Source organism: Methanobrevibacter sp., assembly GCF_017539065.1.
Taxonomy (GTDB): Archaea; Methanobacteriota; Methanobacteria; order Methanobacteriales; family Methanobacteriaceae; genus Methanocatella.
The window spans coordinates 1-115,343 of the sequence record NZ_JAFYHP010000031.1 but is presented as its reverse complement, the minus strand read 5'-3'; the positions used below and the strand labels follow the sequence as shown (position 1 = coordinate 115,343).

108 protein-coding genes and 1 tRNA gene are annotated in these 115,343 nt (G+C 32.7%); 81 read left to right on the top strand and 28 right to left on the bottom strand.

Annotation, left to right across the window (positions count from 1 at the left end; all coding sequences use genetic code 11):
- Nucleotides 1-235 precede the first annotated feature (235 nt).
- The 8 genes from IKS50_RS08950 (at nucleotide 236) to IKS50_RS08915 (ending at nucleotide 10,406) form a co-directional block, all read left to right on the top strand.
- Nucleotides 236-757, top strand: coding sequence for a hypothetical protein (locus tag IKS50_RS08950; protein ID WP_292848684.1), 522 nt, complete (start codon nucleotides 236-238; stop codon nucleotides 755-757).
- A complete protein-coding gene (locus IKS50_RS08945) occupies nucleotides 754-909 on the top strand; it encodes a hypothetical protein (protein WP_292848681.1) in 156 nt (51 codons plus the stop codon). The genes IKS50_RS08950 and IKS50_RS08945 overlap by 4 nt, the downstream gene beginning before the upstream one ends.
- Nucleotides 910-918: 9 nt before the next feature.
- Complete coding sequence (locus IKS50_RS08940) at nucleotides 919-1,287, top strand: hypothetical protein (protein ID WP_292848678.1); 369 nt, start codon at nucleotides 919-921, stop codon at nucleotides 1,285-1,287.
- The gene (locus IKS50_RS08935) at nucleotides 1,284-1,580 is read left to right on the top strand and encodes a hypothetical protein (protein WP_292848675.1); all 297 of its coding nucleotides are present in this window, start codon (nucleotides 1,284-1,286) and stop codon (nucleotides 1,578-1,580) included. Before IKS50_RS08940 ends, IKS50_RS08935 begins: the two co-directional genes overlap by 4 nt.
- Nucleotides 1,581-1,740: 160 nt before the next feature.
- Nucleotides 1,741-2,589 (top strand): hypothetical protein, encoded by an 849-nt coding sequence (locus IKS50_RS08930; RefSeq protein WP_292848672.1) that lies wholly within the window; start codon nucleotides 1,741-1,743, stop codon nucleotides 2,587-2,589.
- Between the two features lie 55 nt (nucleotides 2,590-2,644).
- Entirely contained in the window at nucleotides 2,645-6,244 is a 3,600-nt protein-coding gene (locus tag IKS50_RS08925; RefSeq protein ID WP_292848669.1) for an ATP-dependent DNA helicase, read from the top strand.
- 197 nt (nucleotides 6,245-6,441) lie between these two features.
- Nucleotides 6,442-7,656, top strand: coding sequence for a DNA repair exonuclease (locus IKS50_RS08920; RefSeq protein WP_292848666.1), 1,215 nt, complete (start codon nucleotides 6,442-6,444; stop codon nucleotides 7,654-7,656).
- Between the two features lie 2 nt (nucleotides 7,657-7,658).
- Nucleotides 7,659-10,406 carry an SMC family ATPase gene (locus tag IKS50_RS08915; RefSeq protein WP_292848664.1) on the top strand — a complete coding sequence of 916 codons (2,748 nt, stop codon included), beginning with the start codon at nucleotides 7,659-7,661 and terminating at the stop codon, nucleotides 10,404-10,406.
- Nucleotides 10,407-10,426: 20 nt separating this feature from the next.
- Here IKS50_RS08915 and IKS50_RS08910 read toward each other — a convergent pair whose 3' ends face one another.
- Nucleotides 10,427-10,822: a nuclease gene (locus IKS50_RS08910; RefSeq protein WP_292848662.1), complete on the bottom strand. Its 396-nt coding sequence runs from the start codon at nucleotides 10,820-10,822 to the stop codon at nucleotides 10,427-10,429.
- Nucleotides 10,823-10,920: 98 nt separating this feature from the next.
- On the opposite strand from IKS50_RS08910, the gene IKS50_RS08905 reads away from it, so the two are divergent.
- From IKS50_RS08905 to IKS50_RS08895, 3 genes are all read left to right on the top strand, one after another.
- On the top strand, nucleotides 10,921-12,201 hold the full coding sequence (locus IKS50_RS08905) for a Mur ligase family protein (RefSeq protein ID WP_292848659.1): 1,281 nt from the start codon (nucleotides 10,921-10,923) through the stop codon (nucleotides 12,199-12,201).
- 66 nt (nucleotides 12,202-12,267) lie between these two features.
- Nucleotides 12,268-13,455, top strand: a complete 1,188-nt coding sequence (locus IKS50_RS08900) for a hypothetical protein (protein WP_292848656.1) — start codon at nucleotides 12,268-12,270, stop codon at nucleotides 13,453-13,455.
- Nucleotides 13,456-13,479: 24 nt separating this feature from the next.
- Nucleotides 13,480-14,133: an NTP transferase domain-containing protein gene (locus IKS50_RS08895; protein WP_292848653.1), complete on the top strand. Its 654-nt coding sequence runs from the start codon at nucleotides 13,480-13,482 to the stop codon at nucleotides 14,131-14,133.
- Here the strand turns inward: IKS50_RS08895 and IKS50_RS08890 are convergent.
- From IKS50_RS08890 to IKS50_RS08880, 3 genes are read right to left on the bottom strand one after another with little or no spacing between them, the layout of a single operon-like run.
- Nucleotides 14,125-14,802: a DUF169 domain-containing protein gene (locus IKS50_RS08890; protein ID WP_292848650.1), complete on the bottom strand. Its 678-nt coding sequence runs from the start codon at nucleotides 14,800-14,802 to the stop codon at nucleotides 14,125-14,127. The genes IKS50_RS08895 and IKS50_RS08890 overlap by 9 nt on opposite strands.
- Before the next feature lie 25 nt (nucleotides 14,803-14,827).
- Complete coding sequence (locus tag IKS50_RS08885; protein WP_292848647.1) at nucleotides 14,828-16,060, bottom strand: PD-(D/E)XK nuclease family protein; 1,233 nt, start codon at nucleotides 16,058-16,060, stop codon at nucleotides 14,828-14,830.
- 10 nt (nucleotides 16,061-16,070) lie between these two features.
- The gene (locus IKS50_RS08880; RefSeq protein ID WP_292848644.1) at nucleotides 16,071-18,509 is read right to left on the bottom strand and encodes a DEAD/DEAH box helicase; all 2,439 of its coding nucleotides are present in this window, start codon (nucleotides 18,507-18,509) and stop codon (nucleotides 16,071-16,073) included.
- Nucleotides 18,510-18,832: 323 nt separating this feature from the next.
- Between IKS50_RS08880 and IKS50_RS08875 the strand changes: the two genes are divergently transcribed.
- Nucleotides 18,833-21,688: a DEAD/DEAH box helicase gene (locus tag IKS50_RS08875; RefSeq protein WP_292848641.1), complete on the top strand. Its 2,856-nt coding sequence runs from the start codon at nucleotides 18,833-18,835 to the stop codon at nucleotides 21,686-21,688.
- Here the strand turns inward: IKS50_RS08875 and IKS50_RS08870 are convergent.
- A complete protein-coding gene (locus IKS50_RS08870; protein WP_292848638.1) occupies nucleotides 21,685-22,833 on the bottom strand; it encodes an aldo/keto reductase in 1,149 nt (382 codons plus the stop codon). The two genes, IKS50_RS08875 and IKS50_RS08870, sit on opposite strands and share 4 nt — an antisense overlap.
- A 157-nt stretch (nucleotides 22,834-22,990) precedes the next feature.
- Here IKS50_RS08870 and hypA point away from each other — a divergent pair, with 157 nt between their 5' ends.
- The 9 genes from hypA (at nucleotide 22,991) to IKS50_RS08825 (ending at nucleotide 28,620) form a co-directional block, all read left to right on the top strand.
- Nucleotides 22,991-23,368, top strand: a complete 378-nt coding sequence (gene hypA, locus IKS50_RS08865) for a hydrogenase maturation nickel metallochaperone HypA (RefSeq protein ID WP_292848635.1) — start codon at nucleotides 22,991-22,993, stop codon at nucleotides 23,366-23,368.
- 18 nt (nucleotides 23,369-23,386) lie between these two features.
- On the top strand, nucleotides 23,387-24,040 hold the full coding sequence (gene hypB, locus IKS50_RS08860; protein WP_292848632.1) for a hydrogenase nickel incorporation protein HypB: 654 nt from the start codon (nucleotides 23,387-23,389) through the stop codon (nucleotides 24,038-24,040).
- Nucleotides 24,041-24,060: 20 nt separating this feature from the next.
- Complete coding sequence (locus IKS50_RS08855; RefSeq protein ID WP_292848630.1) at nucleotides 24,061-25,092, top strand: DUF354 domain-containing protein; 1,032 nt, start codon at nucleotides 24,061-24,063, stop codon at nucleotides 25,090-25,092.
- Between the two features lie 44 nt (nucleotides 25,093-25,136).
- Nucleotides 25,137-25,209 (top strand) — tRNA-Ala (locus tag IKS50_RS08850).
- Nucleotides 25,210-25,247: 38 nt separating this feature from the next.
- Nucleotides 25,248-26,330, top strand: coding sequence for a hypothetical protein (locus tag IKS50_RS08845; RefSeq protein WP_292848627.1), 1,083 nt, complete (start codon nucleotides 25,248-25,250; stop codon nucleotides 26,328-26,330).
- A gap of 13 nt (nucleotides 26,331-26,343) precedes the next feature.
- Nucleotides 26,344-26,802 carry a DUF1890 domain-containing protein gene (locus IKS50_RS08840; protein WP_292848624.1) on the top strand — a complete coding sequence of 153 codons (459 nt, stop codon included), beginning with the start codon at nucleotides 26,344-26,346 and terminating at the stop codon, nucleotides 26,800-26,802.
- Nucleotide 26,803: 1 nt separating this feature from the next.
- The gene (locus tag IKS50_RS08835) at nucleotides 26,804-27,118 is read left to right on the top strand and encodes a DUF1894 domain-containing protein (RefSeq protein ID WP_292848621.1); all 315 of its coding nucleotides are present in this window, start codon (nucleotides 26,804-26,806) and stop codon (nucleotides 27,116-27,118) included.
- Complete coding sequence (locus IKS50_RS08830; RefSeq protein ID WP_292848618.1) at nucleotides 27,115-28,059, top strand: methionine synthase; 945 nt, start codon at nucleotides 27,115-27,117, stop codon at nucleotides 28,057-28,059. Before IKS50_RS08835 ends, IKS50_RS08830 begins: the two co-directional genes overlap by 4 nt.
- 18 nt (nucleotides 28,060-28,077) lie before the next feature.
- Complete coding sequence (locus IKS50_RS08825; protein ID WP_292848615.1) at nucleotides 28,078-28,620, top strand: zinc ribbon domain-containing protein; 543 nt, start codon at nucleotides 28,078-28,080, stop codon at nucleotides 28,618-28,620.
- A gap of 44 nt (nucleotides 28,621-28,664) precedes the next feature.
- Here IKS50_RS08825 and cobM read toward each other — a convergent pair whose 3' ends face one another.
- Nucleotides 28,665-29,417, bottom strand: a complete 753-nt coding sequence (gene cobM, locus IKS50_RS08820; RefSeq protein ID WP_292848612.1) for a precorrin-4 C(11)-methyltransferase — start codon at nucleotides 29,415-29,417, stop codon at nucleotides 28,665-28,667.
- 97 nt (nucleotides 29,418-29,514) lie between these two features.
- Here cobM and IKS50_RS08815 point away from each other — a divergent pair, with 97 nt between their 5' ends.
- Genes IKS50_RS08815 through IKS50_RS08800 form a run of 4 tightly spaced genes read left to right on the top strand, consistent with a single transcriptional unit; the run spans nucleotide 29,515 to nucleotide 31,054 of the window.
- Entirely contained in the window at nucleotides 29,515-29,907 is a 393-nt protein-coding gene (locus tag IKS50_RS08815; protein WP_292848609.1) for a hypothetical protein, read from the top strand.
- Nucleotides 29,904-30,407, top strand: coding sequence for a hypothetical protein (locus IKS50_RS08810; protein ID WP_292848606.1), 504 nt, complete (start codon nucleotides 29,904-29,906; stop codon nucleotides 30,405-30,407). The genes IKS50_RS08815 and IKS50_RS08810 overlap by 4 nt, the downstream gene beginning before the upstream one ends.
- Nucleotides 30,408-30,417: 10 nt before the next feature.
- Nucleotides 30,418-30,798, top strand: a complete 381-nt coding sequence (locus IKS50_RS08805; RefSeq protein WP_292848603.1) for a carboxymuconolactone decarboxylase family protein — start codon at nucleotides 30,418-30,420, stop codon at nucleotides 30,796-30,798.
- Nucleotides 30,799-30,802: 4 nt separating this feature from the next.
- Nucleotides 30,803-31,054 carry a hypothetical protein gene (locus tag IKS50_RS08800; protein ID WP_292848600.1) on the top strand — a complete coding sequence of 84 codons (252 nt, stop codon included), beginning with the start codon at nucleotides 30,803-30,805 and terminating at the stop codon, nucleotides 31,052-31,054.
- On the opposite strand, the gene IKS50_RS08795 is transcribed toward IKS50_RS08800, so the two are convergent.
- The 3 genes from IKS50_RS08795 to mtxX are packed head-to-tail and all read right to left on the bottom strand — an operon-like array spanning nucleotide 31,051 to nucleotide 33,302.
- Nucleotides 31,051-31,812 (bottom strand): TatD family hydrolase, encoded by a 762-nt coding sequence (locus IKS50_RS08795; protein WP_292848597.1) that lies wholly within the window; start codon nucleotides 31,810-31,812, stop codon nucleotides 31,051-31,053. The genes IKS50_RS08800 and IKS50_RS08795 overlap by 4 nt on opposite strands.
- Before the next feature lie 2 nt (nucleotides 31,813-31,814).
- Nucleotides 31,815-32,579 (bottom strand): polyprenyl diphosphate synthase, encoded by a 765-nt coding sequence (gene uppS / locus IKS50_RS08790; protein WP_292848594.1) that lies wholly within the window; start codon nucleotides 32,577-32,579, stop codon nucleotides 31,815-31,817.
- Between the two features lie 9 nt (nucleotides 32,580-32,588).
- Complete coding sequence (mtxX, locus tag IKS50_RS08785) at nucleotides 32,589-33,302, bottom strand: methanogenesis marker protein Mmp4/MtxX (protein WP_292848591.1); 714 nt, start codon at nucleotides 33,300-33,302, stop codon at nucleotides 32,589-32,591.
- A gap of 114 nt (nucleotides 33,303-33,416) precedes the next feature.
- On the opposite strand from mtxX, the gene IKS50_RS08780 reads away from it, so the two are divergent.
- The 3 genes from IKS50_RS08780 to IKS50_RS08770 are packed head-to-tail and all read left to right on the top strand — an operon-like array spanning nucleotide 33,417 to nucleotide 35,258.
- Nucleotides 33,417-34,643, top strand: coding sequence for a hypothetical protein (locus IKS50_RS08780; RefSeq protein ID WP_292848587.1), 1,227 nt, complete (start codon nucleotides 33,417-33,419; stop codon nucleotides 34,641-34,643).
- Nucleotides 34,644-34,665: 22 nt separating this feature from the next.
- Nucleotides 34,666-34,971, top strand: coding sequence for a hypothetical protein (locus IKS50_RS08775; protein WP_292848584.1), 306 nt, complete (start codon nucleotides 34,666-34,668; stop codon nucleotides 34,969-34,971).
- Nucleotides 34,968-35,258 carry a hypothetical protein gene (locus tag IKS50_RS08770; protein WP_292848581.1) on the top strand — a complete coding sequence of 97 codons (291 nt, stop codon included), beginning with the start codon at nucleotides 34,968-34,970 and terminating at the stop codon, nucleotides 35,256-35,258. Before IKS50_RS08775 ends, IKS50_RS08770 begins: the two co-directional genes overlap by 4 nt.
- 19 nt (nucleotides 35,259-35,277) lie before the next feature.
- Here IKS50_RS08770 and IKS50_RS08765 read toward each other — a convergent pair whose 3' ends face one another.
- Nucleotides 35,278-35,655 (bottom strand): hypothetical protein, encoded by a 378-nt coding sequence (locus IKS50_RS08765; protein ID WP_292848578.1) that lies wholly within the window; start codon nucleotides 35,653-35,655, stop codon nucleotides 35,278-35,280.
- 178 nt (nucleotides 35,656-35,833) lie between these two features.
- On the opposite strand from IKS50_RS08765, the gene IKS50_RS08760 reads away from it, so the two are divergent.
- Genes IKS50_RS08760 through IKS50_RS08750 form a run of 3 tightly spaced genes read left to right on the top strand, consistent with a single transcriptional unit; the run spans nucleotide 35,834 to nucleotide 39,053 of the window.
- On the top strand, nucleotides 35,834-36,259 hold the full coding sequence (locus tag IKS50_RS08760) for a universal stress protein (RefSeq protein WP_292848575.1): 426 nt from the start codon (nucleotides 35,834-35,836) through the stop codon (nucleotides 36,257-36,259).
- A 7-nt stretch (nucleotides 36,260-36,266) separates the two neighbouring features.
- Nucleotides 36,267-36,653 (top strand): hypothetical protein, encoded by a 387-nt coding sequence (locus IKS50_RS08755; protein WP_292848571.1) that lies wholly within the window; start codon nucleotides 36,267-36,269, stop codon nucleotides 36,651-36,653.
- A gap of 24 nt (nucleotides 36,654-36,677) precedes the next feature.
- Nucleotides 36,678-39,053, top strand: a complete 2,376-nt coding sequence (locus tag IKS50_RS08750) for a CDP-glycerol glycerophosphotransferase family protein (RefSeq protein WP_292848568.1) — start codon at nucleotides 36,678-36,680, stop codon at nucleotides 39,051-39,053.
- On the opposite strand, the gene IKS50_RS08745 is transcribed toward IKS50_RS08750, so the two are convergent.
- Nucleotides 39,043-39,855: a hypothetical protein gene (locus IKS50_RS08745; protein WP_292848565.1), complete on the bottom strand. Its 813-nt coding sequence runs from the start codon at nucleotides 39,853-39,855 to the stop codon at nucleotides 39,043-39,045. The genes IKS50_RS08750 and IKS50_RS08745 overlap by 11 nt on opposite strands.
- 132 nt (nucleotides 39,856-39,987) lie before the next feature.
- Here IKS50_RS08745 and IKS50_RS08740 point away from each other — a divergent pair, with 132 nt between their 5' ends.
- From IKS50_RS08740 to IKS50_RS08665, 16 genes are all read left to right on the top strand, one after another.
- Nucleotides 39,988-40,896 carry a LicD family protein gene (locus tag IKS50_RS08740; protein WP_292848562.1) on the top strand — a complete coding sequence of 303 codons (909 nt, stop codon included), beginning with the start codon at nucleotides 39,988-39,990 and terminating at the stop codon, nucleotides 40,894-40,896.
- On the top strand, nucleotides 40,883-41,650 hold the full coding sequence (locus IKS50_RS08735) for a LicD family protein (protein WP_292848559.1): 768 nt from the start codon (nucleotides 40,883-40,885) through the stop codon (nucleotides 41,648-41,650). Before IKS50_RS08740 ends, IKS50_RS08735 begins: the two co-directional genes overlap by 14 nt.
- Before the next feature lie 15 nt (nucleotides 41,651-41,665).
- On the top strand, nucleotides 41,666-42,601 hold the full coding sequence (locus IKS50_RS08730) for a phosphorylcholine transferase LicD (protein ID WP_292848556.1): 936 nt from the start codon (nucleotides 41,666-41,668) through the stop codon (nucleotides 42,599-42,601).
- 101 nt (nucleotides 42,602-42,702) lie between these two features.
- On the top strand, nucleotides 42,703-43,665 hold the full coding sequence (locus IKS50_RS08725; protein ID WP_292848553.1) for a phosphorylcholine transferase LicD: 963 nt from the start codon (nucleotides 42,703-42,705) through the stop codon (nucleotides 43,663-43,665).
- A gap of 9 nt (nucleotides 43,666-43,674) precedes the next feature.
- Complete coding sequence (locus tag IKS50_RS08720) at nucleotides 43,675-45,870, top strand: bifunctional glycosyltransferase family 2 protein/CDP-glycerol:glycerophosphate glycerophosphotransferase (RefSeq protein ID WP_292848550.1); 2,196 nt, start codon at nucleotides 43,675-43,677, stop codon at nucleotides 45,868-45,870.
- A 3-nt stretch (nucleotides 45,871-45,873) separates the two neighbouring features.
- The gene (locus IKS50_RS08715) at nucleotides 45,874-47,805 is read left to right on the top strand and encodes a glycosyltransferase (RefSeq protein WP_292848547.1); all 1,932 of its coding nucleotides are present in this window, start codon (nucleotides 45,874-45,876) and stop codon (nucleotides 47,803-47,805) included.
- Nucleotides 47,806-47,814: 9 nt separating this feature from the next.
- Nucleotides 47,815-48,921: a glycosyltransferase family 2 protein gene (locus tag IKS50_RS08710; RefSeq protein ID WP_292848544.1), complete on the top strand. Its 1,107-nt coding sequence runs from the start codon at nucleotides 47,815-47,817 to the stop codon at nucleotides 48,919-48,921.
- A gap of 150 nt (nucleotides 48,922-49,071) precedes the next feature.
- Complete coding sequence (locus IKS50_RS08705) at nucleotides 49,072-49,905, top strand: amino acid ABC transporter substrate-binding protein (protein ID WP_292848541.1); 834 nt, start codon at nucleotides 49,072-49,074, stop codon at nucleotides 49,903-49,905.
- Nucleotides 49,906-49,937: 32 nt separating this feature from the next.
- The gene (locus tag IKS50_RS08700) at nucleotides 49,938-50,588 is read left to right on the top strand and encodes an amino acid ABC transporter permease (protein WP_292848537.1); all 651 of its coding nucleotides are present in this window, start codon (nucleotides 49,938-49,940) and stop codon (nucleotides 50,586-50,588) included.
- A gap of 8 nt (nucleotides 50,589-50,596) precedes the next feature.
- Nucleotides 50,597-51,280: an amino acid ABC transporter ATP-binding protein gene (locus IKS50_RS08695; protein ID WP_292848534.1), complete on the top strand. Its 684-nt coding sequence runs from the start codon at nucleotides 50,597-50,599 to the stop codon at nucleotides 51,278-51,280.
- A gap of 248 nt (nucleotides 51,281-51,528) precedes the next feature.
- Entirely contained in the window at nucleotides 51,529-52,179 is a 651-nt protein-coding gene (locus IKS50_RS08690; protein WP_292848531.1) for a zinc ribbon domain-containing protein, read from the top strand.
- Nucleotides 52,180-52,268: 89 nt separating this feature from the next.
- A complete protein-coding gene (locus IKS50_RS08685; protein WP_292848528.1) occupies nucleotides 52,269-53,252 on the top strand; it encodes an acyltransferase family protein in 984 nt (327 codons plus the stop codon).
- A gap of 184 nt (nucleotides 53,253-53,436) precedes the next feature.
- Nucleotides 53,437-56,961 (top strand): bifunctional glycosyltransferase family 2 protein/CDP-glycerol:glycerophosphate glycerophosphotransferase, encoded by a 3,525-nt coding sequence (locus tag IKS50_RS08680; RefSeq protein ID WP_292848525.1) that lies wholly within the window; start codon nucleotides 53,437-53,439, stop codon nucleotides 56,959-56,961.
- A gap of 13 nt (nucleotides 56,962-56,974) precedes the next feature.
- Complete coding sequence (locus IKS50_RS08675; protein ID WP_292848488.1) at nucleotides 56,975-58,912, top strand: glycosyltransferase family 2 protein; 1,938 nt, start codon at nucleotides 56,975-56,977, stop codon at nucleotides 58,910-58,912.
- Between the two features lie 163 nt (nucleotides 58,913-59,075).
- Nucleotides 59,076-62,597 carry a bifunctional glycosyltransferase family 2 protein/CDP-glycerol:glycerophosphate glycerophosphotransferase gene (locus IKS50_RS08670; RefSeq protein WP_292848485.1) on the top strand — a complete coding sequence of 1,174 codons (3,522 nt, stop codon included), beginning with the start codon at nucleotides 59,076-59,078 and terminating at the stop codon, nucleotides 62,595-62,597.
- Nucleotides 62,598-62,679: 82 nt separating this feature from the next.
- Nucleotides 62,680-63,651: a glycosyltransferase family 2 protein gene (locus tag IKS50_RS08665; RefSeq protein ID WP_292848482.1), complete on the top strand. Its 972-nt coding sequence runs from the start codon at nucleotides 62,680-62,682 to the stop codon at nucleotides 63,649-63,651.
- Here the strand turns inward: IKS50_RS08665 and IKS50_RS08660 are convergent.
- Both IKS50_RS08660 and IKS50_RS08655 read right to left on the bottom strand, forming a co-directional pair.
- Nucleotides 63,632-64,075 (bottom strand): DUF2115 family protein, encoded by a 444-nt coding sequence (locus IKS50_RS08660; RefSeq protein WP_292848480.1) that lies wholly within the window; start codon nucleotides 64,073-64,075, stop codon nucleotides 63,632-63,634. The genes IKS50_RS08665 and IKS50_RS08660 overlap by 20 nt on opposite strands.
- A gap of 20 nt (nucleotides 64,076-64,095) precedes the next feature.
- The gene (locus tag IKS50_RS08655) at nucleotides 64,096-64,761 is read right to left on the bottom strand and encodes a histidinol phosphate phosphatase domain-containing protein (protein WP_292848477.1); all 666 of its coding nucleotides are present in this window, start codon (nucleotides 64,759-64,761) and stop codon (nucleotides 64,096-64,098) included.
- A gap of 64 nt (nucleotides 64,762-64,825) precedes the next feature.
- Between IKS50_RS08655 and IKS50_RS08650 the strand changes: the two genes are divergently transcribed.
- From IKS50_RS08650 to IKS50_RS08570, 17 genes are all read left to right on the top strand, one after another.
- Nucleotides 64,826-66,049, top strand: a complete 1,224-nt coding sequence (locus tag IKS50_RS08650) for an FprA family A-type flavoprotein (protein WP_292848474.1) — start codon at nucleotides 64,826-64,828, stop codon at nucleotides 66,047-66,049.
- Between the two features lie 102 nt (nucleotides 66,050-66,151).
- The gene (locus tag IKS50_RS08645; protein ID WP_292848472.1) at nucleotides 66,152-66,658 is read left to right on the top strand and encodes a flavodoxin; all 507 of its coding nucleotides are present in this window, start codon (nucleotides 66,152-66,154) and stop codon (nucleotides 66,656-66,658) included.
- A gap of 702 nt (nucleotides 66,659-67,360) precedes the next feature.
- A complete protein-coding gene (locus IKS50_RS08640; protein WP_292848469.1) occupies nucleotides 67,361-70,090 on the top strand; it encodes a hypothetical protein in 2,730 nt (909 codons plus the stop codon).
- Nucleotides 70,091-70,227: 137 nt separating this feature from the next.
- Nucleotides 70,228-80,784 carry an Ig-like domain-containing protein gene (locus IKS50_RS08635; RefSeq protein WP_292848466.1) on the top strand — a complete coding sequence of 3,519 codons (10,557 nt, stop codon included), beginning with the start codon at nucleotides 70,228-70,230 and terminating at the stop codon, nucleotides 80,782-80,784.
- An 82-nt stretch (nucleotides 80,785-80,866) separates the two neighbouring features.
- On the top strand, nucleotides 80,867-81,712 hold the full coding sequence (locus IKS50_RS08630; RefSeq protein ID WP_292848461.1) for a pantoate kinase: 846 nt from the start codon (nucleotides 80,867-80,869) through the stop codon (nucleotides 81,710-81,712).
- A complete protein-coding gene (locus tag IKS50_RS08625; protein ID WP_292848458.1) occupies nucleotides 81,705-82,223 on the top strand; it encodes an SAM-dependent methyltransferase in 519 nt (172 codons plus the stop codon). Before IKS50_RS08630 ends, IKS50_RS08625 begins: the two co-directional genes overlap by 8 nt.
- Nucleotides 82,224-82,497: 274 nt before the next feature.
- Nucleotides 82,498-83,292: a 2-amino-3,7-dideoxy-D-threo-hept-6-ulosonate synthase gene (locus IKS50_RS08620; protein WP_292848787.1), complete on the top strand. Its 795-nt coding sequence runs from the start codon at nucleotides 82,498-82,500 to the stop codon at nucleotides 83,290-83,292.
- Between the two features lie 9 nt (nucleotides 83,293-83,301).
- Entirely contained in the window at nucleotides 83,302-84,432 is a 1,131-nt protein-coding gene (locus IKS50_RS08615; RefSeq protein WP_292848455.1) for a 3-dehydroquinate synthase II, read from the top strand.
- Between the two features lie 8 nt (nucleotides 84,433-84,440).
- Entirely contained in the window at nucleotides 84,441-84,998 is a 558-nt protein-coding gene (gene thpR, locus IKS50_RS08610) for an RNA 2',3'-cyclic phosphodiesterase (RefSeq protein WP_292848452.1), read from the top strand.
- Nucleotides 84,999-85,002: 4 nt separating this feature from the next.
- Complete coding sequence (gene cca / locus IKS50_RS08605; RefSeq protein ID WP_292848449.1) at nucleotides 85,003-86,355, top strand: CCA tRNA nucleotidyltransferase; 1,353 nt, start codon at nucleotides 85,003-85,005, stop codon at nucleotides 86,353-86,355.
- Between the two features lie 4 nt (nucleotides 86,356-86,359).
- Nucleotides 86,360-87,727 carry an MATE family efflux transporter gene (locus IKS50_RS08600; protein WP_292848446.1) on the top strand — a complete coding sequence of 456 codons (1,368 nt, stop codon included), beginning with the start codon at nucleotides 86,360-86,362 and terminating at the stop codon, nucleotides 87,725-87,727.
- 1 nt (nucleotide 87,728) lies between these two features.
- Entirely contained in the window at nucleotides 87,729-88,073 is a 345-nt protein-coding gene (locus IKS50_RS08595; protein WP_292848443.1) for a hypothetical protein, read from the top strand.
- Between the two features lie 44 nt (nucleotides 88,074-88,117).
- On the top strand, nucleotides 88,118-88,669 hold the full coding sequence (locus IKS50_RS08590; protein WP_292848440.1) for a DUF2284 domain-containing protein: 552 nt from the start codon (nucleotides 88,118-88,120) through the stop codon (nucleotides 88,667-88,669).
- Nucleotides 88,670-88,678: 9 nt separating this feature from the next.
- Nucleotides 88,679-89,362 (top strand): NADPH-dependent F420 reductase, encoded by a 684-nt coding sequence (npdG, locus tag IKS50_RS08585; RefSeq protein WP_292848437.1) that lies wholly within the window; start codon nucleotides 88,679-88,681, stop codon nucleotides 89,360-89,362.
- A gap of 11 nt (nucleotides 89,363-89,373) precedes the next feature.
- Nucleotides 89,374-89,856, top strand: coding sequence for a hypothetical protein (locus tag IKS50_RS08580; RefSeq protein ID WP_292848434.1), 483 nt, complete (start codon nucleotides 89,374-89,376; stop codon nucleotides 89,854-89,856).
- Between the two features lie 92 nt (nucleotides 89,857-89,948).
- Nucleotides 89,949-91,280, top strand: coding sequence for an FAD-dependent oxidoreductase (locus tag IKS50_RS08575; protein WP_292848431.1), 1,332 nt, complete (start codon nucleotides 89,949-89,951; stop codon nucleotides 91,278-91,280).
- Between the two features lie 16 nt (nucleotides 91,281-91,296).
- Nucleotides 91,297-92,277, top strand: a complete 981-nt coding sequence (locus IKS50_RS08570) for an Mrp/NBP35 family ATP-binding protein (RefSeq protein WP_292848428.1) — start codon at nucleotides 91,297-91,299, stop codon at nucleotides 92,275-92,277.
- Here the strand turns inward: IKS50_RS08570 and IKS50_RS08565 are convergent.
- Together IKS50_RS08565 and msrA are read right to left on the bottom strand one after the other, a co-directional pair.
- Entirely contained in the window at nucleotides 92,269-92,664 is a 396-nt protein-coding gene (locus IKS50_RS08565; RefSeq protein WP_292848425.1) for a hypothetical protein, read from the bottom strand. The genes IKS50_RS08570 and IKS50_RS08565 overlap by 9 nt on opposite strands.
- Before the next feature lie 47 nt (nucleotides 92,665-92,711).
- Entirely contained in the window at nucleotides 92,712-93,578 is an 867-nt protein-coding gene (msrA, locus tag IKS50_RS08560; RefSeq protein WP_292848423.1) for a peptide-methionine (S)-S-oxide reductase MsrA, read from the bottom strand.
- Between the two features lie 76 nt (nucleotides 93,579-93,654).
- Between msrA and IKS50_RS08555 the strand changes: the two genes are divergently transcribed.
- Both IKS50_RS08555 and IKS50_RS08550 read left to right on the top strand, forming a co-directional pair.
- Nucleotides 93,655-93,849 carry a hypothetical protein gene (locus tag IKS50_RS08555; RefSeq protein WP_116591687.1) on the top strand — a complete coding sequence of 65 codons (195 nt, stop codon included), beginning with the start codon at nucleotides 93,655-93,657 and terminating at the stop codon, nucleotides 93,847-93,849.
- Between the two features lie 5 nt (nucleotides 93,850-93,854).
- Nucleotides 93,855-94,130, top strand: coding sequence for a hypothetical protein (locus IKS50_RS08550; protein ID WP_292848420.1), 276 nt, complete (start codon nucleotides 93,855-93,857; stop codon nucleotides 94,128-94,130).
- On the opposite strand, the gene IKS50_RS08545 is transcribed toward IKS50_RS08550, so the two are convergent.
- From IKS50_RS08545 to IKS50_RS08530, 4 genes are all read right to left on the bottom strand, one after another.
- Nucleotides 94,122-94,385 (bottom strand): hypothetical protein, encoded by a 264-nt coding sequence (locus tag IKS50_RS08545; RefSeq protein WP_292848417.1) that lies wholly within the window; start codon nucleotides 94,383-94,385, stop codon nucleotides 94,122-94,124. The two genes, IKS50_RS08550 and IKS50_RS08545, sit on opposite strands and share 9 nt — an antisense overlap.
- Entirely contained in the window at nucleotides 94,385-94,828 is a 444-nt protein-coding gene (locus tag IKS50_RS08540; protein WP_292848415.1) for a hypothetical protein, read from the bottom strand. The genes IKS50_RS08545 and IKS50_RS08540 overlap by 1 nt, the downstream gene beginning before the upstream one ends.
- 2 nt (nucleotides 94,829-94,830) lie before the next feature.
- Entirely contained in the window at nucleotides 94,831-95,319 is a 489-nt protein-coding gene (locus IKS50_RS08535) for a hypothetical protein (protein ID WP_292848412.1), read from the bottom strand.
- A gap of 175 nt (nucleotides 95,320-95,494) precedes the next feature.
- Nucleotides 95,495-96,439: a ketopantoate reductase family protein gene (locus tag IKS50_RS08530; RefSeq protein ID WP_292848409.1), complete on the bottom strand. Its 945-nt coding sequence runs from the start codon at nucleotides 96,437-96,439 to the stop codon at nucleotides 95,495-95,497.
- 248 nt (nucleotides 96,440-96,687) lie between these two features.
- Here IKS50_RS08530 and IKS50_RS08525 point away from each other — a divergent pair, with 248 nt between their 5' ends.
- Nucleotides 96,688-98,424 carry a Na+/H+ antiporter NhaC family protein gene (locus IKS50_RS08525; protein ID WP_292848406.1) on the top strand — a complete coding sequence of 579 codons (1,737 nt, stop codon included), beginning with the start codon at nucleotides 96,688-96,690 and terminating at the stop codon, nucleotides 98,422-98,424.
- Between the two features lie 106 nt (nucleotides 98,425-98,530).
- Here the strand turns inward: IKS50_RS08525 and IKS50_RS08520 are convergent, their stop codons facing one another.
- From IKS50_RS08520 to IKS50_RS08510, 3 genes are read right to left on the bottom strand one after another with little or no spacing between them, the layout of a single operon-like run.
- The gene (locus tag IKS50_RS08520; RefSeq protein ID WP_292848403.1) at nucleotides 98,531-99,247 is read right to left on the bottom strand and encodes a PD-(D/E)XK nuclease family protein; all 717 of its coding nucleotides are present in this window, start codon (nucleotides 99,245-99,247) and stop codon (nucleotides 98,531-98,533) included.
- Nucleotides 99,248-99,254: 7 nt separating this feature from the next.
- On the bottom strand, nucleotides 99,255-100,361 hold the full coding sequence (locus IKS50_RS08515) for a glycosyltransferase (protein ID WP_292848400.1): 1,107 nt from the start codon (nucleotides 100,359-100,361) through the stop codon (nucleotides 99,255-99,257).
- 3 nt (nucleotides 100,362-100,364) lie between these two features.
- Nucleotides 100,365-100,682, bottom strand: a complete 318-nt coding sequence (locus tag IKS50_RS08510; protein ID WP_292848397.1) for a hypothetical protein — start codon at nucleotides 100,680-100,682, stop codon at nucleotides 100,365-100,367.
- Nucleotides 100,683-100,820: 138 nt separating this feature from the next.
- Here IKS50_RS08510 and IKS50_RS08505 point away from each other — a divergent pair, with 138 nt between their 5' ends.
- The 5 genes from IKS50_RS08505 to IKS50_RS08485 all read left to right on the top strand — a co-directional run bounded on the left by IKS50_RS08505 (nucleotide 100,821) and on the right by IKS50_RS08485 (nucleotide 104,045).
- Entirely contained in the window at nucleotides 100,821-101,363 is a 543-nt protein-coding gene (locus tag IKS50_RS08505) for a flavodoxin family protein (RefSeq protein ID WP_292848394.1), read from the top strand.
- 67 nt (nucleotides 101,364-101,430) lie between these two features.
- A complete protein-coding gene (locus IKS50_RS08500) occupies nucleotides 101,431-101,670 on the top strand; it encodes an ATP-binding protein (RefSeq protein WP_292848391.1) in 240 nt (79 codons plus the stop codon).
- 222 nt (nucleotides 101,671-101,892) lie between these two features.
- Nucleotides 101,893-102,585, top strand: a complete 693-nt coding sequence (locus tag IKS50_RS08495) for an iron-sulfur cluster assembly scaffold protein (RefSeq protein ID WP_292848388.1) — start codon at nucleotides 101,893-101,895, stop codon at nucleotides 102,583-102,585.
- 2 nt (nucleotides 102,586-102,587) lie between these two features.
- The gene (locus tag IKS50_RS08490; protein WP_292848385.1) at nucleotides 102,588-103,589 is read left to right on the top strand and encodes a GGGtGRT protein; all 1,002 of its coding nucleotides are present in this window, start codon (nucleotides 102,588-102,590) and stop codon (nucleotides 103,587-103,589) included.
- 42 nt (nucleotides 103,590-103,631) lie between these two features.
- On the top strand, nucleotides 103,632-104,045 hold the full coding sequence (locus tag IKS50_RS08485) for an NUDIX domain-containing protein (RefSeq protein WP_292848382.1): 414 nt from the start codon (nucleotides 103,632-103,634) through the stop codon (nucleotides 104,043-104,045).
- A gap of 377 nt (nucleotides 104,046-104,422) precedes the next feature.
- On the opposite strand, the gene IKS50_RS08480 is transcribed toward IKS50_RS08485, so the two are convergent.
- The 3 genes from IKS50_RS08480 to IKS50_RS08470 form a co-directional block, all read right to left on the bottom strand.
- On the bottom strand, nucleotides 104,423-105,190 hold the full coding sequence (locus IKS50_RS08480; protein WP_292848379.1) for a V4R domain-containing protein: 768 nt from the start codon (nucleotides 105,188-105,190) through the stop codon (nucleotides 104,423-104,425).
- A 224-nt stretch (nucleotides 105,191-105,414) separates the two neighbouring features.
- On the bottom strand, nucleotides 105,415-106,212 hold the full coding sequence (locus IKS50_RS08475) for an amidohydrolase family protein (RefSeq protein ID WP_292848376.1): 798 nt from the start codon (nucleotides 106,210-106,212) through the stop codon (nucleotides 105,415-105,417).
- 37 nt (nucleotides 106,213-106,249) lie between these two features.
- Nucleotides 106,250-106,900 carry a hypothetical protein gene (locus IKS50_RS08470; protein WP_292848373.1) on the bottom strand — a complete coding sequence of 217 codons (651 nt, stop codon included), beginning with the start codon at nucleotides 106,898-106,900 and terminating at the stop codon, nucleotides 106,250-106,252.
- 117 nt (nucleotides 106,901-107,017) lie between these two features.
- On the opposite strand from IKS50_RS08470, the gene IKS50_RS08465 reads away from it, so the two are divergent.
- The 8 genes from IKS50_RS08465 (at nucleotide 107,018) to ung (ending at nucleotide 112,805) form a co-directional block, all read left to right on the top strand.
- The gene (locus tag IKS50_RS08465; protein ID WP_292848370.1) at nucleotides 107,018-107,968 is read left to right on the top strand and encodes a malate dehydrogenase; all 951 of its coding nucleotides are present in this window, start codon (nucleotides 107,018-107,020) and stop codon (nucleotides 107,966-107,968) included.
- A gap of 73 nt (nucleotides 107,969-108,041) precedes the next feature.
- A complete protein-coding gene (dtd, locus tag IKS50_RS08460; protein WP_292848366.1) occupies nucleotides 108,042-108,482 on the top strand; it encodes a D-aminoacyl-tRNA deacylase in 441 nt (146 codons plus the stop codon).
- Between the two features lie 78 nt (nucleotides 108,483-108,560).
- Nucleotides 108,561-109,463 carry a hypothetical protein gene (locus IKS50_RS08455; RefSeq protein ID WP_292848362.1) on the top strand — a complete coding sequence of 301 codons (903 nt, stop codon included), beginning with the start codon at nucleotides 108,561-108,563 and terminating at the stop codon, nucleotides 109,461-109,463.
- A gap of 8 nt (nucleotides 109,464-109,471) precedes the next feature.
- Nucleotides 109,472-110,047, top strand: coding sequence for a zinc ribbon domain-containing protein (locus tag IKS50_RS08450; protein ID WP_292848359.1), 576 nt, complete (start codon nucleotides 109,472-109,474; stop codon nucleotides 110,045-110,047).
- A 9-nt stretch (nucleotides 110,048-110,056) separates the two neighbouring features.
- A complete protein-coding gene (locus IKS50_RS08445) occupies nucleotides 110,057-111,202 on the top strand; it encodes a toxic anion resistance protein (protein ID WP_292848356.1) in 1,146 nt (381 codons plus the stop codon).
- 229 nt (nucleotides 111,203-111,431) lie between these two features.
- The gene (locus IKS50_RS08440) at nucleotides 111,432-111,644 is read left to right on the top strand and encodes a hypothetical protein (RefSeq protein WP_292848353.1); all 213 of its coding nucleotides are present in this window, start codon (nucleotides 111,432-111,434) and stop codon (nucleotides 111,642-111,644) included.
- 15 nt (nucleotides 111,645-111,659) lie between these two features.
- A complete protein-coding gene (locus IKS50_RS08435; protein WP_292848350.1) occupies nucleotides 111,660-112,130 on the top strand; it encodes a pyridoxamine 5'-phosphate oxidase family protein in 471 nt (156 codons plus the stop codon).
- Nucleotides 112,131-112,145: 15 nt separating this feature from the next.
- Nucleotides 112,146-112,805, top strand: coding sequence for a uracil-DNA glycosylase (ung, locus tag IKS50_RS08430; RefSeq protein WP_292848347.1), 660 nt, complete (start codon nucleotides 112,146-112,148; stop codon nucleotides 112,803-112,805).
- Nucleotide 112,806: 1 nt separating this feature from the next.
- Here ung and IKS50_RS08425 read toward each other — a convergent pair whose 3' ends face one another.
- From IKS50_RS08425 to IKS50_RS08415, 3 genes are all read right to left on the bottom strand, one after another.
- Nucleotides 112,807-113,349: a hypothetical protein gene (locus IKS50_RS08425; protein WP_292848344.1), complete on the bottom strand. Its 543-nt coding sequence runs from the start codon at nucleotides 113,347-113,349 to the stop codon at nucleotides 112,807-112,809.
- A 92-nt stretch (nucleotides 113,350-113,441) separates the two neighbouring features.
- Nucleotides 113,442-114,008 carry a hypothetical protein gene (locus tag IKS50_RS08420; protein WP_292848341.1) on the bottom strand — a complete coding sequence of 189 codons (567 nt, stop codon included), beginning with the start codon at nucleotides 114,006-114,008 and terminating at the stop codon, nucleotides 113,442-113,444.
- 9 nt (nucleotides 114,009-114,017) lie between these two features.
- Nucleotides 114,018-114,728 (bottom strand): alpha/beta hydrolase, encoded by a 711-nt coding sequence (locus IKS50_RS08415; RefSeq protein WP_292848338.1) that lies wholly within the window; start codon nucleotides 114,726-114,728, stop codon nucleotides 114,018-114,020.
- 95 nt (nucleotides 114,729-114,823) lie between these two features.
- Here IKS50_RS08415 and IKS50_RS08410 point away from each other — a divergent pair, with 95 nt between their 5' ends.
- On the top strand, nucleotides 114,824-115,141 hold the full coding sequence (locus IKS50_RS08410; protein WP_292848335.1) for a hypothetical protein: 318 nt from the start codon (nucleotides 114,824-114,826) through the stop codon (nucleotides 115,139-115,141).
- Nucleotides 115,142-115,343: the final 202 nt, after the last annotated feature.

The window sequence follows — 115,343 nt, the reverse complement described above, 5'->3', positions numbered from 1 at the left end:
GAATTTAGACTCTGTACGAACTTTTTAACATTGGAGGCTGATAAAAATGACACCACAACTAAAATCAACTACATATTGGAGTGTAGTGTTCTTTTAGACTTATAATGCTTAATCTAAATTTCACCAAGATTAAGCGAAAATTTACAGAATTGCTTATTGGACTATTCTAGCAACGGCTATCGTTGAGTTGGGTTATATCCTTAAACAAAAACTATCATCATTTGGAGAGAAATTAATGGAAATTAAGAGAAATATCAATTTAAATGTTAAAAAGACTGTTGAAAACTCTGTAGCGGGAAATGAGGAATTTCATTTCTATGTGGATGAAATTACATCCAATGATTACATGCCGACCTATGCTGGGAAGGCAGATGAAAAGTATACATTCGATGAAATGAATGACGAATTCTTTGAATTCTTGAATCGTAAGGCAAATGAGGATGGAATATATATCCGTCTTGTATTTGCAACAGCTAGTGAAATTGATGGTGAATCTGTATTCGAATTGGAATATGGTGACAATAAAGAAGAATTTAGAACAAAAGACATTGATGATGTCTTAATATTTGAATTTGCAGACTTCGGGATTAAAGTAAAAGGTTCCGAGGTTACTTTTGGAGCAACTATTGAAGGAGGTTGTGGACAGACCCCCTACTTTGCCGAGTTTGGATCAAGCAAAGCAAATGAGAAATTTATTTCACTTGAAAATCCTTTAAACAAAAAGGTTATTGAGATTATGGAGGGGATGATACTATGATTAACAGTCTTGTAACAGTTGTACAGTTGATTGTAATATTAATTTCATTAGCATTAGTGCTATACACATTATTGATTAGAGGGGATAATAATAGAAGTTCGTATATAATGTTTTTGCTTAATTTATGTTTGTTGTGGATGTTATTGATTTAAGAGGTTTCAATGGAGTTTAATTGGGATAAATATACGGTAGAGATTGGTGAATTTTTAAATGTTGAAACGTTAAGGGAAATTGATTATGGAATTTTAGACTTATCAGGAATTAAAGATTGTGAACTTAAAGAAGTTCTTCTGTTCTTTGAGGAACTTCTAACAATGGAGCTAAAGCTGAATTACTTGGAGAATGAAACTGGACTGTTTAGAGTTCAAGTTATTGAAAATAAATATTATTATAATGAATTTGGATATATCATTGAATCTGATTCAATTTATGAGTTAAAGGAATTGGTTCAATCTGAAAACAGAATATGGTATGTCTTTGATGAGATATTGGCAGGGAGATTATTAGTTCAATCAGGGGGTAGGAAATGAATACATGTCCGAATTGCTTAAAAAAATTAAATGAGAATTTCGCATATTGCTATGAGTGTGGAAGCGAAATTGATGGTGAAATCATAGGAGATTTTAAAACAAATCTCCTAAATGTTTTCCAGGTTAATAATGGATATATCTACATATTCTCAGTTCATGGAAGACAAATTGTCTTGAAAGCTGATTCACTTGAAGAGTTAGAGGAGTTAGTCAGGATACATAAATTTCCATGGATGGAACTTGAAAATAAACATTTAAGCTTTGAAGCATCTAAAATTAATGCTTCAACTTGAATTTCATGCTGACAGCTGTTTAACTGGGTTTTTTTACTTCATTCATATTTGTCTCACCTTTTTAACTCCTATAAATTCGTTTTTTCCCAGTTAAACAGTAAAATTATCTTTTAAAATTTACATAAGTTATTTATCTTATTCAAAACAAATAATGTTAACAATGATTAATGAAATTAATATAAAAAGATTAGATGAACTTATCGGAGATTTTGACACTCCATTTTTCAATTATCTACTTTATTCCTATGATTTGACTTTACAGGAATGTGAGGAAATAATCGAAAAACTAAAAAGTGACATTGCATCTAATAAAATAATTTCAAATAATATTGTATCAACATTAGATGATTATCTTAAATCAAAAGTCATTGACTTAGAAAAGCAGGAAAAAATAGAGTTCTTATCTTCATTGATTCAAGAAGACAACGATTTTTATATTAAATACTTAAAAAAATATGATCTTGATTCTGAGGACATTAATATGATTTATGAAAGGGTTGAATCTAAAATAATTAATGATAATATAAGTGATTTTGAAATCAAACGGTATTTGGAGTATTATTTTTTAAATTCCGTTAAGCAACTTTCATATATAAATGAATTGGATAATATTGTTGGTAGGAATTATGATACGTTAATAATAACCAACCTTAAAAAGAAATATCCTATCCTGCAGGATCGGGACATTGTAGAGATAATTTCCAATATGTATGGGGAAATCATCGAGGCAAAAGAATTTAAAAAGGGTATTAAAAATGAATTTAAACGTCAATGCATGGTTAAAAGTGAAAATAAAAAGGCTCAATGCCGTAAAAAATTAGATTATTTTGTTGAAGGCAGTGGGGATTCATTTTCCAAATTAATTAAATTTAAAAGACTTTCCAAAGATGATGGAAAAATCATTGTTTCCGAGATTAAAGAGGATATTTCAAAAGGTTTGATTCAACCTGAAAGTATTGATGGTGTTTTTATAACTAAACGTTTTAATGATTATAATGAGAGAGAGTAGTGTTTTTACTTTTCTTAAAAGTAAATTTAAGAATTTATATGACTTATGTGAAGTCATGGAAAAATTTATTGTATTGAAGAAATATGACCTAGCCATGGCTACCGCAAAAGTTATCTTGGATTTATTTTGCCACCAAACCAAAAAGGAATTGGTCTTCACAATCGATGTTTTTAATGACCCGACATTAATGTTAAAACAAAGAGACCTTGAAAGTGTTCATAAAACATTGTTCAAATATATCTATGAGGATTATTTTGTAGGATTTGAGGAGTTTTTACAAGTTGACTATGAATTTGATTTCTCATTTTTGGGACACAATCCGAAAATCACTAATGAGGACATATACCTGATTTTAGATAACCTTGAAGTTAACTCAATAAAGCCGTCATTAATTGATTTGGAAGGCGAAGATTTGATATCCATTGAAGAGCTAGATTCAGCTGATAAGATCAGGGCTTTAACTTTAATTGAAGAAAATTTAAATAAATTCATTAAAGAGCAAGTTCTGACCCTAGATTTATTTGATAGTGAAGGAAATCCATTGTCAAGGCCTTTAAACTTCCAAGCATTTAAAAAAGCTGATAGGTGCACGGTACGTGAAATTCCTCCTGACGTAAATCTGGATGAACATCAAAAACAAGCTGTCGAGTTTATAGGCAAACCCCTGGTTATAAACGCAGGTCCCGGCGCAGGTAAAACAAGGGTAATAATTGAAAGGGTATTATATCTGATAGAAAATGGAGCAAGCCCCGAATCAATACTTGTAATCACATTTACAAATAAAGCTGCCGATGAATTACGTGAAAGATTTAAAAAAGACACAAAATTAGATTTAAATATTATTAATCAAATGAGAATAAGTACAATTCACAGTTTTTGCAGGTCTATTCTTTCTGATTTTTGTGATATTCCATATAATTTACTTAAAAGAGAATCTGAAAGAAATCTGTTTTTTAACAAACACAGAAAAGACTTAGGATTTACGGGTCCCGCATTTTTAAGGAATTATGAGTCAGGTCAAGTTTTAAAAAAATATGATGAGTTTGCATTATTTGAAGTTGACTGTGAAGGTTTAATCGATTATATCGAATCAAAATACACTCCGTCAGATGAATATCTATCATTCATTGATGAATTTTACCAAAATCATCCGAAAACCCAATATCCGACCAAAAAAGACATCAAACAACACAAATTTCAATGTGATGTTTATAAAGCAAGATATTTGCAGATTGCAAAATCATATGAAGATTGGATTGAATTAATGGAAAGCGAACATGTCTGTGACCAGAATTACCTTTTAGTTAAAGCCCTTGAAATATTGTCAGATGAAAACAACTTGAAACAAGTAAAATACCGAAATGTTTTGATTGATGAGTTTCAGGATACCGATGCAATCCAAATGCAAATTTTCGAACACATGAGAAGCATAGCAGATACATTCACGGTTGTTGGTGATGCTGACCAGAGCATATACTCATTCAGAGCAGCAAACCCGAAATTTTTCAATGATTATTCAAATAATGACGAATTTGAAAATAAGATCCTTATAAATAATTATCGCTCAACATCGGACATTGTCAAGTTCAATGAGGAGTTCATCCGTGAAAAACGTGTAAATCAAAAGGATTTGAAAACTACTAACGAATCTAAAATGCCGGTTTACATGCTTGAAAATTCACGTCCTGAAGATGAGTATCGAGGAATTGCATATATTATTAAAAACCTTAAAAGTTCAGGTAAAATTTCCAAATATAGTGATATTTGCGTATTGTTTAGAAGCCATAAAGATAAAAAAGACATTCTTGAAGAATTTGAAAAACAGGAAATCCCATATTATCTTAAGGGAATCGATGATTTAATATATCAGGATGAAGTGAAAGCTGTTCTGACCCTGTTATGGTATATGCTGCCTTTTGATCCAACTAGAATAGCTTATTATGGGGATGGGGGTCAATGGATTAACTTATCCTCTTTCACAGATAAATATTATGATGCATCAAAAGTATTTAAGCTATCTAATAAAACCCAAGAAATATTAAATGAAATCGAGCTGAAGTACCATTCAAATGTTTTAAGAATTAAAAATAAATTTGAAGCGATGGATTCCGATTCCAAATCAACTTCAATTATGGATGTTGTCCGCGATTACTCTGATGAGACATTAGATAAAATCTTTAGAAAAGTAGGAGTTATAGATTTAAGTACATATTCACGCGATGAATTTAGAAGTATTGGAATTACTGATGAGCATGATTTAGACTTATTTGAGGGATTAAATGATTTAAAATCATCTTTAAGCGATGTAAGATTAACTTCCCTTGAAGTATTTTATGAATTAATAAAAATCACAGGATATGCTGATGAATTACTTTCTAGGTCTGATTTTGAAGCTAAAAAAGCGGCGCTTAATTTAGCATTGATTTCCGAGATAATTTCCGATTATGAAAATATCATGGGAAAATATGATTTAATCGGTTTATTCAATTATCTGTATCGTTCACTTAAATATTACTCATGTCCAATTAATGAAGAGGAAGACAACTCACAAAAGGTCCATATTATGACAGTTCACAAAGCAAAAGGCCTGGAGTATCCTGTTGTGATAACTGCATCCATTAAAGATCGAAGTTTTCCGCTCACCTTTTCAGCCCAACGTAAATCACATATTTACAATAATTATCCTGTTTATCCGACTCCCAATGAATTCTTAAAATATAAAATTTCAGAAGAAAAGGAACCATTAGAATTTAACCGAGAAGAGGAAAGGGTGGTTTATGTTGCAAATACCCGTGCTGAAGAATTATTGATATTATCTACAGTATTGCCTCGCACAGGCAGCAGAACTCCAAAAGTACTGCAGGACTTTGAAAACGATTTGGTTAGAATAGAGCCATCTGACGTATTTAAAATGAAAAAGGTAACTTCCCATTTGATTCGTGATTCTAATTTATTTAACCAGATAGACTTTGAAAGCATTTTAAGCGATTATTTGTTCTGTCCTTTAAGATACAATTTGGAATCTAATTTAAAATTCAAAAACCCAAAAAATATTAATAAATTTGTTGATTCTAAACTTAGGATAATTGTTAATCGTCTTCACAATGATAAATTTATGACTGATTGGGATAAAGAGAGTATAGAAAATCTGGTTTCGGAAGTCATTAAATCATATTCATTTTCATCAGGTGAAAAGAGTTTAAAAGATTTATTTAATAATTTCGCTGATTACTGGCAGGTTTATGGCAAAAATTTTGATGTGGTTGAAACTGCCTATCCGGTTAGTTTGGATGTAAAAGGCTATGATATTAATGGGGTCATTGATCTGATAATTTCTGAGGGTGAAGGAGTGAGTCTTGTTCACTTTATCCGTACAAGGGATGAGATGAAAAACTATCATTCATTTTACATGGAACTTTTAAGTTATTATGCAAGGGCATTAAGCGAAATGGAAGATGTAAAAGTTGAAAATTTGATATTATATGTTTTGGATGAAGGAAAACTCTATGAAAAAGAATATGTCAAAAATGAATTTATATTGGAGTTTTTAGAAAGTGTAGTGAAAAATATTTCTGAAGATAACTACTCAAAACATTCTGTAAGCTGTGATAAATGCGAATTCAGTGGACTGATTTGTCAAGTTGAGAGATATTAATTTATAATTATTATTACAATTCCAGATTAACTTACATATTAAATTCCTTTTTTTGCTACGATAAAATCAATTTTGATTACTTTTCAAATGCTCTCTTAGCAAAATATTAAATATTAATTAGATTAAATTATTACACATTAAATACTTGTTAAAGTGTTTAAATTGGTTATATACACAAATTAAAAGAAGGTAATATAATGAAATTTGCACATTTAGCAGACACTCATTTAGGTTACCGTCAATATGGATTATTTGAACGGGAAAAAGACTTTTATGAAGTGTTTGAAAAGGTTATAGATAAAATAATTGAAGAGAATGTAGACTTTGTAATACATAGCGGGGATTTATTTGAAACCGCAAGACCTTCACCTATGGCACTTTTAACATTCCAAAAAGGATTATTGAAACTTAAAGGTGCAGGAATCCCAATGTATGCAATAGCTGGAAACCATGATTCTGTAATGCGTAAAGGTTCAATTCCACCGCAGGTAATCTTTAAAAAATTAGGACTAAAAGTAATCAGTACTATTAATCCAACATATATGCACGGAGATATATTTATTGCAGGATTACCATACTATCCGGCATCACATGGAAAAGCTTTAAAAAGTAAATTGGCCGAATTATCCCAAAAAGCAACAAACCATGATAAAGCAATTCTAGTTTTACACCAGGGAATAGACAAATACTTTGGTTATAATTATGAATTGGAAATAGGCGAAATTCCAGATAACTTTGATTATTATGCGTTAGGCCATATTCACAAATATGTTAACGATAAATTCGGAAGGGGCAGATTGGTTTATCCTGGATCTAGTGAAGTTTGGAAAACATCAGAGCTTCAGGATTATCATGAAAATGGTAAAGGATTTGTAGTTGTTGACTTTGAAGGTTCAAAACCAATCGTTAAAAGAGTTAAAATAGATATCCCAAGAGAATTTATCAAAAAAACAATTGATTATTCTAACTTAGAAAAGGATATTTCATCAATTAAAGACACTATTAAAGATTTTGATAAAAAACCTATTCTGAATTTAACAATAAATAATGTTGAATCAGACACTAAAGGGATATATGATATTATTAAGGAAGAATTAGGTGATCTGGCATTAATGATTAGGCCTTCATTTAATCTTGCAGGCGAAGAACCGATTGACGTTGGGGAGTTAACCGCTAAATTAGGTCCTGAAAAGCTTTTAATAATGCAACTTGAAGGATATGGCAATAGTGATGTTGATATTTTAGCCACTGATTTGTACAAATTATTGTCCAAAGATAAATTTGATGAAGCTAGAGAAATTATTGCCCAATTCTATGATGAACATTATGCGAGTGTCGCTGAAGATGTTGAATTTAAAACTGAAGAACCTCCAGAAAATGAGGATGTACAAAAAACACTTAAGGAGGATTAAAAATGATTTTCAATAGATTAAAATTATATAATTTTAAATCCCATGAAAACACAGTAATTAGATTTAATAAGGGGATTAGTGTCATTGTCGGAGAGAATGGTGCAGGAAAATCAACAATCCTTGAAGCAATTAGTTTTGCATTATTCAAACAACATACAGGTAAAAAAATTGACGATTTGGTAAGAAATAATGCATCATCAATGACAGTTGAGTTAGAATTCACATCTAACGGCAGGGAATATAAAATAGTCCGTCAGAAAAAATCAAACTTAAAGTCTTCTTTGTTTAAAAGGACTTCTTCAGATGGAGGGTATGTGCATATCTGCACTGGCGATAAGGAAGTATCTAATGAGATTCACCAGATATTGGATATCGATTCTGATCTGTTCTTGAATGCAATCTACATAAGACAAGGAGAAATTGCAGAATTAGTTGATAAAACATCCGCTGAGAAAAAACTATTAATAGGTAAATTGTTAGGACTGGATTCTCTTGAAAAAGCATGGAAAAATCTTTTACCATTAATAAATGATTATGAAAATCAACTAGCTGAATTGAAAGGCAAATTGTATAATTCTAAAGAATTGCGTGAAGAATACACCCTAAAAAAATCAGAGTTAGACACTCTTAAAGATAGGGGCCATGAACTTGAAGAACAAATCGAAGATGTTAAAAAGATTTTAGATGAAATGGCTGAAAGTAAACGTAATATGGAAATAGAAAAAGAAATCTATGAAAGTCAAATCAACAGTCTTGAAGTTGAAAAGAAAACATTGTCTAAACTTGAAGAAGATAAACAGATGGTTCAAGAAAATTTAGATAAGATTCGTGAAGCCGAAGAGGAAATCGACAGATTATCCAAATATATTTCAAAATTAGATATTTATCTTGAGTTCGACAAAACTGTAGAAAACATTCGCAGATTGAAAAAAGAGGAAGAGGCAGTTGAAGAGAAATTAGCCGCTATTGATAATCAAAAATTAATTCTTTCAAATAAAATAGAAGGTTATAATAATTATTTGTCCTCAGAAGATGAAATCACTAAATGCAATGAACAAAAAACTAAATTAGAAAACGAATTAGATGCAATGTCTAAACTTGAAAGTGATAAAAAAGAGTTATTAACACAGATTGAAGATGAAAGAAATGATATTGACGATTTCTTTTCAAATGCTAAGGATAAATTATCCGAAAATGGATTGGATCAAGATGAATTAGCAAAAATTGATGACTTTAATCATTTAGATGAAGCAACTGTTAACTTTATTGATGAGATTTCATCAAAAATCGAAAAGTTATCAAAGGACATCATTGCTAAGAATGAAGAGATTGTTGTCTTCAAACAGAATATCAAATCTTGTGAAAAACCTTTAGATGAATTAGATGAAATCGATAATAAATGTCCTGTTTGCCAATCAGAAATAGATTCATTTAAGAAAAAAGAATTGATTAAACAATACAAATCTGAAATTGCTGAAAACAAAAAGCTCATTGTTCAAAATGAAGAAAGCCTTAGTTTATTTACTAAAAATAAGAATAGATTTGAGGAAAAACGTGAAGACCTTTCCGGATTGTCTAAAGAAATTGTTGAATATAAACAAAAATTCCATCATTTACAAGATGAGTTAGTTAGATTAAATAAAATCGATGAGCAACTCGAAGGTAAAGAGCAAATAAGCAATAAGCTTGGTGACCTTATATTGGATTTAGCTAATAAAAAATCCGCTCGTGAAGAATTCAAAGAAGAGCATGATGCATATATTCAAGCTCAAGGCGCTTTAGATGCTTTAGGAAGTGAAACCGATGCTCAATTAAAACTAAAACAAATAAAAAATGAGATAGATAATCAGGTCGTGATTATTAAAGGAATTATTGAGAAAGATCCTCACTTAAGTAGTGAAATCACTGAAAAGGAACTTGAAGATCGTATCAATGATTTAAAACAGAAAAATGAAGAGTATAATCAATACAAAGGGTTTATTAAAAATAAACAATCATTCATGGCTCAAATGGACTCTATTAAGGATGACATTGGCATGTCCTTAAATCAAATAGACATCACTAAAAATAAGATTGAAGCTTCAGCATTCAATCAAGAAAAATACGAGCAAATCCTGTTGAATTATGAGAAATATGAAGAGAAAAAAAATTCCTTCTCAACTGAACTTTCAGAGATCAAAGGCGAAGCACGGGAATCAATAAAAGTTATTAATGAATTAACAGGTAAAATTACTGCTGCTAGCAAATTCGAACAGGAGTACAATGATATTTCAGATTATATAAATTTACTTTCCCATATTAGAAATTTATATAGTAAAAATGGTGTTCAAAAAGATTTAAGGAATATTTCAAGGCCGATGATTCAAAAGCATACTAAAGAATACTTTAAAGAGTTTAACTTTAATTATTCGGATTTAACAATTGATGAGGAATATGATGTGACAGTTTATGGTCCTGAAGGCGAATCATCAATGACTATGGTCAGTGGCGGTGAAAAAATAGCTATTGCACTTGCTTTAAGATTGGGTATTACTCAAGCTATGGCAAATGGTGAATTGGATACTATTTTATTAGATGAGCCTACAATTCATTTAGATGCTTCAAGAAGGCATGAATTAATTAATTTATTAAAAGAAATGTCCTCTTTACCTCAAATGATAATTGTTACTCACGAAGCGCAACTTGAAAACGCCGCTGATAATTTAATTAAAGTTGAAAAAGAGAATGGTATTTCAAAAGTAATAATGTAGCTACATTATTACTATTTTTTTTACATTGTGTGTCTAGCATCTTTAATTGAATCGATAATACAATTAGCGTTCCATCCAACGATAGTTGCAGCATTTTCTTCTAGTATTTCTGGAACTTCTTCTAATCCGTATGGTCTTACTAAGACTATTGGTATGTCATATTTTTTACTAGCGTTTAATAGGTCTTCAAATAGTTCTTTATTATCATTGTATAGGCCGGCTAACATGATAATTCCGTCCACTTTGCTGTAAAATTCTTCGCTTGCTGTTGAATATGATCCTGACATTGATTCTTTCCATAAAAAGTCAACTTTGGAATATAATTTTTCTGTAAATTGACCATATTCGTTATTTCTATCGAAACCGTTAGTGATAATTAAATTGTATATTTTGTCATTTCTTTCATCTTCGAACATCTAAACACCTTGCTTTAATTTTAACCTTTTATGATATAAAAATATTTATTAATTTTAAAAGTTAAGATTATATTAGAATTGTTTAGGAATTATTTTTTATGAAAGCTGCAGTAATAGGATTAGGTGTGGAAGGAAAAAAAGCAGTAAACTCTCTTTTAAAACATGGTTGGGAAGTTTATGCAACTGATTTGAATATTAATGTTGATTTAAATGGTTTAAATTTGCCAATATTGGATATGGATATGATTGATGACAATCAAACAGTTTCTATTGTTGGAGATAAAATAACTGTTGATTTGGGGTTTACTAATTCTTATGCTATTGAAGAGTGTGATGCAATAGCTTTTAGCCCCAGTATGTATGGGGGCTCTTTTGCTAATAAACTATTGGAAAACGGCACATTATTAAGTGATATTTTAGAAAAGCATAAAAATATTTTCACAATTGGAATTACAGGAACAAATGGTAAAACTACAACAGTCCATATGTTAAAAAATATTTTGGAAAATGCCGGTAAAAGAGTATTGGTCGGTGGAAACGGCGGTGGAGGATTTTCAGGTTATTATGATTTAATCCTCGAAGCTGAAGAAGGAGATTATGATATTTTGCTTGTTGAAGTCTGTGATATGACTTTAGACTTTACAAATTACTGTTTTGATTTTGATATGGTTGGACTTACTAATATTGGTAATGATCATATGGATGTTCACAAAACCATAGCAAATTATAAAGATTCCTTAGTAAGATTTTTCACAGGCAAAACAATTTTTACAGCATATAATCAAGATTTCAACGCTGATTTTAAAGAAGCGGCTAAAAAAACTATTCCTTATTTTGCCTATCAAGATGAATTGCAATTAATCGGAAAATTCAACTTACTTAATGCAGGATTGGCAACTGCTATTGCAAAGGAGTTAAAAGTACCTAAGGATGTTATTAGACAAACCCTTGCTGATTTTAAAGCTGTTCAAGGCCGTTTAGATGTGTACAAGATTAATGATGCTGATGTTTATGTGGGCAAAACCGATAATTCAGATGCTTTAGCTTCAGTTTTAAAAGAAAAAGATTTCTATGCATTATTTATTGGAACTCCGAGACATAATGAGGTTCATAGATTAGATATTTTAGATGTTGCCGCGGAATATAATCCAGAAGTCATTGTTTTGTTCCCAGGTTTAGATGATACTCTTGATATTGCAATATACAGGCTCCATTCCTTGGGGTATATGGGAAATATTATAACCGTTAACACTCTAGACCAAATCATTGAACTGGTTGCAGAGTACTCTCATGAAGATGCTATTTTAATTGGAGGAAATGGTCAAGATACAATTATAGATATTCAAGAAAGGATTAAATTGATTTCAGAAAAGTTATGACCAGTTAATAACATATTTATATAACGTTTTTTATAATTATTATTGTATATTTATTGGGTGTATTAAATGAGAAACGGTTGGAGAAAAATTTCAATTGCTATTTTGATAGTATTAATTTTTTTATGTATATTTGTAGCTTTTACTAGTTCTGCAACTACAAATTATACTGCTGAATCCGTAACAAATGAATACAATCTTCCTATTGGCCAATCCATGTTTGAAAATCAATCTATTGTAGGTACAACTAATCCGGTCGAAGTTCCTTTAATATCTAATGCAGGATTTTTATTGCATCAGCTTTTAGCTTTAGATTTACAGGGCATTTTAATGGCTACATCAACTGGTGTTGTTCCGTTTGACTTTACTACTGTTGCAGGAGAGGGTATTGATTCTTACGGTAATGTTGTTGATGTTGAGGGTCCTGGCTTTTTAACTTATGCTGGAGATAAATTAGTTGTAAAAGCACCGGATAATTATGTTTGGGCTTATAGTGCACCATATAAATGGCTAGAAAAAACAGAATCCGGTCTTGATATTTATGAAGATGGCAAATTGGTCAAATCCGTTCCTGTTGACCAAATTAGGAATCTGGACTATAAAAGTGATTATTATAATGGCACTACAATTGCAAATTGGTATAATTATGATGCATCTGTAGGCTCTACTTTTACTTTAGAAAAAGGAATGGTTGGTTTTTCCGATGGAAGGAATAATATTAGCTCATCTGATGTTCCCAAAATATTCGGTCAAGACGTGGTAGATTACGCTTTTGAATATCCTACTGGTTCTCCAATTTTGTTATATTCTGGAAATTACACTGCAGAAAGCGGTGAAGCTTATGGTACTTCTTTAGGTTCTCACCCTGAATATGGTAATTATGTAAGAGAAATAAATGCAAGACAATTCGTACAAGCATGGAATGGAACTGTTATTCCTCCTAATTCAACATCCAGTGGAAAAGATTATATTTACTTCGAATCCGCTAAAGATTCTGAAGCACCTGGTGGAAGTGCAGCACATGGAGTATGCCCTCCAGCTAGAGCTTTAAGAGCAGCTGTTACTGCAGAAGGATTTGATTTGCCTGTTGGTATGTCTTGGGATGAAAATGCGGTTCTGTTTGGATTCAATCCAGCTCAGGATATTACAGTAACCAACAACCATGACTATCCAGTCAAAATTAATATGTGGACTGAAGGTGAAGGTACGGGTATGGGCATTTATTGTCAAATAACTAGATATATTCCGAATGGTTGAATATATCTTTCTTTTTTTTATTTTATGTCAATCTCTACTATTATTACTGCGGCTGGAAAAAATTCTAGAATGAGGAAGGATCAGCTTTCTCGAGGAATGGATTTAACAAATAAATTAATTTTACCATTTAATAATAAGACTGTTATAGAGACAACTATAGACAATGCACTATCCTTAAATATTGATGAATGCATTGTTGTACTTGGCCATTATGCTAATGAAATAAAGGAAGCTATTTTTGATAATTATAAAGATGACGTAAAATTCATTGAAAACAACCCTGTGGATGTAGGTTTATCAGTGTCATTATACAATGGTTTGTCAAATTCTGAATCCGATTTTGCATTATGTATTACAGCAGACCAACCAACAGTCTCAACTGAAACATTCAATAAAATGATTGAAGTAAGTCAAAATAGTGAAAATCCATATAAAACTATATCAATTTTGCGTAGAAGAAAAACAGGTTTATTAGATACCGCTGAAGGCCTTGGAATGCCTTTTGTAGCACCTCGTGAAAACCTAATGAAATATTTGGAAAATGAAAATGATAATTTAAATCCGATTTTACGTAAAATATTTGATGATGGATACACATTTTATGGAATAAAAGAAAAAAATGAAAAAGAGTTATTAAATATTAATCACTATGATGATTATTTAAAACTCTTAGATTGATTCAAGGCCTGAAATAACTTCTTCGATTTTGGCTTTACTAATGCCGACTGTCATTTCATTATCTTTAATATCAGCTGCCTTTCTTGAACCGTCACAGCCTAAAGTGAAGTTTATGCCATCTGCTAAATATGGGTTAGCAAATGCGTCACCGCATAATGATTGAATACCTGCAAATGATGGGTTAATTTTCTCACCAGTTTTATAAACAATACTTTGAGCAAGTTTCATTCCGCCAACAGGTTCTGTAATGACTTGAATAACATCAGCTTCAAAATCAGCTTCATCTAACGGTGCATAAATCATGCCCCAACTGATATCTTCGATGATTGAAAGTTTTCCAGTGAGTTTTTTAGCAGTTTCTAAATCTTGGAATCTGCCTAATGAAAAGTATTTTTCACCATTTGCTAATTTTTCAGGCATGTCCCTAAGACCAATAGCCCCTGCTCCTCCTAAACATAGTTGTTGGTCTATTGTTGAGTAAAATTTATCACCTAAAGAAGCTTTTCTAACCATTTCGCAATGTCTAATCTTTTCATCAATTAAATCATAACCTTCAGGAAGGTCTTCTTCTGTTTTAATTAATTTCATTGCTACAGGTTTAGCATCAAGATTAATTTTACTTTCGATCATTTCACAATATTTTTTGTTTTTCTCCAGATTATCTGCCATACTATCACCTAAATTATTATTTGTTTTAAGGAATTTTTATATCTTTGTTTTTAACACTGTTATTTTTACAGAATGTCTTAAAATCGCAAGCACTACAGGTTCTCTCATCTGATTCTGCTTTCCATGCCTCCTGAATCTTACAGCCTTTAATTTCTTTGATTAATGAACTTTCAATATTGAAAACAACGCTGTCAAATCTATCCAGTGAATCATTGATCTCTTCTTTATCAATGTTAATTATTCTAATTGATCTGGCTATTTTAAACTCTTCACTAAGTTCCGGTGCCTTGTCATCTTCGCTCCAATTCATTATCAACTCAATATCATTGGCGAATTTGCTATAATCAATAGCATCATCGGTTAGGTCATTAGCGATTTCCTCTTGAATTAGGAGCAAATCCTCTTTTGAAGGTACAAGTTCATTTAAATAGAATATTATTCCAGCAAAAATTGGTTTTGAATCCTCCTGTTGGCGTCTAAGCCAAGTATATGTTAAAATTTGTTGCCTATGGTTCTCCCAAGGATTATTGAATTTATTAATGCTTTTCAAAGGAGGTCTTTTCATGCCTTTGTAATCAATGATAATTTCATATTCGTCTCCGTCACTATAATTAGCAATGCGTTTTCGAAATTCAGGATCTTTTTTTAGAAATTCAATTATTTTATTATTGTAGTTATCCAAATTGCTTTGATTAAGGTTATCATTGATTTTAATGGAACTTAATACATCTACAACTCCATTTATTCCATAATAATTTGACCTACTGACGTTTTTTTCATAATTGGGCATGTTTCTTATTCCTTTTATTAAAATTTCAGTAGAATCAATTAAAGGAAACAGGTGAGGCCCCCATATATTTATGGCCTTTTCAGCTCTTGCACTAGCCAATTTTTTATGGTCATGTTCATTTAATTCATCAGCTGTTAAATCGCTGTTTAATAAACTGTAAAATAAATCTTCATCATAGGGATAAAGCCCATCCACTTGCAATCGTATATCAATCATATCTTCAATTGGCCTAATGTCAGTTTTCCAATCCCATGGGAACTGTTTATTATTCAAATCCCATTCCAGATATGCCTCTTCCAGTACGCCATGAATAAATTCCCCAAACCATCTTTGCACAGGTTTTGAAGGAGGCAATGTTCCCTTATTCTGATATCTATATTGCAAGTTGCATGTTAAAAATGACAATAAGTCTCCTGTTAGACTGTATTCAGGAATCATATATGATTTTGATCGGGAAGGTAATTTCATGTTCAATCTCCTATATTAAGTATATTTCATCAAATCCAATGTATTCTTCATCTCTACTCCATCCGAGAGCTACATTTGGTATATTAAAGTGTTTATTCTTGCGGGTAAATCCTACAATTGACTGATTTAGGCCAACTAATAGCAATACACTTTCGGCTCTTGAAAATGCAACAAAATAAAGGCGTGTTAAATCATCAAATGATCTATCTTTTTCGCTTCTTGTAGGTTCTCCGAGTTCACTGTATTGCCGTATTGTATCTTCAATTGTAATGTTTTCAGGTTCCTTATTAGGAAATCTTAATCTTTTAGTTTTAACATGATTGTCTCTGAATCTGGAACCCACATCAACAATAACTAATGGGAATTCCAATCCTTTGGATTGATGGATTGATAAAACATTTATTCTGTCATCCGGCAATGTTTCAAGCAATGTTTCATCGATTTCTATTCCTCCAGTTGACAGGGGGATAAAAATATTCCATATTGCTTCCAGAATTGATTCTTTTTCTTCTTGTTTATTAACAAATGAGATATTCGAATAGTATTTGCTGAAAAAACCAGTTTGGGTTATGGATTTGGTTATTGCCTCTAAATAAACAATTCCTTCGACATCCTCTTGCAAATCTTCAATCCAAGTTACTAATTTATAAGCCAACTCCATTAAACTAGCTTTTTTAGGCCATTTATCAGTGCCTCTAGGTATTCTATTCTGCCAATACAGGACAAATTGACTTAATGTAAGCGGTTCACGAGGTTCTGGATTAAGTTTAATATACTCTCGCGCAGCTGCTCTCCATCTTGTCATTGTTACTTTGGCCAAATTTGGAATTGTTTTATCGCTGATTTGAATTTTACTTTCAGGGTCTATACATTCAAGCAATAGTCCACAAAATATTGAAACGACATCTATCTTTTGCAGTTCGATTCCTCTTGGGTTGAACACTTCAATTGGGTTTTTTTGCTTTTTAAGATTCTTTCTAAGATAATATAATAATGAACGGGAACCGAATTGGTTCTCTTTAGGCGAATAGGATAATATTGCTATATCTGATGCGGACCCAAATTCGCTATTTAGTTTCAGACTAATCCTTTCAATATCCTTTCCTTCTTTTTCTTTTTGCGCATTGAGTTGTTGCAGTTTAGCAATGTCAATGTTTCCATTTACTTGTTTGAAATATTCCTCATCAAGGACTTTTAAGACTTTTAAATTAACTTCACCTTTATTTATCAGTTTTGAAATTAAATTGGACAAGTCCCTTGAAAGCATTTCAACATTATTTCTAAACAATCCAAGGACTGGCATTTTATCTTTTTCAAAATCAGGAGCAATAATTTTAGGTTTATTTTTAACTCTTGCTGATTGATATTCCTCATCAATTTCAACAAACCGATTGCAATGGTTAATGATATTTTCCGTAGAGCGATAATTAGTTTTAAGATTGATTTCCTCAACATCTATTCCTAATTTATCTTTAGCTCTCTTTTTATAATTTGTAAATAAATCTACGGTAGCCCCTCTGAATCTGTAAAGTGATTGGTCATCGTCTCCCACAACAGTGATATTACCATTGTTTTGCAGTGCCGATTTAGCAATAGTAAAGTAGATGTCCTCTTGAATCAAGTTTGTATCCTGATATTCGTCTATTAAAACGATTTTAACATTATCTAAAAACACATCTAATTTATGCTGTTTAAGCAATTTTAAGAATCTGGATTCGACCATTGCAAAATCCATTGTGTTTCTCTTGATTAGTATTTTTTCATAGTCTTTAATACAATCAAGGGCTGTTCGCATCCCTTTGTCGTTTTCAACGGCATCATATAATTCATCCATGTTTACTTGGTCGTGATAGATTCTATCTTTTATTTCAAGTATTGTTTCACTCATTTGAGAGGGTTCATCAAGCCTTTCCCTACCGGTTAATCTTTTTAGAAATTCCTGTAAATCTTTATCCTTATATCTTTCATTTTCACTCAGTATTTTTATCATTGCGGAGTTTGAAACAAATTTTTCAATGACTATAGGATGGTTTGTTCCAGGATCTCTGTTTTCCCGCATTATCTCGTCTGCGAGTTTATCAGTAGTGCCTACCTTTATCTGGTTAAAATCGATTCTGACTATTTTTGTGATAATGTCAAAGTCATCCGTATTCTCAGCAATATAGTTTTTTATTTCATCTCCCCAACCCAAAATCCTTGAATTTAACTCTTCAGCCGCTTTTTTTGTAAATGTTGTTGCTAGTATTTCACTCGGATTAATGTCGTCAACAAATATGAATTTTAATATTTTCAGAACCATCACTGTTGTTTTACCGCTTCCGGGACCTGCAACTAAAAATAATGATTGGTTAGTTGGCGATAATATTGCCTTTTTCTGGTCTTCATTTGAAGAAATATCCCTTTCAAGTACTTTTACAACAATTTCTTCAAATTCTTCATATGAAATCATTACGTTACCTCTCTTAATTAAATGTATGTATTAAAGTTATTTATAATGATTTAGAGAGCATTTGAAAACTATTTTAATTAACTTTTTTTGATGTAATATCACAAATATTTGAGCTATGAAAACTTTTATTTAATCAAAAAAATAGATTGAAAATCATGGGAGTAAACACTTCCATAATATGCATAAGTTAGAAGCAATTTTGTTTCTAACTTACTATTTTTAAGGAATTTAAATTTTTCGAATACTTATCAAATGCTCTCTCGTTTGATTTATATAAAGTTACGATTAAAATATAAACATTAACTAGGGGTTTAGCTGATATTATGGGAGAGGTTGACAATATTGATATGTTTAAAAATGATGTGAGGTATAGGGAGAATATAGCTCATGTTGAAACAATACCTGCTAAAAAAGCTAGTTTTAAAAAAGTCGATAATTTAAACGAAAGAATTGTTGAGTATCTTTCCTCAAAAGATATTAGATTATACCAACATCAAGCGGATACATATGAGGCTATCCAAAATGGTGAAAATGTCATCATAACCACACCTACTGCTTCTGGAAAAACTTTGGCTTTTAATTTGCCCATAATGGAAACAATGATTGAAGATAAAGATGCAACAGCATTATACATCTACCCTGCAAAAGCCCTGTCAAATGACCAGCTGCATGTTTTGGAAAACATGGAACATGAATTAGATATAAAAATCAATCCCAGAACCTATGATGGAGACACACCAAGGGAAGATAAAAAGGGGATACGCGAAAAGTCAAGGATTGTTTTAACCAACCCTTATCAACTCCATTTAATTTTATCCTGGCATCATCAATGGTCAAGATTTTATAAAAACCTAAGATATATTGTAATTGACGAATCACACTACTATAAAGGAGTATTCGGTTCAAATGTTGCTTTTTTGATTAAAAGACTGAAAAGAATAGCAAATTTTTATGGATCATATCCCCAGTTTATTTTATCTTCAGCCACTCTAGCTAATCCTTTAGAGTTGGCTAACCGTTTAACTGGTGAAGAATTTGCGCTTGTTGATAATGATTCATCTCCAAGTGGTGAAAAAGACTTTATTTTATATAATCCTTTTAAAAATTATGTAAGAAAGAAGACCAATACTCAAAATGCCCCTTCAGTCCATATGGAAACAGAAAATATCTTCATGTACATGATGTTAAAGAATATTCAAACATTATGTTTCACTGTTTCACGAAAAACAACAGAGTTAATTGCAATGTGGGCTAAAAATGACATGACTCAGGTTAAGGGAAAATTGGCCAGCAGAATTGCAGCATATCGTGCCGGCTATCAGGCCAAAGAAAGACGTGAAATTGAAGAAGGCCTTAAAAGCGGCAAATACTTGGGTGTAACATGCACTAATGCATTGGAATTAGGCATTAACATTGGTTCTTTGGATGCTGTTATTATTTCGGGTTATCCTGGAACCATGATTTCTACATGGCAACAGGCCGGAAGATCAGGTAGAAGCAATCAAAAATCTTTAGCTGTTTTAATAGCTTTTGAAAATCAGCTTGACCAATATTTTATGAACAATCCAAAATTCTTTTTTGATAAGGCTCATGAAAATGCAATCATCGATTTAACAAATCCTATCCTACAAGAAGCTCATTTGTTATGTGCCGCAAAAGAACTCCCGCTTCAAAGAGGGGAATCGGAAAAATACTTTGGAATATCTCAAAATTTGATTGACGAATTAGTTTCTAAAAAGGACTTATATGAAAATCATAGAGGAGATTTCATATATCCTTATGATGACAATCCTGCAATGGATCACTCTCTTGACCAGATATCTTCAGAAGAATTTAGAGTAATGAATAACGGGCAACTTCTAGAGACAATGGAGAGATCACAGGTGTATCGTGAAGCTCATGAAGGAGCTATCTTAATTAACAAGGGAGATACCTATGTTGTTAATGATGTAAATTTAAAAAGCAGGTTTGTCAATGTATCTAAACAAGCTGTTGATTATCATACAATGGTTTTAAATCAAACAGAGATTAATATTAAAAAGAAATTATCAAAAACAAATTACGGTAATTTAACAATACACTTTGGAGAGTTAACTGTCAGCGAAGATTACTTCAAATATAAAAAAATGCAATTTTCAAAAGTAGTCGGAACCTATCCGCTGGAACTGCCTCCTTTAAGATTTAATACTAAGGGGTTATGGTTTACAATTCCAAAAAAAGTTAAAGATACTCTTGAAGACATGTTTCCAAATGAAGAGGAGGTTTTTGCTGGAGGCCTTCATGGAGCGGAACATGCATTAATTGGTTTATTCCCGCTTCATACGATGTGTGATAGATTTGATATTGGAGGATTATCTACTAATTATCATGAAGATACTCAAGAAGCTACTATTTTTATTTATGATGGTTATGAAGGTGGAATTGGCATATGTGAAAAAGCAGTTGAGGTATTTGTCGATTTGCTTAACTCCACAATTGACCTATTAGAGAATTGTCAATGCCAAAGTGGCTGTCCTGCCTGCATTTACTCACCAAAATGTGGAAATGATAATAAGCCATTACACAAAAATGCTACAAAATTTATCTTGAAGTACATGTCCCGTCTTATCTCTAGTGAGGGCACTGTTGAAAAAGGGGAAGTTATTATTGAAGCTGAAGAAATTGATGAATTTGGTGATGCATTAGAATTATATGATAAGGGAGATTATTCAGCTTCAAAAGATGTTTTAAATAGTGTTTTGGCTCATGATAATAAGCATTCAAAAGCTTTGGCTTTAATGGCTAAAATATTATATGAACAAGATCAAAGAGATATCGCATTGGTATTTGCCAGAAAAGCCCTATCCTGTGATAAGTCCAATGAAATGGCAATGGAACTTGAACTTTTACTGACAAATAAACCTCAAAAGCAGGCTGTTGAGTTGAGCTCTCTTGATGATATCGATACATTATATGAAGAGGCATATGATCTATTTAATCAGGGGGATTTAGCAACGGCTGCCGAAATTTTGGAGAATCTCCTAGATTTTGATGATAAAAATTCAGAGGCGCTAGCATTAATGGGCTTAATTTATTATCACTCAGGCATATTCCCAAAGGCTATTGAATATTATAAGAAAGCTTTAAAAATAAATAAAAATGGCGAAATGGTTAAAGAATTAAAAATGAGAGTTTCTTAAGAAGACCGGGCGTAAGGCGTGAAACCCTCCTCAAAGTGTTCGCATACTTTTTCTAATTCTTCTGGAATGTCAATGTGTTGAGTGCAGTAATCAATGCATGTCCCACAGTAATTGCATTCGTCAGCAGGAACTTTTTCATCAGCTAATTTATCAAAGTACAATCTGTAAATGTTTGATTCCGGGCGATTTGTACTAAGATTATATAAACTGAAATATTCGGGAATTGGAATCATTTCAGGACATGCATCAACGCAATATCCGCATTCGCTGCATGAAACTGCAACTGTTGAATTTAATTTTTCAGTCATTTCTTCCAGAAATTCCATTTCTTCACCGGTTAATGGTTTGAAATTTTCAAAGGTATTACAGTTATCAAGTAAATCATCCAGTTTGCTCATGCCGCTTAATACAATTTTAACATGTTCGAGTGAAGCACAGAATCTTAATGCGAAACTAGCTATGGATTTATCGGGGCTGAATTCTTTAAAATCGTTTTTTATTTCATCATTAGGGTTGACAATAACTCCGCCTTTTAATGGTTCCATAACATAAACATCAAGGCCGTGTTTTACACATAAGTCATAACATTTGTGAGATTCGATTGCAGGATCTTCCCAGTCGAGATAATTTAGTTCTAATAGGACAACATCCAGGAAATCTCCATATTTATCTAGGACCTCTTCTAGTAATACTGCTTTGTCATGAAAACTTATACCAATTTTGCGGGCAATTCCCTCTTCTTTCATTTTTTTAACATATTCGAATGTTTTGTGTGTTTCAGCAAGTTTATGCCATGGAGTGTTAATATTGTGAACTAAAAATACATCAAAATAATCGATACCTAATCTTTCAAGCATTTGGTTTACAAATTTGTCATTATCTTCTTCACTTGTTAACGCCCAGGTGGGCATTTTATCACAGATTTGATAAGATTCACGAGGATATCTTTCAACGACGGCTTTTCTTATAGCTACTTCACTAACTCCATTATGATAAGCATAAGAAGTGTCAAAATAGTTAAAACCTTTTTCCATGTATATATCAACCATCTGGTTGAATAGTTCCTGGTTAACGGATGTTGGGTCATTTGCATCAATTAGCGGAAGCCTCATACACCCAAAACCGAATTTTGATTTGTAAGTCATAACACTATCTCCATGGATATTTTTATTAATTGTTAAATATAAATGTTGCTTTTAGCAACAGTTTATAGTATTACTTTAAATATATCCATATATTAAATACTTTTATAAATAAATAAAACTAAATTTAATGTATTAAAGTTTAGATAGGAGTAATAAAATGCATGAATTATCTATGGCTCAGGGTATTATAAATGCAGTTCTAGAAACTGCTGAGGCAAATAATGCAACTGAAGTTAACGAAGTCACTGTTGAAGTAGGTAGACTAGCCATGATTAATCCAGAACAATTAGAGTTCATATTAGGTGTTTTAATAGATAATACTATTATGCAAGATGCAGAAATTAAATTTGAAGAAATCCCTGCCGAAATTGAATGTCATGATTGTAAATTCCATGGTGAAGCTATACTGGATGATAGTGACCATTATGCTCCACTTGTTAAATGTCCTAAATGCGACAGTTTGAGTGTAGAAACTTTAAATGGGAAAGATATTGTTGTTAAAAATATTGTTATAGAGAAACCTGAGGATGTTTAAATTAATTGAGGTGAAAAAATGCACCAAGTAGCTGATGTAGAAGTAGCAAAAAATATTATGGATGCAAATAAAAAATTAGCAGATAAAAACTTAAAAAATTTGGAAGAAAAAGACATTTTTTGTGTTGATTTTGTAGGAGCAATCGGTTCCGGTAAAACAACACTTGTAGAAGAAATCATTGATAATACTGATTATAAAATAGGTGTTCTAGCCGGAGATGTAATCTCAAAATTCGATGCAGGACGTATTGAAAAACATAATGTGCCTGTTGTAGGTTTAAACACCGGTAAAGAATGTCACTTGGATGCACATTTGGTAGGCCACGGTTTAGAAGATTTGCCGTTAGATGATTTGGACATGGTCATTATTGAAAATGTGGGTAATTTAATCTGTCCTGTTGATTTTGAATTAGGTTCTCACTTGAGAATAGTTGTTGTAAGTGTAACTGAAGGTGATGATACTGTAGAAAAACATCCAATTATTTTCCAAACATCAGACGTAGTTGTAATCAACAAGGTTGACCTTGCAGATGCTGTTGGAGCAGATGCAGATAAAATGGTTGCAGATGCTCAAAAATTAAACCCTAACGTTAAAGTCATCAAATCCAGCTTAAAACAAGGTTGCGGATTAGATGAAATTATACAAGTCATTGAAGAAGCAATGAATAACTAAATAATGATTCAGGTGGTAACATGAAAGTATGGATAGACATTTCAAATGCTCCTCATGTAAGGTTCTTTAAAGATGTAATAAAATATCTCGAAGCCGAAGGTGAGGATGTAATTGTTACAGCAAGGCAATTTGGAGATATCCATAAATTACTTGAAATGTATGAAATTGACTTCATTTCTGTTGGAAAACATGGAGTCAGCCTATATGATAAACTTAGGGAGAGTACTCAAAGAGTATTTAATCTTGTAGATATTATTCATGGCGAAAATGTTGATGTCGCCCTTAGCAAGCATTCTATAGAACTTCCAAGAATCTCATTCGGTTTAGGAATTCCAAGTTTATATGTTTTAGATAATGAGCATGCGCTCGCAGCTAATAAATTAACTCTTCCTTTGTGTGACAGGATTATCACCCCGGATATAATTGATTTTTGGAAATTAATGAAATTCGGTGCTGATCCTAATACAATTATTCCATATGATGGTACCTCTGAATTAATGCATTTTAAAAGTTTTAAATATAATGATAATGTTTTCAATGATTTAGATTTAGATTTGACTCATCCAAAAACTATTTTAATGAGGCCTGAACCTTCACTTGCTTCATATTTAGATGCGGATTGTAGAAAATCTGTTTTATCTCCAATAGTTGATGAGTTAAAAAATATGGCAAATATTCTGATTCTGCCAAGATTTAAAGAACAAGCAGATATATTTGAAGGAATTGAAAACGTACATATATTAAAACCTCCAGTTGATACATCCAGTATCATTAAAAAATCAGATCTGGTTATTGGTGCTGGCGGAACAATGAATAGGGAAGCTGCAATCTTGCAGACTCCGGTAATTTCCTGTTATCCTGGAGAAACCCTGTCAGTTGACCAATATTATATTAATAAGGGGTTAATGTATAGGTCTCATGATACTGATGATGTTATTGAAAAAGCATTGGACTTTATTGTCAATCCACATGAGAAGATTGATGTAAAAACTGATGATTTGTTCCAAATTATAATAGATAACTTATATGATTTGGCACGTAATGGCAAATAGTATTTATAGTAATAATTCTATATATTAATAATATTTGTATATATGGGCTGGTAGCTCAGATGGTAGATCGTCGCCTTGGCATGGCGGAGGCCCCGGGTTCAAATCCCGGTCAGTCCACTTAAAAATCAATGAAATAAACGAATTGTGATTAGAATATGTTGTTAATTGCTCAAAACCATTTACAATTGATTGTCGAAATGGCAGTGATACTATTTGCCACATGGATATTTGTTTTAAACTTAATTCCATTATCACTTAGTGTTGTAACCTTTTTATCCCTATTTTTATTAGGAGGCTTCACTTTACTTTTCGGAGCAGACATTGCACTTTTGATAATATCTTCGAGTCAGGCGGAATTTACACATCCATTTGGTCCAATTGCACTTTTAGGTGCGGTTACTGCTCTGGCATCGCTGAAGGTGATGAAAGAATCGGGAGTCGATATACGGCCGCTTAGAAGATTTGTAATATTGTTCATTGCAGGCATTACAGTATTTGGTGGATTGATGCACAGATCCTTTTTAATTTTATGGGTAATCGGTTTGTTCTTTGGTTATTTGATTATTTCAAAATCATTCAGGGAAAAATCCGTTTTTACTATGAATAGGATTTTAACATTTTTAGGTGTCTTAGGAGTAGGTTTTATACTCTTGGAGGTAGTTTCAAGGGTAACTGGAATGACAGTCTTTTCTCCTTTGTTAAGATTAGGCAGGATTGAACAGTACTCCTTATCAAGTATTAAGACAGTATTGCATAATATTCAATTGATTGGCCATAATGCAAATGCTTCCTATTGGGGAGCGGAAGGAACGGCTTTTGCTGAAGGGTATATTACCTTACCAATGCAATTTGTATTGTTCTTCGGATTGCCTTTCCCAATGTTTTTCGGTATATTGGTTAACCAAAAAGATACAATCGACTATTTGCTTCCAGGTATCTTTGGATATGGATTCGACTTCGGTATTTTAGGTTTAGCGGGCCTAATGGTGTTCGTACTTGGAACAATACTTATCGGATTTAAAGTATTGAAGATGTATCGTGAAAAAAGAGAAAAAAATAATAAGAAATTCCTAGGCAAAGAAGTATTATTAACAGGAGCGTTAGCGGCTTTCTGTACACAAGCATTAATTGGTATGTTTTTATTTAACAGAACAATCAATGGTATGGCATTATTTACATTCTTATTTATAGGCACATTAATTTTAGCTAATGTAGTTACATTAAAAACAAGATCATAATTGAGGTAGTTATATGAAAGCTTTAGTTTTACTTGGATGCCCAGAGACTCCATCTCAAACTCCAATGGCAATTTATGTATTTAATAAATTAACCAACTTAGGGTATGATGTTTCAATAGCTGCAAATCCTGCAGCATCTAAATTAGTAAAAATATCTGACCCGGAAGGATTTTATAATCTAAACCTCTTAGATTTGGAAAGAACATTAGGTGAAATTCAACAAGGGGATTATGATTTATTGGTTGGTTTTGTACATAAGGATGCCGCAGCATCATTTTTCGTAACATTTGAACAAATCTTACAGTGCAAATCTCTTGCATTAGTATTTTCAAGAGATGCGGATGAGGTGGCCGAATTTGTTACAATGATTGAAGAAAGTGGCAGTAATGCTGTAATCACAGCTGTAAGAGCTTTCCATAATCCTTCACCAATTAAAGTTAAATTTGACAGAGCAATAAAGGAGTTTGAATAGAATGTCTTTTTGTTTGGATACATACCTTCAACAATCTGATAATTATGAAATCCATGCTTCAAGAGCAGGTTTTAAAGATTGTGCAATGATTATTAGATTCAAGGCAGATGACATTGTTTATATTAAACCTGGAGATCAAGTATTAGGAGTCAGAGTCATAGGCATACCTCCAATTCCAATTGGATTTGACCATGAAAAAGGGACTGTTTTTTTACCTTATACAAAACCTTGTCATGGAACTTCAGTAGTGGAACTTCCAATTGATGAAGAAGAAGTTGAAAAAATCAAAAAATTAGATACCGGTAATAAAAAATGAAATCTACTGTTGTTGGAAGTTATCCAGTAGAGCTTAAAGAACCATCTTCTCCTAAAGATAAACTATTAAAAGCTCTTGGAGCCCATGATATATATAAAGATGCTATTAGAAGTAGTGTGATTGCTCAACTTGATGCGGGTGTAGATATTATATCTGATGGTCAGGTTAGAGGGGATATGGTTTCTATTTTTACAAAGTATATTCCTGGAATGAAAATTGAAGACGGGAATACTATGATTGTTTCCAAAATCCAAAGACCAATTCAGGAAATTTCAGTAAAAGACCTGAAATATGCTAAAAAGGTCATGAGCGATTATTATAATGGCAATATTCCCGAAGGCAAAGGCGTTAAAGGAATCATCACAGGTCCAAATACCATTGTACACTCCTCAAGAATACAGTTTTTCTATAAAAATAGGGAAGATGCAATCATTGATTTGGCTCATTCGTTAAAATATGAAGTAGATGCAATAGCAAAAAAAGTAAAGCCTGTCTATATTCAAATTGATGAACCGTTTTTGTCAACTGGCATGGTTGATATGAAAACTGCCCGCGAATCTATTGATATCTTACGGGATGGTTTGGATGTACCGTTGGGGATGCATGTTTGCGGAATTTTATCTGATGCGTTTAAGGATATTTCCAAATTCAATGTGGATATTCTTGATTTTGAATTTGCAGGAAATAATGTTAATTTAGGCGTTTTAGAAAAGAATGCCGATTTGATAGCCGATAAAAAAATTGGATTTGGTTGTGTCGATTCATCTGTAAACACTGTTGATGATGTTAGTGATGTGGATGAGTTAGTTGCAAAAGCTATTGAAATTGTTGGAAAAGATAATCTGCTTTTAGATCCTGATTGTGGTCTTAGAAGAGCTCCAAAAGATGTTGCTTTTGAAAAATTGAAATTAATGAATGATATCAAAGATAAATATAGTTAATCCCTTCTGGTGTTAATTATGACTGAATATTGCAGTAAATGCGGTGAAAAATTAAAAGAAGATGCGGTATTCTGTGCTAATTGCGGCGAAAAGGTTCCAAATAAAAATAAAACTCTTTTAAATAAATATGTTATTATTATAATAATTATTATTCTAATTGTTTTAGCTGTTTTTTTATCAACCACTTTTCTTTTAAACCAGACTCAAGTTGTCAAAGTCGACAATGTCCAGTTTGAACTACCTGCTGATTATGTTAAAGAGCCGTCCAGAACAGAGATAAGTTATGATGAAAATGTTAAATCAAGTGCAATGGGTTGGAGTAACGACAAGTATTATATAGAAATTGGAGTTACAAAAACGCCAGGAGCCGGTTTTAACAGTGAAGAGGTTGCGGCAAGTTTAGGAGGAACACCTACTAAAATGTTTGGTTATACAGGTTATTATTTAGAATATGAAAATGAGGGTTGCGCATTTATTTTTGGACTTAAAGATGAAGTTTGCATGATTTATGTATCTGATTATGATGCATTTGAAGATGTAAAAGTGATTGGCCGGGTTTAATTGTTAAATTTTTAAAAAAAGTTATTGGGAGGGATGTCCCAATTTTAACGATATTCATGTTTAAAGTTTTTGTCATATAGCTTAGATGCATTAAAGTCACCAGGGTCTAACACATCTCCCACTACAATCATTGCAGTCTTTGTTATATTGGCATCTTTAACTTTTTGTGCAATATCCGCGAGGGTTCCTCTAATTATTTGCTGGTCTGGCCAAGTTGCCTTTTTGACAACTGCTATAGGAGTGGTTTCTTCATAACCTACAAGCAGTTCATCAACTACTTTATCAATCATACCAATTCCCAAAAATATGCACATGGTTGCATGATGCTTGGAAAAACTAGCTATACTTTCGCCTTCAGGTTTTGGAGTTCTGCCTTCCGGACGTGTAATAATAACGCTTTGTGAAATCTCAGGTAAAGTTAATTCCGCTTCTAAAACACTAGCTGTTCCAAATAGTGAACTTACTCCTGGAATAATCTCATATTCAATGTCATGTTTTTTTAATTCACGAATTTGTTCGGCAATAGCACCATAAATTGAAGGATCGCCGGTATGTACGCGGGCAACCAATTTGCCTTCATTGACCGCTTCAGTTATTATTGCATCGGTTTCTTCTAGATTTAAATATGCACTATTGTGAATTTCACAATCTTCTTTTGCAGGGCATAAAACATTTTTATTTACAAGTGAACCTGCATAAATTATGACATCAGCCTTTTCAATTACATTTCTTCCTTTAACAGTGATTAAATCAGGATCTCCAGGTCCTGCACCGACAAAAATTACTTTACCTTTCATAATATTATGTTTACATCAAGTATTATTTAACAATTTTGTATCAAAATTGAACTTAGTTTAGAGTAAAATTTATTAATTTTTAAAATAATTAGAAAATATGGATAATAAAGGGTTTATTTCAATAGAATATTTGTTTTCATTATTTATTGTCATAATTATTGCTTGCGGAATCTTATTTTACGCATCAGAATCAATATCATCAAGTTTAAATATTGAAAGTAGTGTAACGCATAGGTTAATTTTGGATGATGTGGCGAATGTGATAAGCCAAGTTAACTCAAATGGCATTGGTTATTCAAAATACCTTAAGCTACCTTCCGACAAGGGATATTTTGAAATAACTGTCGACAGGAATAAATTGACGATGGAATACGATGACAGGAAAGGCGAATCACTGCTCCCGCTAGTAGATGTTGAAACGAAATATAAGTTAACCAGCGGCAGAAGTTATGTGATTACAAAAACCTCAGATGGAATCGTGATAACATGATGGACGATAATGGTCAAATTTCAGCGGAATTTTTGTTTTTATTCGGTGTTTTAATATTGTTGGTCATGTTATCAATTGTTTTTGTAGCTAATGAGAATGAATTGAATATCGCCATGGCAGCTGCTAGAAATGGCGCTATTGAAGGGTCTGAAAGCTCTTCGAGCGCAATATATCCTAAAGATACATTCACTGTTTACTCAAATTCAAAAACAAGTCTGTTATTTCCATATTCTGTTGAAATTGTGAATGTGTCATATGCCGAATTGGGTTATGATTCCAATTACGAAAAAATGTGGATCAGGTTTATGGTGTATGCAAAAACCTCAGAAAGGTTTGATGACTCAGAATTGGTTTCAATTGGAGATAGGATTAATTACAACTTAAGGAAATCCCTTGCCATAAGTTTCAATACAACTCCTTCTACAAATAAGTTATATAATCCCGTATTTTCATCTCACTATGTTTACACAACAGCTAATGTTAAATGGATTCAGGGATAAAAGTATACTCATGACAAGATATGAGAAAGGTAAACAAACTATAGAAAGTATACAAGAGCGTTCAGTTGAAGAAATTTTTAGAGACTTAGAAGATATTGCACCCGACTTATCAAGATTTGTGGTGGAATTTCCATATTCTGAGATTTATACAAGAGAAGATGTTGATTTAAAGACTCGTGAATTATGCACTGTTGCAGCCCTAACAGTTTTAGGAACTGTCCCTCAACTTAAAGACCATATTAATGCGGCTTTAAATGTCGGCAACTCTCCAAAAGAAGTCGTTGAAATTATAATGCAGATGAGTGCTTACTGCGGTTTTCCAAAAGCCATTAATGGGATAGTGGCTGCAAAAGAAGTATTTGCAAAAAGAGATTTGCTACCTTTGAAATGATAAAATGTACAACATTGATGGAATAAACATTTCGGATATCAATCCTGACAGGGTATGTTTAAACTGTAAGCATTGGCAAGTCAATATTCAAATAAGAGGTCCTGCGGAGGGTGTTATCTGTCGTTTGACTAAAGAACATACGAATCCAACAGACACATGCAGTCAATTCACTCCAAACAGCACCTTTGATAGCTTGCAGGATCCAAACAAATACCATGACAAGTCACGAAAAATGAATGTTTTCAAAAGGTTCTAGATTTTGAAAATCTTTTTGGCATTGCTGGTGGTGATTTCATCAACGGCACTTATATCCATATTCTTTATTTCGGCAATTTTGGCAACTGCTTTTGTAACGTTTGCAGGTTCGTTTCTTTCTTCTTTTGTCATTGCCAAGTAAGGACTATCAGTTTCAGTTAAAACATAATCCAAATCTATTTTTTCAATTAAATCCTGATGATGTTTGGAATAGCAGAGCATGGTTGAAAAACTCATTACACAATTGTCCATATTCATGATTTTTTTAGCAGTTTTTAAGCTACCTCCATAACAATGGAAAACAAAATAAGGAATATCCTCATATTCAGGGATAATATTAACCGCTTTTTTCTCACAGTCCCTTACGTGCATTACGATTGGAACCTTATATTCATTAGCAAGCTCTAAAAATCCTTTAAAAATTTCTTGTTGTCTTTCACGTAAAGCTTTGTCGGTTACATAAAAATAATCCATTCCGACTTCGCCAATAGCGACAATGTCATCTAGGTATTTATCAATATTCTCATGTGCGATTTTAATATCTTCTTCTGTTGCATTTTGTGAGCTTACAGGGTGAAAACCAAAAGTAGGATAAATAAAGCCATTATAATCTTTTGAAAGTTGCAATACTTCCATATTGCTGTCATTGCTGTATCCTGAAACTATTACATGGTCTAATTTATCTTGAGCCCTTTTGATGACTTCGTCGCGGTCTTCATCAAAGTCTTTAAAATCAATATGGCAATGTGTATCAATCATGTTTAAACTCCAAATCTGCGATCTCTTGCTTGATATGACCTAATTGCTCTTATAAAATCGACTTTTCTAAGCTCAGGCCATAAAGTTTCACAGAAATACAATTCAGAGTATGAGGATTGCCAAAGTAAGAATCCGCTTAAACGTTCTTCCCCGCTTGTTCTTATTATCAAGTTAGGGTCTTCTAATCCTTCGGTGTAAAGGTTTTTACTTACAAGTTCTTCATCTACATCGTCTATGGTGATTTTACCAGCTTGTACATCAGCAATAATCTTTTTAAATGAATCTATAATTTCTAAACGTCCGTCATATCCAATAGCTATGTTAAATAATCTTTTATTATAGTGTGCAGTAGCATCTTCAGCCTCTTTTATTGCTTCACGTACACTTTCAGGAATCAATTCAGTTCTACCCACTACTTTTACTCTTACTTCGTTTTTGTGTATCTTTTTGTGGTCTACTAATCTTTTGAAGTTTTTAACGAATAAATTCATTAATCCTTCGACTTCGTGTTTTGGTCTGTTAAAGTTTTCTGTTGAGAAGGCATATACTGTTATGATTTCAATTCCAAGTTCAATACTCCAATCAAGAACTTTTTCTAATGTGTCGACTCCTATTTCATGGCCTTTGACAACATCCATGTTTCCTTGGAGTCGTGAGTATCTTCTGTTCCCGTCCATAATTATAGCAACATGCTTTGGCATTTTCTCTGGTTTTAAATCACGAGTAATGTACCATTCATATAATCTATAAAGTATATTCTCTCCCATTCTTATCACTTATTCTGATAATTGGTTAGCTAATATTAAACTACGGACATAACCATCAATACTTTGGTCTCGGCTTGTATCAATGTAAACTCTATCGATTCCAAATGTTACAGCACCATAACTTGGCCAGGAACTAAGTAAAACAAGTGTTCTAAATATAATATTTCCTACTCTTCCATTAGGTGCAATAATTACATTAGATTTGCTGTTTATTGCTTTTTCTATTAAAATAAAGAAATTTTCTACTTCTTCTGAGGTGTTTTCTTCGATAAGTTTTGTTAATTTCTCACTTTCTTTAATTGAGTTAGATACTTCATTACCCCTTCCAAAGTCGTCTTCCCTTCCTTCGGCAAGTATTGCAATTTTAGGTTTTTTACCTACTTTTTTAAGAAAATCAATACAGTTTTTGGCAATTTCAAATCTTTCTTCTACATTTGTACCTTCATCAATACCAACAGGAGATAATAGGAATTCATAATCATCTCCATTAATATAGGTTGCTCTTGATAAGTTAGGGTAGTATTCTTTGAGTTCTTGCATAATATGGGATGCTGGAAGCGATCCACGAATTACTGCATCTACTCTGTCATCTAAAACTGCCTTGACTAAGTCTTCATCACTATATATTAGTTTTATGTCCGTTTTTGGGTGTTTTTCTTTGAAAATATGACATGCTTGAATAATATTTTCATTATCACCAACACCAATAGCTATTGTTTTCATTAATTTAATTATTTTATTTTTTTATAAATTAAACTTTTCTAATTTTAGCGCTTTTTGTGAAAAATTTTTAAATAATCAAAATTAAAGTATTAATAAGTTGTGGAGATTTTACACATGACAGGCAATATAAATGAATTATCAAGATATAGTAAAAGGGATATCGAAAAGTCAAGGTTGGTAACTTATACTTTGGAAGGGTATTATGGGCCTAGAGTTTTAAAAGAATCATTAAAGAATATTCCTGATAAAGCAAGGGAATTTCAAAAACTTAATTTTACTAGATGTTATGATGAAAAATTTGAACTTTCAGGTGTAGATGTTTATGATGAAGAGATCAGCGATGAGGAAATTATTTTTGTTGAATCTAAGTATTGTCCTGAATGTGGCCGCAAATATCCAAAGTCCGAAAACGTTTGTTTCGAGTGCTTAATTCACCTAAAAGACATCTCCGATGATGTAGATGTTTTTGATATAGAATTCAGCCCCCAATTTATTATTGAAGGGGAAAATGATTTTGATAGCTTCGAGGACTTATTAAATAAGACCAATCTCTCGAAAATTAATGAATTCGATTTTTCAATTAGGGATTTCTCTAAAATTATATATCGTATTAAATCTCAAGCTTTTAAGAATTTTGATAATCTGGTTAAGACAAATGAAATAGATTTTGATTCATTGGATATTCTTGATAAAATAATTTTATTTACAAAATCATTTGTTAATGTTAATTATAAATCATTTGGCGGTCAATTGGGTTATTTTGAAACCGGAACCATATTTATTGATGATAGGCAAACCAAATCTCTACAGATAACCACTTTAATTCATGAATTATCACATTTCATTATTCAGGAAATTTTAATTCATATAATCTGCAAAATATTGAATGCTTCTAGGAACTTATTTATAGAATCCTTAACCTCATTCATCTTATCTTATTCATCATTTACTCAACTGATTGATGAATATTCGGCACATAGCGTTGAAGGAAGATTTACTATTTTCGGATATCAGGACTATTCATCCTATAAACAAATTGAGAAAAGTCTTCAAGGTGAAATGTCAACTAGCGAGATTGAGATAACAAAATCAATTGGCAATACCTTTGCAATCTATATTAAAAAAATTCTAGAATCGTTAATTGATAAGGATTTACGCGAAGAGATAAAAGAACAATTTTTAAGCGATGTATTGGATGACCCGGATTTCAACGCTTTGAGAATGGAAAATTGTCAAAAATTAAACAATGAAGGGTTCATCAAAGCTATTTGGTTAATTTTAAATGAGGGATGTGAAGTTGCAAGTTCCCACATTGATGAATTAGTAGTAAAATATACATAAGTTTTCAAACATATAGTAAACTATGAATATCAAAGACAGAATTTTAGAATTATATCAGGAATGCACTAATGGGACTGTAGATATCAATAAGATACTTTTAACAATTATAACTAAATACCAGCTATTTGAACCTTGCGCCTACTTATCAGAGGATGAAGAATGGGTGGATGTAGTTATTGTATCTTTGGAATCAAAGGAAACAGCACAGCCATTATGCATTAAAAAAAGTGAGATTACTAGTTTTGGAATTTTTAGACATGAACATGTTGATGCAGAAATAGATACTCAAAAGGAATCTGAAGAAGGATCTGAGGATTTATACCAATGAATGAAATTTTTTTAGATGAAAATTTCAATGTTGAGGAAACAACAAAACAAATCAACCATATAATGTCTAAATGGTCAATCCAATTTTTAGACATTAATGGTCCCAATTGGGTAATCTATGATTATGACATGGAAGTAAAATACCTATTCCTATTTCAGGTGGACTTTGAAGACATTGAGACTCGTATAAAATTAGAAGATTTGAAATTAAATGTTATTCATCATATTGAATCTTTAAAAGATGAAACGACATATAGAGACAATTTAATCAATGCGGTATTTATCTAAAAAAAAATAAAAAAAAGAATTAAAAGTTTTTAATTCTTGTATTGTAATATCTTACACCATCAGTATCGTAAGTATACCATCTGTCAACTTCAGCATCATAAGCTTCGCCGATGACAGTTACATATGAATCACTTTGAGGGTCATAAATCCTATAAGTTTTATTAGTGTCGTTGGTGTTATTAGCGGAATTGTTCCCTATGTCAGTGTCATTTGTAACATTTCCATTTTCATCAATCATAATAACTGTTGTGTTATTATCATCGGTTTTGTTTTGGAGGGTGACATTGCCATTAACGGAAGCTTGATCGCCATTTGAAATGATAATATATGCGCCAAGTGCTATAAGTGCGATTACTAAAATAGCAATTGCAGCTAAAATAATTTTATTTTTATCCATATAATCACCTTAATTATATTTTAGATTAATCTACTATTTAATATTTTAAGGTGTAATAATTCATGAAACTAAGCTATAAAGCTTTTTTATAATTTTAATTTTTTTATCATTCATCATTAACTAAAATATATTAACTATTAAATACATAGATATATTTACTTAATAAAGGTGCAAGTAAATGTATAAAAAAATTTTATTACCAACCGATGGTTCAACCTATGCAGACCAAGAAGTAGAAAGAGTGGAAAAATTAATTGCTGACGATGGGGAAATTATTATTTTATCTGTTGCCGGTAGATTAACATCTAGTGCTTTTCAATCAAGAAAAAAAGTAAAGAAAGTTAATGACAAACTCAAAAAGGACGCTATTAAATTTGTTGACCAGATGGCATCAAAATTTGATGATAGTTATAATGTTAAGAAAATGGTTTTAACAGGTTTTCCGGCTGAAACTATTAAAAAAGTAGCTGAAGAAGAGGGTGTTGACTTAATTGTAATATCTGCATCTGGAAAAAGCGGAATTCACAAATTTGTTATTGGTAGTGTTGCTGAAAAAGTACTTAAAAATAGTGAAGTGGATGTATTGTTAGTTCATAATGATTAGGTGACATATGAAAGCAAAAAATTTAGTGATTTTATTAATAATCCTTATTTTAATCATTGCAATTGGAGCATTTTTCTTCATTCAATCTAATTCACACAACACAAAAGTTGAGGTGATTAGTGATTCAACATTGCAAAATGGGGATGCTGTCCAAATCGTCCTAAAAGATGAGTATAGGAATGTATATCCTGGAGAAAAAGTCCATATTAAGATATTAGATGATTCTGGCTGGGCGGATAATTATGATGTTGTTACTGATGATGAAGGAGAAGCGTCAGTTGTTTTATCAACATTTGAAAATGGAAATTATACAATTCACACAAATTATAATGGAACATTATTTAACAAACCTTACCATGGTGTAGATTCATTAGTAATCGATGATGGTTACTAATTATTATTCTTTTTTTGTGATAAAATGGGTTTTAAATCAAAACTACATAATTTTAAAGATTGTGCTGTCAATTCAATGATTTATAATGCATATTATAATAATGATCTTGATGAGAGATTAGTTTATCTGGAATCTCGTGACGGACTCGATTTCACTGGAAATATCTTTAGAATTGCTGAAGAATTATCAAATGAGAAGTATGATGATTTAAAGGTATATGTACATGCAAAACCTCATGTTGTAGATAAGATAAAAGCATATCAAAAGAATTATAATTTAAAAATCGATAAAATTATCACAAAAGAAGCGACAGCTACAAAAATTTTAGAAAAAGCGAAATATATTTTTACAGATTCAGGGATACGGCCGAAATATGTAAAAAGGGATGGTCAGATTTTTGTTAATACCTGGCATGGAACACCTTTAAAAGTCATGGGCAAGTACAATATTCCTGAGGAACATCGTTTAGGCAATGTACAGCATCCATTGCTGTCAAGCGATTATTTACTTTATCCTAATGAGTATATTATGGAAAAAATGCTTGATTCATATATGATTGAAAAGATTTATCCTGGAAAGATATTGCTTGAAGGATATCCGAGAAACAGCGCATTTTTCAAAGAATCAGATGATTTGAAAAATGCTTTGGGTCTAAATGATAAAGAAATATTCATTTACATGCCGACATTTAGGGGAATCCTGATGGATAGGGATAATGAAGGTCAGAAAAATGATGTTGAAGTTTATTTATCAGAAATTGACACTAATCTAAATGACAATCAAATATTATTTGCAAAGTTGCATGTGTTGAACGAATCCGAAATTGATTTTTCTAAATTTAGTCATATTAAAGCATTTCCGGAAGGTTATGAAATATATGATATTGTTAACTTGGCTGACGTACTGATTACGGATTATTCCAGTGTATTTTTTGATTTTGCCAATACCCGACGAAAAATTATCCTATTTAACTATGATGAAGAGGATTACTTGTCATATAGGGGTTTTTATTTCCCGCTTTCAGATTTGCCGTTTCCTAAAGTTCAAACAATCAATGAACTGATAAATGAATTAAATTCTCCAAAAAATTATGATGACACTGACTTTCTGGAAAAATTCTGCACATATGATAATCCCGATGCAGTAAAAAACATTTGCAGACATATCTTTTCAAATGAGAATGTTTGCAATGAGAAAAGCATTGAAAATGACAATCCAAACATTTTGATTTTTGCGGGTGCTTTATATAAGTTCGGCATAGCTTCATCACTTTTTAACTTGTTGAATAATCTTGATCGAGAAAATTATAACTTTTTTTTAACATTTAAGCAATGGGAAGAAAATATTTTAGAAAATCATGAAGAAATTTTCCAGTTAATTCCCGAGAATGTTGAAGTGCTGCCGATAAGGTTTAATCTAACACCTACAGTTCGAGAAAAGCTGGATTATAATAAGTTTTATTTGGCTGATGATGAGATGGATTGTCCGGAAAGTCTTCACAAGTTATTCAAAAGGTCATTTGAAAAACAGTTTGGCGGCGTTAAATTCGATGCCGTAATTGATTATGACGGATATAATCATGATGAGACATTGATGTTTGTTAATTCAGGTAGAAAAAGCAGCGTTTGGGTTCACAATGACATGTTGCAAGAGATTAAATGCAAAGGAAATCAAAACAGGAACATTTTAAGTGAAGCTTACTCTAAAGCTGATAATGTTTGTGTAGTTTCACCAAGTTTAATCAAGCCAACAAGCACAATCAGCCGCAGAAATGACAATGTCCATGTAGTCCATAATCTTAATGATTACGAATCCATATTGGAAAAGGCCGATGAAGAATTAGAAATCAATGCCAATACTGTTGTTTACAATAATGACATCCATAGTGTTTTAGGAAAAGAAGGATTAAAATTCATAACTATTGGCAGATTTTCACCTGAAAAAGGCCATAAAAGATTGATAGAAGCGTTCAATGAATTTTGTATAGACTATCCCGATGCCCAATTAATTATCATTGGGGGTTATGGTGTCGAATATGAAAATACATGCAGATTAATCGATTCTATTGAAAATGGAGATAATGTTACTTTGATTAATAATATCTCAAATCCGATGCCTATATTGAAGGAATGTGATTTGTTTGTATTGTCTTCGTATTATGAAGGCTGGCCGATGGTTTTAATGGAAGCAGATACATTATCAGTACCTATAATCTCTACAGACATTGAATCAACTCGCGTAATGGGTGATTATGCGGGAGTAATTGTTGACAATTCCAAAGAAGGTATTTTGCAGGGAATGTATGATTTCGCAAATGGCAATGTCGGATGTAAAGATTCTGATTTTGAAGAATACAATAAAAAAGTAATAGAAGAATTTAATGAAATCATTAAATTCTAATTTTAAAGGTATTTTTTAAGGAATATTTCTTATTCATGGATTTTAGAACAATTTTATGTTTTCCTTTTGTAAAATATTTTGCTTTTAACTTGATGATTCCTTTAGCATTGGTTTTGAGTTTGAAGACTTTATATTGCTTTCCTGTGTAAACCTTAACTTTTACCTTAAGTTTTTTAACAGGTTCATTGTTGGCTTTATAGGTTATTTTTGTTTTAACGGATTTGCTTGTTACTTTTGGAGTATCTGCAAGGGTTCTGATTTTAGATTTTGTTTCATAGTTGCCTACGGTTGTTTTGATACTTGTATTGCCAGGTTCCCACAACTTGAGGTACATTTTAATGGTTTTTGTCTGACCTGCACCCAATTTGTATACTGTAATCCATTCATCATCATATATTCCATATCCATTATGTCCAATAGGAAGGTGAGCATATTCCTCCCGTTCACCCATATATAAATCCAAAAGATAAACGTCAAATAGATTTTTATTTGTCACTTTAACGGTATATAAAATCTTGTCGCCTACTTTGCCTCTATTGGTTTCGGCTTTTGCAGTAACATAAATTTTGTGAGCCTTATCTTTGTTTTTATATTCAGTGAACACAACAGTAGTGTTATCTTCATCTGTAGTAGTATTTGTATTCTCACTAGCACTTATTTCTCCCATATTGTCAGTATTTTCTAGGATGTCATCATTTTCAGCAGCTAATGTATCAGTAGAATTTTCCGCTGAAATTGCAGCAATACTGGTCATTAATATCAATGACAAAAATACTAATAGGATAACTCCTTTGATATTCATAATTTAACATATGTTCTTTCCTATTAATTAGGTTAATGGTGATGTTTTTAGAATTTAAAGGTTGTAGGTCTTAATTTTAAATTAAATTTATATATTTAGTCAAATAAAAGAATTTGTATTGGTGTGAATGAAATGTTTTTTGATAAATCTGGTGAAGAGATAAATAGGGAAGATTTAATTCCTCGTAAAGATTTTGAAAGGTTACAGCAGGTTGTTGATGTTCATCAGGATTATTTGAATACACTATATGTATTTTATAAGTTCAAACCAACTCCTTTTTTGGAAAGAATTAGGGATTTGTCATATGAATTGTTAAGATTTGTGGATAATGTCTGCAGCAAACATGATTTAACCTATTGGATGGATTATGGCACTCTTTTAGGAGCTGTTAGGCATGGTGATTTTGTTCCTTGGGATGATGATTTGAATGTGGGAATGATGAGAGCCGATTACGTCAGACTCGCTGAAATATTGCCAGGCCATATCGATGATTGTGGTTTAGAAAACGTTTCATGCAATTATGGGCCTGATCAAAAATGGATGCAGATAAATTATCGGGGTCCCGATTTTGCAGATAAGCTAATTGGAATTAACGTATTTCCATATGATTACGTTAAAGGTGAAGCTATTGAAGGCATCGAAGTTAAATATGATGAATATGGATTGAAATTTGAAAATTCTTCCCAATTTATTGATGATTTATATTCGCAGTTGAATCTCACATTCGAAAGGGATGAACATTATATTCCTGGAGTTGAAGGCATTCACGGCAAGGACAACAGATTCAAATTTAAAATAAGGGAAACTGATTTGTTATTCCCTCTTCGGAAATTGCAGTTCGGAAAATATGAATTTCCGGCACCTAATGATTCATTGAAATACATAAGAAAGATTCACGGCAAGAAATTCATCAGCATTCCAAACAAAAAGCCAAAAAATAATAGATTGGTTAAATATAGGGAAATCAAAAGTATTGAGGAAATTCTCAAGAAATCTTGCGACAAATTGAAAGAAGTCAATGATAACCATGATTTTAGATAAGCTGAAAAAAGATAAAAATGAGGAAATAATTTCAGATGAGGATTACGTCTCTAGAAAGGAATTTAATAAGTTAAAAAGACGTATAAATGCTCATCAATACTATCTGAATAACATTTACGTATTCTATTCATTAGAACCAACTCAATTTTTAAAGGAAATTAAGGATTTATCTTATGGGATGATGGAATTTTTAGGTCATTTGTGTGATAAGCATGATTTGACCTATTGGCTAGATTCCGATACCCTCCTAAATGTAGCAAGGCACGGCGAATTCATGCCGGAGAATCTTGACTTGAATATGGGAATGTTGAAATCTGATTTGATGAAATTTGTGGAGGTTTTCAAATCAGAGATGAATAACACTTTTTCAGATAATGTTGCTTATGAATTCAAGGAATCTCCGGAATTCTTTAAAATTACCTTTAAATTCAACGATTTGGAAGATCTTCTATTAGAGGTCAATGTTTTCCCATATGATTATCTTGATGATGAATCTATGGTTAAGGATAGTGAAGACAAACCATTTAAAGCCGATATTCTATTTCCTTTAGGCAAAATGCAATTGGATGATTATTCATATCCTGTACCCTGTGATGTTTACGAATATTTAAAGCATAGAAATGATGATTTTATGTTCAGTTTAAGTAGAGTACCTGACTTTGACCGATTGAACAGATTAAGAAAACAGCCGGATTTATTTGAGATGCTTAAGAGATATAATGCAATGTTTAGAAGTGCTAATGAAAATTTTTAACAATTGGTGTGACTGATGTTTGATAGATTCAAGAAAAAAAGAGTTAAAAAATCTCCTTATCCCACTAAAGAGGAATTTGATAAGCTGGAGGAATTGGTTAACACACAACATGATTATCTGAATAATATTTATGTGTTCCATGAATTGGAAAGGACCCCCTACATGGAGTTAATGAGAACGGTTTCATATGAGTTATTAAGGTTCTTTGACAATGTCTGCAGCAAATATGATTTGGAGTATTGGCTCGATTTTGGAACATTGCTTGGCGCCCAAAGACATGAGGACTTTATTCCTTGGGATGATGATTTGGATGTTGGAATGTTAAGGGCAGACTATTACAAGTTTCTTGAAGTTTTCCCTGAAGAACTTGAGAAAAGCGGGCTGAAAAATGTTGAGGCATGGTTTAAGGAGCCTTCATGGGATTTGAATTCCAAAAGATGGTATCAGATAAATTGCAAACATCCCACTCACAACGGCAAATATGTGGGAATTGATGTTTTTCCTTATGATTTCATCACTGATTTTGATGAGGGTTATGTTAAAAGATTCCATAAGCTACGGCCTGATTTCTTTGATGCATGGAAGGGTGACGTTAGCTTAGAGGAAGCCTTGGAGTCCAGTTGCGACCATTTAAATTTGAGTTTGACTCAGACAGATTATTTCATTGGCGGCGTTGATGGAGGTCGTTTCTATTTCACATCACCATTCAAAATCCTTTATACTAAAGATTTGCTTCCTTTAAAAAGAGTGAAGTTCGGGCCTTATGAGTTTTTGGCTCCTAACAATCCTAATAAATATTTGATTGACATATATGGCGAAAAGTATATGGAAATTGGCAGAAGCATTAAAGAGCATGGGCGTTTAACCAGATATAAAAAATATCCAAATATCATGGAAAAGCTAACTGAAGCCAAGGAAGAATTAATCGAAGTGAATGAAAATTTTAAATAAATTTTTATAAATTAACTATTTGAGTCATAAATTAAATCCTAACGTTTATAATCTATTTAAAATATAATTAATAATAATAAAAATTTACATTGGTGTTTAGTTTGGTTAAAGATAAAATTAAAAGAAAAATATTCTCCTGGTTGGGAGTTTCAAAAGAAGATTTTGTAACCCGCAGGGAATTTGATAAAGTTGACCGATTAGTAAATACTCATCAGGATTATCTAAATAATATTTATGCTTTCCATAAACTCGAACCAAATGATTATTTAGCAGCTATGCAGGAATTATGTTATGAGTTCATGTTATTCTTTGATAATGTGTGTAAGAAGCATAATATTGAATATTGGATGGATTATGGAACATTGCTTGGATCATACCGCCATGAGGGACTAATCCCATGGGATGACGATTTGGATGTCGGCATGATGAGGGAAGATTACATTCGATTCATCGATGTGATTCAAGACGAACTTGATGCATGCGGTCTTGACCATGTCAAGGCGGATTTAAAAATCGATAAGCATAATCTCAAATCAGTAAGATGGTATCAGATTTCTTATTATTACCCTATTTTTAAAGGAAAATTCATAGGATTGGACATTTACCCTTATGAATATCTTAAGGATTATGACGGCCGTGACCTGGAAAACGATTACATGGTCTTTTCAAAGGAGTACTATCATAATCCGGATGACCATGATTTGGAAGAAACAGTATATGAATTTTATGAAAAATTCAACTGTACCCTTCAAAGGGATACACATATAATCCCTGGTGTTGAGGATTCAAGGAATAACTTGAGGAAATTTTCAGTTTATAAGTTTGATGTTGTAGAGACTGACCAGATATTCCCATTAATCAGATTGCCGTTCGGTCCGTATGAGTTCCTGGCTCCTAACGACACAAGACAATATCTGATTGATATTTACGGCAAACGTTACATGCAGATTCCTAAAAAGGTAAGGGACCATGGTAGGTTGAATAGATATCGAAGCGCTGAAAATATTATGGACATTCTAGAGGAATGTATTGGATTGCTTAAAAAAGCTAATGAGAGATATTAATTGATTCGCATGATATTCTTAAGTGTAATCATTCCATTTGATACCGTAGAAAGGTATTTGAAAGATTGTTTGGACAGCTTGTTCGAGCAAAATCTTGAAGATTGTGAGATAATCCTCATATTAAATGGAAATAAGGAGAATGTGGATGATTTGTTAAATCAGTATCCTGATTTAAACATCATAACAAAATCTTTTGACCAACGTTTGGGAGTAGCCCGCGCCAGAAATGAAGGGTTGAAAATAGCTACTGGAGAATATGTCTATTTCATTGATTCTGATGATTATTTATATAAGGATGCTTTAGTCAGATTAGTCGATGTTGCAAAGGAGACTCATGCCGATTTAATCAACGGAGAACGGATGGGAACAGCTTTCATCCGTGAAAGGTTTGAGGAAAGATTCACTAAAAAAAATAGGGATCCGATGAAAAAAGGCAAATTGTCCGATATGGAATTTGCAATGAAATTGCTTGTCGGTTCAAAAACCAACAAAAAAGAGGTTTTATCAGTTCTTCATTCATTGATTAAGAAAGAAAAAATCGCAGATACTCTATTTGATGAAAATGAGAAATTTTTCTCTGATTATTCGTTTATAACATCAATCTTTCCAAATTTGGACACTTTTGTCGGAGTTGAAAATGCGGTTTATGCTAAAAGAAATCGTGATGATCCAATAAATTTAACTTCACTTAATCAGGAAGACCATGGAGACCCATTTTTAAGTTATTCCAGTGCATATTATGATGTTTTAGAGGTTGTGAATGATTTAAATGATAAAAATCCGCAAGAAAAATATACTCTATTAAAGGATGAGATGGCTTATACCTTCTTTGATTATTATTACAAGGTGTTCGGTCCGAACTTTTTATATAGTGAAGATGACAATTGGCGGGGAATAGTTTTCAAGATAATGCAGAAAATATCCTATGAGTTTAATATGGATTATTTATCTTTTTTCCAGAAAAGGGAAATTAAAGCATTCCAAGAAAATGACATTAAGAAATTAACCAGATTCATCAAATTAAGAGTAAACTATAAAAAGACAATACGTGTTTTTAAAAGTAGATGGAGATTTAAAACATTCATTTACTTCAGATATTATAACAAAAAGCCGATTAATAGCAAACAGATAATGTTCATAAGCTTTTTAGGTAAGTTCTACTCTGACAGCCCTAAATATTTGTATGAATATCTGTATAATACTTATGGCGACCAATTTGATTATGTATGGGTAATAAATGATAGGAGTGTTGAGATACCGGGCAATCCTAAAAAGGTGAAAAGATTTTCATTGAAGTATTATAAGGAATTGGCAAAATCTCAATATTGGGTTATCAATGGCCGTCAGGCATCCAGGTTGCACAAAAGAGGCACCCAAAAGATAATCTCTACCTGGCATGGAACCCCACTTAAAAAAATCGGATTGGATATAGGCAATGTTCACACAAGGGACCCGAACATTAAGAAATCATACATTAAGGTGGCAAGGGAATGGGACTATCTCATATCTCCTAACAGGTATACAACTGATATTTTGCGCAGCTCATTTGGTTATGAGGGGGATATTCTTGAAACTGGTTATCCTCGTAATGATGTTTTATATAATGCTACTCCAGAACAGATTGATCAAATTAAAAGAGATTTAAATTTGCCTATGGATAAAAAAATAATATTATATGCTCCTACTTGGAGAGATGACGAGTATTTTGATGCGGGCAAAATGCATTTCAACTTGAATCTTGAATTGGATAAGTTGCAGGATGCGTTAAGTGATGAATATATTCTGCTTGTCAGAACCCATTATTTCGTTGCAGATAAACTTGATTTAAGTCCATATAAGGGATTCGCGTATGATGTATGCAGATATGACGATATTGCAGAGTTATATTTAATCAGCGATATCCTAATCACAGATTATTCAAGTGTGTTCTTTGACTTTGCAAATCTCAAAAGACCGATATTGTTCTACACTTACGATTTAGAAAAATATGAAAACGTTTTAAGAGGATTTTATATTGATATTCATTCAGAAGTACCGGGACCTTTGTTGAAAACTACTGAAGAGGTCATTGATGCAGTTATTAACATTGATGATTTAAATAAAGAATACTCTGATAAATATGATGAGTTTTATGAAAGGTTCTGCAGTATCGAGGATGGGAATGCTTCAAAAAGAATTGTTGAAGCTATTAAACGAGATGGGTGAAATATGGTTAGAATTTCTGTTATAATTCCAGTTTATAATGTTGAAGATTACTTGGAAGATACACTAAATTCACTTTTGAATCAAACCATGATCAGCGATATAGAAGTGATAATGGTTGATGACGGCTCAACAGATGATTCTAGGTATATTATTGATGAATATGCGAAAAATTTTGATAATTTCCATGCATACCATAAAAATAATGAAGGTCCAGGAATTGCAAGAAATTATGGTCTTGATTTTGCTAAAGGCGAATATGTCCATTTTATGGATGCAGATGATTACTTGCCGCCGAAGGCCTATGAAACGTTATATAATTTCAACCCAGATGCAGATTTCATCATAGGAAATCTATTAAAATTCGGTGAGTATAATATTTGGGAGAATGTATTGTTCAAACATGCTTACAAGGATTTTAATGCCAATATCGATTCGTTTAATTTTAAGGAATATCCGGAGATTCTATGGGATACGATTACCTGCAATAAGCTATATAAGAAATCGTTTTTGGATAAACATAATTTAAGGTTCATTAATAAAAACATTTATTATGAGGATGTTTTATTCTCGTTCCAGTCATATGTTCTCGCCGATTCTATTGCATTTTCAAGAAATATTTTTTATTTCTGGAGATCAAGATTAAATAAGTCATCAATAACTCAAAAGCCGGATGATGTGAAAAATTTCATAAGCAGATTGGAAATCCTAAGAATTTATGACCTGTTAATGAAAAAGTATGCATTGGATGAAACTTATTCAGATATCATCTATGATAAATGGTTAAAGCATGATTTAAGGTCATCCCTTGAAAAAATCGGAAATTATCCTGGCAAATACTATATTGATTTAATCATGGGGACAAATTATATATTAAAAATCATTCCAAACCATTTAAGAGAAGATTTGAATGTTTATCTAAAAATTCTCTATAAGATGGTTGAAAATAATGACCTAAAATCATTATTATATTTTGCACATTTAGAAGATTCAATCAAGCAGAATCCTGAAATGCCTCTGCTGCTCGATGAAGAGTATTTGAAACTCATTGATATCAACTGCAATGGTGAAAAACAAGAATTCATCGCTCGTGTGATTGATGTTTTCAATGATAACGAGAACTTATATTTGGAATTTGATTATAACATTGATTTCATTTCAAATAAATGCCCTTGTGAAATGGAGGCATATTTAGTTTACGGAAATAAGCAATTTCCTATTAAATTATTTAATAACAATACTATTATTCTTTCCCTTGACCTAATTAAAGGTTTGAATCATCTTAAAATAAGATTAGATTATAAATCGCCGTCATTTGCTAAATCATCTCTTTTGAAAAACTATCAGAGAAAATCAATTAAATACGCTAATTTTGACATAGATCTGGGAATAGGCATAAACAATATTTTATATTTGGATGTTAACAGAAAAACCGAGAATAATGTATTGGTTAAAGATGTGGTCTTTGATGAAGGAAACTTCATACTCAGATGCGAATCCATTGGCGAAGTAAAAGGCATGATTCTGACTAATTTTGTAACATATAAACATCTGAAGTGTCCTGTAATCTACAGTAATAATTCTAATGATTTTGTTTTCATTATTCCATTTGATGAATTGAAGAATGTTGTTGTTAAAAAGTGGGAGTTGAACTGCCCGCAATCCCTAAACTCAATTAGTATAAAAAAGAAATTTAAATTTATTTATCATAATTATGAGATATCCTTTAAAAATAAACGAAACAAAATATATGTTTCAGTAGATATACTAAATTCTAAAAAGCAAATGGAAGAGATTTTAGCTAAAAATGAGGAATTAATCAATGAGAATAATAAATTAAAGAATAAAAATGAAAAATTGCTCAAAACAGTTGATGAATTTAAATCTAGAAGGGCAGTTAAATTAATTGATAATGTAAAAAATATTTTTAGAAGATGAGGTGTGCTTTTGACAAAAATTTCGGTTATTGTCCCTATTTTCAACACTGAAAAGTATTTGTCCGAATGTCTGAATAGTATTTTGAATCAACCTTTTGACGATATTGAAATAATTTGTATAAATGACGGATCAACTGATAACTCATTGGACATATTGAATGATTTCAAATCAAAAAACGATTGTATCAAGATCATTAATCAGGAAAATAGGGGATTGTCCGCATCACGTAATGTTGGAATCGAAAATGCCAAAGGGGAATATATACTTTTCATTGATTCCGATGATTATTTTGAGGACAATGTGTTTGAAAAACTCATTAACATTGCCGAATCCAAGTCTTTGGATTTAGTGATATTTAAATTGATTGATTTTGATGACATTACCAGGGAAAAGTCAAGATATTCATATTTTGATTTGGAGCTTTTAAAGAAAACTGTGGGGGATAAGGTTTTTTCATATGAAGATGTTAAGGATATCTTATTTAGAATACCTGTAACCGCTCCGGGCAAATTATTCAAACGTGAATTAATTTCTGATTTGAGGTTTCAGGAGGACCTGATTTTTGAGGACAATCCATTTTTCTTTGAATTGTTCTTCAATACAAAAAGAGCTTGCGTATTTGATGAATACTTATATTGTAGGCGTATTAGAAATGACTCAATAATATCTTCTAATTTTGAAAAATTCAGCGACGTGATAGTTGTTTATAATATTATCCTGCAAATAATTAAAAAATATGGCAAATACGAGGAACAGAAAGGCAAACTGTTCCACAGACAATGCAGGGACATCTTTTTAAGATTTTCGCAGGTGCCAGAAGAGTATAAAGCTGATTTTTTCTCAAAAATCAAAGAGGATTTTCTAGCCAAAAAGGAATTTTATGAAGATGATGGAACTCTTGAGATTGCCAGTAAAAGAAGCCGAGAAATTTTCGATAGGGCAATTGAATCAGAAACTGCCAAGGAATTTGAATTGTCTATTGAAGTGTTTGACTTAAATAAAGAGGTTTCCAAACTCAAAAAGCAGAATAAGAAATATGACAAAAAAATCAAAGAGCTAAATTCAAAACCTAAAAGGTCTTTAAAAAATCTTTTTAAACATAATAAGAGAATATAGATTTTTTTTTAAAATTAAAACTTTTTCAAAAAACAGTAATTGATTATAAAAATTTCTGAACAAAAGAAAATATTTTAATATATTGAAAAATATAACAATTATTAGTAGATTAAATCTACGGTATAGTTATAACTATTTTGGTGTTTTAAAATGAATAAAAAGATAGGTATTATATTTGCTTTAGTATTAGTAGCTTTCTTAGTTATGGGTACTGCAAGCGCTGGTTTATTTGACTTTTTAGGCGGAGATGACGCTGGAGATAATGCTACAAATGATGAAGACACTTTCATCGTAGGATTTGACGCTGAATTCCCACCTTACGGATATAAAGACGACAGTGGAAACTATGTTGGTTTCGACTTAGATTTAGCAAAAGAAGTTTGTGAAAGAAACAATTGGACATTTAAAGCACAACCAATCGATTGGGATGCAAAAGACGCTGAACTTGACTCTGGTTCTATTGACTGTATTTGGAACGGTTTCACTATCAACGGTAGGGAAAACGACTACACCTGGTCCGAACCATATATTGACAACAAACAAGTAGTTGTTGTAAGAGGTGACTCAGGAATTGCTAACTTAGATGGTCTTGAAGGTAAAATCGTAGAAACACAAAAAGACTCATCCGCATTAGCAGCTCTTCAAGGGGACAACAAAACCTTAGCAGACACTTTTGCAGAATTAACCGAAGTTGCTGACTATAACACTGCATTCATGGATTTAGAATCCGGTGCATGTGACGCAGTAGCTATCGATGTAGGTGTAGCTTTACACCAATTAGCAAATAAAGAAAACGGTACCTTCGTTGTATTGCCGGACATTATTTCCTCAGAACAATACGGTGTAGGATTCAAACAAGGAAACACTGAATTAAGAGACCAAGTACAAGAAACATTAGATGAAATGTTCGAAGACGGAACCGTTGCTAAAATCGCAATGAACTATTCCGACAGTGGTGTACCAGGTTCTTTAATCCAAAAATAAACAATTTTAGTTAATGATGGGAGAATTGATTAATGATATTGAGTAATGTGATATCACAATTGCTTGGAGGTATGGTTACCTCTGTTGAGATATTCTTACTTACTTTATTATTCTCTCTTCCTCTAGGTTTAGCTATTGCTGGAGGAAGGATGAGTAGTATTGCGCCATTAAGATGGCTTATGAAGATTTATATCTCAATTATGAGGGGTACTCCGTTGATGTTGCAGTTAATCGTAGTATTCTTTGCTCCATACTATGTGTTTGGTATAAGTTTATCTGCTGATTATAGGTTTATTGCTGTTATCATTGCATTCACTATGAATTATGCAGCCTATTTTGCTGAAATTTATAGGGGAGGGATTGAATCTATCAACAGCGGCCAATATGAAGCGGCACAGGTACTCGGTTATTCCAGACTGGAAACATTCTTTATAATCATTCTGCCTCAAGTATTTAAGATAATTCTTCCTTCTGTAACTAATGAAGTAATTACACTTGTAAAAGATACTTCCCTATCTTTCGTTATTGCAATTCCGGAAATGTTTACTGTAGCCAAACAGATTGCAGCAGCTGATGCTTCAATTGCAGCATTGCTTGTAGCTGGTGTTTTCTATTATGTCTTCAACATACTAGTTGCATTTGTAATGGAACGCTTAGAAAACAGATTAGATTATTATGAATAGGTGACAATATGAGTTTGCTTGAAGTTAAAAATCTTAAGAAAAGTTTTGGCGATAATGTGGTCTTGAAGGACATTTCTCTAAGTGTTGAAAAAGGTGAAGTTTTAGCTATTATTGGGCCGTCAGGTTCCGGTAAATCAACATTGCTTAGATGCATAACAGATTTGGAAACCGAAGATAGTGGAGAAATTAATTTCGATGGAACATTTGGTTTGGTATTCCAAAACTTCAATCTGTTCCCACATCACTCCGTGATGAAAAACATTACCAATGCACCTTTACGTGTTCAAAAGAGAAAAAAAGAGGAAGTCTTTGAACATGCAAGGGATCTGCTTAAGAAAATGGGCTTGGAAGAAAAGGAAAACGCTTATCCATGTGAACTGTCTGGTGGTCAGCAGCAACGTGTGTCAATTGCACGTGCGCTTGCGATGAATCCGGACATACTGTTCTTTGATGAACCGACATCCGCGCTTGACCCTGAATTGACTGGTGAGATTCTAACTGTCATACGTGACCTTGCAGCTGAACATATGACAATGGTAATTGTTACCCACGAAATGGCCTTTGCACGTAATGTGGCCGATAAAATCATCTTTATGGATGAAGGCGTTATTGTAGAGGAAGGCACTCCGGAAGAAGTATTTTCATCTGAAAACCAAAGGATGAAAGATTTCTTAGGCAAATTCTATGATTAAATTTAAAATTTAATCTATTTTTCACATTTTCAATGACCTATGAATTATTTATTTTATCTTAAATTAAATTGCCATTACATTTTTTAATTTCATTTTAATCAATCGCATTTGCGATAATCCTGGTGCAATTCTATTTTTTTAAATTTTGTAGTCATGTTATCAACATCAGTTGGGCCAAATAGATAATTTTATAAAATATTGTATACAAATTATGATTAAAGAAAAATTGTTTTTGAGGTGAATAGTTAATGCGTTGTCCGAATTGTGATAGTGAAAACAGTGATTCAGCAAAATTCTGTAAGAAATGCGGATCACCTTTAAGTAAAAAGGCTGTCAATCATGAAAAAATGATTAATTCAATGAGCAATAACTCAAGTAGTGACGATACAACCAAATACATCATAATTACCTTGGCGATTATTGCGGTTGTACTTGCAGGGGCTTTTGTTTATATTTATGGATTCGGATCAAATCAAAGTAATGATTCACAACCGCAACAGGTCAATCAGGATGATGATGCTGTAGAGGCTGATAGCTCTGATACTGCTCAAGCTGTACCAAGCGAACCGGATACTTCTTCAATTTCCATTTTGGGAGGAAGTTTCTCAACGGGCAGTGCAGAAGAGGATAAAACATATGCACGTATTAATGTAGGTACTGAACATGCTGGTGAGGATGTTATTGTCCAAATTTTCTATTCCAGAGACGGCAATGCATTGAACCACGGTAATATGGTTCCCGCTACTGTTCATTCAGATGGTTATCTTGAAATAGCCAGTGCAGATGCATATCATTATTATCCGGATTATGCAACTATTAAGATATATGATTCAAACAGCAATCTTATAACTACAAAAAGTGTAAGTTTAAGTCCTCAATCAGGTACTCAAACATTTTAGTTTGAGTATTTTTCTTTTTTTTAATATTCAACAAATATAAAATATATATTACATGAATGACATAGTAAATCATAATTTTGGTGATTTTGGTGAATGCGGTTAAATCTGGCAGAATTAATAAGTTTGATAATCTTAAGGGTCTCGCAATATTTCTGATGGTTTTGGGCCATCTGACATTATTTAGGGGCAATGATTTCATTGGTTTTGTCAGAAATTTTGTTTTTCTTTTCCATCTGCCAGTATTCTTCTTTGTAGCGGGCTATTTTTCAAAAGTTGGTCCTGATGAACCAATTAAAGCGTTTAAAAGATTATTTATACCATATATAGTCTTTTGTGTAATCTGGGAAATATTCAATGTATACTGTTTAGGGGAGCATCCTAATTCGATTTTATTCATACATCCAGGCTATATGCTATGGTTCTTGATGAGCTTGTTCTTCATGAAGATGGCGGTGCCGATTATTGACAGGCTTAAATACCCGATTATACTTGCAGTCATCGGATCATTGCTAATAGGTTTTATAGACTCAAACATATTGGGAATTTCACGTACCTTCTGTTACCTGCCGATTTTCATTCTCGGATTTAAATATAAGGATTACCGGGAAAGGTTCATTGATAAATTCCCGATAGTTGAAGATGATTCTTTTGCAATAACCATTGCAGTTATAACCCTTATCATATCAGTGGTTTTGGCATTGAATTTTAATCATGACATAATATCCATGAAGCATATGTACGGTGATGAGTATCTTATGGAAATGATCTGCAGGGCAATGGTCATATTTGTGTCTGCGGTGAATGTCGTTGTCTTGACAAGATTCATGACCAATCGTGAAATCATCTTAACCCAAATGGGTCTGAACTCACTTACTGTTTATCTGCTTCACCCGTATGCTATTAAAATCGCTAAGGCACTGGCTGAACCATACTTAAAGAATCATATAAAAATAACAATAGCATTTATCTTTATTGGAGCATTTGCAATAACCTACTTATTATCTAGAAATATCTTTACTAAGGCTTTAAATAAGTTGTTGGATTTGGTCTATAAGGTTTTATGTATTGAATAGTGTTTTGAAAAGATACTTTATTTTAAAGAAATGAATAAATATCTTGGAATTTAATGCAAAAACATTAAAATTTTAAATAAATTCAAATAACTATGTATTTTCTTAATTTTAAGCATTTACCGATAATATAAATATTATTAAATATTAATATTAATATAGTATTATAAGTTAAATGTGGAATATTATGAAAACAAGAGTAAGTGTAATTATACCTATTTATAATGTGCAAAATTTCTTAAAAGAATCTTTAGATTCTATTTTAGCACAAACCATAATAAATTTAGAATTAACAGAGGGTTATGAAAGGAATCTTCAGATAATTTTAATTGATGATGGGTCTACAGATAATAGTAGCGAAATAGCTAAAACATATGTTAATGAATTTGAAAATATTGAGTACCATTATTATGAGGAATCTCACGGCCCGGGATATGCTAGAAATTTTGGGTATCAATTTGCTGAAGGAGATTACATAATTTTTGCTGATTCTGATGATATTGTCAGACCCCACGCTTATGAAAGGATGTATAAATCTGCAATAGAAAATGGTACGGATATGGTTATTGGTGCTGTTTTACGTTTCAATTCAAAGAATTATTGGAGGTCATATATTCATAGTGTGGCTTTTTCGGGGGAATATGAACTTACTCATATTACTGAAAGTCCGGAGCTCATTTACGATACAACTGTTTGGAATAAATTAATTAAAAGGAGTTTCTGGGAAAAATATGATTTTAAATTTCTAGAAGGCGTTCTCTATGAGGATATACCTATCACATTCTTCTTACATTATTATGCTAATAAAATTTCAATTATTAATGAAACTTGCTATTTATGGAGAGTAAGAGATGGAACTAATCTGTCCATTACCCAAAAGATTAGCAAAATTCAAAATTTAAAAGATAGACTCAATATAATGGGTATTGTCGATGATTTTTTCAAAGAAAATGTTACTCAAGCAAATTTGATACATGAAAAAATTATCAAATGGCTTAGCGTCGATTTAATGATTTTTATTCAGAACTATAAAACTTTATCCGAAGAGGAGATAATAGAGTGCAGTGACTTGATTAAGGATTATATCACAAAAAATATCGATTTAGAGGATTTAAGTTATTTAAATGAAATTGATCAACTAAAATATGAATATTTATTGGATAATAAAATTGATCAATTAGTTAATTTGGTTAATTTTGAGTGGTTTGATTTAAAATCAACAAAAGGATATTATGAGAATTCACATTTGATGATTGATGTGGATGAAGAAATATTTGGGTGTTCTTCTTTCTGTATAGATAAATATATTAGAAAAATTGATAACTTTTGGAATAGGGCTACTAACGTTGCATTGAAAAAAAATAAAATTTTAATTGAAGGTTTTACAGTCATTCCAGGATTAAAAGATGAAAATTTTGAAGATAGAAAGTATTCCTTCTTTTTGGTTAATAGTGAAACTCATAAAAGAGTTCCGCTTAAATTCAAAAATTCTAAAGCGCCGGATGTGGCCAATTATAAGCATATATATGGAAATGATATTTCCTATGAATCTTCAGGTTATACTCTCACCATCCCTTTTTCTAGACTTATAAATAACGAGGATTTCATGGGAGAGAATAGGGTCGAGGTTATTTTTAGACAAAAGGATGTGCTTTATAAATATTTTGTAACTCCAAAATATGTTAATTTGGAAAATAAGAAATTGAAATCTAGAATATATAAGAATCATTATTTTGCTCTTGATTATGATGTAAATAAAGAACTAATTTTAAGGATTGCCCCAGTAGATTATTGTTATGAAAAAGTTGAAATTGAAAATAATCAGTTATCTATCTATAGTCCGAATTATAACGGGGATATGTTTTTATTTTATGAAAAAAATCCGATAAATGATGAGTATAAAATTCCATTGGAATATGATGATGCAAAGCACTGTTATTTAATTGATGTTACTAAAATTTCTAAAGATATGGGTCAAATTAGATATGGAAATGGTAACCCTATTCTATCTAAAAGAAAAAAACAGTTATATCTTCATTCTGATAAAGGACAAATTATTATCAATATGTTACGGGATTACCATTTTGATATTTGCAGGCGTGATGATATCTCATTAGTTTCAAATATTTCAGAGAATGCAGGGAATATCAGTATTGATGTTAAGTTATATTCTGTAAATGATATATCTAAATTGAAATCTGCAAATCTTTTTATTCAGGACAATAAAAATTATAAAGATGCATTTTTCTCAAAAGGAATATTATCAGAAAATAATAAGAAAATAACTTTTAAGTTTAATCTTAATAATGAATCGCTTTTGAAAAATATTTATGGAGGATATCATGATTTTAAAGTAGTTTATGAGTTGGAAAACTCAATTTTTTCAACACCATTATATTTATTCAATCCGTATAATTATCATCATGCTAAAGGATTATTTAAATATAAAATTTACCGCGCCGCTAAAGGTAATTTAAGGATTAAATCTAGTAAAGAATGGGCAAAACATGAAGATACAGCTAAAAAACGTCTTGATTCATTAAATAAATATAAATTGTTCCGTCGTTTACCAATTAATAAAAAACGGGTAATGTTTGAATCATTGTGGGGAAAAGATTATAATTGTAATCCAAGATATTTCTATGAGTATATTAATGAAAATTATCCTGATTACGAATGTATATGGTCACTTGATGACGAGCATATACGAATTGAAGGAAATGCGAAACGAGTAAGGAAATTCTCTTTGAAATATTATTATTATTTAGCAACTTCTAAATATCTAATGGATAATGTTAATTTTGAAGATGAATATATAAAAAGAGATGAACAAGTTTATATTCAAACAATGCATGGAACTCCTTTAAAGACTTTCGGATTAGATATTCCTACTGAATTTACAACAAATGAAGGTAGAAAAAATTTCATAGATAGATGTGCGCGTTGGGATTATCTTTTGGTGCAAAGTGATTATGCAGCTGATTTAAGTAAAAGATGTTTCTTATATGAGGGCAATTTATTAAAAGCGGGTTATCCAAGAACGGACATATTATATTCAAGAAATAATGAAAAATCAATTAATGAATTAAAAGAGAGATTAGGCCTTCCATTAAATAAAAAAGTCATTCTATATGCTCCTACATGGCGTTTAAGAGATAAATTTGATTTAGCAATTGATTTAGGTTCATTTAAAAAAAATTTATCTGATGATTATGTGTTAATTTTAAGAACACACCATTTTGCAGGCAGCGGCTCTGATCAATTTGAAAACGATGAGTTTGTTTATGATTTTTCAGAATATAATTCTATGGAAGAGTTATATTTAATTTCAGATATATTAATATCCGATTACTCTTCTGCAATGTTTGATTATGCGATTTTGGATAGGCCGATAATCTTGTTTGCATATGATTTAGAAGATTATACTAAAAATATTCGTGGAATTTATTTAGATCTTGAAGAGATTAAACCTGGTCCAATCGTATATACCTCTAAAGATTTGGAAAATACAATAATTAATATTAATCAAATCGATGAGAAATATAAACCATTTAGAAGGGAATTTAAAGAAAGATTTAACCAATATGAAAGTGAAAATTCATCAGAACAAATTTTTAATGTAATGACTAAGGATCAAAAAACTAATGAGATTATTAATAAATTAAAAGATATTTATTCAAAAATAGCTTATTGGATAATTAAATCAGTATAAATATGTTGATATTATGAGTAACCCGAAAATTTCTGTTATTGTACCAGTTTATAATGTTGAAACTTATCTTGAAGATGCATTAGATAGTATTGTCAATCAAACATTTTTAGAATATATTGAGGTTTTAATGATTGATGATGGGTCTACTGATAATTCTAGATATATTATTGAAAAATATGCGTTAGATTATGAAAATTTTTATTCATTCCATAAAGAGAATGAAGGTTTATCAGTTACTAGAAATTATGGGTTAAATTATGCTAAAGGAGACTATATCTATTTTATGGATTCAGATGATTATTTAATCCATGATGCATTGGAAAAAATGTATCAAATTGCATCAATGTATGATAATGATGTTGTAACTGCAAATTTCTTCCGATATAATGAAAATAAACCTTGGGCTCATGTTATTAGCGATTATGTTTTCAATAGTTTGGAAGAAAACTTATATAATGTTACATTAAATGATTATTCTAATTTAATTTGGGATATGCCGGTTTGGAATAAATTATATAAAAAAGAATTTTTAGATGAAAATAATCTTAATTTTTATGATGGAAGGGTAATTTTTGAAGATAATATTTTTTCCACTGAAGTATATATTAAAGCAAAATCAGTGTCAGTTTTAAAGGATGGAGTTTATTGTTGGAGAATGGGTGCTCCAAATACTTCCATTTCCCAATCTCATGATATCAATCGTGGAGAAGAATTATATAAAATGGCCGTAATGGTAAAAAATTTATTAAATGACAATATAGAAAGTAAGGAAATTTTAAGTAAAAAATATTTAAAATGGTTAACATTGGATATTCCATTTTATATGAGCAGAATAAAAAGTTATTCTAAGGATGAGCATATTTATATTTTTGAAGGTGCAAATAAATTAGTTAATCTAGTTCCAGAGGAATTTTTCAATGATTTAAATAATTATTATAAAGTATTTTATAAAATGTTAAAAAATAAGGATTGGGATGATTTATCAGAGTTAATCTCCAAGGATTTAGAAAAAAATCCCGATATACCTCTTAATATTGATGAAAAATACATTGAAATGTTTGATTTTGAAGAAGATGCAGAAAATGGAAAATTGAAATCTTATGCATTAAAAATTACTTCAGATAATGAAGATATAAAAATTAATTTTCAGAATAATATTCCATTTTTACAAAAGATTAAAAATAATAAACTTAAATTCATAATTAAAAACCCAAAAGTAAGTGATATTGTTATATTTAAAGAGTTTTTTAAGAAAAATCAATTAGTTTTCCCGATTGATTTCCTAAATATTGGCGAAAACTTAATTATGACACAATATGGGAATAATTCTAAACAACAATCTTTAATGGAAACGGATTTGCATAAAACTTTAATTTTTGAAGATTATTTTATTGATGTTTCCCGTGACAAAAGAGGATTTTTAAGATTAAATAAAAAAAGAAGAAAGAAAATTGATTTTCTTATTGAAGACATAAAATTTTCTGGGGATAAATTTCAATTTACCGGACACTCCGGTGTCAAATTTGAAAAAATCTTATTAAAGGATTATTTTAACTTTAATACTTTTGAATATCCAATTACATATAACAAAGATCATTTTTGCATTGAAATAAATTATGAGGATTTTCTTAAAGCTCCTTTGAAGAATTGGGAATTGGATTTAATAGGAGACTACAATAAGATTTCTGTTTCAAAGTCTTTTAAGCAACTTAACAAAAGTTATGATATTAGAATCAAGAATTCTAAAAATAAGGTAAGAATTAAATTTCAACCTTATACTCCTGTTGAAAAAATTAATGAACTGAATACTGAAGTTAAAACATTAAAGAAAAAAAATAAATCTCTAACTAAGAAAAATAAACGCCTTAAGTCTAAATCCAATATAAATATTAAATTTTCAGATAAAACAAAAAATTTTTTTAAAAAAATAGTTAAAAAAATCAAATCTTAGGCACACTTGAAGTAATTATATTTAAAGTTAATAATTCCTCTTGATTTAAATTATTATATTTTTTAATCATTTTAATTATTTACGAGACTGATTTTTCATAGTATATTAATTATAAATAGTATTATTGAAAAAAATATATTATAATAAATTAGTGAGTTATTAAATGAAAACTAGAGTTAGTGTTATAATACCTGTTTATAATGTACAGGAATTCTTGCATGAGTGTTTAGATTCTGTTGCAATGCAAACAATTAATAATCTGGAGTTGACTGATGGATATGAGAGAAACCTTCAGGTTTTATTAATTGATGATGGATCAACAGATGACAGCGCTTCAATTGCAAAGGAATATTCAAATAAATATGAAAATTTTGAGTACATCTATGAAGAAAACCAGGGATTGGGGCATGCCAGAAATTACGGGTGCGAATTTGCTGAAGGGGATTATATAATTTTCTTGGATTCAGATGATTTGGTCACTCCAAAAGCTTATGAAAGGATGTACAAATCAGCTGTAAAGAATAATGTCGATATGACAATAGGTAATGTAACAAGATTCAACTCTAAAAAATTCAAACGTATTAAAATCCATAAAACTGCATTTTCAGGATTCAAAGAAGTAACTCACATGACTGAATCACCGGAACTATTTTATGATACAACTGCATGGAATAAAATGATTAAACGCAGTTTTTGGGATAAGCATAATTTCAAGTTTCCGGAAGGTATTCTTTATGAGGATATTCCGGTGACCATGCCGATGCATTATTTGGCAAATAAGGTTTCCATAGTCTATGAAACTTGCTATTTATGGAGAATCCGAGAAGGAAAATCTAAATCTATCACCCAGACAACAGATCAATCTAAAAATTTATCCGATAGATTGACCGTTATGAGGATGGTTGATGATTTCTTTAAAAAAAATGTTTCTGAAAAGTATTTATTTGAAACTAAACTCACCAAATGGTTAGAAATAGATTTAAAGATGTACGTTGATAGTTTAAATAAATTATCCGAAGAGGAATCAAGGGATTACAGAAATTTATTAATTAATTACATCAAAGAAAATGACATTGATTTTAATAAGCTGGATTATCTAAATGAAATTGACAGATTGAAATATGAATATCTGCTGAATGATGAGTTTGATAAATTAGTTGACCTGATTAATTTTGAAAGGAAGGATTTAAAATTCACCAAAGTTTATTCGCAGAATAATCATTTGATGATTGATGTGGATGAAAAAATATTTAAGACATCTCCTTTCTGTATTGATAAGTATATTAAAAATGGTTATGAGGTTAAATTTATTCAGAAGGTGGCATTAAAGAAGAACAAACTAAGTGTTAGAGGCTTTTTCGTCATGCCAGGATTAAAGGATGATGACTTTGATGACAGGGAATATTCATTCTATTTATATAACAGCGAATCTCACGATAAAATACCATTGGAATTCACGAATGTAAAAACCGGCGATTTGTCTAAGTTTAATATAAAGTATGGGGATAATTTCTCATATGATTCAGCAGGTTTTGAAGTTCAGGTTCCTTATGATGAAATTATCGACAATCCTAATTTCATTGGAGAAAATAGGATTTTGGTAAACTTTAAACAGGATAGCATCGATTATAACTATTTCCTATGCCATCTTAAAAAGAATGTCAGGACAACAAGTTATTTAAAAGCCAGAATTTATGAGGATAATTACATATTCATCGACTATGACGAATATGATGAACTAATCTTGAATGTTAAGCCTATAAAGTACTGTTATGAAAATGTCATCATAGACGACGGTCAATTATGCATTCACAGTCCGATGTATAATGGGGATTTGTTTTTATGTTATGATGAGGACCTGATTAACGATGCAAGGAGAATACCTTTAAGTTATGATGATGAAAAGCAAATCTATTCAATATCTTTGGATAATTTTTCACCATCGTTGGGTCAGATTAGATATGAAGATGATGAGCCGATTGTATATAAGGAAAAAAAACAATTATATTTAACTTCCAAAGCCGGGCAATTGACCATCAACGCTTTAAGGGATTATCACTTTGATATTCAAAAATTCAATAATCTGTCTGTGATTTCAAAAATAGATGGCCATAATGAAATTATTAACATTGATGTTGATGTCCACACCAAAGATTTAAGCAATCTAAAATCTGCAGCGCTATATGTGTTGGATGAAATCAATTTTGAAGATATTCTATTGGCTGATGGAACTATAGTAAGTGACAATAAGGTCGAATTCAATTTTGACTTTTCAGATAAAAAGATTCTGGATAACCTTAGCCATGGAGTCTATGATTTATATATCAAATATGATTTTGATGGGGAAATTGTCAGAACACAGGCATTCCTGTCAGGTTTATTCTCACATACATACTCAGAAGAATTGTATGATTATAAATTATATAGAAGCGGTAAAAGCGTATTAAGAATTAAGTCCAATAGAAAATGGCCAAAGAATTTAAATACAAAGCTTAAACGAAAAGAACTGGTCAACACCAAATATAAAAAGTTTAGAAATTTACCAATTCATCCGAAACGCATAATGTTTGAATCATTGTGGTCAAAACAATTTAATTGTAACCCTAGATATTTCTATGAGTATATTAATGAAAATTATCCGGATTATGAATGTGTCTGGTCATTTGATGATGAGCATAAACACATTACCGGCGATGGAATTCGCGTTAGAAAGTACTCTTTAGAATATTACTTCTATCTGGCCACTTCTAAATATTTCATGGACAATGCCAATTTTGAAAATGACTTCATTAAAAGAGACGGTCAGGTTTATATACAAACCATGCATGGAACTCCTTTAAAATCATTTGGATTGGATATTCCAACAGAATTTGTAACTAAAAAAGAACAAGAGGAATTTGTTGAAAGATGTGCACGTTGGGATTATCTATTGGTTCAAAGCGATTACGTTTCAGGCCTTACCAAAAGATGCTTTGAATATAAAGGAAACATTCTAAAAGTCGGCTATCCTAGAAATGACATTCTATACTCAAAAGATAATGAAAAGGATATCAATGAATTAAAGCAAAAAATGAATCTGCCATTGGATAAAAAAGTAATCTTATATGCGCCAACATGGCGTTTAAGAAATGATTTTGACTTTATGATTGATTTAAAATCATTTAAGGAAAATTTATCTGATGAATATATCTTATTGTTGAGGATGCACCATTTTGCAGGAAAAGGTTTAACTGAACTTGAGGATAATGATTTCGTTTATGATTTCTCAAAATATGGATCAATGGAAGAATTATATTTGGTATCAGATATTCTCATAACAGATTACTCTTCTGCAATGTTTGATTATGCTATTTTGGACAGGCCGATAATTCTATTCACTTATGATATGGACGAATATGTTAATAGTATTCGCGGTATCTATTTTGATTTGGAAGAATATAACCCTGGTCCTATCGTATACACTTATGAAGAGCTAGAGGATACAATAATCAATATTGACAAAATCGATGAGGAATTTAAATCAGATAGGCGCAGATTCCAAGAAAAGTTCAATCAATATGAATGTGCGAATTCCTCCGAGAAAATTTTTAATGAAGCGTTTAAGAATAATGATGGAAATTATATTTTGGGATTATTTAATCAAATCGTGTTAAAATTGGCATGGTTTTTCATTAAATTTTTCTAGAAAATAATGATTCAAGTTCTCCATGAAAAAGATTTGCATTCTTAATACAAATTTATATAGAGTTACTTTTAAATCTATTAATATGGTTAAAATATCTGTGATTTTACCGGCTTATAATTCCCAAAGGTATATTAGAAAAGCTATTGAAAGCGTACTAGCTCAAACATTCACTGATTTTGAATTGATTATCGTAAACGATGGATCAACAGACAATACACTAAAAATCATCAATGAATTCACAGATAAAAGAATCAGATTAATCAATCAGGAAAACCTTGGGCCGGGGGCTGCAAGAAACAATGCTTTAAAGATGGCCAAAGGGGATTATGTGATGTATCTTGATTCCGATGACTGGTTCTGTCCGGATGCGCTGGAAATAGCTTATGGTGAAATTACAAGATTCGATGCCGATTTGACTTTTTTCCAGATGATTAACTGGGATGAGGAAGTTTTCTATGAAAATGACTGGTTTGACATGAAAACATTTGATGAAAGCTTTGAAAACAGGGCTTTTAAACCACAGGAAACTCCCGGTTCAATTTTTGACTTGTCTGTTGGGGTATGCCAGAAGATATACAATAGACAGTTCCTCAAATCAATCGATGCACAGTTTCCTGAAGGAATCTTTTTTGAGGATATGCCCTTTTTTTATCATGTTTACTTAAAGGCCCAAAAAATCTCAATTGTTAAAAAGCATCTCTATGTTCGAAGAAAGCATGAAAAGTCAATAACCAATGTGGTCGACGAGAAGTTTTTCGATACAGTTCCTGCGGGGCAGGTGCTAATGAAGATTTTCATTGAAAATGGATGGTATGATACATACAAGTTTGACCTGCTTGCCTATAAAATCAATGGTCCTCGATTTGCTTTAAGGGACATGCCATTAAAACATAAGTCCCATATGTTTGATTTAATTAAAAAGGACTACGAACAAATTAAACGAAGTCCATATTATGAGGACTTTTTAGTTCAATTGGGTCCAGTAAAAAAGAAGTTCTTTTTAGATGTTTTAGAATCAAAAGATTATGGGGAATTTAGTAAAACATCCCACTAAATCCCACATTTTTACATACACAGTATCTGCAGAGTGATTTTTCATCATGAATTGCAGTCATGCGAGTTTTGCAGTAATAAGTTCCATCCTGATAATATACGTCATCTTTTTTGTCATCAGAAAAGGGATGAAGAGGCTTTTTTGCAATCAATGCCAGATATAGAGAAATATTTTCTGTAAATCTTTTGGTTTGATCATCTCCTCCGGCATATCTGTCGAAGTAAAATCCAATGTCGGAGCGGATATTTTTTATAACTTTATCCTTGATTTCAAAATCGTCAACAATTTCGGTAGAATATATCTCATCATAAACGCCTGAATTGTATTTGGCAAGCTTTTTGGTTAACGGATCTCTGTACCTTGGGTCGGTTACCTTGTTTCTCAAATAATCAATCGGATAATTCTTCAAATCCTTTCTTATCATTGACAATAATTTTGACGCTTTCATAAGATTCCTTTGCTTTTAAGTAATTCACGAGGGTTGTCAACAATGGCAGCCATAGCTTCATCATGGCTTAATCCTGCGCCTAAGGCGATTTCATATGATTTGTCAAAGGTAATCAAATCGCTTGGAGCATGGGTATCGGTATCCACAAGTAGTCTGTTTCCAACTTCACGCGCAATGTTTGCAACATGGCCGTTGCCGAGGCAGTGTCCCTTACGTGCGGAGATTTCTAAATAAATATCATTTTCAAGAGCGATTTCAGCTTCCTCTTTTGTGATTAATCCGGGATGTCCAAGGATATCGACATTCTCGGATTCAACTGCCGCACGGTTGGTGCCAGGTGTAACAGGTTCGTTTAATGTTTCACCGTGAACCACAACGATTTTAGCACCCAAATCCTTTGCACGTGCCGCAATCGCATCGATGGATTCGCATGGGGCATGTGTAACTTCAGCACCTAACACTACTGTAATGTCCCAGTTGGCATTAATGTCATCAATGGCATCTTGAATGGCAGGTATGGTGTCAACATTTGACCAGTCAACATGGTCTGTAATTGCAATCACTTCATGGTCTAGTTTTAAAGCTCTTCTTGCAAGTTCGGAGGGTAATAATTCCCCATCACTAAATAAACTGTGCATATGTAAATCGATTCTTTTAGTCATATACTAATTTATATAGAATATAGAATATATATTTATATAACTTAAAAATTTTTGAGGTTTGAAAATGAAAGCTAAAGCTGTTAAAATTGCAGATGGTGTTTACTGGGTTGGTGTAATCCATTGGAATAGCAGAACTTTCCACGGATATGGAATTCCGGGAACCACCTACAATGCTTATTTAGTATTTGGGCAAGATAAAACTGTATTAATCGATAATGTCTATCGTGGAATGTTTGAACAATTCGATGCCAGAGTAAAAGACGCATTTGAACAAGAAGGCAAAGAATTCAAAATCGATGTGTTTGTTCAGAACCACTCAGAAATGGATCACTCCACATTTTTACGTGAAACCATTGAAAAATATAATCCCGATGCAGAAATATATGCGTCCGCTAATTGTATTAAATTCTTAGAAGCACAATATCATAATTTCTCAGATTTGGAGATGAATGCTGTTCAAACAGGTGATGAATTGGATATTGGCGGCAGAACTTTAAAATTCATTTCCGCTCCAATGCTTCACTGGCCGGATAGTATGTTTACACTACTGGCAGAAGATGGAATATTATTCTCAAATGATGCGTTTGGTCAGCATGTTGCTCATTCAAAAAGATTTGATGAAGACTATGATTTAGAATATTTGCTTAGGCAGGCACAAAAATATTATGCAAATCTTGTAACTTTAGGTTCTCCAATGCTTAGAATGAAATTACAGGAGTTAACCGACACTGGTCTAATCAATGATATTAAAATGATTGCACCATGTCATGGTCAAATCTGGAAAAATCCTGCTCCTATTGTTGAGAAATACTCTGAATGGGGCTCAGGGGTTTGTAAAGATAAAATTACCGTGATTTATGATACAATGCATCACTCAACCGAAAAACTCGCTTTCCAAATTGTTGAAGGTATTATGAGTGAAGGAGTTGAGGTTGCCATGTACTTTATGCAGGAAGATGGGCCTGATGACGTTATTACAGATATCCTAGATTCTAAAGCTATTGCATTAGGCGCTCCGACCATGATGAACAAACCATTCCCAAGAATCGGTAACATGATGTACTGGTTGGATTGTGTTAATTTCAAAGGAACCGGCAGTGAAAAAAGTGCACTGATTTTCTCATCTAAAGGATGGGGTGGAGGCGCCATTGCCAAACTCCAACGTGATTTGGAAGAAGCAGGATTTACAGTAACTGATACATTGGACGTATTGTTCGTGCCTGATGAAGATGTTTTAGCTGAAGCATTTGAAAAAGGAGCTGAACTTGCAAGATCCATTAAAGAATAGTCATTTAGACTATTTTTTATTATTTTTTTAAAAAACTAATTGTTGCATATATCAACATTTATATAGTAAAACTATCATAATATGTATTAAAGGAGCATAATTATGTCAAGCTTAGTTATTTATTTTTCAAGAAGTGGTGAAAATTACTTTGGTGGAGTGCTTAAAAACATTGAAAAAGGAAACACTGAAGTAATAGCAGAATATATTCAAGAATTGGATGGCGCTGACTTATTTAAAGTTGAAGCGGCGGTTGACTATCCTGAAGACTATATGGAATGTATCGATGTTGCAAAAAAAGAGCAACAAAATGATGCAAGACCAGAAATCAAGGAAACTTTGGATAGTATTGATCAATATGATACTGTTTATATTGGTTTTCCAAATTGGTGGGGAACACTTCCAATGCCGATGTTTACACAATTAGAACAGCTTGATTTTACAGGTAAAGTGGTAAAGCCTTTTGTTACTCATGAGGGTTCTGGTTTTGGTTCGTCACAAAAAGATTTGTCCAAATTATGTGATGGGGCTGAAATAAAAAATGGCTTATCAATACCTGGTGCCAATGTATATGATGTAAAAGATACGGTCAAAGCTTGGATTGAGGAATAGTTCTGATTATTAACATTTTTTTAATACTAAGGGATTAGGAAAATCCTGTTAAAATTTGAGATATGCTAAAATAATACTTATTTTTTGGTATTACTTAATTCATATCCCATTATTTTTTTTAGATGCTATATAATTATACAAATATTCGAATTTTTACTTTTAGGGTTTTTTAATATTTTTTTTAAAAATTACCGGTTTTTTATAAAATTGCCGTGTTTATTTTTGATATTGGATTTTAAAAGATTGTTGCTAAATTTTAAAAAAATTATAATTTTAAATGACTTTTTTCTTGCAATATTTTGATATTTTTTAATATTTCGCAAGAAAATTTTTTCCAGTGAATGAAAATATTTTTATATCAAGTATATTTTAAAGTAATACTATGGAATAATTATTCATGTTATTCCTGAGAATTTAAATAATATAATATTATGTTTATTGAGTGAACGAACTAATATAAAAATATAAATCAAATTTCTGTTAAATAACCTGTTTAACTGATATGATTGGTATTTTTTGGTCTAGTGTTTTAATTAATGAATATAATTAATTTAATTAGCTGTATCTCGTTTTTAAAAGCATGATAATGATTAGGTTATATTATTTGTTGAAGTTCAAACTGAAATAAATTTAAATTATATTATTGGATGGAAAATTGGTTTAGTTTATATATTTGGTTTGTCCTCGATTTGAGGGAAAATAATGAAATGTATTAAACTAAATGTCTTATTGGTATTTTTAATACTAATAATGTCTGTTGGGATGGTTTCAGCAACTGAAAATGTTTCAATGGATCATGAAGTAAATAATGGAAATCAAAATTTGGCTATAGACTCAGATGTTGACTTGATAAGTGAAAGTGGTAGTCCTGCTACATTCACCGAATTAGAAAATGATTTAAGAAATGCTCAAAATGGTATAGTAGATTTATCAAGAGATTATAAATATGACCAAACTAACGATAGTGCATTAAATGCAGGTATCCAAGTATCCAAGCTAACTATTAATGGTAACGGTCATAAAATAGATGCAAACGGTCTTTCACGAATATTTAAAATAACAAGTGGTCCGGTAATATTGAATAATATTACATTTGTCAACGGACATTCCACTAAGGATTCCGATGGTGGGGCCATTCTTGTAAGTTATGGTAATTTAGAAGTTAAGAATTGTCAATTCAGCGATAATTTCGCAGAAGAATATGGTGGAGCTATTGCATCTTCATCAGGTACAGTAGATGTTTACAATACAGTATTCTACAATAATACTGCAAAATACCATGGTGGAGCAATTTATGCATATGATGCGGTGGTTGATAAATCCGTTTTTGATTCAAATGGAGTTACAACAAAGTCCTCAAGCGATGCCCCTTCAGGAATTGATTTAAGAGGATTGGGTGGAGCAATATTTTCAGCTAAAGTAAAGGCAAATAATACTAGCTTTAAAAACAATTATGTTGTTAATAGTGGTCTTTACCAAATCGAAGAAGGAGGAGGAGCAATAGCAGTCACAAAAAGTGTTGATTGTAACAATTGCGATTTCGAAAACAATTCCGCTCTTAAGGGTGGGGCAATATTTGCGTTGGCGCCGTATTCATCAGATTTTAATCCAGAAAATCAGGTAAATGTGGATAATTCAAGATTTACCAAAAATAGTGCTTATAATGGGGGAGCAATCTGTTCAAATTATAATGTTACTACTAATAACTCAGTCTTTAAAGGCAATTCCGCTACCGGATATGGTGGTGGTGCGATAAATACTGGATACAATAGTAATAACAATGTATTTGAAAACACTCTTTTCTCTAACAATACTGCTAATAATTATGGTGGTGCATTGTCAATTAGCCATTCACATATAAAAAATTGTACATTTGAGTATAATAAGGCAAGACATGGGGGAGCAATATTTTCTTTAAGCTTTGATATAGCTGAATCAGTTCTGCATGATAATGTGGCAACTGTAGGCAATAAGATAATTGTTATTGACGGATATAAAAAGGATGAACAAACCAAAATTCCAAAAGAGGATGTTATTGTCTATTCACAGGATAAGGTTCAAGACTTCTCTCGAGATGTATTGAATGGTCAAAGTTCATCAGATCATGTAATTTCTTCCGGTGATTTTGAAGGTTATCTTCAATATTGCCTTGAACAATATTTATTCCTTCCGAAAAATTCAGAAGGAGTAATTACAAAAGACTTATCCTACATTACAAATGCAATTGATCAAAGCGTGGTATCAGATTATCTTAAAATAATGTTCTATTTGAAGGACGCATATCCAGACCGTTATTCAAATTACGATCTTCAATCAATAATTTGGGTATTTACAAGTTCTGACTATCGCAATTCTGCAAATAGTTTTGTTAAGGACATCATAGGTTTATATGATGATGGATTCGCATTAAACAAAACCACATATGAATTGCCTAATGGAACAATAATGGAATATGATATGAAGCTATTCCTGACTCCGACAGACGAGCAGAATATAGTACTGTTCAAAAGTTCAATGTTGGTTCCGGAATACAATGAGACTGTGACTAAAGAAACTATCAACAAGACAGTTCTTGTCGGTGAAGATGTTCAATTTAGAATTACAGTTAAAAATGATGGAAATGTGGTCTTGAAGGACGTTTTTGTCGAAGATACACAATATGATAATGGTTTAGTATTTAAAGATGAATGGTATAGTGAAATAGGTAACTGGTCTTATAGAGGAGATGGCATATGGGTATTAAATGACCTTTTAGAACCAAACGAAACTGCAAGTTTCATAATCGTATTTAATACACAAGCCCTTGGGGTATTGGAAAACAATGTAACTTCCGGATATAGGGACATTACTTTATCCAACTCAACAAATACTACAAGAACCTATATTTATCCTAAAATGTCTGTAATCAAAATTTCAAATGATAAAGTTGTTACTGTTGGTAAAACAGTGAGTTTTACTATAATTGTTAAAAATGATGGTGATTGTGATATAACCGGCGTATATGTCATTGATCGTGAGTATACTAAAGGTTTAATCTATGATTACTTTGAAGATTCAACAAATTCATGGAAATACGAAGGAAATGGACTTTGGAGATATGACGGTGTTTTAAAGGCACATGAACAGACTCCGGGTTTGATTTTATATTTCCTTGCAACTACAACTGGGTTGAAATTTAATTCAGTGATTGCGGGTAATAACTTAACTAATAATACTGTAAATAGTACCAATACTACTAAGGTAATTAAAGAAAATAAAACTCTGGATCAGCCAAGAAATGATAGTGAAAAGGATAAAAATGAAACTAAGGTTCATGATAATAAAACTTTCAGCACTATCAAAACTGATGAAAAAGCTACTGGAAATCCATTATTTGCATTATTATTAGTGTTAATAAGTTTAGGAGTCACTACTTTTAAACTCAAAAAATAAATTATAATGTTATGGATTCATAACATTTTTTCTTTTTTTTTAAAAATTTCAAATTAAAGGTAATTTTTCAATAATTATAAATATTAATGTTTTATATAATTTAAAATATTATCGACAATTTTTGGAGGGAAATTGTTTTGAAATTTAAAAATGAGATGATATTTATATGCTTAATATTCATCATTCTCATATCTATTTCTGCAGTTAGTGCAGAATACAATAATACTGTGATTAATGCTATTAATAACAATGTTAATGATAATGTTTTAAGTGTAAATGATGATAATATACTAAACGAACAAGATAGTGGAAGTTTCAGTGATTTAGATACAAAAATCAATTCCGGATCTTCCACGGAAATAGTTTTAGAAAATGATTATAATTACACTGCTGCTTATAACAGCGGTAATGGTGTAACAATAAGTAAATCTAATGTGGTTATAGATGGTAACGGACACACAATTGACGGTAACGGACAATCAAGGATTTTCTATATTACTGCATCTGGCGTTACCTTAAAAAATATTAATTTTATAAATGGTTACGCTACTCATGGTGGTGTAGCTTATTTTAATCAAGTGGTTAGTATAATCAATTGTACTTTTAAAAACTCCATTTCAACAGGTACCTCTTCTCCCTCTTATGGTGGTGGTGCGCTTTACGGAAGTAATGTTGGAGCAACTATAGAAAATTGTACTTTTGAAAACAATGTTGCATATAGAAATGGTGGAGCGCTATGTATTTTGCAAGGTTCAGGGCAACAAACTAAACTAACCGATTGTAAATTTATCAATAACCATGCAGACAGTTATTATGGTGGTGCGATTTATATAAGAAATTATGACGGGGCTTATCCTGATGTATATAGCAGATGTATTTTTAAAGATAATACTGCGGCATATGGAAATGATATTTCTACTGCAGTTCAAGGGTATGGTGTTTTCAATTTAACTGATTCAATTATTCTTAATCCAACTGCTAACTCAATATACTTATATACTTCAGGTACCTTTTATGCAAATAACAATTGGTGGGGAAATACTAAAGAAAATTACAATGTTAAACCTACCATTTCATCAACAGCTTCACAATACCAACCAATAATGAACAACTGGTACTATTTAGATATGAATATTAATTATAAACTCAATACTTCCGATATTGCTTTAAATAATTTATATGATGAGGAAAATGTTCAAGTCATTGTGGATGATGCATGCAAATTAGCTGATTTAACATTCACTCTTTCAGCAGTAAATGCGACAGTCCCACAAAATGTAACAGTTAAAAATGGTAAAGCCACAATCGAATATTCCAGGTCACAGCCTACTGGACTTTTAACTGCAACTTATGAAGACATCAGCATATCCAAAGAAATAGTTAAACCGGAAGGCGATTTCAACGTTATTCAAGAGTTAATTGATGAAGCTGCTTCTAATAATGTTGAATTATTACGTGATTATGTATATGATATTTATTGGGACACAATAACCGACGGAATTGTTATAACTCAAGATAATTTAGTAATCGATGGTAAAGGATTCAAAATTGATGCTAAAGACAAATCCAGAATATTCAAAATCACCGCCAATAATGTAACCTTAAAAAACATTAAATTTATTAATGGGTATTCAAATTATGCTGGAGCGGTTTACTACAGTGGCCAAAATATCAATATTTTGAACTGTACCTTTGAAAACAATAATGTTATAAACACTACTGCCAGCAATGGTTTGGGCGGAGCAATGTATATAAACCCTTCAGCAGGATGTACTATTGAAGATTGTACTTTTATAGGCAACTCTGCTTCAAATCGTGGAGGAGCCGTATTTTTATTCACACAAACTGGCAGTGTAAACAATTTAAATAGAAATATCTTCATGGAAAATAATGTTCTACAGGCAGGTGGTGCAATTGCAACCAATGGTCAAGGCACAATCAATATTAGCAATTCTATTTTCCTCAATAATACTGTTTATCAAGTGTATTCTTTAAGTAATTATATTTCACTCGATTACAATTGGTGGGGAAATACCATAAATGATTATGATGATTGGCCGAGTGTTGCTACAAATGCTGATTACGATTGGTATTTCTTGAATATGGAAATCAACGAAACAGAACAGACAGCTACCATCACATTAAATAATTATTATGATGGATCCGTAAGCCAAGTATCTAATTATAATTTACCTAAAGTCACATTTGATGTAAGTGGCGTAAATGTAAATGTCCAAAATAAAGTCACTTTAGACGAATCTGGAAAAGCAACAATATCTTATGACCCTACTGGGGAAACTGGATCTTTAACCATAAGTATTGAAGATATAACTTTAACTAAAAATTTCAATAAGCTTTTAGGAGAATTCGGTGAATTAGATGAATTAATTTCCACTTCAACTGCTAGTTTAATTGAATTGGATAAAAATTATACATTTACTAATATTTTAGATGATGATTTTGTAAATGGAATTAAAATTTCTAGAAGCAATATTGTCATTGATGGTAAAGGCCATACTATTGATGCTAAAGGCCAATCCAGAATATTCTATGTAACCGGAAACCAAGTTACTTTAAAAAATATTAATTTCGTCAATGGTAAAAGTAACTATGCCGGTGCTGTTTATGGTTACGGTGACAATCTCTATTTAATCAATTGTACTTTTGTAAATAATACTGCAGCAACATCTGCTGGTGGTGCGGTCTATTGGTATCCTGATTCATATAGTCTTGCCGCTAATTGTACTTTTATAAATAACACCGCTTATTATGGTGGGGCAATCTGTGTTCGCGAATATCAATCAGGCATTACAAGTGAAATAGTTAATTGTACTTTCATAAATAATAAGGCAACCAGTACTTATGGTGGAGGCGCAATCTATGATTATTCTGAAAATTGGCAAGCTGAAGTATATATAACCGGATGTGTCTTTTTGGATAATGCCGCTTCTCAAGGTAGTGCAATTGAGGGATATATCGCTCATACCTACATATCTGATTGTATTTTCCTTGGCAACGAGGGCACTGCTGTTTATGCAGACGGCAGTTACACCTATGTTGATTATAACTGGTGGGGTAACACTTATGATACAAGAACAGTTGCTCCAAGTGTTAACAATAGAGGAATTTTCACTAACTGGCTATATTTAGATGTCATTCCTAATCTCGCCGATGGAACCGTAACAATATCCATCAACAATGTATTTGACAACGAAACACAAACAACCAGTACTTATTCAACTACCGCTTTACCTCCAATTACCGTTAATCTTTCAGCGGTCAACGCAACCCTTGAAGCGAACAGCGTGACATTGGACAATACCGGTAAAGGTGTTGTCGGCTATGAATTGTCTAGTGATGCTACAATAACAGCTACCTTTGGCGAAATTTCACAAACCAAAGCTATAGATTATGGAAGTTTCAATAAATTGCAAAAATTAATCACCGATGCTCCGGATAATAGCGTAATTACCTTAACACGTGATTATGTTTGGGGTATGGGAGATACAATCAGACAGGGAATTGTAGTCTATAACAAAAAGAATCTGACCATTGACGGTAACGGACATATTGTTGACTGTGCAGGCGAATCCAGAGGATTTGTTGTTAATGTAGGTTCCAGCGATATCGTATTTAAAAACATCATTATTCAAAACGGTAAATATAACGGCGATACCAATCAGGATTACGGGGCAGGAATGATTTTGGAAGCTGAAAATTCCAAGCTCATCAACTGTACATTTAAAGATAACTATGCAGATGGAACCCGTGGTGGTGGAGCACTATACATTTTAGGAGAAAACGCTTACATAACAGATTGTACATTTGTCAATAACACTCATGACAATGCTATGGGTGGTGCAATCAATGTACAGGCTTCTGGTGTGAATATTGTCAACACAGTATTTGAAAACAACACTGCTGACAGTCTTCAAGGTGGAGCAGGTGCAGTTTACTTAGGTCAGGCAGCAAACATTGTCAATTGTACATTCAATAATAACACTGCTAAATATGGAGGCGCTATTTATGACGGCAGTTATGATGGCATCACTTCCAATATAACCGATTCCACTTTCACAGGAAATGTTGCAACCACCGAAAATGTTGATTATGGTGGTGGAGCAATCTATTCAAATAAAGTTGCTATTTCCGACTCTGTTTTTATTGGAAATAAAGCAAAAAGTGGAGCTGCAATATATAATTTGGATAATTCAAGCAGCGTAGAAAAATGTGTTTTCATCAATAATACCGGATATGATGTTATCTTCTGGATTAATAAAGGATCAATCTCCAATTCAATCTTCTTGAACAATGATGTTTCAAGCCGTATAATCAGTAACGTTTGGGCTGAAGTCAAAGTTGAAGATAACTGGTTTGGAAATGTTTGGAATAATTATAACTCCGTTCCTGATGTCACCAATCTTGCAAACATGACAAATTGGATATTCCTAAACGCAACCGATTTGGATTATGACTTTGATAGCGATACATTAACCGTTAAATTTAAGCTATTTGCATATGACCCTGATACAGATACATTCTCAGAGTTCGATTTCAATGATTTGCCTTTATTTAACTTAACAATAACTGGTGAAAATGTCACATTCAGTGAAAATACCGTTGGAATTGGCGAACAATTATCAGGTACTGCAAGTTATAAAGGAGCCATTGTTGCCCAATATGAGAACGTCAGATACACAGTCCCATTCAAATACCAGCAAGTGTCATGGATTGAAGTCGACCCGGTATTTAACTTGACTGTCGGTGATAAGAATATTGACCTTAGTGATGATATCAGGCCATGGGAAGACGATTATCAACCTTTCCTCAGAGAACCATATGCACATGGTGTAGTAACATATTCCAGCAGCAACACTAGTGTTGTCACAGTTAATGAAAAAGGAAGAGTCACTGCAGTTTCTGAAGGAGTGGCTAACATTACAATAATTTACAACGGTTGTGACATGAATGGAAATGACAGATGCTTGCCATGCAATGCAACTGTTTTAATCAATGTTTCCCGTTTAGCTACCCATGTCAACTTTATTTATGAACCTCCAACAATCCTTTACGTTGGCGAAAGTGGAAATATCTATGCTAGCATATATGATGCTAAGAATAAATCCGTTTCAGGAGCATCCGTGACTTATACAAACAATAATCCTGATGTGCTTAGTTTAACCGGTAATTCATATAGTGCTTTAAGTGAAGGAATTGCAAATATTACCTTGAGTTATGCTGGAAATAACAAATATCTCCCATGCTCTTATGATTTGATTATTGAAATTTCAAGAAGGACCCCAACAATTTCAATCGAAACAGATTATATTGAAATGAACGTTTCAAAAATCCATTACGTGGGAGTTTCAATTTACCCTTCAAATTTAGGCTTAACCGCTTCAAGCAATGATACAAGCGTTGCGATATCCGATAATTCAGGTCAGATTACTGCAGTGGGCGTCGGTATAGCTAATATAACCTTCAGATTTGAGGGAAATGCCAATTATAAACCTGCTGAGGTATCTGTAATCGTTAATGTAACTGACGTTAAAACCCATATTCAGGTTAGTCAGGATGAATTCAACTTAAACCTCACAGATTCCGTATATATAACCGCTTCAGTAAGAGATTCAAATGACGAATTGGTATCCTATTACATATTGTTCACAAGCAATGACACCAATGTGGCATCTGTCGATGCAAGCGGTGGCATTCAAGCACTTGGTGAAGGAATAGCCAATATTACATTGACATTCCCAGGTAAAGAAGAATACGGACCTTCAACCGCAAACGTAATTGTCATAGTTAAAAAGGTACAGACCGAGATTAATGTAAATGATACAATTTCAATGTTTACAGGTGAAAGGAAAAACATGGGAGCTTCCTTAAATTACCCTGAAGCTGGTACTTTAATTTATGAATACGAAGGGGACAATATTGTTGTAGACAGTAGAGGAAATATTGCAGCAATTTCAGAAGGTATTGCAACAGTTACAATAACCTGCGCTGTATCATCTGAAAAATATGCTCCATCAAATAAAACCGTAATCGTAAACGTATCACGCAGAGCTACTGAAATCAACTTGTCCAAAGACATTTTCGATTTAGGCGTTTCAGATACAGAAAACATTAATGCAACCTTGATTCCAAACGATATCGGAGTATTGAAATATTCAAGCAACGACACTGATGTAGCTATTGTAGATCAATTCGGAAACATTATTGCAAAAGGAGAAGGAACCGCCAATATTACCATATATTATGAAGGTGATGATGATTACTTGCCATCCAGCAGCAATGTGATTGTTAATGTGGTCCGTAAAGAAAGTCAAATTAACGTATCCGACTCAATTTCAATATATGTGGATGAAAACAAGGCATTGGACATTAGTTCATTACCTGATGATGCTGCATTAACATTCACAAGCAGTGATGAAAGCATTGTAACAGTTGACGAAACAGGAAAACTTACAGGAATAAAACTAGGTAAAGCAAACATAACCATCAATTTCGCTGGTTCAAATGAATATTTACCTTCAAATGCTACTGTAAGCGTTGAAGTAATCTTAACTCCAACAGAAATTATCGTGGATAAAACATATGGATTGAAATTGGATTCAGATGGAAATATTAATGCGACATTAAGCCCGGCTGAAGCTGGTAGTTTGACTTACACAAGCAGCGATGAAAATGTAGTCACTGTAGACGAATTTGGTAATTTGACAACCGTCTCAGCAGGAAATTCAAACATTACTATAACCTTTGCAGGCGATGAGAAATATGCACCATGCAGCGCAACTGTTCTTGTCAGCGTTTACAGGTTAGAGATTCCTACTGAAATCTCAGTAAATGACACTATCGAAGTTCATGTTGGAGATCAAATCAACATTGGTGCTGAATTAATTCCAAACAATGCAGGTACCTTAATTTATGCAACTACAGACTCAAACATCGTTGCTGTAGATGAAAATGGTAATATTCATGCTCTTAAAGTTGGTACTGCAAACATTACTATTAACTTCATTGGAGACGATAAGTTCAACGCATCCAATGCAACCGTAAAAATAATCGTTTCACAAATTCCAACAGAAATCATTGCTGATGAAACCACAGTTACTTTAAACTTGACCGAAAACACTACTGCAAACGTTAGTTTAAATCCTGTTGAAGCAGGTAGTTTAACCTACACTAGCGGCAATGAAAGCGTAGCAACTGTTGATGAAAATGGATTGATCATTGCTAAAGGAGTCGGAAGCACAACAATAACCGTTAGTTATGCGGGAAATGAAAATTACACTGCAGCCGATGATGTGGTAATCACCGTAAATGTAGTTACCGTTGCAACTGAAATCACTGTCAACTCAACCGAGATTTCATTATATGTTGATGACACTGTCAACATCAATGCCACTTTGAACTATCCTGAAGCAGGTGATTTAATCTACACCAGCAGCGATGATAATGTGGTAACAGTTGATTCAACAGGTAAACTCATTGCTATTGGTGAAGGTGAAGCTAATATTACCATCAAATTTGAAGCTGACGGAAAATACCTGGCATCAAACAAAACAGTTAAAGTCGTTGTTTCAAAAATACCTACCAACATCAGCGTAGATAAGGATTCACTTGCTATAAATCTAACAGACAGCGCTGCCATTATTGCAGGTTTAAATCCTGTTGATGCAGGTAGCTTGACTTACACATCAAGCAACTCAAGTGTTGTGACTGTTGATGATAATGGTGTAATAACAACTGTTGGTGAAGGTGAAGCTAACATTACCGTTGCCTTTGGTGGTAATGACAAATACTTGGCATCTAACAAAACAGTTAAAGTCGTTGTTTCAAAAGTAGCTACTAACATAACTGTTGATAAAGATTCAATTACCATGAATCTGACCGACAGCGCTACAATTGTTGCCACATTAAGTCCTGTTGATGCAGGTAGCTTGACTTACACTTCAAGCAACTCAAGTGTTGTGACTGTTGATGATAATGGTGTATTGGCTGCCGTTGGAGAAGGCAGTGCAGTCATTACAATCAAATTCATAGAAACTGAGAAATATTTACCAAGTGAAGCAACCGTAAATGTTGTTGTTACTACTGTTGCGACCGAAATTAGTGTTGATTCTACTGAAATCTCATTAAATGTTGATGACACTGTTAATGTCAATGCTACATTAAACTATCCTGAAGCAGGTAGTTTAACCTACACTAGCAGCGATGAAAGCGTTGTCACTGTTGATGATACAGGCAAACTCATTGCTATTGGTGAAGGTGAAGCTAATATTACAGTCAAATTTGAAGCTAATGGAAAATACCTTGCATCAAATAAAACTGTAAAAGTAACAGTTTCAAGATTAGTTCCAGAAATAAACGTTAATAAAAATGTATTTGAGTTGTTTGTTGATGATGAGGATAATCTTATAGCTGAATTAATAGGTCCTCAAACAGGGGATTTAATCTATGATACCTCTAACGATACTGTTGTGGCTGTTGATTCAAATGGAAAAATCATTGCAAAACATGAAGGAAAAGCAAATATCACAATCACTTTCTTAGGAGATAATAAATATAGTCCTGCAGAAATGAATGTGACTGTAATAGTATCACGCCATTCAACAAGCATCGAAGTCAATGATACAATAAATCTTGAAATCGGTGAAGGACAACAAATCCATGCAAGACTAAATCCTTCAGTAGGTACTTTAACTTACACAAGCAGCAATCCTGCTATTGTTGAAGCTCAAGAAGGAGGATTCATAGCTTCAACTGGCTTTGGATCTGCTACAATAACTGTCAGCTATGCAGGAAATGACAAATATGCTCCTTCAAATGCAACAATAACCGTATCTGTAAAAGGCAGGCAAACAGAAATTGCCGTCAAAGACAACCTTACATTGACAGTTGAGGATACTGCAAAACTTGATGCTGTTCTGGTATTCTCAAAATATGGCCAAAATGATACTACTGCTAGCTTTAGATATACAAGCAGCAATCCAAACATTGTCAGTGTAGACAATAACGGTCAGGTTGTTGCTCACAAAGCGGGCAATGTGGTAATTACCATTAACTATGACGGTCTTGTCGCAGGAGAAAGCATCGTTAATTATCCTTGCGAAGCCAAAGTCAATATTACAGTCAATCCTAAAGCAAGTGAAATTTCCGTAGATACTGAAGTTACCCTGGAAGTTGATCAAAATACAATAATCAATGCAACTACAGTTTCTCCTAAAGATGGAGAATTAACATTCACCAGTGCAAATGAAAGCATTGCAGTCGTTGACGCTAACGGCAAAATAACTGCCATTGGAAAAGGAACCACAACAATTACAGTTAAATATGTCGGAAATGATGATTACCTCCCATCATCTAAAGAGATAACAGTTACTGTAACTCCAATTCCAACAGAAATCACTGTCAATGGCACTTTCACAGTATACCCTGGCGAAGTCATTGATTTAGGAGCTATATTAACTCCGAATGTTGGTCAACTTGAATACATAAACAATATGCCTGGTGTAGTCAGTGTTGATAGCACAGGTAAAGTGACTGGAGAATCTGAAGGCAGTGCAAGGGTTACTGTAAGATATGCCGGAGACAGCAGATATGCAGAAGCTTCTGAGGATATAATTGTCAATGTTGTCTGCATTTCAACTTCTATTTCTGTCAATAAGAATTTGGAATTAAGCATTGGCGACAGCACTAATCTTAACGCAAAACTAAATCCTCAAGAAGCAGGTACCTTGACCTATAAAAGCGGCGATGAAAGCATTGTAACAGTAGATGGCACAGGTAATGTTATTGCTGTTGGTGAAGGCAGCACAACAATCACTGTTAAATTCACTGGCAATGGAAAATACTCATCCGCAACAGCTGTTGTCAATGTAACTGTTACTAAAAACACCAAATCTGTTGATTTGGATGTATCCGTCTCTGACACTGGCAGTACAGTATTTTCAGCTAACTTGCCTAAAGATGCAACAGGTAGCTTTACTGTAATTGTCGATGGAAAAGAAGTAGAAACCAAAGCTCTCAAAGACGGTTCCGCTTCTATTGAAGTCAGTGGATTATCTAGCGGAAACCATAAGGTAACTTTAGTTTATTCCGGTGACAGCAAATATGGAAAAGTGACCAAGACTACTACAATCCGTGTTCCTGAAATAAAACTTGATAAGAATACGGATATTGTAATGTTGTACACTGCTGGTAACAAATACACTGTCCATTTAACAAAAGATACAAAAGCAATGGCTGGAAAAACTATTGTATTCACTATCAATGGTAAAAAAGTCTATGCTAAAACAGATGCGAAAGGTTATGCATCAGTTAAAATCAACTTGCCTCCAAGAGCTAAAGCGTATGATGTAACAGCAAGTTTCGCAGGCAAGACAGTTAAAAATACCGTGAAAGTAAAAAGTATTATTAAAGCCAAAAACATTAAAGCTAAAAAATCTGCTAAAAAACTCAAAATCAAAGTAGCCTTGAAGAAAGTAAACGGCAAATACCTTAAAGGTAAAAAGATTAAACTTAAATTCAAAGGCAAAAAATACAAAGCTAAAACAAACAAAAAAGGAAAAGCAAAATTCACTATTAAAAAGAAAGTCCTTAAAAAGCTTAAAGTTGGTAAAAAATACAAATACAAAGTTACTTTCAAAAAAGATAAAGTTACCAAAAAAATTAAAATTAAAAAATAGAGATTAACTCTCTATTTTCTTCTTCTTTTTTTAGTTAATATTAGTCAAAAATTTTTATTGAATAAATGACATATAGTTATTCATGTCAAAATCAGTTTTTGTACCTGGTCACATTACAGGTTTTTTCACTATTGAAAACCATGAAATAAAATTGAAAAACGGATCTTGTGGTGCTGGTTTTCTGCTTTCCCAAGGTGTTAAGACAACCATTGATGAATCCGATGAGTTTATAATAGACATCAATCAGGGAAATGACACTGTTATCAGGGAAGTTTTAAGGATTTTAGAGATAAAACCTGATTTTAAGATAATCCAGGATATCCAACTGCCTATCGGGGCTGGTTTTGGAACTTCCGCTGCCTCAGCATTAAGCCTTGCATTGGCTATAAACGAATTTTTGGATTTGGGCTATACGCAGGATTTATGTGGCCAAATTGCACATATGGTCGAAATTAATTTGGGTGGTGGCTTGGGTGATGTTATTGCACAAACAGGTCACGGACTGGTTTTAAGAACCCAACCTGGTGCTCCGGGCGTCGGTGAAATCAAATCATTTGAGTATGATGTAAGCATTGCTTGGAAAACGTTTGGTGAGATTGATACTGCAAGCATTATTCGCAATCCCCATCACAAGCAGGTCATTTCAGATGCCGGTTTGAAATATCTGGAATATTTTGAGGAAAAGCCGAGCCTGAGGAATTTTCTTGATTTTTCCAATAGGTTTTCTCAAGAGACAAAATTGATGTCAGGTGAAGTCAAATCTTTAGTTGATTATTTTAATTCCATGGACGATATTTTAGGTAGTTCCATGGCAATGCTTGGAAATACTGCATTTGCATTTTCATATAATGAAGATGTCTTCAAAACTTTAGACATTGAAGGCTTGCATATAGATAAACTTAACAATGTTGGGATAGTTTATGATTAAATTAAGTTATGACGTAAAAAAATACCGTCAGGATATCCTTGATTTGGTTAAATCGGACGATACCATAATCGAATTGGGATGCCATACAGGAGGAACAACAAAATTGCTTCCTGAAAGCTGCACAATCATAGCCATTGACAATTCGCCGGAAGCTTCTGATTCAATGAATAGATTGTCTCATGTAAACTTCATCAATGCAGATGTCAGATTGCATGAAGTTTTGGCGGAAGTCTTTAAAATGACTCAATCCTGCGACATATTGGCAATTGATCTGGGTGGCGGTTATCACCCTGACACTGTTTTCAAGGTATTTTATATATGGTCATCAACATTCAAACCAAAACATACAATAATCAGAAACCGAGGACTACTTGAATTCTTAAATACTGCAAAAGGAAGTGGGGAAGATTATGTTTCCCAATATGGTTATTTGGAATCATATCATGATTCAGGCATCCCTCCGCAAATTAAGGAATTTGATTTGTGGACGGATTCATTAAAAAAAGATTAATCCTTATTTAATGTTCTTGTTTTAATATTGTAAAAGTTCTTTTATGATATATTTTTAAAATATTTTCAATAATTTAATATAAAAAAATTATTCTTTTTAAGTATATTTAATAAATTTAACTTATAAAATCATGTTAATGTTTAATTATGATTATTAAAAGTACATTATTCGAATAAATATAAATAATCAATTTTAGACAACTGTATATTTTTGTGCATGGAATATTTATATACATTGAAAAAGAAAAATATAATTCATAATTATTTGAGGTTAAATAATGATAGGTAAGAAAATCCGTTTAGAAAGAATTATTAACAGAAATACTAAAAGAACTGTAATCGCACCAATGGATCATGGTGTATCAAGCGGTCCAATTCCAGGAATTATCGATATGGATGAAACAGTTGAAGAAATCTCCCAAGGTGGAGCAGATGCAATTTTAATGCACAAAGGTATAGTAAAACAAGGACACAGAGGTTACGGAAACGATATAGGTTTAATCGTACATTTATCAGCAAGTACTTCCCTTGCACCGGACCCAAATGACAAAGTAACCGTAACAAGTGTCGAAAAGGCAATCCAATTAGGTGCAGACGCAGTATCCATTCACGTAAACCTTGGTTCAGATACAGAAAGTCAAATGTTGCAGGAATTAGGTAAAGTCGCTGAAACCTGTGATTACTGGGGAATGCCGCTTCTTGCAATGATGTACCCTAGAGGTCAAAAGGTTGAAAACGAACATGATGTGGAATTTGTAAAGCATGCTGCACGTGTAGGTTCAGAACTTGGTGTGGATATCGTTAAAACCAACTACACAGGAGACCCAGATTCATTTAAAGAGGTTGTTGAAGGGGCCATTGTACCGGTAGTTATTGCAGGCGGTCCAAAAATAGACACAGATGAGGAATTGTTACAGATGGTTAAAGATTCCCTTGAAGTTGGAGGAGCAGGTGTTGCGTTCGGACGTAATTTGTTCCAAGCTGAAAACCCTGGAAAAATCACCCGTGCAATTTCCGAAATCGTCCATCACGATGCAGAAGTAGATGAAGCTTTAAAATTCTTAGACTAAGGTGACACAATGCAAAACAAGTTCGCTTGGATAAGCACACCTGATGAGTTGTGGGAAGATAAAAAGGAAATGATTACCACAGCATTGGAATCAGGAATTGACCATGTCCTTGACTTGGAAGATATGGAACAGATTAGAAAATTGGGAAATGTAAAAATCATTGCAAATTCCGATGATGCTGACATATATCTAGTGGGAATTAATGGTGAAGGAGACGGATTTGTAGAGTTGAAAGAAGACTTTACCGATTCAGTTGATATTGCAGCCGCTAAAAAAGCAAAAAGCGAAGGAAAACAAGTATGTGCATATATAGTAATCACCGATAAAGCACATGAACAGTTAGCAGTGAAATTAGGTTCAATAGTAGATTATATAATCCTTGTCGGAACTGACTGGACAATCATTCCACTTGAAAACATTATTGCAGATTTGCAGAAGGAAGATGTTGAGATAATAGCTGCCGTACGTGATTTGGATGGCGCTCGTGTTGCTCTTGAAACATTGGAGCATGGAACTGACGGAATAATATTTGAAGCAAATGATTTTAATCAAATTAAAAGGATTGCCCATGAAGTTGTTGAAGCATCACAAGTAAAATATGAACTTAAAATTGCAACCATAACAAATGTAAAACCATTGGGTTCAGGCGATAGGGTATGTGTTGACACAACAGACATGATGAAACCTGGCGAAGGAATGCTTATAGGATCCTATTCAAAATCAATGTTTTTGGTACATTCTGAATCTTTGGAAAGTGAATATGTTGCATCTCGTCCGTTTAGAGTAAATGCAGGTCCTGTTCAGGCATATGTGATGGTGCCTGGAAATAAAACAAGATACCTGTCAGAATTGGTTGCTGGTGATGAAGTATTAATCGTTAATACTGAAGGCGAAACCAGAACCGCATATGTCGGAAGAAGTAAAATAGAAAGAAGGCCTTTAATCTTAATTGAAGCAGAATATGAAGGTCAGATTATTCGTACTTTACTTCAAAATGCAGAAACAATCCGCATTGTTGATGAGAATAACAATCCTTTGTCAGTAGCTGACGCTAAAGTCGGAGATAAGGTAAAAGTTTATATTGAAACTAACGCACGCCACTTCGGAATAGCAATCGATGAGACCATTATTGAGCAATAGGTGTTATTATGTCTGAAATAAGAGCATTTCTAGCAATAGATTTGGATGACGATTTAAAACCAAAAATAAATAAAGTCATTAAGGAATTCAAACAGATCGATACTAAAATTAAATATGTGAAATTGGCAAACCTTCATTTAACCTTAAAGTTCTTTGGTGACATTGATACAAACGGTTTAAAATTACTAGAAAATGCTATAGCCAATGTAGTAAGCGAGTTCAAACCTTTTAAAATTAACATTACCGGTTGCGGTGCGTTTCCAAATAACAATCATATAAAAGTCATTTGGGTAGGCATTGAAGACGATACAATCCTAAAGGATTTGCATGACCGGTTGGATAAGGAATTTGCTGCAATAGGCTTTGATAAAGACAAAAAATTCTCAACACATTTGACCATTGGACGCATGAAATCAGCAAAAAATAAAAACAAAGTCAAATCAACAATTGAGGAATTCAGCAATGTTGAAATTGGTGAGATGGAAGTTTCACAAATCTCACTAAAAAAATCAACCTTAACCCCAAGAGGACCGATATATCAGGATATAAGTATATTTGAATTGTGATTATATGGATTATGAAGTTATTCTAAAAGATATTAAACCTACAGATGAAGAAAAGAAACATGTGGATGATGTTTCATCAGATATTATGGATTTTCTTCAAAAGACTTGTGATAGTGAAGACATTAAAGCAAATGTGACTTTAGTAGGTTCCGTTGCAAAGAACACTGCACTCAAAGGAAAATCCGACATTGATATTTTCATTGCTTTTCCATTAAACACAGATAAAAAATACTTAAAGGAAAAAGGTCTTGATTTAGCGCATAAATGTTGCGAACATTTTAATAGTGTAGCACAACATCATTTTGCCTCTCATCCTTATGTTACAACAGATATAGAAGGCTGTGAAGTAGATATTGTTCCTTGTTATGCGATTGAAGACGGATCTCAATTGAAATCAGCAGTTGACAGGACAATATTGCATACACGATACGTTAAGGAAAATTTGACTAAAGGCCAGGAAGATGAGGTGCTGCTTTTAAAGAGATTTATGGCGATGACAGGAACATATGGTTCCGAATTTAAGGTAGGGGGATTTGCAGGTTATCTATGCGAATTGCTGATAATTAACTATGGTAATTTTGAAAATACATTAAAGGCTGCAATCAATTGGAAATATGGTGAGGTTTTGAATTTGGAAGGACATGGAAAACCTAGCATTTTCAAGGACCCATTAATAGTCATTGACCCAACTGATAAGAATCGCAATGTGGCCGCTGCTTTAAGATTAGATAAGATGGCGGAATTCATACAATCAGCACGCAATTACATATTTTCAGACAATAAAAAAGATTATTTTTATCCAATCATTCGTAATCTAAATAAACAGGATATTTTAGATGAATTTGAAAAAAGGAACAGCGATTTAATAGCAATCAGGTTCGATATTCCAGATATGCCTTTGGATACGCTTCATCCACAACTCAGAAAAACATGCATGGCACTTGCAAGAAAGTTAAAGAGCGAGGAGTTCAATGTTTTTAAGGCTGATTATTGGAGTGATGAAGTAAATACTTGTGTAATTTTATTAGAAATGGCATCATCAAAATTGAATAGTGTTAAAGTTAACATTGGCCCTAAGGTGTTCATAACACAGGCTTGCGAGAATTTTGTAAGCAAATATGGTCGTGAAAACTGTTATATTCAAGATGATTTCTTAGTTTACACTCAGGAGCGTGAATTTGTAAATGCAATTGATTTAATTGCCCATATATTCACAACAGAACACATAGGATTGATTAAAGTTGGAAAAAACCTTAAAAAGAACTTAATAGATACATATGAATTCATTGAAGTTGATGAAATCGATTTAGTGTTTTTAGATGATTTCATTAATCCTGGCCAGTATATTGTAAGGTGAACCTATGGAGAAGACTGAAGAAATTGACTTAATCGTTAACCATCCTAAAAAAGCAATCAATAAGTTAGCTGTGCCTATCATCATTTCTAACTTATTCATGATGTTGAATAATATTATTGATGGTATTTGGGTTTCAGGATTAGGTCCAAACCCTCTTGCGGCAGTTGGTTTTGTAACCCCTCTGTTTTTGGCCATGGTGGGATTTGCAAACGGTTTGGGTGCAGGCGGAAACAGTCTGATTGCAAGATACATTGGGGCCGAAGACTACCCTAATGCGGAAAACAGTGCCATTCACTCTATGATATTGAGTATTGTAATATCAGTAATTGCAACAATTTCAATGTTATTGATTTTAAAACCCCTGCTCTTATTAATGGGCGCAGGCGAGGTAATAGCCGAAACAATGGCTTACGGAACCATTGTCATCGGTGGGGTTTTTTCAATATTCATTCCTGCAATGATGGCTGCTATATTTAGGTCTGAAGGGGAAATAAAACGTGCATCATATCCTTTATTGTTTACTGCAGTCATTAATATGATTCTTGATCCTATTTTTATTTATGTGTTGGATTTAGGAGTAATGGGAGCAGCAATCGCTACAGTTCTTGCCGGCGCACTTCCAATGCTTTTGATGATGTATTGGATGTTCTATTTGAGAGATAGCTTTATAAAAGTTAATTTCAGGCAATATAAAAGGGATTTGGGAATCTATAAAGATATTCTTGTTGTCGGTATTCCTGCAAGTCTAGAGCAATTCATTCTTTCTTTCGTATCCATTTTGATGAATTATTGGCTAACATTGCTTTCAGGCACTATAGCAGTAGCAATATATACTGCAACTTGGAGATTGGTGGCTATGGGTATGGCTCCATTATTCGGTATAGGTATGGCGGCTTTGACTGTTGGAGGAGCGGCTTATGGAGCACGCAATTTAACCAATCTAAAAACAGCACTTAATTATGGCTTGAAATTAGGCTTGATATCATCCACAATTATCTGTACATTCTTATATTTATTTGCTGAACCCCTATCATTTATTTTCTCATACTCAGCAAGTGCTTCTGTATTGTCTTCAGGTGTAGTTGATTGTATACGTATATTATGTTTCTTTTTGTTATTCATGCCATTCGGTATTTTAGCAGGAAATCTTTTCCAAGCCATGGGAAAGGGAACAATTTCTCTTGCCTTAACATTTTTAAGAGCATTTCTCTTGGAGATAATCTTTGCGGCGTTATTTGCATTTGTATTTGGCCTTGCAGACATTGGAATATATCTGGGTACAGTTACCGGAATGGCTTTAGGTGCGGTTATAAGCTTCATCTACATTAATTATTATTTAAAGAAACATGAAGATTACTTTATCAAGGGTTAAAATGACAGAAAAAACTTATATTTATGAATATAGTCAAAAGGAATTAAATGATTTAGAGGATATTGAGTTAAAATCTATTAAGAAAGCGTCAGAGCTTAACGATAAATTACTTGATGTTAAAATATTGATTGATGAAATTGACTATGATTGGAAAGAATTCATCGACTTTTTAGAACATGAAAAGATTTCTAAAGTTACTGAATTTAGAGGCGAAGAATGTATTGATTTCAATGAAGAATTATTAAATGCCATAATAAACACTTTAAAGAAGTCTTTAGATGATGCTCATAAATCAATGAATTATAATTCAAAAAAGATTAGTTTAAATCTGGTTTTAGATGGGTAATGCTATAGAAACTTTTATTATGTAAAATTTTTATATTATTAATTATGTCAGAGATTAAAAAACTCACGGCGGATGTTGATGTTAAGGAATATTGTGAGTCCTATGTAAACTTTGACGAAGTTTCAAAACTCTGCATTGAAGAACAGGAAATGTTAGGATACAATTGGAACTATCCTCCTTTTGATTTTGATGTGAATGACATTTGGGACTCTTATAACAAACTTAAAATTATTGCTTTTAAAATAGATTTTGGACCTGATGAACTTGAACATACTTTTTCTGATAGGGAACTTGAATATGTCCTAAAACGTTTTGAACGTTTAAAAGGAAGATTAATGAATGAAATTTATATGCTGGAGGATGAAAATTCCTTAGGCTTGTTTTTGGGAAAATGTAACCTGTGCATGAGATGTACAAGGGAAGTAGGAATACCTTGTAAAATGCCGGTTAAAATGCGCTATTCCCTTGAATCATTAGGTGCGTATGTTGATAAGACAGTAGAGGATATCTTTGGATATAAAATACTTTATGCTCATGATGGTAGACTCCCCGAATACCTGATATTTGTTGGCGGTCTTCTTTATGATAAGAAATAGGTGATTAAAATGAAAATTAGTGTAATTGGAGGAACAGGGCCACAAGGACTTGGAATTGCAGAAAGATTGGCTATCGCTGGTTTAGATGTGATTGTAGGTTCTAGAAAAGAAGAAAAAGCATTGGATGTTGTTGCAAAAGCTAAAGAAGATTTAGCGGACTATGACTTATCATTAGTTGGTATGGCAAACGAAGATGCTGCAAAAGAAGGTGACGTATTAATCATCACAGTTCCATTAGCTGCTCAAAAACCTACAGTTGAAGGAATCAAAGAATTCTGTACTGACAAGATTGTTATGGATGCAACAGTACCTCTTGAAACTGCAATTGGCGGAAAACCATTCCGTTTCATTGACTTGATGGAAGGATCTGCTGCTGAAAGAACAGCTTCCATTCTTGAAGGAACAGGTGCTAAGGTAATCTGTGCATTTTGTAATATTTCAAACTCTCACCTTGCAAACATTCCAGAAGATATTGACTGTGACTGTCTAATCGCAGGAGACGACAAAGAAGCAAAAGAAACTGCAGCTGAAATCATCGATCAAATCCCTGGAGTCAAAACCATTGACTGTGGTATTTTAGAAAAAGCAAGAATCATTGAAAAAATCACCCCATTATTAATAGGATTAAACATCAAATACAAATCCCACTATGGTGGTTTAAGAATTACAGGAATTCCAGCTTTAGACAAATAGATTTGATTAATATGGATTCATTTGAACAATTGATTGGTAAAAATATCAATGAAATTAGTTTAAATGAATCAAATAATTTTTTTTTAGCTCCATTGGAGTATAACACCAAACTTTGCGGCAGACCGTATCCGTCATCCAAATATAAGCTTGCCGATATTGATTATTTTAATCTGATTTCCTTTTCAGATTTGTTTAAGCACGAAGCAATCTTGATAATCTGGTATTATGAGGAGATTATCACAGATTTAGAAATATATTACTTAACTAATGATTTTGATATTCTTTTTAATGATTACTATATTATTAAAAAGGCAATAGACAATGGTGAAGCCCATAAATTAACTGAAGGAGATACTAAATACTTAGGAGCTTCCAGACTTAATGAGAAGGTGGCTCAACCTAATAGCGACAGATTGGCAAATAAACGCGAATTCGTGTTGAAAAAGAAATATCTGCAAAAAATTATTAATGAAATTGATTTTAAATGTAGATAAACCTGTTATTATCTACTATTTATGACCTTAAACTTTTTATATTATTTTTTAATATATATAATATTGTATAAATTATATATGGTTTTGTTATAATGAAAGTAGTTATAGTTGGTGGAGGAGCTGGAGGAATATCCACAGCTTCCAATATTCGAAAACTCGATAAAGAAATAGAAATTACTGTTCTCACAAGAGATGACAAGGTTGCATACTCTCCGTGTGCAATTCCTTATGTACTGTCAGGTACAATCGAATCATTTGATGATATTGTAATGAGAACTCCTGAAGATTATAAACAAAAAGATATTGAAGTTATCACAGAGGTTGAAGTGACAGCCGTTGATTCAGATAAAAAGACTGTTACCTATGAAAAAGACGGTAAGGAAATTGTCCTTGATTATGATAAGGTCGTGCTTGCAACCGGTGGAAATCCGTTTATCCCTCCAATGCAGGGAGTGGAATTGGATGGAGTATACAGAATCCGCAATATCGAGGATGGTAAAAAAGTACAGGAAGCAATGAAAGATGCCAAAAGTGCAATTGTAACAGGCGCCGGTTTAATTGGTATTGAAATCGCATATGCTCTTAAAAAACAGGGTTTAAATGTTATTTTAAGTGAAATGTTGCCTCAAATTGTTCCAAGGTCCCTCGATAAGGACATGTCAGACATATTAGTGGAATACTTGGAAAGTGAAGGTATTCAGGTAGTTCTTGGAAAACCGATTACTAAATTGATCGGTGACGGCAAAGTGGAAAAGGCATGCTTCGGTGAGGAAGAGGTTTATGATGCTGATATGGTGATAATGGCAACTGGTGTGAGAGCTGAACTGGAACTAGCAAAAATGGCAGGTTGTGAAATTGGAAGATGGGCTATACTTGTTAACGATAGAATGGAAACTTCAGTTGAAGATGTTTATGCAGTTGGAGACTGTGTTGAGTCCAAAGATTTGATTTTAGGTTCAAATACCATTTCACAGTTAGGTACCACTGCAGTTCGTGAATCAAAAACATTGGCCCGTACAATCTGTGGTAAAAAATCCAAATTCAATCCGGTTTTGAACTCAATGGTTTCAAAAGTGGGCAAACTCGAATTCGGTGCAGTCGGATATACCACCAGTTTTGCACAGCAAAATCGTATCAGACCGGTTGTTCAAAAAGTTCAGGCTCTTACAAGAGCACGTTACTATCCGAATGCAAAACCGATGGATATCAAGGTAATATGTGATGGAAACGGAACCATTATAGGTTGTCAAATCATTGCAGAGGAAAGGGTAGCTGAAAGAATCGATACAATGACATTAGCGATTACTGAAGGTTTAACCTGCTTTGATTTGAGCAATATGGAATTTGCTTATGCACCACCTGTATCAATGGTTACAGATCCGTTAATCCTAGCAGTTGAAGAAGTCAGCAAAAAATTTACATAAATAGGGGGAGAGTATAATGGCAGAACAAGGTCACGGTCATGGCCATCACGGTCATGGGGGTCAAATGACTCCTGAACAACAAATGCAAATGATACAGCAAGAGATTAGGTTAGCTAAGAACTTAGGTCAAATTAAATATAAGATTATTGTAATGAGTGGAAAAGGTGGAGTGGGAAAATCCACTGTAGCTGCAAACATCGCTGAAACCTTGCAGGCAATGGGATACAAAACAGGTATTTTAGATGCGGATATTCACGGTCCTAACATACCTAAAATGCTTGGTATTGACATGCTTGAAGAGGGATTCAATCAATACCAATTCGAAGCCTTCAAAGCAATAATTGAAGATGAATTTGCTAAAAAGGACTTAACTCAAGAAGAGCAGCAGCAATTGATTGAAGACAAGAAAGAGGAATACAAACAGTCATTGTTCCCTGTTGTAACTCCTAGCGGTTTGAAAGTAATGTCCATGGCATTCCTAATCGACAGTTTGGACAGGCCGATTATTTGGAGAGGCCCGCAAAAAACAGGCGCTATCAAACAATTGATTGCTGATTCAAATTGGGGTCCGCTAGACTTTTTGGTTATTGACAATCCGCCTGGAACAGGTGATGAACCGTTAACTGTTCTTCAAACCATTCCTGATGCCGATTTGGTATTGATGGTTACCACACCGAATGTCGTTTCACAGGAAGATGTGCTCAAATGTGTCAAGATGGTGGAATTGATGAATATTGAAAAAATCGGCCTTATTGAAAACATGGCCTATTACACCTGTCCGCATTGTAATGAAAAATTGCACATTTTTGGCGAAGGTAACGGTAAGAAATTCGCTGAAGAGATGGAAATTACCTATTTAGGCGATTTGCCAATCGAGGAAAGCGTTTCTAACGCACCAAATAAAGAGGCAACAATTTCCGTTCTAGATCCTTCCGATGAAGTGTCAAAAAGATTTAGGGAAATAGTTGAAGATATAAAAAAAGAGTTTTTAGAGTAAGCTAGTGTTGATGATATAGCTTGCGCTACTAATATTTACAAGATATCCTAAGAAATTAGGATCTTCTTTTAATTTTTTTAAGTAATCCAGTTTTTCAATGATATAATCCTTGTTTTCATCCATAACATTCAATGAGAAATATTGCATCCCTAAAGTGTATTCTCTCTCATCAGTAAATACGGGGACCACATATTCGCCATCATTGCCATATGGAATTTTTACGGCTTCATTATCTTCAATGGAAATAATGAGGGGATATTCATTAATGTATTCTTTAATTTCCTGCTCTAATTTATCGATTGCTTCTTGGTTTTTGTTTTCACCTTGCATGTAAACTAGATTTATATAATTTTTTAAATCAGGGTTTTTTATTTCTTCTAATTTCATTGTATCATATTATATCTTTTTTAATATATAATCATTCAAAAAAAATCTTATTTCTCATCTTTTGGAACAAATCTCAATGCAGCAGAGTTAATGCAATAGCGCGGAGAACCTCCTGGCCCGTCATGAAACAGATGGCCCAAATGTGAGTTTGATTTGGCGCTTCTCACTTCAATGCGTGTTGTTCCATGTGAGAAATCCCTATGCTTAACTATAACGTCTTCTGAAATTGGCTTTGAAAATGCCGGCCAGCCGCATCCCGAGTCGAACTTGTCCTCTGAAGAAAACAAAACTTCGCCATTTACAACATCCACATACACACCATCTTCAAAAAAGTCATAGTATTTTCCACTGAATGGTTGTTCTGTCATAGAAAGCTGTGTTATTTCATACTCTTCTTTTGACAAGTGGCCGAATTCTTCATCGTTTATTGCATTTAAATCAACATGACAATAGCCGTTCGGATTCCTTTCAAGATACTTCTGATGATAGCTTTCAGCAGGGAAGAAATTGCCTATTGCACGTGCCTCGACTACAATTCTTTTTTGTGATGCCTTTTGCTTTTCCTTCAAAAAGTTAAGGACAATAGCTTTTTGAGATTTCTCCTGCCAGTATATTCCTGTACGATACTGTGTTCCGATATCTGCTCCCTGGCGGTTTCTGGTGTAGGGATCAATAATTTTGAAAAAATTCTCAAGAATCTCTTCCAATGAGATGATTTTAGGGTTATATGTGGCTTTGACGGTTTCTGCATGTCCTGTTTTTCCGGTGCATACTTTTTCATATGTCGGCGCCAAATCCATCCCGTTGGCATAACCTACTTCAGTATTGTTTACACCTTTAAGGCGTGAAATGAATGCTTCAACACCCCAAAAGCATCCTCCAGCCAGATAGATGACCTGCTGTTTTTCAAACATATTAATTATTATGTTGTTAACATAAAATATTTTTATTACTTGAACTAAAAATTATAAGTGATTAGGAGGAAATCTAATGTTTTATAGTACTATAATGAAAATTGATTCAATTGACAGATTAAGAGATATCAGGGATGCTTTACTTGTGGAACAAGGTATCAACCCTACTCGTCAAGGTGAACAAGCAATTAAAGTGGTAGTTGAAAGAATTGATGAAATTCAAGCTACTTTAGATAAATCTGCTACTAAAAACTTAAACAGAAGAAAGTGATTTGATTGATAAGACGTGTAACATCCAGCAGACGGCTTCTTAGAAAAAGAATGTACAGGTCTCCACATTCCAGACATAGGGTTTCTCAGTTTAAAAGGGAAAATAGGAACCTTGCTAAACCTCACCAGGAGAAATTCAAGGAGATGAACGGACCTAGAATCAAACGCAAAAGAAGGCCTAAAAGGGAAGTCATTTCTGGTTTTAAAATGTCTTACAGATACAAATATTATCAGCAAAATAATGATAATGTAGAAGAAGAGAATGAAGAAGAATTAGAGTAATTCTTCTTTTGATATTATTTTGTTTTCGGAATGAATATCCAAAATCAGACCACTGAAAGCATCATCATTTAAAGCCAATTCATGAAACAGCTCATCGGAAACTTCCGTAGGTTCATAATCAACTAGTTCTAAATATTCAAAACCTTTATTGTATTCATCTAAACTGGAAAAAACAATAATTTTAAAATCATCCAAGGACCCTGTTACAAGGAAGTCCTTTTCATGATCTTCGCCGATTGTTGGGCAGATATACATCAAAAATCACCGTTTCTATCAAAATTGAAGTTCTGTGAGTGTGGATTGACTACAAAGCCTTCAAAATATTCATCATTTTCAGCTAACTCAGCAATATCTTCCGGAGTGATTACCTTCAAATCAAGCTTGTCCAAGAACAGTTTGGATATCTTGGCGCTTCCTATTGCATATTCCCTCATGTCCGTAAAAACTGGAATGATATATTCCTTGCTTGTTTCTGTCAATGTTAATTTAACTGGCCTGTCAATTTCATCAACCAATGTAAAGTAGATTTCAGTCGGATAGGCATCCCTAATGTTTGTCTTCACGGCTTCAAGTTCTATGGCATCCTCGCTCTTAAGCTTTTTTACCATATCTGCATATATCTGAATATACTCTTTCAGTTGGCTTTTGGAAGCTTTGATATTATTTTTTTGATAGTCCTGGTAATCTTCGGGTTTCATATCTATTCACTGCAATCGTGTACATCTTCACTTGCAATTACAAAGTCCCATTGAGGTGCATTGACTGCAAGGCCAACGAAATCTTCATCTTCTGAGTGGTCTGCTACGATTTCACTGCCTATTTTTTTCTCACATTCAAATTCAATTTCGCCGAATTGTTCTTTGAATTCAGCAATGGCAATTTCAGCTTCATCTTCATCTGTGAAAACAGGTATTACGAACTCTTCGGATTCTTCATCCTCATCACTGATGATTAAGGCGACAACCTCTTTTTCTTCTGCGGATTGATTAAAAACAATAATGAACTCTTCATTGAAAACCTTATGTTCGATTTCATGATAAAGTTCTCCCATTTCATCAATCTGCTCTTCGTTTTCTTGATCGAATTTTTCATCGATTTCGTCTGCAGTTTCAAGATAAGCTTCGATTTTTTCTTCTAAATCATCATCAAGTTCAATAAATTTTTCTATTAATTCTTTAAGTTCACTCATAATAATCACAAAAATAAGTTTTTAAAAACAAATGAACATTCTCTTCCTAAACACCACTAAAGGAATACAAACGAATGCTCATTTCAACCATCACCATTGTTCATATTATAAAAAAATAGTACATAACAATATGAACAATACTATTTTTCTTTTACACCTATATAAAGTTTTAGTTTCAAAAGGTACTTTCAATAGCTTTAATGAGATTATAAATAAGCTTATTGGTACTTACATCGATATTAAATTGTTTACCAAGTTGGATGACTTTTCCATTCAGTGAATCAATTTCCGTCGGTATTTTCCTTTGAATGTCTTGGTGAGTTGATGAATAATGATTATATGTATCAGGAACTAATTTGGAGTAGAAAATGTCTTTGTAATCATCGGAAGTTTGCCAAAGAGTCTCATATGGTGATGCCTTTATGACTTCAAATATTTCATCGATGACATTGTCCATTATTTCCAGGGTGTATGGGTTTTCTGTAAGCTGGCCGTAAGTAACGTCCAGTATTGCGCCCAATGGATTTAGTGTACAGTTGTAAAGCATTTTCGCCCACAGGTATTTATCGACTTCATGTGTAGTTTCACAGTTGATTCCTGATGAGGTAATCAAATCGGCAATTTCCTGTAAATCTTTTGGATCTTCTTTTTGAAGGGATCCCAAAAGAATCGGTTCGGTGTATACTGTAACTTCACTGATGTGCCTTTCAGGCCTTGTAAATCCTGTGATTACTCTTGAAGAGAATACCTGCTTTTCGGTGAAGTATCTAAGATATGGCTCGTCATTACCAAATCCGTTTTGAAAGATAATGATTTTGGTGTTGTTTTTAAGGATGTCCCTATGCTCATTTAAGTTATCTGATATATCCTCATTGGCGGTTGTTTTGGAGGTTATGAATATATAATCGAATGTGCTTTTTGGAATTTCTTCGTAGGATTCATAAACCGGTACGTTTTCTATCTCATAATGTGTAAATAGTCCTGTTCTTTTGATTCCGTTTTCTTTTATGGCCTTTGCGGTTTCACCACGTGCATAAATTGAAACATCCGCGCCCTGAGATGCAACTGATGTTGCAAGTCCTATTCCTACACCGCCTGCGCCAATCACTAAAATTTTCATGTAATTAATTTTGGGTTTTATTTAATATATTTGTTATTCATTTTTTATTTACAAATAATTCAAATCCACATTTTAATATGATATAATCCCTTTAAATTTTTGATATTTTATTAAAATTTAAAATAATATTTTTATAGTATTAAAAACAATATTTAAGTGTAATATTAAAGTTAATGTAAAATTGGCTTTTTTATTTATAGAATAATTAATTATTTTAATAAATATAGGAAAAATGGTGTGATAATAAAATGAATGATAAAATGAAAATAGGATTAATTGCAGCTGTTTCCATCATTGCTTTATTCGTTTTATCTTTATGGATTTCATCCACACCTGCGGATGCAGATAACTCTGTTAGATTTGGTATATTAACATTATTACCACCTCTTATCGCTATTGCTTTAGCATTTATTACAAAAGAGACAGTTTTATCTTTGTTCATTGGGGTATTTGTTGGAGAATTCATGTTAAGTGTAAACGATTTAAACATTGTTTCTACCGCAATTAACGCATTCTTGAACTTAGGTTCACAAGTTATCTCATGTATGGCTGACCCTTGGAATGCGGGAATTATCCTTCAATGTTTACTTATTGGAGGTATTATCCAGTTAGTAACAAAAATGGGTGGGGCAAAAGCTCTTGCTGATGCATTTGCAAAAAGAGCAGACACTCCTAGAAAAGCTCAATTATTCACTTGGATTTTAGGATTATGTGTATTCTTTGATGATTATGCTAACTCCTTGATTGTAGGTCCTATTATGAGACCTGTAATGGATAAACTTAAAGTATCTAGAGAAAAATTAGCATTTGTAGTTGACGCAACTGCAGCTCCTGTAGCTGGTATTGCAATTATTTCCACTTGGATTGGATTAGAAATCAGTTTAATTGCAGCCGGTTTCCAATCTGTAGGAGTAACTAACGTAACTGGTTTCGGAATATTTTTACAAACTATTCCATACAGGTTCTATAACATATTTATTTTAATTTTCATTGTGATTTCTGCTTTAACCTTATATGAATTTGGTCCAATGAAAAAAGCAGAGCAAGCTGCTCGTGCTAGAAAAGAAGATGAAGAAATTATTGTTCCTCAAGCTCCTGGTTTCGATGAAATCAAACCTGTTGAAGGCGTTAAATTATCCGTATGGAATGCAATCATACCAATCGGTACCTTGATTATCGGTGCTCTTATTGCATTTTACTGGAGCGGGTACACCACAATTTTAGGTGGAGAAGATCAAGCCCTTATTGCTATTATGCAATCCTCTCCATTGTCATTTAATGGTATTTACACAGCATTATCTCAATCTGATGCATCTGTAGCGCTTTTCCAAGCTGCACTTCTTGCTTCCATTGTGGCTATCGTAATGGCTGTATGTGAACACATTTTAACAATAGAAGATGCAATCTCAGAATGGATTGGCGGTATGAAAACCATTGTTATTACCGGTGTAATTTTGCTTCTTGCTTGGTCATTAGGTGGGGTCATTGGTGAAATCGGTACTGCTGACTATCTAGTAGGTGTTTTAAGCAGTACAATACCAGCGTTTATTGTACCAACATTAATCTTCATTTTAGGAGCATTAATTTCATTTGCAACAGGTACTTCCTATGGTACAATGAGTATCTTGATGCCTTTGGCGATTCCTCTTGCTTGGGCAATCAGTACAGGAGACATGTCCTTTACAATTGTCTGTACAAGTGGTGTATTGACCGGAGCTATCTTTGGAGATCACTGTTCTCCAATTTCAGATACCACAATTCTTTCCTCTATGGGAACAAGCTGTAACCATATTGACCACGTTCAGACACAAATTTACTATGCAATCTTTGTAGCTGTAGTGACTATAGTTATCGGTTACATCCCTGCTGGTTTAGGCGTTCCTTTCTACTTCTCTCTTCCAGTAGGTATCGTTGTATTGTACATTGGTCTTAAATTGTTAGGTGAAAAAGTAGATTTTGATGAAGTTGAGGATACAACCTCATAACTTCATTATTTTTTTATAATTTTCTAAAAATTAGGTATGCCTAAAAATTAATTATTTTCTCAAACTCTCATTATTAAAAATTCTTTTTTTCAACAATGGAAGCCATCTAAAAGTAGGAATTCTCATCACAGATATCCTTATAAGTACAGAATCTGCACAAATATTGAGGTTTGGCATAAAAATTTCCTTTATTGACCTCATTTCTAACAAAGTAAAATTTGTCAATGGCTTCATCAATTTCACGGGAATGCAGGAATTTACGTTTATTGTCTTCATCATATACATCAAGCAATCTTAAACGCCCGTTTTTAGTAAAGAATATTCCGACAGTGCTGACATCCCTATCATAGACATTTTCGACCAGAAGTTTATAGTAACATAATTCCCTTCTATATTTATGAAAAGAGTTGGAATTGCTTGTTTTGTAGTCAATAACCACCAGATCCCCATTTTCATCTTCTAAAATAATATCGCATATTCCTGAAAAGCGGTTTTTCTCATCAAGCAGGTATTCCTCTTGTGAGAATAATTTATAGTCATTATTAACAAAAACTTCCTTAAAAAATATGCTTAGATTATCCACATGATTGGAAATGTCATATCCGATATCCAAATCATTAGCAATCTTAATTAGTTCATTTTGGATATCCACTTTGTCAAGTTCATCTCCAAATTTATCTGCAAATGTTTCGGCTACTGAGTGAACGTCGCTTCCTAAAATCATGTACTTATTAGGTTCTGCCTCAATTTCATCAATATACTGGAATTTAAATTCTAATGGGCATTTCAGGTAAGAATTTATTTTTGATTTTGATAATTTCATGTTTACACTATTTGTTAATGAGTTCAAATCCTTTAGAGGATTTTATTAAATCATTCTCTTTTTTCAATTTTTTAATAGCCTTTTTAATTTCTTTATTTTCTTTTTTTAATTTCTTTATTTTTCTTTTTTCATCATATAGTCTGACTCTTAATTCAAACTCTTCACTGCAATCGGACTGAATTGCGCTATTGTAAATATGTCTATGGCGTTTTTTCATATCATTTTTAAAATATTCGTCACTTTCCCATTTTTTAGAATATTTCAGATATCTTTTTTTGATTTCAGAAAATAAGTCTGGCTTAAATTCGTGAGGCGCCTTTTCAAACAAAGAATAGATATTGTTGAAAATTCTATAGTATAATTGCCTTTTATGCCTGTCATATCCATATTCATTGATTAAATCAAGCATTATGTTTGCAATCTCTATTGTATCTAATGAGTTGATTGAAACGGTGTTCGACAGCGAATCTTCACGCACCCGCCTATTGTATAAAAATTTATCATAGAAATATATTCTTCTGGCTTCAAACAGGGCTTTTGTGAAAAAAACATTGTCTTCAAACAACAACCCTTCCGGGAATCTCAAATCCTTAATGAAATCTCTTTTAAAAAAGCATCCGGGAGCACTTACACAAAGCCTTAAGGCTATATCTTCTACATCATGATAATTAAACACATCATCTCCAGCACGTTCTTTTAAGTATGGCATGGTGTAATAGTCGATATATATTGGTTCTTTAGTAATTTCATTGAAGTTGTTTAGTTTAAACATTGTAAAATCAACTGAATGTTTTCGTGATATCTCATATAACTCTTCAAATGCATTTAATTCCAAATAATCGTCAGAATCAATAAAATATATATAATCTCCCTGGGCCACTGTTATTCCTTTGTTTCTTACGGCTCCAAGACCATGATTTTGCTGATTAATGATTTTTATGCGGTTGTCATTTTCAGAAAACTCATTTAAAATTTCCAGTGAGCCGTCACCGGATCCGTCGTTGATGCAGATTATCTCCAAATCCTGAAAACTTTGGCCTATAATATGATTCAAACATTGTTCCAGATACTCCTCAGCGTTGTAAACAGGAACTATTACAGATATCTTTACCATATTCTAACCTCTGATTCTCCTATATACGTTCATCAGTTTCCAAGATTTCGAATTCTTAACCTTTTCATTGAATGATCTTTCAGCTTCACATTCTTTTTTAAGCCTTGCGTTTTCGGATAATGCTCGGACATATTCCTCTTCTTTCTCATTTAGTTGGGATTTTAATAAAGCTATTTTGCATTCAGTTAATGAATCTTCTTTAAGATTAAGTTCTTTTTTTGCTTTTAGAAAATACTCCTGAGTGTTTTCAGCAAGTATCTTATCCAAAATATCTGATTCACTAAAAGTGTTGTCTTCTGCATTATTGTTAATTTCAGCCATTTCATCATCCGCAATTTTCACTGATTTTTGATTGAATGACTATCTTAAAGATATCTCATTCATCTAAGCAGTTTAATAATAAATTATTTAATATTTAAACTATATATTTTTAATTACAATTTTAGGAGATTGTTAAAAATGAAAATTATAGCACTTCAAGCAAGTCCACGTGTAGGTGGAAATTGTGATGTATTAATGGACGAAATGATAAAAGGAATTGAAGAAAATGGTGGCGAAGTAGAAAAATTTTACTTAGAACAATGTGATATCGCACCTTGTAAAGCATGTTTGTACTGTGCTGAACATCCGGAATGTGTTAGAGCCGACGATGGAAATAAAATATTGGATGAATTAGTAGCTGCTGATGGTGTAATATTTGCAACTCCTATCTATTATGGTCAAATGTCTGCTCAAGGTAAACTTATCATCGACAGATTCTATTCAATCGGTCAAAACCCTGATAAAAGCTTATCCGGAAAAGCTGCATTGATTTTCACTGAAAACCAACCTGAAGAAACCTATGCAAACTATATTGAAATGACCAAATTCTCACCATTCACATTCATGGGATATGAAGTAATTGGCCATGTTGATGCGGGAAGTGCAGGTCCAGCTGGTATTGTGGCTGAAGAGCAAGAAGACAAACTAAAAGAAGCTTATGAATTAGGTTTAAAATTCTAAATCTAATTTAACTATTTTTTTCTTTTAATCCAAAGAATAATAAAGCATGATTTTTATATAGATTAATATGGGTTTAAGGTCACTTTTTAAAAGAGATAAAAGCAAACAGAAAACAGAAGCTGCTGAAGATTGTCACATTGATATTAATGCAGACGATTGTGGCGGTTGTGAGAAATGCGCAATTGCTTGTCCTAACAATGTTTTAATTATTGTGGATGATGTATCGACTGTAAGGGACGCCCAAGTCTGTAAGAGCTGTAAGGTTTGCATGGCAATTTGTCCTAATGACTGCATCACAGTAAATTGATGAAATGTCTCTAGGATTTTCACCCATAAATAATTAATTTCAGCGTTAATTATTTTGATAGTTCTTTTTTTAATTTTAATTAAATTTACATATTTTTAATTTTAATTGCATTTCAATTAAAAAATAATAATTTAAATCGGCATTATCTACATTAATATGCAAAAATACATTAATTAAGAAACGAATAAATAAGATTAGTAAAAAAAATTTTGGAGAAAAAAGATGATATATTCAACAGAAATTGAAAATATGTGTCCAGTTCGAAAAGGCGCAAATCATGACCCTGCTCCAATACCTGAAGAAGGTAAATGGGTAAAAGCCAAACAAGTAGGCGACATCTCAGGTTTTACTCATGGAATCGGTTGGTGTGCTCCTCAACAAGGATGCTGTAAATTAACATTAAACGTAAAAGAGGGTATTATTGAAGAGGCATTAGTAGAAACATTAGGTTGTTCAGGCATGACACATTCAGCGGCCATGGCTGGTGAAATACTTGTTGGAAAAACAATCCTTGAAGCATTAAATACAGATTTAGTATGTGATGCTATAAATACTGCAATGCGCGAATTATTCTTACAAATTGTTTATGGAAGAACTCAATCTGCATTTTCAGAAGGGGGACTTCAAATTGGAGCCGGACTTGAAGATTTAGGAAAAGGTCACAGAAGCCAAGTTGGAACAATTTATTCAACAAAAGCAAAAGGGCCAAGATATTTAGAATTGACCGAAGGTTACATTACTGAAATAGGCCTTGATGAAGATAATGAGATAATCGGTTATAAATACATTAACTTAGGCGTAATGCTAGATGCAATCAAGGACGGTGTTGATCCATTGGAGGCTATTGAAAAGGCAACAGGCCAATATGGAAGATTTGATGATGCAGTCAAAAAAATAGATCCAAGGAGTGAATAATTATGAGTTTATTTGAAAGTTATGAAAGAAGAATCGACCAAATCACTCCAGTGCTTGAAAAATATGGAATAAAAGACCTTGAAGAAGCAAAACAGATTTGTCTTGATAAAGGTTTTGACCCATATGAAATTGTAAAGGGCGTTCAACCAATTTGTTTTGAAAATGCATGTTGGGCATACACTCTTGGAGCCGCAATAGCAATAAAGCAAGGCTGCACTAAAGCATCCGATGCTGCAAAAGCTATTGGTGAAGGATTACAATCATTCTGCATTCCTGGAAGTGTAGCTGATGACAGACAAGTAGGTTTAGGCCACGGTAATTTAGCGTCAATGTTATTAAGTGATGAAAGTGAGTGTTTTGCTTTCCTTGCAGGACATGAAAGTTTTGCAGCGGCTGAAGGTGCAATAGGTATCGCCAACTCAGCAAATGAAGTTCGTGAAAAACCATTAAGAGTAATTTTAAACGGTCTTGGAAAAGATGCGGCATTAATCATCTCCAGAATTAATGGATTCACCCATGTTGAAACTGAATTCGATTACTTCACTGGAGAAGTGAAAGTCGTAAAAGAGAAGGCATATTCCGATGGTGAAAGGGCTAAAGTAAGATGCTACGGTGCTGATGATGTACGTGAAGGAGTAGCAATCATGCATTTAGAAGGAGTTGATGTATCCATTACCGGTAATTCAACAAACCCTACACGTTTCCAACATCCTGTAGCTGGAACATATAAAAAAGAATGCATCCTACAGGGTAAAAAATACTTCTCAGTTGCTTCAGGCGGAGGAACTGGCAGAACATTACACCCTGACAATATGGCTGCGGGCCCTGCTTCTTATGGTATGACTGATACCCTTGGAAGAATGCACTCTGATGCTCAATTTGCAGGTTCTTCATCCGTACCGGCTCATGTTGAAATGATGGGATTGATAGGTATGGGAAATAACCCTATGGTTGGAGCCTCAGTGGCTGTTGCAGTAGCCGTTGAAAAAGCAATGAAAAAATAAGGGAACTTTTTCCCTTTATTAATCTTTTTTTGGAGTTTTAATATGACAATGTGGGGACTGGCAGCTAAAGGGATTTGTGAATTCAACGATAAGGTGCTGCTTTTAAAAATCAGATCCCGTTCAGCTCATGATGCCGGCAAATGGGAAATTCCCGGCGGCAAGATAAAGAAATGCGAATTTTTCGACGAGGCCCTAAAAAGAGAATATCTTGAAGAAACAGGCCTTGAAGTTGATGTAACATCATTGTATAAGGTAGTTAGACATGACTATACTGCCTGCAAAACCAATGAGGAAGTAAAATCAATCCAATTAGTCATGAAAGTAACTTGTAAAAGTGATGAAGTAGTCATCAGCGAAGAGCATGATGAATATGGATGGTTTAGTTGGGATGAGGTCAATGAAATGATTTCAAAAGAGTTATTGACTGCTCCTGCAATCGATGCTTTTTCAAAATAATCTTTAATTTTTTCTCAGATAATTTCTAAAATCGGAATATTTAAAGATTAATGGGGTTTAGAGTTTCATTGTTGCAAATGGTATTGGGTTTATCTGATTAAGTGTGGATTATACCATTGGTGGTTTTTACTATTATATCTTAACAATCGAATCGTTTGTATCACATTGGAGGTACTTTCTTTTGAAATTATTGATACGCTGAGGTATTGTTGTTTTCAATTGTATTATCTGTAGAACCTTAAAACCCCATAATCTAATGTAATGTCACCTTTTTAATAATACCTCCAGCAATATGGGAGTAATCCCATAATGTTATATCAAACGGCTTACTATAAAAAGAAGATTTTTCTCTTGATTGTTCATATTTAACTAAACGTTTAAGGTTCTATTTCATATACGCACTTTTCGTCACCCATCGAGTAACATTTGGTCTCTAAAATTTTTATATCAAACTTAAAGTATTCGCTGAATAGTGTTTCCAACATTCCCTTTTCCAAATAACAGGAAGGCAGTCCTATTTTTTCGCTGTGCATTGATTCAAAACAGTCAATGCAGGTTATTTCGATATTGTTATTGATGTTATATGAAAGCTTTCCCAGGTTATTTTTAATCCAATATTTTGAAATATTGTTTAGGAAAGTGTCCAAGTCATCATCCTTCAGCTTTTCGTATAGGTATTTTCCAATGTAGTTTCCAACTTTTTGCAGTACCGGTGAGATATCCATTCCAAATTCAAATAATAATGATTTGAATGTATGGGTTAATAGGATAAAATAGTCAATTTCATCATTCTTTATAAATTCGTCAATCAGTAATTTTGTCTGGTCTTTTTTTGCTAATTTAATTCTGCTTGAATCAAGCGATCCTAAATATTCCGAATTTAAGAAAAAGATTTTCTTTCTATTGTCCTCAGGATCAGCCTTATAATTTACAATACCCTCTTTTCTTAAGTCCCTAAGGTGCATGGACACACTGGCTTTAGATTTTGAGGTATTCTTAACAATGTCTTCAAAATTCATTTCATCATGTCTTAACAAATCTAATATTTCATATTTCATTGGGCTTTTGATTATATCAATGTCAACCATTGGATGGTTGGTTTTGTTGTTGTTTAATATAATCTGTATTGGGTTTGAGATAGTCATTTTTGTGGCTCCCAAATAATTGATTAAACTAAATAGTTAATTTAATTATTAATGCTTTAATAGTATATAAATGTTTGTTTTAGTGTTTAAATTTAGTTTAGGTCAATTTTAACAATTAAAATTGAACAATACTAATTTTAAAGAAAAATTAGATAATTTCAAGTAATCTTTAAAGATATAATTTTGTTTAGATTTCAGTTAAAAAAAAAGTTAAATGCTAAACCTTATTCAATTTGAAGTAGTTTAGCAGCATTATCATAAAGAATTTGGGAGCGTTCCTTATCTGTTAAGTCAATTTTGTTAAAATATTCCATTTCACTTACTGACTCCCACATTGGGTAATCAGATCCCCATAAAACCCTATCACTGCCATATGCATGAATTAATTCCAGAGCGGTTTCAGGGCTAAGCGCATATAGACTTGAGCTTAAGTCTACATAAAGATTCTCGTAACCGGATAATTTTTCGGTAGCTTCTTCCCACATACTCCATCCGGCAAAGTGAGCGCCAATAAACGTAATATCTGGAAATTTCTCTAAAAATGCTTTAATTTGTTTTGGATTGGAATAGTTATATCTGAAGTCACCACAGTGAACAAGCATAGGAACTTTTCCTTCACTCACTACTTTACCTATTTCGAATGCACGTTCTTCATCCATAGCAAATTGTTGGAAATCAGGATGCAGCTTAACGCCTTTTAAGCCTAATTCAATTAAATAATCAAAATCACCTTGGATATCTTCACTGTCAGGATGTAATGTTCCAAAACCAGTGAATAAATCCGGATGGGTATTTACAGATTCGGCAATGAATTCATTGATTGATGGGACCTGTTTTGGTGTTGTTGCAACGGAGTGTACCAGATAATGTGTAACTCCAACCTGACTGCCGTCCCTAATTAAATCATCTAATTTTCCATTTAGTGACATATCTAAATCATAAAAATCTCTTATTCCCTTTACAGCTTTTGATGCTATTTTTTCCGGATAAATATGACAGTGTGCATTAATAACCTTTTGCATATATTAAACCACCTATATTAATATTGTGATAGGACAATTAATATAATTTTTCACCTGTGTATAAATTCTCTTCAGTATAGATTCTGATTAATCTATCGATTAGGTCATCATACATTAATCTATGGCCCACTGCTCCGCCTTGAGGTGTTTTAACATTATTGAGGGATTTGTCTGAGTATTCTCCACTGTTATTAATTATATACCACATTCCATGGGGTGTGTAGATGAATAGTTCACCTTCACCATCTTCGGCACCGTTTTTAAAGCTATCCTGAGGATCATAAATCTTTGTTGAGTGAACTGCAAGTCTTGATAAGTCCTGTTCTGGGCGTGTACCCGATTTTTCAAATAGCATTTTTAACCATTCATATGACTGGTCTATCAAATTTGATTTTTTAATTGGGTCTTTAAATGCTTCTTTTATTTTATTCTGCCTTTTTTCTAAAGTGTTTGTTATTCCAAGTATTTCTTCAACTTTCGAAACGTCTTCTTCAAGGCATCTCCAGCCTTCAGGCCTTCCGGTGACCTGAACATTTCCTTCTACAAAATCCATTCTTTTAAATTTTCTAAAATATGGCTTAACCTTTTCAAATTCTTCATCTGGAATTTTCTTATTTAATCCATATAGATAGCCATATTCATTAGCATCGTAACATTTTGTTTCAAGTTTTAAATCTTTATCTTGCATAATATCCACTCTATAATATATTATTTAATTATATTTTAAAAATATATCTAAATTGATTTTAATTAATTAAATAAAATATTAGAAACCTATTTTTATACCAAAAAACAATATAGGTTTATGGTAAAAGTAACTATTATTGGTTCAACTGGAATTATTGGTAAAAATGTTGCATTTACTCTTGCACGTGAAGATTCAGTTGATCAAATTGTCATGTTTTCAAGACCTGAGAGTCTTAATAAAGCTAAAGGAGAAACTTATGACATGTATGATGCTTTGGCTGCACGTGATATTGATTGTAGATTAACTCCATCAGCTGAATTTGAAGATATCGCAGGCTCAGCCATTGTGCTGATTGCAGCAGGGGTTCCAAGACAAAAGGGAATGAAAAGATTGGATCTTGCCAGCACAAATGCGGAAATTGTAGCATATTATTCTAAAAAAATTGCAGAATATTCCCCGGATTCTATCATATTAGTTGCCACTAATCCCGTTGATGTGATGACAACTGTCGCTTTAAAAACATCCGGACTTAAAAAGAGTAAAGTCATTGGTGTTGGAAACCACTTGGATTCATTAAGATTGAAAAACTATTTTGCAAGACAGATTGACATTAACAGTTCTGAAGTTCATACCAGGGTAATCGGCGAACATGGCGACCATATGGTGCCTCTTTTAAGTTCCACTACAATCGGAGGTATTCCACTTAAATATTTCATCACATATGTTGAATTGGACATTAAAGGGCTTGTAGAAAGGTTAAAGACCGCAGGAAATACAATTATATCTAAAAAAGGAGCAACAGAATATGGTCCTGCATTTGCTATTTCAAACTTAATATCAACCATGCTCACTGACTCTCATAGAATTTTAACTGTTAGCAGTTATCTGGATGGGGAAATTGAAGATGTTGAGGACGTATCCCTTGGTGTTCCGGCCGTCATTACTAAAAGGGGAGTCGCTATGATTGTACCAATTCATATGAATGATATTGAAAAAGAAGAGTTTTTCAAAGCGGCAAAAACTGTTAGGGATGTAACTAATGATGTTCTAGCCCATCTGGATTTGTAGGTGTAAAAGATATTGCTTAAATTGAGGGATTGTATTCCCATTTTATAGATTAAGGATTGTAAAAGGCGATTTAATGAAACTTGTTGTTCAAAGAGTAACTTCAGCCAGTGTGGAAGTTGATAATGAAATAACTGGAGAAATTGAAGAGGGCTTGATGGTTCTGGTTGGTTTTGGAGAAAATGACTCAACCAAAGAAGCCGATTATCTGGCCCGTAAACTAGCTAAGCTAAGAATATTTGAAGATGAAAACGGCAGAATGAATAAATCAGTTATGGACATTAACGGCAAATTGTTGCTGGTTCCTCAATTTACATTATATGCCTATACCAAAAAGAACAGGCCTTCATTCCACAAGGCATTGGCGCCAGATAAGGCAACTGAGTTATTCGATTATTTCGCAGATAAATGCAGTGAATTTGTCAATGTTGAAACCGGCGTGTTTGGCGCATTTATGAAAGTCAAATTGCTTAATAACGGTCCGGTCACTATCCTTTTGGAAAAGGAATTTGAATAATATTAACAAGTTTAATACAAATATTTAAAAACATTTGTAACTAAATATATTCTTACATAATTATGGAAGTACAGATTGATGTTTTTAGAAACACTAAAATCCAAAGAAATTAAAAGATTAACCACTCCATTAACATTCAAGGGTTCTAAAGCCTATGATAGTAAGGGAAATCTTGTAAGATGCAGTGAAACATTATCCGATGTCAGATTAGTTGTCGAACCTGAAGAATATGTTCTATCGGATGATGAAGTATTGCAATATGCTCCCCTATCAAAGTTGGCGTCAAAAATCAGGCTTAAAAGAGGCTTTGGAAATGCCCAAGACGTATTATTAATTAATGAATCACTCCCATGGAAACTCGGATTGTATTATACTGTTTTAGTGTCCCTAAGCATACCTGTTTTCTATTCAAGAATGCAATTGTGGATGTTTGTTGCATTGATTTTATCAGTTATCCCATTGATTTATTTATACCGTATTTTCAGGTTAGATACATATAAGGAAACTAAAAAACCATTAAGAAAAGCTGAAGATAAGACCAAACAAAAAACAGAAACCCCAGTCAAAACAGAAGAAACTACAGGAATGGAATCCCTTAATGAATATGAAAAGGAAATCAATAATCTGAAGGTGTTGTTCAACGTTAAACAGGAAGTTGTTCGCGATCTGATTAAAAAACGCTTCGAACCTCCTCAAATTACATACGATAAGTTCATAAATACAATTGACAAATCGGAAAAACTCTTCAATACTCAGGCAGAAGAGGCATTGAATATTATAAACCTGGCCGTTGAGGATACACCAAGAATCAGAAGCGAACTGGAAAATAAAATTGATACAATGAAAAGGATCATAAGTCAAATCGAGGATTTGACAACAGAACTGGTAATCAACATTAATTCAACTGACAAATCAAGCGAAGAGGTAAAGGTCCTGTTGGAGGATATGGAAAATTTAACTGATTCAATTAAAGATTATTAGGTGATACAATGACTAAAAATTGCCCAAAATGTGGAAAGGAATTGCCTGACAATGCTAAATTCTGCATGGATTGTGGATATAGCATGGAAAAAACTGACAAAGGAAGTTCCAATATATTTTCAAATGGAAATATATTTATAATATTGATTGCGCTAATATTAGTTGTTGGAGGGATATTTATACTGACTTTGGGTTCTGGTGGAAATAATTCCTCAACTGATGCAGCGGATAATGCAGAACATGTGGATTTAACAATTACGGATGTTAACGGTTGGGATAGCGACAGTGGTAAAAAGAGTTATACTTTATATACACGAGCTATATTCAATAGTATTCCTAATGATTTAAAAGGATATAATATTAAATCAACATATTATGATTCTAATGGTACTAAAATTGGCTATGAAACTGAAACTTTAGAAAATGTGTATTATGATACTGAATTTTCAATTGGTTTTGGTTATTATACAACATATAAGTTACCTGATCCGGATTATGTAACCGTTGAAATAATAAAAAATGGAAAAGTTATAGATAATTATACAGAAAAAATTGACCAGAGCAAAATTGACTATTTAAACTAAGGTGATATTATGGCAGAATTCTCATTAGATGTAGATGGCATAAAAGAAGATGTTGAAAAGTCTTTAAATGAAGAGAAAGTTAAACTGGAAAACTCAGATTTAAAAAATCAGGCAGATGATAATGCCGTAGCAATATTTGATGCAGACATGAATAACCCTCAAGAAAGGGAAAGCATTTTAAAACCGTTAGATGATTTCGGTTTAAATGATATGTCAAAATCAGCAGCTCATAATGAAATGTTATCCACAAGATTCGTTGATTTGACTAAAGGCGGGAAAGAAGCTGATAATATTGGGGAACAATTGCTTGAGTTAAACAAACAAATGAAAGACCTTGACCCAAGTAAAGTAGATTTTACAAAAAAAGGCGTAATCGGCAATTTCATGAATCCAATTAGAAAATACTTTTCAAAATATGAAAAGGCTGAAGTAGCAATTTCAGATATTGTGGAATCCCTTGAAAAAAGCAGCAAAGTCCTGCAAAATGATAACACCACTCTTTTGAATGAAGAAAACTATCTAAGAGAAGTTACAAACAAGCTTTTGGCTGATATTGAACTCGGTAAACAGATGGATGCATCAATCGAAGCACAAATTCAATCAGCCGAAATCGAAGGTGTTGATCAAAACAAAATAGATTTTGTTCGTGAAGAGATTTTATTCCCATTAAGGCAAAGAATAATGGATATGCAACAGATGATTGTTGTAAACCAACAGGGCATTGTTTCTTTAAATGTTATCAGACGTAACAATAAAGAGCTAATCAGAGGGGTTAACCGTGCCAAAAACGTAACCGTTTCAGCCTTAAGAACAGGAGTCATGGTTGCAAGCGCATTATATGACCAGAAAATCGTAATGGACAAAATTACCATCTTAAACAAAACAACTGAAAACATCATTGAATCTACTTCACACATGCTTAAAGAACAAGGAAGCGAAATTCAAAAACACAGTGCTGAAGCCATGATTTCTCCTGATGTTTTAAAAGCATCATTCGCTGAAGCTCTTCAAGCAATTCAGGATGTAAGCACCTATAAAGTTCAGGCTTTACCTCAAATGAAAGAAACAATTGAGATGTTTAGTGAAATGGCTCAAGACGGTCAAAAAGTTGTTGAAAAGATTGAAACTACAAATAGCAGTAATTTAATTGAATAAAATGAGCACATCTAATAAAATATTGAAATCATGGTGGGTATTACTCTCATTCATAATGTTTATAAACGGTTTTGGATTTATTTACATTGGTTCAAAGCACTATAATCGAAATTGGATTATTGAAGGAGTTATATACGAAATTCCATGGTTTTTTTATATTATTTATCATTCTAAATATGGATTTACTCCTATAGGGTTTAATCAAGTAGACTATATTCTATTATTTGCAATGATATTGTTATTTGTAAGTATAGTCAGGTCATTCTGGGTTGCAATTAAACTTTGGGATGTATATGACAATATGGATAAATATGCTCACAATCCTATTGAACTGAAAAATCCGGATAGTCCAAAAGAAACAAAAAACTCTTCAAACGGTCCTATATGCTGTTTATGCATTGCCATAATATTTTTCATATTTGTAATAATGTCAGGAATTTAATTTTTCAGGATTGTCATGTTTAGAAAAATGAGAAGATCAAAACAGGAACTCACAGAAGAGGAATGCATAGACATTTTAATCAATGAGCCTAGAGGTGTTTTAGCCCTATTGGGAGATTATGATTATCCCTATGCTCTTCCAATGAGTCATGTGTATGTGGATGGCAAAATTTATTTTCACGGAGCTCACAAAGGCCATAAGCTTGATGCAGTCAAAAAGCACTCAAAAGTATCCTATTGCGTAATGGACAAGGGTGTGAAGGCTGAGGACAGTTGGTGGTATACATTTAAAAGCGTGATTGTCTTCGGACGGATTAGAACATTAACTGACAATCAAGAAAAAACCGATAAATTAACTTGCCTTGGGGATAAATTCTTCCCTACTCATGAAAAAACGGTTGAAGAGATTAACAGGCTTTTAGATAAAACAGAAGTTTTTGAAATTACAATAGAGCATATGAGCGGCAAGATAGTTCAAGAAAAATAATAAGGATTAATATTCATGATTGGAAATAATTGGGATTTGGCTTTGAAAGAAGAGTTTGAAATAGAATACTTTCAGAAAGTTATGGATTTCATTGATGGGGAATACCTGACAAAAACTATCTATCCTCCTTATGAGGAAATATTCAATGCCTTTAAATTAACTCCAATTGATAATGTTAAAGTTGTTATATTGGGCCAAGACCCATATCATGAAGCTGGTCAAGCCCATGGACTTGCCTTTTCAACTCCTGAAGGCAGGCCGATTCCAAGATCCCTTAAAAATATTTTCAAAGAAATTAATGCTGAGTATGGTTTTCCCATTCCCGAATCAGGCTGTTTGGAATCCTGGGCAAAGCAGGGAGTCTTTTTATTGAATACGGTTTTAACGGTTGAGGATGGAAATGCCAATTCTCACAGCAAATGCGGATGGCAGACATTTACGGATGATGTAATTAAAATTTTGAATAATCGAAATCAGCCTATTGTCTTTCTGCTTTGGGGAAAACAGGCCGAAAAGAAAAAGGAATTGATTACAAATCCTAATCATCTTGTTTTAATAACGTCCCACCCTTCACCTTTCTCGGCAAGACGGGGCTTTTTAGGATGCAATCATTTCAAATTGGCTAACGAGTATTTGGCAAAAAATAATATGGAAGAAATCAATTGGCAATTATGAATTATCTGATAACACCAAAATTAGCTCCATTGCTTCCATATGAATAAAATGTATGATACCCTTCACTGCTTGGGTAGTCAAATCTTTGGGATTCAATTGCATTAATTATTCTATAATTTTGATATTCTTCATTTAAAATATCATAGAACTCTTCATGAGTGTAATTGGAATCGGATGCGCTTTTTACTACTTCTTTTATTGTTGGAGTAATGTTATTTCCTCTCCAAGTAATATAATAGAATTCTTCTCCTGCCGAAAACCATAATTTAGAGTTGTTTGTTTTATCATATCTGTCATATGAAGTAAAATGAACTGCATCATGACCTGAAACATTAACTTTTTTTGCGGTATTACGTTCTATAAAGTATCCGTACAAGTCCATAATTGCAGGATTGACGTATCTTATTGTGAAAACGTCAATGTCCTCATCAAATTCATACATATGAAAGTCGCTTTTGTAGGGATTTTCATATTTTGGAGGTATCTTAAATTCCTCATACCCAACATTGGCTGTTGTCCAGTTTGATGAGTCAATAGCGCTCACTGCACTAGTTAAAAAAAATAATAATATAAGAAAAATCATGATTTTTCGGTACATGGTAATACTTTGTTAATATCTTAAATATAAAACTATTGTTAAATAATTATTTCATAATCAGTTTTTCTATTGTCTCTCATTCGGGAATCCATATCGATTAAATCATATACCAGAGGATTTGCCATAAGCATCGTCCATATTTCATATGTTGTCTTTACAAAATCATCATTCAATCTGATATGGTCATGTACGATGGGGCATTCATATGGAAATTCGCTTTCGTCAAATATCAGATGAAAATTTCCCTTTTTGTCTAAGTGGGGTATTAATGGAAATGTTCTGCATTGAATCGGTCTAATTGATCTGTCGCATTTTGGAGGGTTTGTGCATTTAACTAAATAAATTTGCCCTTTCCATGAATGGGGATACTTGATTTCAGAGGAATCCATATAATATAGTTCAAAATCAGGACTATCCTCATACATTAATTCTTCACCGGGAAGCAGATATAGTGCTAATTCTTCATTTCTGTAGTCTTCAGCATCATAAACACAGCACACTTCGCCGCATAATTTTCCACAGTCAAAATCAACCGGTGAGACTTCATCTAGTCTTTTGTAGATTTTTTCAATTGACTCTTTCATTTCATTAGCTGTTATTTCCATGTTTTTTTCCTAGTCTAATTTGTTTATAAAATTGATTATTTCTTCGGCGATCTCATTTTGCTGTTTTTGAGGAGTGATTTTGGCTATGCCGTCACCTTGCTGAGTACCGTAATCTCCGATTTGCGCATGATTTCCGCCTTCGACGATGACTTCTGATAGATTTCTACTTATCAGTGGAAGGTTTTCACGGTAGGCTTCCATATTCAATACTTTGTCTTGTGAACCGTATATTGATAAAACAGGTTTATCAATTTGTTTTGTTGAATATGCTCCCAATAATATCAAAGCGGCAGTATTGTTTGTTTCATTAACATATTGTGCTGCCATAACTCCTCCAAGAGAATGGCCTGATATAACATAATTATTATACTCGTATCGGTTAATTATATCATCTGCTGAGTTTTCACCAAGCAATGCAAGGTTAAATGGCATTTCTACCAGAAAGCAATCGGTGCCGTTAGCTGATACCTGTGTTAATAATGGCAAATAGGAGGTATACTCCACTTTTGCTCCCGGGTAAAATATTAATGCAGTATCATTTCCAGGCCCGTCAAGGAGCAATCCATTGCTTGTTTTAATAACTGAAACATCATCAGTTCCGTTAATATATTTTAGGGCAGCATTATCAGCATGATAATAATCGTTAATGTAATAGAATCCATATGCAAGAATGGCGGCCAACATTACTATGATAATGAGTATAATTATTTTCTTTTTCATAATCTAATATTTATCTTTCATAATATTAAACGATTAATTTAAATAATAAAAGTTAATATATTATAGATAGTCATTATAATCTTGGAGGGTTAAAATTGAGTGAAAAAAGTCCAACCGTTGCAGTATTGTTATCATTCTTATTTACTGGAATTGGCCTTATTTATCTTGGCAATAAAGGTAAAGGGATTTTAATTTTTACATTGGGAGTGTTATGTAACATTTTGGGCATGATTGTTCTGGGTGTTTTCCATTATCTGTCCATATTGACTTGGATTATTGGAATCTATATAACATATAAAGATTCTAAAAAAATAAAGCAAAAACCTGTTAAGCAATATCATTACACAAGAAGGGTAAGGCATTACGATAGGGATTATGATAGAGATTATGATAGGTATTATGATAGGTATTAATGTAATGCCAAAATTTTAATTTTTTAAATAATTTACTTAAATATTTTATTTTTAATATATTTTTGACTCTTTCAAAAACTTTGTTGATTTGAAATTTTTTAATGAAAATTAGTTTGTAATTTTTAATTTTGCTTAAAAATAGTTAAATTTAATAAATAGGTGGAGTAAAAGTTTTTATTATGCATAACCAAAAAACAAATAC

Bases quoted from the DNA above. Each gene is read 5' to 3' on its own strand.
- IKS50_RS08760 (WP_292848575.1), top strand. From the start codon at position 35,834: ATGTATAAAAAAATTTTATTACCAACCGATGGTTCAACCTATGCAGAC.
- IKS50_RS08715 (WP_292848547.1), top strand. From the start codon at position 45,874: ATGGTTAGAATTTCTGTTATAATTCCAGTTTATAATGTTGAAGATTAC.
- IKS50_RS08540 (WP_292848415.1), bottom strand. From the start codon at position 94,828: ATGAAACCCGAAGATTACCAGGACTATCAAAAAAATAATATCAAAGCT.
- IKS50_RS08485 (WP_292848382.1), top strand. From the start codon at position 103,632: ATGACAATGTGGGGACTGGCAGCTAAAGGGATTTGTGAATTCAACGAT.
- IKS50_RS08770 (WP_292848581.1), top strand. From the start codon at position 34,968: ATGAATGAAATTTTTTTAGATGAAAATTTCAATGTTGAGGAAACAACA.
- IKS50_RS08670 (WP_292848485.1), top strand. From the start codon at position 59,076: ATGAAAACTAGAGTTAGTGTTATAATACCTGTTTATAATGTACAGGAA.
- IKS50_RS08740 (WP_292848562.1), top strand. From the start codon at position 39,988: ATGTTTTTTGATAAATCTGGTGAAGAGATAAATAGGGAAGATTTAATT.
- hypB (WP_292848632.1), top strand. From the start codon at position 23,387: ATGCACCAAGTAGCTGATGTAGAAGTAGCAAAAAATATTATGGATGCA.
- IKS50_RS08910 (WP_292848662.1), bottom strand. From the start codon at position 10,822: ATGTTCGAAGATGAAAGAAATGACAAAATATACAATTTAATTATCACT.
- IKS50_RS08925 (WP_292848669.1), top strand. From the start codon at position 2,645: ATGGAAAAATTTATTGTATTGAAGAAATATGACCTAGCCATGGCTACC.
- IKS50_RS08570 (WP_292848428.1), top strand. From the start codon at position 91,297: ATGGCAGAACAAGGTCACGGTCATGGCCATCACGGTCATGGGGGTCAA.
- IKS50_RS08580 (WP_292848434.1), top strand. From the start codon at position 89,374: ATGGATTCATTTGAACAATTGATTGGTAAAAATATCAATGAAATTAGT.
- IKS50_RS08600 (WP_292848446.1), top strand. From the start codon at position 86,360: ATGGAGAAGACTGAAGAAATTGACTTAATCGTTAACCATCCTAAAAAA.
- IKS50_RS08835 (WP_292848621.1), top strand. From the start codon at position 26,804: ATGTCTTTTTGTTTGGATACATACCTTCAACAATCTGATAATTATGAA.
- IKS50_RS08510 (WP_292848397.1), bottom strand. From the start codon at position 100,682: ATGGCTGAAATTAACAATAATGCAGAAGACAACACTTTTAGTGAATCA.
- dtd (WP_292848366.1), top strand. From the start codon at position 108,042: ATGAAACTTGTTGTTCAAAGAGTAACTTCAGCCAGTGTGGAAGTTGAT.
- IKS50_RS08420 (WP_292848341.1), bottom strand. From the start codon at position 114,008: ATGGAAATAACAGCTAATGAAATGAAAGAGTCAATTGAAAAAATCTAC.
- IKS50_RS08940 (WP_292848678.1), top strand. From the start codon at position 919: ATGGAGTTTAATTGGGATAAATATACGGTAGAGATTGGTGAATTTTTA.
- IKS50_RS08720 (WP_292848550.1), top strand. From the start codon at position 43,675: ATGATATTCTTAAGTGTAATCATTCCATTTGATACCGTAGAAAGGTAT.
- IKS50_RS08665 (WP_292848482.1), top strand. From the start codon at position 62,680: ATGGTTAAAATATCTGTGATTTTACCGGCTTATAATTCCCAAAGGTAT.
- IKS50_RS08615 (WP_292848455.1), top strand. From the start codon at position 83,302: ATGCAAAACAAGTTCGCTTGGATAAGCACACCTGATGAGTTGTGGGAA.
- thpR (WP_292848452.1), top strand. From the start codon at position 84,441: ATGTCTGAAATAAGAGCATTTCTAGCAATAGATTTGGATGACGATTTA.
- IKS50_RS08645 (WP_292848472.1), top strand. From the start codon at position 66,152: ATGTCAAGCTTAGTTATTTATTTTTCAAGAAGTGGTGAAAATTACTTT.
- IKS50_RS08675 (WP_292848488.1), top strand. From the start codon at position 56,975: ATGAGTAACCCGAAAATTTCTGTTATTGTACCAGTTTATAATGTTGAA.
- IKS50_RS08705 (WP_292848541.1), top strand. From the start codon at position 49,072: ATGAATAAAAAGATAGGTATTATATTTGCTTTAGTATTAGTAGCTTTC.
- IKS50_RS08480 (WP_292848379.1), bottom strand. From the start codon at position 105,190: ATGACTATCTCAAACCCAATACAGATTATATTAAACAACAACAAAACC.
- IKS50_RS08880 (WP_292848644.1), bottom strand. From the start codon at position 18,509: ATGATTTCATATGAAGAATTTGAAGAAATTGTTGTAAAAGTACTTGAA.
- msrA (WP_292848423.1), bottom strand. From the start codon at position 93,578: ATGTTTGAAAAACAGCAGGTCATCTATCTGGCTGGAGGATGCTTTTGG.
- IKS50_RS08730 (WP_292848556.1), top strand. From the start codon at position 41,666: ATGTTTGATAGATTCAAGAAAAAAAGAGTTAAAAAATCTCCTTATCCC.
- IKS50_RS08900 (WP_292848656.1), top strand. From the start codon at position 12,268: ATGAGAAACGGTTGGAGAAAAATTTCAATTGCTATTTTGATAGTATTA.
- IKS50_RS08455 (WP_292848362.1), top strand. From the start codon at position 108,561: ATGTTTTTAGAAACACTAAAATCCAAAGAAATTAAAAGATTAACCACT.
- IKS50_RS08490 (WP_292848385.1), top strand. From the start codon at position 102,588: ATGAGTTTATTTGAAAGTTATGAAAGAAGAATCGACCAAATCACTCCA.
- IKS50_RS08810 (WP_292848606.1), top strand. From the start codon at position 29,904: ATGATGGACGATAATGGTCAAATTTCAGCGGAATTTTTGTTTTTATTC.
- IKS50_RS08750 (WP_292848568.1), top strand. From the start codon at position 36,678: ATGGGTTTTAAATCAAAACTACATAATTTTAAAGATTGTGCTGTCAAT.
- npdG (WP_292848437.1), top strand. From the start codon at position 88,679: ATGAAAATTAGTGTAATTGGAGGAACAGGGCCACAAGGACTTGGAATT.
- IKS50_RS08530 (WP_292848409.1), bottom strand. From the start codon at position 96,439: ATGAAAATTTTAGTGATTGGCGCAGGCGGTGTAGGAATAGGACTTGCA.
- IKS50_RS08680 (WP_292848525.1), top strand. From the start codon at position 53,437: ATGAAAACAAGAGTAAGTGTAATTATACCTATTTATAATGTGCAAAAT.
- IKS50_RS08945 (WP_292848681.1), top strand. From the start codon at position 754: ATGATTAACAGTCTTGTAACAGTTGTACAGTTGATTGTAATATTAATT.
- IKS50_RS08905 (WP_292848659.1), top strand. From the start codon at position 10,921: ATGAAAGCTGCAGTAATAGGATTAGGTGTGGAAGGAAAAAAAGCAGTA.
- mtxX (WP_292848591.1), bottom strand. From the start codon at position 33,302: ATGAAAACAATAGCTATTGGTGTTGGTGATAATGAAAATATTATTCAA.
- cca (WP_292848449.1), top strand. From the start codon at position 85,003: ATGGATTATGAAGTTATTCTAAAAGATATTAAACCTACAGATGAAGAA.
- IKS50_RS08935 (WP_292848675.1), top strand. From the start codon at position 1,284: ATGAATACATGTCCGAATTGCTTAAAAAAATTAAATGAGAATTTCGCA.
- IKS50_RS08565 (WP_292848425.1), bottom strand. From the start codon at position 92,664: ATGAAATTAGAAGAAATAAAAAACCCTGATTTAAAAAATTATATAAAT.
- IKS50_RS08590 (WP_292848440.1), top strand. From the start codon at position 88,118: ATGTCAGAGATTAAAAAACTCACGGCGGATGTTGATGTTAAGGAATAT.
- IKS50_RS08465 (WP_292848370.1), top strand. From the start codon at position 107,018: ATGGTAAAAGTAACTATTATTGGTTCAACTGGAATTATTGGTAAAAAT.
- IKS50_RS08470 (WP_292848373.1), bottom strand. From the start codon at position 106,900: ATGCAAGATAAAGATTTAAAACTTGAAACAAAATGTTACGATGCTAAT.
- IKS50_RS08415 (WP_292848338.1), bottom strand. From the start codon at position 114,728: ATGAAAAAGAAAATAATTATACTCATTATCATAGTAATGTTGGCCGCC.
- cobM (WP_292848612.1), bottom strand. From the start codon at position 29,417: ATGAAAGGTAAAGTAATTTTTGTCGGTGCAGGACCTGGAGATCCTGAT.
- hypA (WP_292848635.1), top strand. From the start codon at position 22,991: ATGCATGAATTATCTATGGCTCAGGGTATTATAAATGCAGTTCTAGAA.
- IKS50_RS08630 (WP_292848461.1), top strand. From the start codon at position 80,867: ATGTCAAAATCAGTTTTTGTACCTGGTCACATTACAGGTTTTTTCACT.
- IKS50_RS08500 (WP_292848391.1), top strand. From the start codon at position 101,431: ATGGGTTTAAGGTCACTTTTTAAAAGAGATAAAAGCAAACAGAAAACA.
- IKS50_RS08695 (WP_292848534.1), top strand. From the start codon at position 50,597: ATGAGTTTGCTTGAAGTTAAAAATCTTAAGAAAAGTTTTGGCGATAAT.
- IKS50_RS08495 (WP_292848388.1), top strand. From the start codon at position 101,893: ATGATATATTCAACAGAAATTGAAAATATGTGTCCAGTTCGAAAAGGC.
- IKS50_RS08875 (WP_292848641.1), top strand. From the start codon at position 18,833: ATGGGAGAGGTTGACAATATTGATATGTTTAAAAATGATGTGAGGTAT.
- IKS50_RS08895 (WP_292848653.1), top strand. From the start codon at position 13,480: ATGTCAATCTCTACTATTATTACTGCGGCTGGAAAAAATTCTAGAATG.
- IKS50_RS08780 (WP_292848587.1), top strand. From the start codon at position 33,417: ATGACAGGCAATATAAATGAATTATCAAGATATAGTAAAAGGGATATC.
- IKS50_RS08660 (WP_292848480.1), bottom strand. From the start codon at position 64,075: ATGATAAGAAAGGATTTGAAGAATTATCCGATTGATTATTTGAGAAAC.
- IKS50_RS08575 (WP_292848431.1), top strand. From the start codon at position 89,949: ATGAAAGTAGTTATAGTTGGTGGAGGAGCTGGAGGAATATCCACAGCT.
- IKS50_RS08920 (WP_292848666.1), top strand. From the start codon at position 6,442: ATGAAATTTGCACATTTAGCAGACACTCATTTAGGTTACCGTCAATAT.
- IKS50_RS08555 (WP_116591687.1), top strand. From the start codon at position 93,655: ATGTTTTATAGTACTATAATGAAAATTGATTCAATTGACAGATTAAGA.
- IKS50_RS08815 (WP_292848609.1), top strand. From the start codon at position 29,515: ATGGATAATAAAGGGTTTATTTCAATAGAATATTTGTTTTCATTATTT.
- IKS50_RS08545 (WP_292848417.1), bottom strand. From the start codon at position 94,385: ATGTATATCTGCCCAACAATCGGCGAAGATCATGAAAAGGACTTCCTT.
- IKS50_RS08855 (WP_292848630.1), top strand. From the start codon at position 24,061: ATGAAAGTATGGATAGACATTTCAAATGCTCCTCATGTAAGGTTCTTT.
- IKS50_RS08440 (WP_292848353.1), top strand. From the start codon at position 111,432: ATGATATTGTTATTTGTAAGTATAGTCAGGTCATTCTGGGTTGCAATT.
- IKS50_RS08735 (WP_292848559.1), top strand. From the start codon at position 40,883: ATGATTTTAGATAAGCTGAAAAAAGATAAAAATGAGGAAATAATTTCA.
- IKS50_RS08515 (WP_292848400.1), bottom strand. From the start codon at position 100,361: ATGGTAAAGATATCTGTAATAGTTCCTGTTTACAACGCTGAGGAGTAT.
- IKS50_RS08640 (WP_292848469.1), top strand. From the start codon at position 67,361: ATGAAATGTATTAAACTAAATGTCTTATTGGTATTTTTAATACTAATA.
- IKS50_RS08795 (WP_292848597.1), bottom strand. From the start codon at position 31,812: ATGATTGATACACATTGCCATATTGATTTTAAAGACTTTGATGAAGAC.
- IKS50_RS08655 (WP_292848477.1), bottom strand. From the start codon at position 64,761: ATGACTAAAAGAATCGATTTACATATGCACAGTTTATTTAGTGATGGG.
- IKS50_RS08700 (WP_292848537.1), top strand. From the start codon at position 49,938: ATGATATTGAGTAATGTGATATCACAATTGCTTGGAGGTATGGTTACC.
- IKS50_RS08915 (WP_292848664.1), top strand. From the start codon at position 7,659: ATGATTTTCAATAGATTAAAATTATATAATTTTAAATCCCATGAAAAC.
- IKS50_RS08755 (WP_292848571.1), top strand. From the start codon at position 36,267: ATGAAAGCAAAAAATTTAGTGATTTTATTAATAATCCTTATTTTAATC.
- IKS50_RS08435 (WP_292848350.1), top strand. From the start codon at position 111,660: ATGTTTAGAAAAATGAGAAGATCAAAACAGGAACTCACAGAAGAGGAA.
- uppS (WP_292848594.1), bottom strand. From the start codon at position 32,579: ATGGGAGAGAATATACTTTATAGATTATATGAATGGTACATTACTCGT.
- IKS50_RS08475 (WP_292848376.1), bottom strand. From the start codon at position 106,212: ATGCAAAAGGTTATTAATGCACACTGTCATATTTATCCGGAAAAAATA.
- IKS50_RS08535 (WP_292848412.1), bottom strand. From the start codon at position 95,319: ATGAGTGAACTTAAAGAATTAATAGAAAAATTTATTGAACTTGATGAT.
- IKS50_RS08825 (WP_292848615.1), top strand. From the start codon at position 28,078: ATGACTGAATATTGCAGTAAATGCGGTGAAAAATTAAAAGAAGATGCG.
- IKS50_RS08765 (WP_292848578.1), bottom strand. From the start codon at position 35,655: ATGGATAAAAATAAAATTATTTTAGCTGCAATTGCTATTTTAGTAATC.
- IKS50_RS08840 (WP_292848624.1), top strand. From the start codon at position 26,344: ATGAAAGCTTTAGTTTTACTTGGATGCCCAGAGACTCCATCTCAAACT.
- IKS50_RS08845 (WP_292848627.1), top strand. From the start codon at position 25,248: ATGTTGTTAATTGCTCAAAACCATTTACAATTGATTGTCGAAATGGCA.
- IKS50_RS08830 (WP_292848618.1), top strand. From the start codon at position 27,115: ATGAAATCTACTGTTGTTGGAAGTTATCCAGTAGAGCTTAAAGAACCA.
- IKS50_RS08690 (WP_292848531.1), top strand. From the start codon at position 51,529: ATGCGTTGTCCGAATTGTGATAGTGAAAACAGTGATTCAGCAAAATTC.
- IKS50_RS08745 (WP_292848565.1), bottom strand. From the start codon at position 39,855: ATGAATATCAAAGGAGTTATCCTATTAGTATTTTTGTCATTGATATTA.
- IKS50_RS08520 (WP_292848403.1), bottom strand. From the start codon at position 99,247: ATGAAATTATCAAAATCAAAAATAAATTCTTACCTGAAATGCCCATTA.
- IKS50_RS08805 (WP_292848603.1), top strand. From the start codon at position 30,418: ATGACAAGATATGAGAAAGGTAAACAAACTATAGAAAGTATACAAGAG.
- IKS50_RS08445 (WP_292848356.1), top strand. From the start codon at position 110,057: ATGGCAGAATTCTCATTAGATGTAGATGGCATAAAAGAAGATGTTGAA.
- IKS50_RS08505 (WP_292848394.1), top strand. From the start codon at position 100,821: ATGAAAATTATAGCACTTCAAGCAAGTCCACGTGTAGGTGGAAATTGT.
- IKS50_RS08885 (WP_292848647.1), bottom strand. From the start codon at position 16,060: ATGAAATTACCTTCCCGATCAAAATCATATATGATTCCTGAATACAGT.
- IKS50_RS08890 (WP_292848650.1), bottom strand. From the start codon at position 14,802: ATGGCAGATAATCTGGAGAAAAACAAAAAATATTGTGAAATGATCGAA.
- ung (WP_292848347.1), top strand. From the start codon at position 112,146: ATGATTGGAAATAATTGGGATTTGGCTTTGAAAGAAGAGTTTGAAATA.
- IKS50_RS08595 (WP_292848443.1), top strand. From the start codon at position 87,729: ATGACAGAAAAAACTTATATTTATGAATATAGTCAAAAGGAATTAAAT.
- IKS50_RS08650 (WP_292848474.1), top strand. From the start codon at position 64,826: ATGAAAGCTAAAGCTGTTAAAATTGCAGATGGTGTTTACTGGGTTGGT.
- IKS50_RS08950 (WP_292848684.1), top strand. From the start codon at position 236: ATGGAAATTAAGAGAAATATCAATTTAAATGTTAAAAAGACTGTTGAA.
- IKS50_RS08800 (WP_292848600.1), top strand. From the start codon at position 30,803: ATGTACAACATTGATGGAATAAACATTTCGGATATCAATCCTGACAGG.
- IKS50_RS08625 (WP_292848458.1), top strand. From the start codon at position 81,705: ATGATTAAATTAAGTTATGACGTAAAAAAATACCGTCAGGATATCCTT.
- IKS50_RS08930 (WP_292848672.1), top strand. From the start codon at position 1,741: ATGATTAATGAAATTAATATAAAAAGATTAGATGAACTTATCGGAGAT.
- IKS50_RS08525 (WP_292848406.1), top strand. From the start codon at position 96,688: ATGAATGATAAAATGAAAATAGGATTAATTGCAGCTGTTTCCATCATT.
- IKS50_RS08870 (WP_292848638.1), bottom strand. From the start codon at position 22,833: ATGACTTACAAATCAAAATTCGGTTTTGGGTGTATGAGGCTTCCGCTA.
- IKS50_RS08450 (WP_292848359.1), top strand. From the start codon at position 109,472: ATGACTAAAAATTGCCCAAAATGTGGAAAGGAATTGCCTGACAATGCT.
- IKS50_RS08775 (WP_292848584.1), top strand. From the start codon at position 34,666: ATGAATATCAAAGACAGAATTTTAGAATTATATCAGGAATGCACTAAT.